The organism is Salinivibrio sp. MA351 (assembly GCF_001996065.1).
In the GTDB taxonomy this organism is placed as follows: Bacteria; Pseudomonadota; Gammaproteobacteria; order Enterobacterales; family Vibrionaceae; genus Salinivibrio; species Salinivibrio costicola.
Genome location: NZ_MUFG01000017.1, coordinates 1 through 95,030 on the forward strand (window position 1 = coordinate 1; position 95,030 = coordinate 95,030).

Consider the following 95,030-nt stretch of genomic DNA (forward strand, 5'->3'; position numbering starts at 1 on the left):
AGTGAAAGCTTAGTACCGCTAGCACATGCGCTAACATGCAACCTCATCCATCTGCCTACGCCCTCCTCCGTTAGTAACAAAATTGTGAATAAGCGCAGTTTCGCTTGCTGTTTTAATCCAGGTAGTGTGATCGTCGCAACGTGACAACGTCGGTCAAGACAATGTGGTGTGCGCTGGATCGGCTTAAGCTGATCGTTCAAATTAGCTCTCTCCCCCTCCTGATCTCCTCCTTATTGCAAGCGTTACAAGCGCAAATAAGGAGGATGTGCCTGTTGTCTATTTGAGCAACACTAGAAACTCTGATCGTCACCGTCGGCGCGCGTTATCTGTTGTGCCATTGCTCGCTAGCACGACACCCATCGTCACGCCGCCCGACGACCTCCGAATTTTTTCTTTGTGCGGAAAGTGATTATGAAAAAATTGCGTCACCTCTCTATCAGCCAACGAATCAGCCTAACGGCCTCTGCAATCGTGTTAGTCGGTCTGGGTTTGGTCAGCACCATCTCTCTTTCAACTCTGAATACCAGTCAATCAGCAATGTCATCTCAGGTGACAGAGAATGTGAAGCGGGATCAGGTGATAAAAATGCAGAATCGGGCAACAGCACTCAGTGAAGAGATTCATGCCTACATCGCTTCTCCGCTCGATACGGTGCGAACCATTGCTCAGATATATACGTCAGAAGCGGAGAAGAATAAGTCATCAAGGATCCTCGATCGTGATGATATTCCTAGGATCATGTATTCGATTTTGAAACGTCAGCCTGAGTGGCACAACATCTATACCGAGTGGCAAAAAAACGTCTTAGGGGCCGATGCCTTTTATTATGGCGACCCAACCAGTGCAGCGGATGGACGCTATGTACCGTCTGTATCGGTGGATGAGAACGGAGAAATGCGTCTTCAAGCCGCTCAAAACTTTTCAGAATCCAACCCTTGGTATCAGTGCCCGGTGAACACACAAAAAGATTGTATTACTGATCCAAGAACGGCTCAGATTAATGGTAAGACGCAAACGGTGTTCGATGTGACAACTCCCGTTTTTCGCTTTGATAAAACGGTTGCTATGGTGGGAAGTACGCTCAAGACCTCGCAAATCCAATCACTCTTAGCCAAACGTGCCGATAATGACGGGGAACTATTTGTTATCAGTCAAGATGGTCGGATTGTGGCTAGTACCGATCAGCACGTTCAACATGGCGCTGCGGTCTCAGGACTTTCCTCTCCTGCTTACCAACCACTTTCTAACCTTCTAAGCCAGAACGCAACAAACCAATTCAAGCAAACCGATTCGCACTTTTACGTATCGCAACCCATTGAGTTTGGCAATATGACCAAGACCTGGTCGGTGATGATTGTGACCCCTATATCTGCTGCTATGGCACCGGTGACGCAACTCAATCAAATGATGACCGAGGCCGAGACGCATATCCAAAACACCATCTATCTGGTAAGTGGTATCGTGCTGATTTTGGCGTTTATCATCATTCAAGTCGTCATCAAACGCCAATTGGCGCCGTTAACCAGTGTTGATCACTCCATTCAGGCGATTGCGCAAGGCGGTGGGGATTTAACTCAGCGTTTATCCGTCACGGGTAAAACCGAGATTGATAGTATCAAACAGTCAGTCAATCAGATGCTGGATGCGCTACAGTCGATGGTTGGCCAAATTCAGCAAGCAGGTGGACGCTTATCGGATACCTCAACGACGGCTAACCATGCGATCACCGATGCGCATCAAGCGCTGTCTGAAAATACGGAGACCTTGCATCAAGCGGCGACGGCCATGGAACAACTAACAGCAACGTCCAAAGATGTGGCAACCAACTCTGAAGCCTCCAAAGAGAAAAATGCCGCGGTGGTGTCGTCACTGAATCAATGTATGGATAATGTGACCAACAACGTAGCGCGCAATCAAACAGCGAACAATGATCTACAAAAAGCCAACAGTTTTGTCAGCGAAGTCAAAGCCAGTGGTAGCGATATTGCCGCACTACTCGATGATATTCGTGGCATTTCGGATCAAACGAACTTATTGGCGCTCAATGCCGCGATTGAGTCAGCACGCGCCGGTGAAGCTGGCCGAGGATTTGCGGTGGTCGCTGACGAGGTACGCGCGTTAGCCCAGCATTCACAAAAATCTGTCGATCAAATCGTATCGACGCTTGAAACATTCAACCAACTATTGACGGATATTGAAGCGGTTATCCAGCAAGGTGAGCGCGGTGCCGCAGAGGGTTATCAAGCGAGTGTCTCCGTTCAGCAGACCTTAAACGAGATTGTTGATTTGGTACACCAGCTCGGCGATATCAATTATCAAACCGCAGGCGCAGCCGAGGAGCAAAGTGCCGTTTCGCAGCAAGTGGCCGAAAATATCCAAGCCCTTTCACAACGTATAGAGCAAACCTTATCGCTCAGTGAGCAAGCACAAGGCGCAAACCATACACTGAACCAAGAAGCCACCACCATCCGTCAGCTGGTCGAGACGTTCAAAGTCTAATTCGGCGCTCTCTCTTGATCGCAAAAAGGGCACCATTTGCAGGTGCCCTTTTTATTTGCTGTCTAGAATCGCTATGTGATGAAACGTCACTGCAAAGCTCGATTACTGCCGATCTAACTGTGCTTTCATCGCTTCACGAAAGACTTGATCAGCGTCGGCAATACCCAATTGCTCAGCATCACGCAGCAATCCCATTGCTTTGTCGACATCGTTGTCTGCAATCGCGGTTCGAATAGCCTGATGATAAAAATTCACGCTTTCTTGTTGCGGACGTTCAGTGTTGGAGAGCACTGGCAGCACAGTAGACGGAGCATCAGTACGTGCTCCCAAAGCGGTTGCCTCAATTGAAAGCTTCCCGGTTAAAGCGCGCGGAACTTGAATATCGCCTACCTCTGGAAAGTAATTCCCTCTTCCCTCTGCGTCTAGTTTCGCTGGATGACTGACCGCCACCGTTTCATTAAGTTTATCTTTATCAGTAAAAACAACCAAGTAGAGCGCACTGTCACCTATTTGTGGATGGACTTTAATATTACCTTGCAAACGGTTTCCATCGGCTAGACGGGGCTTTAGATAAACCAAACCTTGATCATCAAGCTCAGCACGAATATCGCCAGACTGATTAATCACTTTGGCACTTGGGACAAAAACACTATCGTTTATTTCTGTCTCGATATTGACATCCAATCCATTTTTTACCATGGGTAATTCAAAAATAACGCCAGGGCTATCAATGCTATGGATATCGAGCGTTTGTGTTTGCGCGGTCACCGCTAACTTGATCTCTTGATCCATTTCTAACGGCAGTTTTTTCGCTTGTTGAATCTGCGTCACTGCCTTTCCTATAGGTGCAACCTGATATTGGTCATCAACGATCGTCGAGCACCCATTAAGTAATAATAACCCAGAAATAAGTAACACTTTCTTATTCATATAAAACACCTAAAAAAATAGCCGACAATTGTCGGCTATGAAAAAAAGACAGTTTAAAAAAGGCTTACCACCAAGCTTCCAATTGCACACCAGTTACGAACTCTGAGTCACCTTTGTCACCAAACGTATCTCCCTCTTCATCCGTTATATACGTACCGTAGAAGCGGATCTCAGGACGCGACCAGAAGCTGTCACCCATTGCCCATGCTTGAGCTAAAGTAAACTTGTGGCCTCCTTGGTCTGCTCCTTGATTTTCGCCATCAAAGAAGCCGACCTCACCGATGGTGCGCATCGTATCGTTCCACTTATAAACAGGGCGCACGACTGCAGTGAACATATCAGAGTCACCCTCACCATCGGTCAAATCCGAGCCATTATGATAAGAAAGCTGATGTCCGAGTTCCATTGACGACCCAATATTCATCACACCCCAGTTGATAATACGATAGCCTTGCGCATCGTTTTTATCGTCTGAACCACGGTTGTACCACGCACCAGAGCCAAAACCAGCAATCTGATCACCGTATCCTGCAGAGCCATATTGCAGTATTGTTTGGTTGAAGCCGTTATCCATATTCTGATGCACAATACCGGTTAGCATAATGCCATCATCAGCTACTTCCGTTTGATCATCTTTTTCTGTCGCAAAGTTATAGGCAGTAGCGAGCTCAAGGCTAGCGTCTTCCCACAAGCCAATATTGGCTAAACGTGCATCAAAAATATAGCCTGAAGACTGATCATTTTCTCCATCTTGAACAAAAGCTAAGGAAAGTTTTTGGTCGCCCAATGAAATATTTTCGATACCACCACCGGTACCTGACGTATTCAAGAAATAGAAGTCAGTAATGTGGATGTCTTTACGTTGATAATAACGCTTACCCGCCCAGATAACGGCTTCAGGGTCAGATGCAATCACCCCTTTGGCTTGGACATTAAATTGCGCGACATTAATCTCGCTATCTTCCCAACCACTTTGACCTTTATCACTAGAGGCAATCATCGATTCCAGCTTCCATGATTGCTCTCCGGTTTGAAGCTCCTCTGAAAAGCCGAACTCGTAATAGTTGTCGTCTTCATTACCCAAACGACCAACTTTATTCTTTTCAAAAGCACTATCACCCGCGCCATTGCCACCGATAGCAGCACCAGCACGTGCATAGCCATTAAAGTCGACAGCAAACGCTGAGGTAGCGGTGACAGCAGTCGCGACAGCCGCCGCAATTAAACTTACTTTTCTCATACCTTACTCCATAATGGGCCTTTTTTACGTGTCTCTTCACACCGGCAGTGGGTAGTGGGAAAAGACAATGTGTCCAAGGCTTAGCTTTCTTCGTTATCCTGGAATTATCCTATCCCTGAGCGGTCATTTTGGCGTCATCCGGCCGTGCGATTTCAGGGGGAGGAGGAGAAAGGATGAGTGAGAGCCAATTATCTAAACTTGTCGAGCGGGGTCACTGAACGAGGGCGTAATTGGTAATTATTTTTCGCTAAACAGGCCTACAAAACGTCGACATGATCACTATTAATAGATTTATTCTTAAAGGCATGAAACTTAATTACATACTGGGCAATCATCATAAATGTGACATCAGATTGAATTGTTTATGATTAAAAGCTCTAATGGCAGCGAGTCTAATTTAATGGTGTTATTTATGTCGATTTGTTTTCCTGCTCCTTATTCATTAGGGGCTCAGTTATACGGCTCAGGTTGTCGATTTACTTTGTACGCACCAGACCAGGACTGCGTGCATTTATTGCTGTGGCATCAAGGGCACCAACCTCAGCGGCTCGCCATGCGCGAATACAAACGTGGTTATTGGACAAAAGAGGTCGCTGATGTGGTTGCAGGGCAAGATTACAGTTTTGAAATCTCACATAATGGCCAAACATGGTGCGTGGCCGATCCGTATGCGCAAGCGGTGATTGGCCCTTTAAGCTATCAGCCTCCTTATACACCATCGCAAAGTACATTACTGGCGCGCTGCCAAGTTGTGGATCATGCGCCATTTGATTGGCAAGGCGTGTCATCCCCTCAGCGTCCAATGTGCGACACTGTGATTTTTGAAACTCATGTTAAAGGGCTGACTCAGCAGCACCCGGATGTGGACCCGACGGAAAAAGGGCGTTACTTGGGTTTAATCTCACCAGCGATGTTGGCGTTTTACCAACAACATCACATTAATTGCCTGCAACTGCTTCCTATCACCGCCTGCTTACCCGAGCCGCATTTACTCAGCCAGCAAAAAACCAATTATTGGGGCTATAACCCTTATGTTTGGATGGCCCCGGATCCGCGTTATGCCGAAAAGGACGCGGTTAATGAGTTGAAAACAGCAATACGCGAGCTACATCGTCACGATATTGAGGTGATTTTAGACGTGGTATTTAATCATACCGCGGAAGGTGGCGACGGTGGACCCATACTGCATTTTAAAGCGATCGACCAGGCAATGTATCTCCAGGATAACCAACAGCTGCGCAATTATACCGGTTGTGGCAATACCCTTGATTTACACCACCCTGCCTCGCTAAAACTGGTGCTCGACACCTTGCGTATGTGGGTCACCCACTATCACGTGGATGGGTTTCGATTCGATCTCGCCGCCACTATGGGGCGAGACGGCGAGGCTTTTCATCCACACAGTGCCTTTTTCCACGCTATTGCCCAAGACCCCATCCTTTCTACCGTCAAACTGATTGCTGAACCTTGGGATATTGGCCCCAATGGTTACCAGTTAGGCCAGTTCCCAGCAAATTGGGCCGAGTGTAACGATAAAATCCGCGATACCACCCGCAGTGTATGGCGTGGCGATCCAGGCAAGTTACAAGATTTTGCTACTCGTCTTATGGGATCGCGTGACTTTTTCAGTGCCAGCCACTGGCCCGATCATTTGCCGATTAACTATGTCACCTATCATGACGGTTTTACCCTGCAAGATATGGTCAGTTACGCCAAACGACATAACCACGCGAACGGTGAGAATAACCGAGATGGTCACGGTGACAACCGCTCTGCGAACTATGGCATCGAAGGACCGACAGACGATCCCACAATCATGGCTGTTAGGGAGCAGCAAAAGCGTAATATGATCGCGAGTATTTTGTTCTCATTGGGCACCCCGCATATTCTGACCGCGGATCTCATCAGTCACTCGCAACAAGGCAATAACAATGCCTATTGCCAAGATAACCCCACGAGTTGGCTAAACTGGCAAACGCAGAATCACGCTTGGTCAAATTGGTTTGCTACCATGATTGCGCGTCGCAACGCTATTGTGCCGCGCTTTATTGATGCATTGAGTGGCACACAGCGCCATTTAAATCAGATTGCGTGGCGCCATTCGAATGGCGATCCGATTCAAGATCACCAATGGCCAAACCTGCAAGCGCTCAGCTGTCAGATCACGCTCGGCGCGCATCACCCTGACGCGGGTCAATCCATGCTTATAGCCATTAATATCAGCGACACCGCCCAAGCATTACGGCTACCGAGTGATCACCAATGGCGCATTGTCTGTGATACGGCGACCGATGAGACGACTGTCACTGCACCAGAAGCATTCCAACGCTTGGCAGCAAAGAGCTTTTTAGTCTGTATTGACGGTGATTGGCTTTAACACAATATCCTCGACAGTAAAAAGGCAGCTATTATCAGCTGCCTTTTACGTGGTTCTTAACAATCAATGGTGGGTTGAGGGTTACCCTTTCACGCCACCTGCGGTCAAACCACCCACTAACCAACGTTGTGCTAACAAGAAGACACCGGTAATCGGTACTGCTGACAGCACGGCTGCCGCCGCGAAGTCGCCCCACAGATAGTTTTGCGGATACAAGTACTGCTGCATCCCTACCGCCAAGGTATAAGAATCGACATCCGATAACAGAATCGAAGCCACCGGTACCTCACCCACGGCCATAATAAATGCCAGAATAAAGACCACCGCCAAGATTGGTACTGAGAGCGGAAGTAGTACCAGCCTAAAGGCTTGCCATGGCGTGGCCCCATCCAAAGCCGCAGCCTCTTCGAGGGAACCGTCAATGCTTTCAAAGTACCCTTTAATGGTCCAGACATGCAACGCAATCCCGCCTAAATAGGCAAAGATCAAGCCGCCATGAGTGTTGAGCCCTAAAAATGGAATGTACTGACCTAACTTATCAAACAAGGCGTAGATAGCCACCAATGCCAGCACTGCCGGGAACATTTGGAAGATCATCATTGCATCGAGGATAGTCTGCTTACCTTTAAACCGCATACGGGCAAAGGCGTATGCCGAGGTGGTAGACAGCACTACAATAAATAACGAAGTAATGCCTGCAACCTTCACCGAGTTCCATAACCACAATAAGACGGGGAATGGTGGAGGAGTGACTGTGCCATCCGGATTAGTCACCGAGAAACCCAGTGCTAACTTCCAGTGCTCCAGTGACGGATTTTTCGGGATCAAACTCCCGGTAGCGAAATTACCCTCACGGAAGGAAATCGCAATAATCATTAACAGCGGGAATAAAATCAGCGCCAAAAATAAGCACAGGCCAATATGGGTTGCCCAGACGCGATATTTTAAGGATTTACCTTGTACCATTGCCATATTAAATATCCTTACTGCGTGTTTTTATGTGCCAAGCGCAGATTCACCAGAGCTAAAGCGCCAACTAAAATGAAAATCAGCGTCGCAATTGCACTCGCCAAACCAAAATCCTGACCGCCACTGCCTTCAAACGCAATTCGGTAGGTGTAACTGACCAGCAAGTCGGTATAACCGGCCGGTTCAGATGTACCAATTCGACTCGGTCCACCCTCTGTCAGCAACATAATCATCACAAAGTTATTGAAGTTAAACGCAAAGGCTGCAATCAGCAGAGGCGTGAGAGGCTTGATCATCATCGGCAATGTGATGCGGGTAAAGTTTTGGATGAAATTCGCGCCGTCAATGGCCGATGCCTCATAGAGATCATCCGGAATGGCCTTAAGCAAGCCCATACAAAGAATCATCATATAAGGAAAGCCCAGCCAAGTATTGACCGTTATCACCATACTTCTGGCCATTACAGGATCTGAGAACCAATTAGGACTGATCCCAAACAGAGCCTCTAATACCATGTTGATTTCACCGAAGCTTTGATTATACAAACCGCGGAAAATCAAAATCGAAATAAACGCTGGCACCGCATAAGGCAGAATAAGAAGTAGACGATAAATAGACTTACCCTTCAACTCTTCCCACTGCACAAGGCTGGCAAGAGTCAAACCAATAATAAGTGAAAAGCCTACCGATAAAACAGAAAAGACAATCGTCCAAATAAAGATGCCAATAAAGGGCTCTTTAATCCCATCATCCGTCCATACACGCTCAAAGTTATCGGTACCAATTTGGACGATATACCCTGGTGAAATGGTATCGCCCACAAATTCGCCGGCATCGTTAACCGCTTGGTAATAACCGATCTCATCATTTGGCTTGAGTGTTTCACCGGTTTGGTTATTGATCAGTGTACGACCATCATCTTGCAGGCTGTAAAGCGGTTGAATGGCAGCAAACTTCCTTAAACCGCTCATCCGAATGATTTGATCATCGCTGCGTTTAAGTTCGAGAGCGCTGAGTGCGTCTCGATTTTGGATCACCGCTCGTAATGTCGCTTTTTCGCCCGAGATACTGTCGACTGGCGTTAACGCCAGTGTTTGGGCTGGAAGGGCTGCAAAGTCAAACGGTTTGGTGGCGTAGCGAGCCTCCGGCATCTCCACCACAAGACGCGCGCCTTTATCCGTTTGGTAAAGAGAAAACGGATAGCTATCACCACCTTGGAAGGTTCGCTCTAGCAATACCGACTGAGCGCGTTCGAAAGATAACTGGTTGGAGGCACTATAATTGGTAAGTGAAAGCCCCACGGTGTATACCAATGGGAAAATGATGAAAAGAATCATTCCCGCGATACCTGGATAAATGTATCGATGGGCATATGTCTTTTTACTACCAAAAATGTACAGCGCTAACGCGGTTAACACCACGGTTAACAGGGCAAAAGCAGTTTCACCACGCGAATACATTAAAACGGTGGCATAACCGTTAATAATAGCCACAGAGGCCAACAGCGCCCATTTGATGAACGCTTTTGTGCTGCTGGGCAAAGAAGAGCCTGACGTTGTCATAGCTTGAGAACCTTGGACTGACTGCATAAGGAACGCTACTCACTTAATTCTGAAGTATGCAGGGAGGACGCATCCCCCCTGCAGATAGAGCTTATTTAACCATCTGTTTTTCTGCGTCGTTAAGAGCAGCTTCAACGCTTTGACGGTCATCAACCACGTTGATAATTGCGTTTTTGGCTGCCGCCCAGAACGCGTTCATTTGCGGAATGTTTGGCATTACCTCGCCATGCTTAGCGTTTTCCATCGTTGCCGCAATGCGCAGATCTTTAGCAAGTTCAGCTTGATAAGCATTTAACGCCACCGCACCCAGAGGCTTATCCGCATTCACGGTTGATAGGCCTTCATTGGTCAGCAAATAGTTTTCAAGAAACTCGACGGCGAGTGCCTTGTTTGGCGACGCGGTGCTAATACCGGCACTTAACACGCCAACAAAGGGCTTAGAGGCTTCACCTTGGAAAGTTGGTAAGGTAGCCACACCATAATTAATGCCTGACTTCTCAACGTTCCCCCACGACCATGGGCCATTGATGGTCATCGCTGTGTCACCCTTGTTAAACGCAGCTTCAGAAACGGAATAATCCATATCAGAAGAAATCACGCCATCTTTGACCATCTGCTTCATGAAGTTCAGTGCATCGTGAACCCCTTTATTATTGATGCCCGCATCTTTGACATCATAACCCGTTGCGGTTTGTTTAAACGCATAGCCGCCATCAGCCGCCATTAGTGGCCAAGTAAAGTAGGGTTCTTTTAAGTTCCACATGATAGCCGATTTGCCTTGCTCTTTGAGCTTGGCATCTATCGCAACCACGTCTTGCCACGTTTCTGGCGGGTTAGGGACGAGATCTTTGTTGTAGATAAGAGACAGTGACTCCACGGCCACCGGATAACCGACGTATTTGCCTTTGTATTTGACCGCATCCCAAGCAAAATCGACCATGCCGTCTTTTAAACGATCCGACGGACGGATTTCTGTCAATAAGCCTGACTCGGCATAGCCACCGAAACGATCATGCGCCCAAAAAACGATATCTGGGCCATCACCCGTTGATGCGGTTTGCGGGAACTTGTCTTGCAGGCCATCAGGGTGAACCACGGTTACAGGAATGCCCGTGTCTTGTTCAAAACGGTCACCCACTTCGGCAAGGCCGTTATAACCTTTGTCACCATTAATCCAAATGGTCAGCTGGCCTTCTTCGATATTCGCATTTGCACCAAATGAGCCAAGTGCAATCAGGGTACCGAGGGCAACAGCGCTAAGTGATTTATTCATCTTTCTATCCTTCTTCTACTGAGGTGTAGCACGATTCCATGGAGGATGAGCTGTGTTTCAGGCTCTATCATGGGTAATTCCTCTTCATTCCTCATCATCCTGGTCTCTACGCCCTACACCTATGCGAGCGAATTCGTGATCCATATCGCTCGTCACTAATGATGCGGCTCACAAAAATAAACTGAACGTGATCAAGTTCAACTAATTAACTCAGATTTTTGTGAAGTACGCCCTCAAATTATTTTAGGTAGGAGAAAATCCTCCTCCCCGCCTACTCCCCCTGTAATAATTGATGATAGGAGGATGCAGGGCTAGCGCAGATAAGACACACTGAGTCTCATCAAAAAAAGCATGAGTGGTATTTTCCCTAGTGTGGCTAATTAATCATCAACGAACGTTAAACAAAAGCGGTAACGCTTATAACGACCCACATTGATAACATAACCACGTATCATGCAAATTGAGCCGAATTAATGAAAAGCGATTGAGGGCGAGCGACATGGCAAGTGTCACGTTTAAAAACGTTTGTAAAGCGTATGACAACGATGTAATGATTTCTAAAAACGTTGACCTAGAGATTAAAGATGGCGAATTTGTCGTCTTTGTCGGTCCTTCTGGTTGCGGTAAATCCACCTTATTGCGCTGTGTTGCCGGGTTGGAAGATATTACGTCGGGCGACCTTTACATTGATGATCAGCGAGTAAATGATATTGAGCCATCTAAACGTGGCGTCGGCATGGTGTTCCAATCCTATGCCCTTTATCCCCACTTAAACCTCTATGACAATATGTCATTTGGTTTAAAGCTGGCAAAAGCCAATAAGGCTGAGGTAGATAAACGCGTGCATCAAGCGGCGGAAATTTTGCAACTTGGTCACTTATTAGATAGACAACCAAAATCCCTGTCGGGCGGCCAACGTCAGCGCGTCGCCATTGGCCGTACCCTAGTGTCTCAACCACAGGTTTTTCTACTTGATGAACCCTTATCGAATCTCGATGCGGGGTTACGGGTGCAGATGCGTGCACAAATCACCAAGTTACAACGTCAGCTTGGCTGTACCATGATTTATGTGACACACGATCAGATCGAAGCGATGACCATGGCCGATAAAATTGTGGTGCTAGATGAGGGCCGTGTCGCGCAAGTGGGCAAACCGCTTGAGCTATACCACTACCCACAAAACCGCTTTGTGGCCTCGTTTATTGGCTCCCCAAAAATGAATTTCATGAGCGTATTCATCGCAGATGTTGAGCCGACTCGGGTCAAAGTGCAGCTAAGTGAGGGGGCCAGTTTCTGGATACCAGTCGATGGCAAAACCGTCACCCGCGGTGATCGTATGTCGCTAGGCATTCGCCCAGAGCATTTAATCGCCGCCAAAGACGGTGATGCCAAAATCGAAGGGGAAGCGACCATCGTTGAGAAGTTGGGTAACGAGACGCAAATTTATCTCAACCTAGAAAGTGCCGATGCGGATGTGATCTATCGCCAACTCGATACGGTTGAGATTGAGCCCGGCGAGAAGTACGCAATTGGTATTCCCGCTCACCGCTGTCACTTATTCCACAGCGACGGCCGCGCGTGCAAGCGTCTACACCGTGAAAACGGCGTGACCTTCGTTGACGAATAAGATGCGGCATAAAACGGCGCTTCAAAGATAACAATTAGGCAGGCATACGCGGCCTTTTTTGATGGTTTCAACCTAAAACAAGGCGGTAAGCGGTGCAGTAAACATAGCGTTGCGGTCTGCGCGAGGCGACAAATAAAAACGCACCAAGGATTAACTTGGTGCGTTCCTCATTGGGTCGTCTAGCGTGGTTTGAAGTTGTTCACCCTTGCCAGCGATAAAAAACCGTGGCTAACGGTGGCAAATTGAGCGTCAGTGATTGGGGTTGCTCATGTGCTGATATTTTATCCGTACTCACTACTTGGTAAACCGGATAGCCACTGCCCCAAAATGCCTCATCATCGGAGTTTAATACCAGTTGATAGTCGCCACTCATCGGTACACCTAGCTGAAGGCCATCACGTGGTACAGGCGTGAAATTACTCACCACCAGCACTCGCGAGCCATCATCGCCCAACCGCTCATGGGCCATGATACTGATATCTGCCGCATCTTTGACTCGCCATTCAAACCCTGTCGGATCACAATCGAGTCGGTACAATGCTGGCGTCGACACATAAAGAGCATTGAGGGCTTTCACCAGAGCTTGAACACCTTGGTGGCGTTCATACTGCAACCAGTGCCACTCAAGTTGACTATCGTGATCCCACTCTGCTGTTTGACCAATCTCCGCCCCCATAAAATTCAGTTTTTTTCCGGGTTGACCATACATATAGCTCAAATAGGCGCGTAAATTAGCCGTTTGTTGCCACTCATCGCCAGGCATTTTGCCCATCAGAGAGCCTTTACCATAGACCACTTCGTCATGCGATAGCGGTAACACATAGTTCTCACTAAACGCATAAACTAATGGGAAGGTCAGCGTATCGTGATGATAGCGTCGATGCACCGGTGCTTCACGGATATAACTTAAGCTGTCATGCATCCAGCCCATATTCCATTTGAATCCGAACCCAAGTCCTCCCATATACGTGGGCGCAGACACACCAGGAAATGTGGTGGACTCTTCAGCAATCGTCATCGCATTGGGAAAATAGTGATAAACCGACTCGTTCATCCATTTTAGTGTCGCAATCGCGTCGTAATTCTCGTTTCCACCGTCAGCGTTGGGGAGCCATTGGTCATGCTCACGCGAATAATCGAGATAGAGCATCGACGCGACGGCATCCACGCGTAGACCATCAATGTGAAATTGATCGAGCCAATACAGCGCATTATTCACTAGAAAACGGCGCACATGATCTTTACCCATATCGTAGAGATGGCAGTGCCAATCATTATGCCAACCGCGACGCGAATCAGGATCGTGATATAAAGGCGTGCCATCAAAGTACGCAAGCCCATGATCATCGGTGGGAAAATGCCCCGGCACCCAATCAAGGATCACGCCAATCCCTGCCTGATGGCATTGGTCGACAAAATACTTAAAATCATCCGGCGATCCGTAGCGGCTGGTCGGTGCAAAAAGCCCTATGGGTTGATATCCCCACGACCCATAAAAAGGGTGCTCACTGACCGGCATTAGCTCCACATGGGTATAGCCCATATCAACCAGATACGGCACTAAGCGCACAGCAAGGTCGCGATAGCCCAGCATTTGGCCATTTTCATCATGTTGCCACGAGCCAAGATGTAACTCATAAAACGACAAGGCTTGTTGATGCTTTGCGGTTATGGGTCGTTGCTGCCACTGATGATCGTTCCATTGATAAACAGACTGATCATAAGTCAGTGACGCAAACGAGGGATAAGGCTCAGCGTACGCCCCGTAAGGATCGGCTTTATGGGGTAAACCCTGTCCGTCAGGACCGGTTAAGGCGTATTTATAGCGTTGGTGTGTGCCAAGGTTGGCAATAAACCCGACCCAAAAGCCATCTTCAATGGGCGTCATCAAGGCGGTATCAGCTTGCCATTGGTTCCAATCGCCAATCACGCTGACCGATTGCGCATGAGGGGCAAAGACAATAAAACGCACGCCTTCAATAGGCTCACCGTTAACCGGCAAGGTCATAGGATGCGCACCCATGAGCTGATGCGCATAGCGAGGATTGTACAAGGCCGCGAGATCGATGTCGTAGTGATCGGGGTGCGTATAATATGGTGTCATCGAGGAAGAGGAATGTGACACAGAAGGGTCCTTATAGAAAAACGCTCCATCCCATATGTGTTGGCTAGCACTAAGGATAGAGCGTGGTCGCGTGGTGATCAGGCGATCAAACGGATAGACGACTCGCGTGTAAGCGTACCCGCGAAAGATCCTTCGCCAGTTGATTTAACTCTTCGCGGCTAAACAACGTATCTAGGTTCACAGAGAGTTTACGTCGCCAGTTAGGATACTCATCAACCGTACCAGGGATATTAACTGGCTTGTCCATTTCTAACCAATCTTCAAGCTGCACACTCAACAGCGCAGATTGGCCGGCTGCGACATGCAATTGTAGTGCGCGACACAAATAGCCATCCATCGGCACATAACGTGCATCTGCCCCTACACCTTCCGGCAACATGCCATGCCAACGAACACTGTCTAAGATCCCTTGTTTCGCTTTTAAGCGATCATCAAACAACTGCTGAAGCTGTGCTTCGTCCGGATACAAGCCCAGCTCTTGACCCATTTTTAAGTCATCACAATGCCAAAATCCCCGAATGGTTGGCATATCATGAGTGGAAAGTGTTGCCATCGCTTGCTCGGTATAATGGGCCGGTGAAATAAATCCACCATCTTCCTCTGACGTTTCAAAGAAGAACACTTTATAAGAATGCACACCCGCATCGCTCAGCAACGCACCAATTTCGTCAGGCACCGTGCCTAAATCTTCACCAATCACACTGCATTGATGACGGTGTGATTCAAGTGCCAAAATAGCAAGCATGTCTTTTACTGGGTAATATAAATACGCGCCTTCGCTGGCGTTCTTGCCTTTCGGAATCCACCATAAACGCAACAGACCTAGCACATGGTCAATCCTTAATGCACCACAGTGACGCATATTGGCACGCAACAGTTCAATATAAGCATGATAACCCGAAGCTTGCAGCGCTTGTGGATCAAACGGTGGTAAGCCCCAATTTTGTCCTCGCGGCCCCAACATATCGGGTGGCGCGCCAACACTGGCGTCAAGCACGAGTGGCGAGTTATCTGACCATGTTTCACTTCCCGCATCTGAAACACCCACCGCCAAGTCGCGATATAAACCGAGCGCCATGCCTTGTTCTTCGGCGATCGCTTGTGCCTCTTCGATTTGGATTTGAGCAATCCACTGTAAATACATATACAGCTGGATGTCATCATGGTGCTGTTCAATAAAAGCTTGCGTCGCTGCATTCTCATAGCGACGGTACTTTTCTGGGAACACCGGCCAGCCCCACATATTCTCGTCGTCTGCGCGCAAGTGTTGATGCAATGCATCAAAGGTCGCTTGCTGTTTTAAGCTGTCACCACCTTGCTCAATAAAGTCTAAGAAAGCGCGGCCACGATGCGTCTGTTGCAGCAACTCCCGCTGTTTAAACTCCTCAAACAGTAACGGCAATACCGCCATCTTCAATGCGGCAACTTCACTATAATCGACCCAATGGGTATCACGTACGGCCTGTAATCGACGTTGAAACGCGGCACTGCCCACCAGTTGCTGCGCTTTGGCGCTCAATGAAAACTCTCGCACCGCGCTGACATCGATATACAAAAGATTAAGCCAGCGACGCGATGACGGGCTATAAGGACTCGCGGCTTCAGGATTGGCAGGGAAAAGCGCATGAATGGGGTTCAGACCAACAAAATCTGCCCCGCGTGACGCCAATTCACTGACCAACTGTTTGAGATCGCCAAAATCACCGATGCCCCAATTATGTGGAGTGCGTAAGGTGTAGAGCTGAATACTCGGCCCCCACATTTTTTTGTGCGCATTCAGTTCAGGTTGTTTATAGCACTGAGAAGGCGCCATAATTAACGTCATCTGATAGGGAGATTTGCGGCGCTTTCGGTTTACAAAGAGACGGTGGTAGCCCCAAGGTAGAGCGCACGGTAAGCTAAAAACGAGCGGGCCACCCTCACTGCGTTCATCGCGAATAATTTGTGACTGAAGATAACCTTCAAAGCACTCGCCCTGTTCGGTTTCCAAACGCCAACTAAAATCACTGTCTCTGGCACTGGTGCCAAGGTAAAGCGCAATTTCAACCGGTTCGTTGTCTTGCACCACCTGTACGGGGGCAAGCACATCCGTTTTATGTTTTCTCTCCGCTGATGCCAACAACGCATCATCATGACGTGTGTCATAGCCAAGTGACGTTAATAAATCATGTAAGGTACTGTCTGGCACCGCCGCTTCTGTGCCCCAAGCACTGATATAACGGTCGGCAAGATTCGCCATGTGTGCGACTGTCTTTAATGCAGATTCTTTCATCGCTTTCTCCGAGGGGTCTGCCCCCTTCTTTTATTGGGCAATATTGTTGTCATTATTATCAGGTGGCAAGGCGAATCCCTTGCCACCTATCAGGTTGTTAACCCGTTATATTGCAATTAGCAATTAGCGTTTGATCGCTTTTAGCTGCCAAATATTATTAACATAATCACGGATGGAACGGTCAGAGCTAAACTTACCAACCAGCGCGGTGTTAAGAATGGCTTTGCGTGCCCACTGCGACATGTCTCGATAATCACGATCAATGTCATTGTGTGCGCGGACATAATCAGCAAAGTCAGCCAAACATAAGTACGGGTCACCACTTGTCATCACGCTGTCAAAGACAGGGCGCAGCAAACCAGGCTGCCCTGGCGTGAAGGTTTCATCCAATAGGCTATCTAAAGCGGCTTTTAGAAGCGGTTGATTTTGGTACGCTGTTTCGGGTTGATAGCCTTTTTGGCGTAATTCGGTGACACCATCAACATCTAAGCCAAAGATATAGATATTATCGTCACCCACTTCTTCACGGATCTCGACGTTAGCGCCATCCATGGTACCAATGGTCAAGGCACCGTTAAGGGCCATTTTCATATTACCCGTGCCCGACGCTTCTTTACCGGCCATTGAGATTTGCTCTGACACATCGGCGGCTGGAATGATAATTTCTGCCATGCTTACGCGGTAGTCTGGAATAAACACCACTTTAAGCTTATCGCCAACGCGTGGATCGTTATTGATCGTTTCGGCCACCTTGTTGATAGCGAAAATGATCGATTTTGCCAGTTCATAACCTGGGGCTGCTTTAGCGGCAAAAAAGACAACACGCGGCGCCATGTTAAAGTTTGGCTCGTTGAGCAAGCGCTGATAGAGCGAAATCACATGCAATAGATTTAAGTGCTGACGCTTATATTCGTGTAGACGCTTGATCTGAACATCGAAAATCGCATCGGTGTTAAGCGTGATATCGAGGTTGGATTTTACCCAGTCAGCAAGGCGCTGTTTATTGCGCTTCTTGACCGCCATGAAGGTTTTCTGAAAATCAGCGTCGTCAGCATATTGTGCAACCTGCTCGAGTTGCTCAAGCTGTGCTGGCCACTGCTCGCCAATTTTTTCACTGATCAAGTTTGATAAATCAGGATTACAGAATTTCAACCAACGACGCGGTGTAATGCCGTTTGTCACATTTTGAATGCGACCTGGATAAAGCGCATCAAACTCAGGGAATAAATCACGTTTAACCAACTGTGAGTGCAAGGCCGCGACACCGTTGACAGCATAAGAGCCAATCACACACAGATTCGCCATGCGCACCATGCGTTCACCTTGATCATCGATCACGGATAACACTTGCTGTTTGCGCACATCACCAGGCCACTTTTGCTCCACGTCTTGTAAGAAACGATGGTTGATCTCGAAAATGATCTCCATATGGCGAGGAAGAAGCTCTGCCATGAGCGATTCACTCCACGTTTCAAGCGCTTCAGGTAATAACGTATGATTCGTGTAAGCGAAGGTACGGCTAGCAATGGCCCACGCTTCATCCCAACCTAAGCGATAATCATCTAGCAACACACGCATCAGTTCCGGAATGGCGATCGTTGGGTGAGTATCGTTAAGCTGAATGGTTTCATACTCCGGCAACGCCGCCAACGCATGTCCTGCTTCCAAGTGACGGCGAAGGATGTCACCCACTGAGGCGGCGCTATGGAAGTACTGCTGCATTAAACGCAGCGTCTTGCCCGCATCATGATTATCGTTGGGGTAAAGGACTTTAGTCAGGTTACCCGCATCAATATCAGCTTGCTGCGCATGGGTGTACTCGCCCGCATTAAAAGCATCAAGCGCGAACGGTGTCAGTGCTCGACCTTCCCACAAACGCAATGGATAAACGGTGTTACTTTGGTAACCGACAATGGGTAAGTCCCAAGGCATTGCCTGGATTTTCAAGCTAGGCACCCATTGACGATAGGTATGCCCCGCTTCCTCAACAACCTCAACATGGCCATAAAAACCAATGGTTTGAGTCAGGTCCGGACGGACGACTTCCCAAGGGTAGCCTTCTGGCTCACGCCATGCATCAGGCGCTTCTTGCTGCGCCCCTTGATCGAAAGATTGGCGGAAAAGGCCATATTCGTAGTGTAAGCCATAGCCAACTGCTGGATATTGCTGTGCCGCGAGTGAATCCATAAAGCAAGCGGCGAGACGCCCAAGCCCACCGTTGCCGAGTGACGGGTCACGCTCTTGCTCTAATAAGTCGGTAAGACCCAGACCGAGTTCACCAACGGCCTCAGCAATCACATCGTATAAACCCATGCTAATCAGGTTGTTGCCCGTCAAGCGGCCAATGAGAAATTCAAGAGATAAATAGTTAACGCTTTTTGCCTGTTTGATCGCTTGATCGTTTTCAGTCGCCACCAAGTCGCCTGTTGTGTGCTCAGCCAATGCACGCCCTAAGGCAAGGTACCAATCGCGTTGTTGAGCGGTTTCAGGTGCGTGACCTAGCTGGGTCAAGTGTTGGACCATGCTGATTTTAAACGCACTTTTATCAAAGGCATGTTGCTGTTTTGGGGTCATGTCATAACTCTCAATAATGGAATGAAACCTTGATGGCTATTCATCCTGCCCAACTCGAGAGTAACAAACATCCTCCCACTCACAGTGACGGAAAGGAGGAGATAGCAGGGCGTAGAGAGCTGTGTCACACACCAACAGTGAGCCGCCTCTCATCAATCCTAGCATCCACATACAAGCCAGTGATCAACATCACGTTATGGGACAAAAAGCATTCGAAAAGCAGCATGAAAAGTAAGAAATCACTTTTGTTATTTTTGTGCTCCAGCGCAAATTCTATATTTTCCAGGACACATAAATGTACAAAGCTATTTTAAAGGATAGCGAAAACAAAAAACTATTGTGATATAAATCACGAATATAGGGCGTAGATGCACCATTCTAGAGCAATCAACACAAGAGTGGAGAGAGATCATAGTTTGCTATCTAGGAGTCGCATAGACTCCAAGGAGGATAAAGCAGTGTCGCGCTGAGGGGCCGGCACCGTATTTGAGGTTAAGGACAGTGTGTTATGTGGATCCCATCAAAACTTACTCGACCAGGTCGGCTTTATAACGCCATATTGCGCCCTCGGGTGCTCGATATGCTACAACAAGCGCCTCACTATAAATTAGTGATGTTCCGCTCCCCCGCCGGCTATGGCAAAACAACCATGGCCGCACAATGGCTGGCTGATCAGTCCCATGTTGGCTGGTTTAGTATTGATGACAGTGACAATGATAGCTTCCGCTTTATTAACTACTTGTTACAAGCCCTGCATCAAGCCACGCAAGAAGGCTGCGCAAACACCATTAAGCTTGCTGAGAAGCGCCAATTCTCATCGCTTCGTGCACTTTTATCCGATGTGTTTGCCGAGTTAGCGAATTTTCATGCCACCAGCTATCTGGTATTGGATGATTATCAGCTTATTGATAACGAAGAAATCCATGAAGCCATGCGTTTTTTCATCAAGCACATGCCGGATAACCTCACTTTGGTCGTCACTTCACGAGCCAACCCGCCATTGGGCACCGCGAACTTGCGTGTTCGTGACTTAATGATCGAAATCGGGAACGAATTACTCGCCTTTGATAACGAAGAGACCACCCGCTTTTTTAATCAACGCGTGGCCGATGGGGTCGATGAGTCAACCGCCAATGCCTTGTGTACCTACGTTGAAGGTTGGCCGTCAGCATTGCAACTGATTGCGATTCAAGCACAGCACCAAAAGCGTACGCTCATGCAAAGCGCGGCCTCGTGTGCCAGCTTTAACCATGCCCATCTTTGGGACTATTTAGCGGAAGAAGTGTTTGATTTACTTGATACTGAAACCCGTCAGTTTTTGATGAAAGTGTCGGTATTAGAAATGTTCAACGATGAATTAGTCTATGCCTTGACGGAGCGCGGCGACGCGTTGGGGATGCTGGAGTCTCTGAACCGCTACGGTTTATTTATTTATCCACTCGAAGGCGACAACAATTGGTTCCGTTTTCACCATCTATTTGCTGAATTTCTTGCCCATGAGCGCCAGGCTCGGATCCCACAGCAGCAACAAACACTGCATCGGCAAGCGGCCTTAGCTTGGCTCAAGCTTGAATCGCCACATCAAGCATTGCGCCACGCACGTTATGGCGAGGATGATGCCCTGTTGGCAGWTATTCTGAATCAATATGGTTGGCGGATGTTTAACCGTGGGGAGCTATCGACCCTCGAAGCGGCTATCAGCAAGCTAAATAACGAGTACTTGTACCAGTATCCGAGTTTAAGCCTACTTCGAGCTTGGCTTGCACAAAGCCAGCATCGCTATCATGAAGTGGGTGAGCTATTAGCAAGTGCAGAAAAAGCCTATCAAGCTCGCGAAATACCGCTCGACATTGATTATCAAGGCAATGCCAATGCGCTACTTGCACAGGTGGCAATTAATGCTAACGACCCAGAGCGGGCCATGCGCCTGGCTGAAAAAGCACTTGAGCAACTAGATAGCGCGAATTACCGTGGCCGTATTGTCGCGACATCTGTCGTTGGCGAGGTGAACCATGTGCTCGGCGAGCTCGATCGTGCCTTATCGATGATGCAACAAACCGAAAAACTCGCTCGTCAGCACCAAGTGTATCACCAGGCACTTTGGGCAATTTTACAACAAAGTGAAATTCTCCTGGCACAAGGCTATGTGCAAGCGGCATTTGAGCTGCTCGACAGTGCCGATCAACTCATTGAAGATCAGCAATTACACCAAGTTCCTTTACATGAATTTGCTTTACGCCTTCGCGCACAAATTCTTTGGTGTTGGAACCGTTTAGACGAAGCCGAAGCCTGTGCCTACAAGGGGCTCCAAGTGCTAGAGAATCAGCCCCCGAGCAAACATCTACACAGTTATTCCATGCTCTCCCGCGTCGCTGTTAGCCGCGGTGAACTCGACAAAGCTGCCAAGCACATTGAGCATATTGAGCATCTATTACGTGAGTCGGTTTATCATGTCGATTGGACCGCTAACGCGTCTTTATCGTTGTTACTCTATTGGCAAGCCAAACACGAACTTCCTCATATGGAGGAGTGGCTGCATCAAGCCGTTCGCCCCGCGTCGGCCTGTAATCACTTTAGCCAGCTTCAATGGCGTAATATCGCCCGGGCGCACCTCCATCTAGGTCAGTATGATCAGGCTCGCCAAGCCATTGATTTTCTCCGTCGCGAGGCGAACCAAGCCAATCTCGTGACAGATAAGAACCGAAATCTTATCGTGGAAGCGGTGCTCGCCAGTAAAGAGCATGAAACTGAGTATGCGAAAACGCAGCTTCAAGAAGCGCTTATACTCACCAATCAGACGGGTATGATGGGTAACTTTTTAATTGAGGGTGACGCTATCTCATCGCTGTTGCATGCATTGATCGAACAACAAGCGCTTGGCGCGTTAGAACGTCATCGTGCACAACAGTTACTGAAAGAAATCGCCAGCCATCAACGCTCTCGCTCAACCCACTTTGATGAAGCCTTTGTCGAAAAACTGGTCAAGCATCCAAACGTTCCTGAATTAGTACGAACCAGCTCATTGACCCAGCGGGAGTGGCAGGTACTTGGCTTGATTTATTCAGGGTTCAGTAACGAGCAAATTGCTCATGAACTAGATGTCGCCGGGACAACCATTAAAACCCACATCCGTAACCTTTATCAAAAACTCAACATTGCCAATCGCAAAGAAGCGGTCGTCACCGCCGAAAACCTCTTGCAACTGATGGGCAATTAACCTCGCACCACTACGCCCTCAGAGGTTTCTGGGGGCGTAGTTATTATTAAGTCTCAGCCTACATTTTGTGATACTTTGTTGAATTATCAAAAAATTTTCTCATCGATGTACTGAGTTATAACGCGATCACAGTTGGTGCAATTCACTTCTCAGTAAGCTTGGCCTCCCTACAACACACTAAAGGTCAACCTGATGAATTATCCTTTCTAGCTCCCCGCTGCAGGCATTCCGGCAATGGTTGAAAATCGAACACTCATGCGCTCACTTTGGCCTTAAATACCCATCATTTTTTGTGTTGATATTAACCCTAAAGTTGATCGGTCTACTCAACATTCAAGTACCGGATGTGGTACGGTATTTGTTACGAGTTGGAATACACATCACGAAATTGACACCGCCAGCCACTCACAAGTACACGAGTGTTAATGATCAATAAAGGACAAGCCAATGTTTAAGGACTTAGTCGTTGATGGACGTTACAAAAAAACACTGGATCAGTCGATACACGCTATCGTGACCATCGACGAAAAAAATAACGTTATCTATTTCAACGATGCTGCTGAATCGCTGTGGGGTTATCAACGCAATGAAGTATTAGGTCACAACGTCAAAATGCTGGTTCCAGAAGAAATTCGGGGCAGTCATGACGGGTTCATTAATCATCACCGTACGACCCAAGAGAATCGCATCGTCGGAACATCTCGCGATGTACAGTTAGAAAGAAAAGATAGAACTCGTGTATGGGTGAACATCTCGTTAAACCATATTAAACATGCTGGAAAATCTACTTACACCGCATTTGTTCACGATATCTCTGCACAAAAACAAGCTCAAGAGATTGTTAATCAAACCCTCGAGCAAGCTCTAGATGCAGTCGTGACTATCGATGGCCGTAACTGCATCACCTTTGCTAATAAATCTGCTGAGCAAATGTGGGGATACTCTCGGGACGAAATGCTAGGCCATAACGTAAAAATGTTGGTACCTGAACAACACCGTCATGAGCATGATGAATTAGTCAATCGAAACCGAAGAACCGGTATCAACAAAATTGTGGGCTCCACCCGCGAAGTCCCTTTCGTACGTAAAAATGGTGAAAACCGTTGGGGAAGTTTCTCCATATCTAAAATAGAACTTGATGACGAGATTCAGTACACCGCGTTTGTCAAAGACGTCACAGAGGAAGTTGAGCGTCGGGAAGAATTCAAAATGCTATCGATGGTAGCAGATGAGACAGATAACTCAGTCATCATTACCGATGCTGACGGCTATACCCGTTATGTTAACCAAGGGTTTGAAAAACTCACAGGTTATACAATGTCGGAAATGCGCGGCAAAAAACCAGGTACTATGCTTCAAGGGCCAGGAACTAACACCGAAACAGTCGCGAAAATCTCACAAAAACTAAAAAATCGCGAACCCTTTTACGACGAGCTCCTTAATTATAACAAACACGGTGATGCCTATTGGATATCTGTTTCTATCAATCCAATTTTTGATGATAACGGACAGTTATCTAGCTTTATTTCTATTCAAGCTGATATCACCGAAGCGAAACAACGATCACTTGAGGCAGAACGTCGATTTGATGCGATCAGTGTCAGCAATGGCATTATGCAGTGGAGTCTTGACGGTAGACCTGATTCGTTTAATTCGTACATGCTTGACCACTTACGCGCAGAAACATCGTCGAACTCAGAAATTCTAAGCAACAACCTCAAGAATAAGCTCGGAGAATCGACATTTAGCGATGTGCTCTCGGGTAAACAAATAAAAGAAGTACTGCCGTTTACAGCTGCAGACGGAAGCGAACGCCGTTTCGATACTGTCGTCGCCCCCATTTTTGACTCCGAAGGGAACCCTGTTTACCTCGTCTCCTACGGTATTGATGTGACCAATAGAGCCCAAGCTGTTGATGTAACGGAGAAGGAAATGACAAAAGTCGAAGCATCTAGCAGCGAAATACAACAAATTATTGGTGTAATAAACGGCATCGCCGAACAGACAAACTTACTTGCGCTCAACGCAGCTATTGAAGCAGCTCGGGCCGGTGAGTCGGGCCGAGGTTTTGCCGTGGTCGCCGATGAAGTACGACAATTGGCACAACGCTCTGGAGAGTCTGCAGCCGAAATTCGTCGCCTTGTCGATCAAACGAATGAACGCGTGAGGGCACTCGCTGATGCTCTTCAAAATTTAAATGGCGAAGACGACTAGTCGTCCTAGTATAAGCAGGCCTATCACTGACGATTCATCTCGGTATAATGCAGCCCTTAGCTTTTTATCGATGAATGGTATTATGATCAAGAATCTGGTCTCAACCTATCTGAAAGGGGTAGCAATGGGCGCCGCTGACGTCGTTCCTGGCGTATCTGGCGGCACCATCGCGTTTATTACTGGCATCTATACACTATTGCTGGAAAGTATTCGGCGTATTACCCCGAGCTTGTTCTCGCTCTGGCGGCGCAAAGGTTTTAAGGCCGTATGGCAACACATCAACGGCACCTTTTTATGTGTGTTATTAGCCGGAATTTTAAGCAGTATCGCAGGTTTAGCGAAGGGCATTAGTTGGATGCTGGCCAACCATCCCATCCCTCTGTGGTCGTTTTTCTTTGGTCTTATCATTGCGTCAGCACTGCATATCGCCAAACAGCTCCCCGCCCCTAAAATCACGCTAAGAACGGTACTCGCCGCGCTTATCGGTATCGGCTTTGCGTATTGGATCACCGTCGCTAATCCGTTGCAATTGACAGCCAGTCCTCTCACCGTCTTTTTATCCGGCGCCATTGCCATATGCGCCATGATTCTACCGGGGATCTCGGGCAGCTTTATACTGTTACTGCTCGGCATGTATAGCCCGATTCTAGACGCGGTACATCAAGGCCAATGGGATATGCTCGGCTTACTCGCCTTGGGGGCCATCGTCGGCTTATTGAGTTTTTCTCATTTACTGTCCTGGTTATTAGAGCGTTTTTATGCAGTAACACTCGCCTTCCTTACCGGTTTAATGTTAGGCACATTGGGTAAAATTTGGCCTTGGAAACATACTCTTACCTGGCGGACTAACTCATCGGGTGAACAAGTCCCTTTGATGCAAGATAACCTTCTACCGGGCGCGTACGAGGCAATCGTGGGACATCCGGCACAAGTTGGCCTCGCGGTGATTGCCATGATTACGGGCTTTGTGCTGGTATTACTGTTGGAGCGCTTCTCGCCTAAACAGGACTAAACCATGAATGTTTCATCCTCACGCATGCCCGTGAGTCGCCGTCTATTGATCCCTGCCAGTATCATTATGCTGGTGGCGCTTGCGTTTTTTACGCCAACTTGGCTAACCACTTTTGTTGAAAGTGAAAACAGCCCGGCATCCGCATCAACACACTCATCCGTGCTAACAGATGCGTGCGTGCTCAATCAGCAGACTTGCCAGTATAAAGGCTACCAAGCATCACTCGCTGAGCCGACGGTGCGCCCTATGAATGCAAATAGACTGACGGTCATCAGCCCCGAACCACTCGCGCGAAATACCTTACTGGTCAAGCTCAAAGGCGTGGAGATGAACATGGGTGAGTACCGGCTTGCGCTCAACAAAACCGATGAGCAAACCTACCAAGGAGAATTAATGTTGCCCGTCTGCACAGAAGATAGCATGACATGGGTAGGCACGATTACGCTGGATAACGAAGCAAAAAACCATTTCCCCATTAAAGTACGCATGGAGCGATAATGAGTAAAAAAGCTTGGCTAGTCGCCATTATTGCCGTTTGTGTTGGCTTAGGCGCACGCGCCCTTTATGACAATTACCAACAAACACAACAACAAGCGCAAGCTGGCGCGTTGCAGTCCGATGGCCAGCCTTTCAACCTATATAATGTTGACGATCCCCGACCAAGGATTGTTTATTTCGGCTACACCCATTGCCCTGATGTATGTCCAACATCACTTGCGGTTTTGTCGGCGGCATTAAAGTCGCTGCCAGAGTCGACGCAAAAGGCGGTATCGCCTGTATTTATCACGCTGGATCCAAAACGTGATACCAGCGAAAAAGCCGCCGAGTACGCGCATTTTTTCCATCCTCTAATCACAGGCGTCAGCGGCTCCAAGGCGCAAATTGATCAACTTGCGAAACGCTATGGTGTGTTGTATCGCATTACCGAGCTGGAAGACTCTGCCATGGACTACGCCGTTGACCATAGCTCTTTTTTCTACTTTCTCTCGCCTGATGGTGAGCTTTTGGAAAAAATCCCACACACCTTAAACCCCGACATGCTGGTCGCCGCCGTTCAGCGGGTAACTGATAACAATAAGGAATAACAATGAAATTTCTCAAGCCTTTTATTGCCGCTATTGCTTTTATACTGGCTCCCCTAGCGCATGCGCATGGCGAATTTTTTCTTCATGATGCTTATGCGCGCGCGAGTGCTCCTGGTGCGCCCAACAGTGCGGCCTTTATGGTGTTGGATAACCAAAGTAAGGTGCTAAAACGAGTGGTGAGCGCCAGCACACCAGCCGCCAAACGGGTTGAACTGCATGAACACGCCATGGTGGATGGCATGATGGAAATGCGTCAAATCGCGCAAATTTTAGTGCCGAAGGGCGAGCAAGTTATTCTAAAGCCGGGGGGCTTGCATGTGATGCTCTTTGACTTGGTAAAACCTTTAGAGGTTGGGGAACATATTTCACTGACATTAACCACCGCTGATGGCCACACGCTAACCAAGCAAATTCCGGTAAAAACCGTCATGGCTGGCATGAAACATCACAGCGGTAGCGAATAAGAGGCAGTAACGGCCGCCGTAAGACTGTACAAAAACAGTCAAAAAAGGCGAAAGCGGTCATCTCGTGTTAACTGCGTCAAGGTATGATAGCTAAGTGAAGGGTTGGCAAGCAAAATCTCTTGTTAGCGTCTAAGGTTAGGTGTGGTCACGTCTAAGCGTGATACTCCTAACGTTATGACGATTTTAAACAACAGTCGAGGTTATCTATGAAAATCCGTCCAATGGCTCTAGCTGCGGTCGTATCAAGTGTTTTATTGATGGGCTGTACCAATACCACCGCATTACAACAAAGCGTCAATGATTTATCGGCAAAGGTCGACGCGCTCTCCAATGACGTTTCAATGATGAAAAATGACGTTAGTGAGACGAAAAACACATCAGGCATGGCCTATGATGAAGCCAAACGTGCGAATAAGCGCATTGATAATATGGCGCAGTCATACACAAAATAAGCTTTTAACAACGCTTACTCATCGTTGAAATAAATAGACGCCAAATCGGTAAGCTATCTTAATAAACGGCGCACGATGCGCCGTTTGTTATTTTTTGACTCCAGGGCGATTGACTGACGGGACGAACGTATCTGCTTGAGACGTAAATTGTTGTTCTATTTGTCGCCACATTTTCTGTTGTGCTGGCGTGAGAGAAGCCACCTCAATCGGGAGCCCCTCTTGTACCACTAAAGCCGCTCGGTAACGCTGTGTTGACAGGCCAAAGTGCTTAAATAAAGATAAAATCCTTGGATCCGGTGCTCGGGTGATGCGTTTATCCGCCTCATCAAGCGTGTCAGAAAGCGGGCGATGCGCCTCAACCATTACACGTCCATCAGGCTCAAGACTCACTTTAGTCGGTGTATCAATAATACGCACAGGCGTACGAACATCCACTGCATCAAATAACCAAGCAATGTCATTCGGCCGCAAGCGAATACAGCCTGCACTGACCCGTAAGCCAATCCCAAACGATTTATTGGTCCCGTGGATTAAATACTCACCATGCCCATAACCCAAGCGTAACGCATGTTTACCCAGGGGGTTATCAGGGCCGGCGGGTACCACATCGGGCAAGCTGATTCCGCGCGTTTGTCGGTATTCATCTTTAATGCTCTGAGGCGGGGTCCATGTCGGATTTTTTCGCTTTTGACTAATGAAGGTATCCATTTTTGGCGTATCTCGCCCAATCCGTCCAATACCAATGGGAAAGATATGAACACGCCGACGGGTGTTTTTTTCTGTCGATGAAAGAGGCTCTCCGGTTTCGGTAAACGCGGCATCCTGCGCGGGAAAGTAATAAAGGCGAAGCTCAGCCAAGTTAATCACAATCCCTTCATGGGGCGGTTTCGGCAATAAGTACTGCTGAGGTAAACGTATCAAGGCGCCCGCTTCAGGTAAGTAGGGATCCACACCTGGGTTCAGCGCCAATAGCGCTAAAAAACCGACATTATACTGTTTGGCAATGGCTTCAAGGTGTTCGCCCTCTTCAACCTGATGTGTTTCAAGGGATCCGACTAACCGACTTCCGTCCGTGGGTAACAGGTAACTCGCAGCCTGTCCAGTGGGTATATAAAGTATCCACAGCAGCAACCCTACCCGTGTCGAGAGCCGAATCATTGGCCCACGCATCGATAGGCAGTGACTAAAAATAAACACGCGCCCCAGCTGCTCCTTGATATTCACGCTTGGTTTTCCTCTCAATACCGATGACACCCGTCTATCTATCAATAACTTCAAACCCCTGTTTTTCACCAACCTAACACCAAATAGGCTCGCAACAAAAAGCAAATTCTTGCCGGACCTAGGTGCTGCGAGCCGGTCGTTAGCCGCTGGCGTAAAATGGTATACGATGAGAAAGTGCGCACAAAGTAGCGTTTCTCGCTGATTTTTTGGGTGATTTAAGTGATATACTGCATACTTTGATCAGGGCGATTTGGCCACAAACGCTGTGTCGATGTTTTGGTAGGAGTAAAACGTTTTTGTTAGATGATCTGGTCTCGCTGGCACTGCGCCAGTTTCAGCAAGATTGTGTCAAGCTGTGCGAACATCACTATCCGACAGTTCACAATCGAGGCATGCGCGATACGCATATGGGTAAAGCGTTAGCGCGTCGCTTGATGCGTGTGCTTGAAGCGCATGATAGACCGGCACAGTTTCATCTTCTCGACGACACTCGCCCTCATAGCCAGACCGTGTACAAACTCCAGTTAGATGGCAGCGCGATTTATATCCTTGCGCACCGCTTACTCAGTGGCAATAATGCCTGTCGAGACGCGTTAGTTCGTGATGTAGCTTGGCTACTCAACAACGGTATCACTGACCCTTCTGAGCCTGGACGCGTGATCATTGTGAGCGATCACTGGATTGACCGGACGAACGCGAGTAAAGCCGTTCCCTCATGGTGGTTAGGCCACCAGCCCATTCATGCCGATGCCTATCGAGCGCAAGGTATTCGCCTCGTAACTGCAACCACTAGCCTCTCAGATGCCATTTCTCCCCTCGGATTAACCGAAGGACGCTATCGTATCTTTCATCCTCTATTTCGGATAAAAGACAGCCTACCACTGCACAAATACTTGCTCATGACAGCGACTTTTTCGCTTGGCATCGAAGAGCACACGACGGTTTAACCGGGCTTGTGCCATATCGATTTAAAGTCAAACCACCCCACGGCATTAGACGCGACATCTTGTAAATCTGGCGTCGCCATGACTCCCATCCAAATATGGAATAACGGGATCATCTGGTGTTCAACCAGGCAACGCGCCAAGGTTTCAGCACAATGATCATCTTGTGTTTCACGCCAACGTCGTGTTTCCGTCTCTATCTTGGTAACAAGCGCATCCGTACAGGCATGTAACACCAAATCATGCGTACCAAGCCAGTTGAATAACCCAACCTGTCCGCGCTCACCGAAGCTCATCGCGCCCAACCAAATATCAATTTTGCGACTGTAACGACCACTAAAATATTCCGCCGGAGATAGCGCTAAAACATTCACCGTGATGCCCTCTTCAGACAAATGTTTGGTTATGGCTTGCGCAATCAACGGGTATAAGGGGTGGTCTGATAAATACGCGACTGTCAAAGAAGTCGGGCCCGGCGCGGTCAGCTCACGCTCCGCTTGCACATAATGCATCCAGCCTGGCATTAATCCATACGCGTTGAATAATCGATACTCCCCCATGCCGTGCGCGGCTAAGCGTGGTAGCAGTTGCAGCGATGACAACTTGGCGTGTAAGTATTCTCGCCACGCTGGCTGTTTGGCGAGCCCATCGCGACAATTAAGCAACAGATATCCGGCCCCCTGATCCATTTCGAGTTTTTGACTCAACGTCGTCTGATGACTTGCCAGTCGCTCGGGTGTGAGCGTGGTACTTGGTGTGAGATAACACATGGCTGCTTCGTCGAATACCATAATTTGGATCTCATCGGTCAGTGCGCGATAGCCAAAGTAATCGTCAAACGCTTCCAGCACCAAACGATGCGCTTGCCGTTCAGCCACGCGATACGGGCCTGTCCCCACAGGCTGATAGGCAAATTGCTTATCATGATCACAATCAGCAGGAAGAATTAAAGCTTCAGGGAGGGTGAGCGCATGATCGAAAAGAGGATCCGGGCAAGAGAGGTGAATATCAATCATTCTTGGCCCAGGTGATGTCACACTTGCCACATGGGCGAAAAAGCGCCGAGTCGCGAGGTTGGAAAGACTAGCAATGACATCATGCTCCGTCATCAAGCGCCCATCATGGAACCGGACACCCGGTCGTAAGTAAAAGCGCCATTGGCTTGCGGATATGGCATCCCAATGATGCGCTAAATCGGCAACGACAATGCGATCATTGCCCCGATAGCGCACTAGGCCGTTAAATATTTGTCCCACCAAGTGCTGTTCTGAGCGGCGCAGTGGTCCACGTGGATCAAGTTCTTCTAATTGACGGTAATAAGGCAAACGCACAATTTGACGGCCATTTTGCGTACTCGGCCCCATTTGCTTTTGAATCAAGGTGACCAGCTTGGTGGAATCGTGATCCAAGCAGGCTAAAGCCTGATCGATTTTACCTTGTGTAAGCCATTGCGCCGCCTGCTCTTCGCGCAATGCCGATTCACTGCGTAAAAAGGTTAAACGTGACAACTTGCCTCGCCCAACAGAGGGTTGCCATGTTAACCAACCATGCTCCTCTAACTTACTCAAGACCATCCGCGCATTGCGCCGCGTGCACACGAGGATATCGGCGATCGCTTGTAACGCTGTATCTGTATCTTCGCCGTTAAAGTGGTGATAAAGGCGGGTAAATTGTGCACGCAGTCGCTGACCAGACATAAAAGAGGAACTCAATCATCGAAATAAATGGGATTTCTATTTCCTATTTTACGCAACTCAGCACATGACGTCTGCTCATATTTAAATCACTCACACTTAAGCTGTGATCTCTAGCAGGCTATATTGGCGGGCATTGGCGAGGGGCGGTTTGTTCTAGACGCCGACTCGGTTATGATACGTTTCCTTTGTAGGCAATGAAAAGGGTGTTTATGAACGCGCCGGCAATTATTTCCCATTTTGATATCAAACAACGTTGGATGGCTTGTCATGTCAAACAAGCTCAGTTTCCAACCAAAGAAAGCCTCACCGGCTATGATATCTATCACGCCGCCACTCAGTCACCTGAACCCTTCGTTATGCCTGCGGCCCCAGCCACTCATCCATTAACGCTTTACTGGATTGATAGCCATCCACTAATGATCCAATACGCCAAGCTTCAAGCCAAACAGTGGCCAGAATCAGATCATGCAAACATGCTGGCATACTTCGCACAATTAGCGCTTCAAGATGGCGTAGAAGTCGCTGAGGCCGGCGTTTCTTTATGCATTGGCACCCAAAATGGTGAAACCTGCGCCGCCGCCATGCGGGTCGACACTCAAGAAAACGGCCAGCCGATAAGCGGTATTTATGATCTGATTGCACCCACTGACGACGCCCGCGCACAACTTCTACGCGCAATGATGGAGGCGACTGACGACAACCGCCAATGGGTGATTGCGCGTTAAATCTGATGCTTAAGCCGCTTGACGACGCTCGTAATTAAACGAGCACTTCACGGGAAAGAGAGTGTTGTATGTGGGAGAAGAAAGCGAGGGTTTCTGTGACCACTTCTAAGTTAAGAAGTGCCCTCTATGAAGGTTCTGGACAAAAGTTTCTCAGAATGGGCACGTGAATTTTAAAAGTCGAATTACTTGAAGTATGGCAAGTTAACGAGCTTACCACTCTTGTGATTATAGGAACGTTTAGCTTGGATTGAAGTATGTTTTATATGAAAAATTGATAGGAAGAAGCTTCAAGTGTTATGATGTTAAGTAGCTTCGTAAGCCTCTGACAGGGTGTGTATTTTGGTTGATTCAATAAAAATATGGCTGACTTCTAAATCGTGGTTTTGGAAATCTAAAGCTAAGTATACAAGGGTGGGTTTTCTTCTAGTTCGGACTCTATACAAACAACGAGCATCTTTTACTAGAACTAAGAACAGCACTACAATTCTAGGCTCCATTACCATTGTAGGTTTAAAGAGCCTTAGCGGAGTGATTCTCGCTTTGACTATTCTAGGCTTGTTTGAGAGTTATATTAGAGCAAACACAAATATTTTGGAGCCCCTTAGTAAAAAGCAAATAGAGTTTAATATCAACCAGCTCAGATTGTATGCGCAACTGCTTACCACCATATTTTCAATATACTTCGCATCAATAAGTATTATATTAAGCACAGGCTACACTAAACTTCGGCGTGATATTATTCAGCTTCTCACGACTGAACAGGTTGGTAATGTATATTCACGTGTTTTAGTCTTCTCGGCCATCTTTTGTCTCACCGCCACCACGCTAGAATCCTATGGCATTGTGCTAGGGGTTTCAGTTTATACCGTAGGAACATTTTTAACATTTATAAGCTCACTTGCGTTGTTCCCTTTAGGTCAACGGCTGTTCAACTTCTTCAATCTCAATCAATTGGCTACTAGTGAAGTACTACCTAGAATAGCTCACCATATAGAGAATGCAGCTAAGTCTAACAATTCAGTTTCTCTATCCAATCATCATTCAAAAGAAGCTCGCTTAGCCTTTAAACAGCTATGCTATATCGACGAAGAGATGAAAAGTGAAACAAAAAAACTTAATGATAACTTGCCTCAACTTAGCCATAATTATTCAGCATTGTTACAACACTACCTGCATAACAAACATCGTATCGCTCATACAAGCTATTGGTTCCCAAGGAGAAAAAAACATAAGCAATGGTTCTATGCCGGAGATAGCGCCACCCATACTGCGTTACAAACAAGTAGCCAATTAGCAACAGAAGATGAAACAGACTATCAATGGTTAGAGAATGAGATTATTGATAGGTTAGCTAAGCATATAGAGCTAGCATTTGCGACCGATGATTTTATGTTAGGACTAAACCTCCTAAGTCAACTATCATCTCGAATATCAACTTATTCAGAACAATTTCAGTTCTTAATAGGAATGCAGGAAATTCAAAAAATACAGTCAGTTATAGAAACTTCTTTTGCTTCCATAGAAAAAATTGAGAATGAACCAGAGGAACTAATTCTATTGATTGGGATAGCTGACACATGGGCTGCATTAGGAAGCACTCTTTGCCTTGAGACAATGAGGCGTATGTTTATATTCGAGGAAGAGCTAAAGCACTTCTTTGATACCGACATATGGACAGGTAAAACTATAAAATATCTACCTTCTTTCCTGCAAGTAGAGTTAAATGTTATCGTAGAACACATCAAATTTGAACAAAGAGTTGAAGGTCAGCGACTATCAAAGCCTAAGTATGTCCAACAATTGGCAGTTCAAAAAGTTTTAAATCATTACGCAAAGGTACTTCAGGAAATCAGCAACTATTATGCATTTACGACTCCGAACTTTGTAAATAAACTATCAGAAATGCATATGAAAGAAGCTGCGACTCAAGTAATTTTGGCAAATCTTCACAATTATTGGAAGTTACCTAGATGGTTCGAAGACATATCTCATCAAATTGATAGATACAGAGAGTTTGAACATTACTCCGAAAAGCAGTACTTATTTCCAGAAATAAACATTGATGCTTTTAGAGAGCAAAACGCCAAAGCACGAGATGAAGCAATAGGGATGCTAGGTGAAGCTAGTATTGTTGGACATATTTTCAGGCAAGAACAAAATGATGAACTCCCAGATTATTTTGGGCACATATACTTCGAACTCGCCGAAGCTTGTATTGATGCACTTGAGCAGAATAATGAGGATAAGTTAAGTAAATCCATTCCAATGTTCATGCTACTAGCTTTTATGGCTTCCGACTATAAATTCTTAGATCCCAAACTCGATATAAATGATGAGTTTCGATTACATCTAATTTCAACTGTATTGAACGATATAATGTCAGTTGTAGGATTTTCTATTTTATATGGAGCTTACTTCGAGAATTCGAAACTATCCGAAATGGCACTTGGCGAGTTCAATAAACGGATTAATAGGGTTCCAACCAAGAAGCAATATTTGGAGAGGATGGTACGGCTTTCAAATCCTCGTTCGTTTAGTGAAAGTGTATCCCCAAGAGATATGATTCGTTTCAACTGGAAATCAGCTTTTGAAAATCGCACAAGGCAAGATGGGTATGGAGACCAAATGGATATGAATAGAGGGAAAACCCATAAAAGCAAAATAATTAGAGCGTTTCTTAGCAACTCATTTTCGGATGCTTCTCATCTATTTATTGCTCTACATATCCTTCCGCAGCTTGGCTCTGTTGATTTCGAAATAGGGCATGATATTTCCTCACTCAAACGTTCGTTAGAAGATACTGAAGACAGTGAAGAGGATTACCTATGAAGCTTGTTAAAGGGAAGCCAGAACATCATTTTCATTTCGATACAGAAAATATAGGGCTCTTAGAAAGACTTTTCATTAGTCCTTTGAGAAAAGGAGAGGGCTTCTACCGAGGAATGTTTAATCAAGATTTTTCTCAAATATTTAAATCATTTCATCGAAGACATGAAGAACTTTTCCGTATAAAGTCTAATAATGACGTGCTAGCTGACAAATTACTTGGAAATATCAAAGGGAGACGTAGGCATCATTGTTTAGACGATACTTTACGTGATTGGGTGGAGGAAATTGCTCAAAAATTAGTGCGTTTGAAAAGTGCACGCTACTTTCTTCATGAAGACGAAGAAAAAAACGAACTACATGTAGTGCCTTTAAGCTCAGTTAATCTGTTCCAGTTCTTGAATATATGCATCCAGTATTTGCCAAATCGACGAAAAGAGCATTGGAATAGTGATGGAGAGTTACTACCAGCAGAGCTACGAATCTTAGATACGAGTAAACTTATTCGAATTGATATTCCCAGTGCCACTAAGCAACTTTTGTTAGCGCAAAATAGGGTATTGACCGCTTTAGATAAGCACCAATATGACAACACTTCATTTTTTCCCGAGCCCACATATAAGACCCCCATACCAAGAAGCGATTTTGACTTTAACTATTGGGTCGATACGCAAGATAAAGCACTGTATCGAGCAACGAGAGATACTGGCTGGACTGGTAGAAAACATGATTCATCGAAGCGTTCAGATTTTTTCGATTGCTATCGTTTGCTCCGCTTTAAAAGAAACCAATTGATACTGCGCGACAACATACTGTTCCAATTAGGAAAGGAGCTGACAAGAGTTGGACAGCAGTACAATCCTGAGTTTGAGGTTGTAATTTCCCCTACTAATGCTTTGCCTAATATCGCTGAACTGGACAAATTGAAAGAGCAACTATCACAAGAAAAAGTTAGCTTCACCGACATCATTAACTTTTGTTACGAACGTAAAAGGACTTCTTAATGAAATATTTCTAAATTAATTAGTCTAAACGCATCGTACGCCCACGACTTGTAGATACAGCTAGATTAGAAAATCTAAGGCATTTTTGTCTTAGCGCATCTGAGAGGACTCTCTTCGGTAAAATGGAAAGGGGCAAAAACAATTTAAGCAACCTATAGCTTGCTCCTAGTTACCAGCTTGAGATAAGGGGAAAACAGCCAGGCTGGTGGCCTGACTGTTTGGGTTGAGGCAGGTTATATCCGCTTTAAAGGCTTAACCACGCTGTCTAAGCCTTCGACCTTGAGTGCCAAGCACAATTGCATCAAGTCACCGAGCTCGCCGTCGGGGAATTCCGCTTTGTTTTGAAACCACAGCAAGTATTCTTCAGGCAGATCAATCAATACACGGCCGGCGTATTTGCCAAACGGCATGGGCATATTGGCCAATTTAATCAGTTGCGCTTTGTCCATGAAGCGATCCTACCCGATTACGCTGTGGCTTGCTGGGTGCTATCACGTTGCTGAGCAATCATCTCAAGGAGCATGGTTTCTCGTACCAACGATTGGCCCGCTTTGTCGCTGTTTGCCATCACCGCTTTGTTATGCGCAATCGCGTGATTCAAACGTACCCATACCGGGCGCATCCCATTATGTCGCTCATAATGTTCAAATGTCGGCGTTCCAAGCTCACGATCCACCTGGCAATAAAAACAGTAAGAGAGCATGTGCATCACATCGGCGCCGTCGCGATGCCAAGGACGATATTCCTCAAAACAGCCAAACGGTTCAATATCCCGGATACCTCGAGCACCCGTCTCTTCTTGCAGTTCGCGGATCATGCCTTGCTTTTGGGTTTCCCCTTGGTCAATTCCGCCACCGGGTAACGAATAATCATCATAGCGTGCGGTATACATCAGTAAGATCTCATCACCCTGCAAAACAATCGCGCGTGCTGCATCACGCTTGATAACGGTTTTACTCTCTAGCGGTAGCACCCGCTCATCGGTATGTTTGGCAATAATCTGCATAAAACGCTCAGAAAGATAGATATTAAGCGCGAGAGTATATCACACATAGCACATCACAGAGCTACTGGTCTTGTCCGCACAGAAACTTAATTTTCTCCGCATTTAAATAGCGTGTGTACGCCCTTTGAGCAATACTGTTTCCGATATTCATATCGGGATGATGATGCAGGAAGGGCAATCTAGGATGTTGCAAAAAATTGGTATACAGCAGCTAACCCTTGGTATGTATGTTGAACAAATCGAAACTGAACACTCCCGCACACGCATGGCAAAGCCTGGCTATGTGCGTCGACCTGAAACGATTGAAAAGCTGCGTCAAAGTGGGGTGCAGCATATTTGGGTTGATGCGGACCAACTGTTAAACCTGGATGAGATCCACTACAAAGGTCCATCAAAAGAGGGAAAATATGCTTCAACGGGAGTAGACATCGACAAAGCTCGCGCACTAATCGACACATCTAAACAGCAACTAGGGCGTCTGCTACACGATATTTATGCTGACAAGCCTATCGATATGACGCCTATCGAGGATTTAGGGCTCAGTATTGTTGATAATATTTTTGAACGACAGCACGCCGTTACCTGGATCAGTGGTATTCGAGATAAAAGTGCCTACTTGATGGAGCACTCGCTTAACGTCGCGTTTTTGCTGGTTAATTTTGGTAAGCATTTAGGATTCGATCACCATACTTTACAAGAGTTGGCGGTGGGTGGAATTGTGCACGATATTGGCAAAGTTCTGGTCGCCGATGAGGTACTTAACAAACCAGGAAAACTGACAGCAGACGAATTCGACCACATGAAGCTTCACCAAGTCTTTTCTCAACCGGTGTTAGACAGTATTCCCGATTTATCGCAAACCGCACGTGATGTCAGTTTGATGCATCATGAAAAGCTTGATGGCAATGGCTACCCTAACGGATTACAAGGTGAAGAAATACATACGATTGGCCGCATGAGTGGCATTGTCGATATCTATGATGCGCTCACCGCCGATCGTTGCTATAAGCGAGCCATGTCACCGTCAGAAGCGTTTAAAATCATGATGGGACTGACTCCGTTTCATTTGGATCCTACTTTGTTGCGTGCGTTTATTCAGTGTATTGGCTTTTATCCGATTGGTTCGTTAGTGGAACTTGTCGATGGGCGTATTGGTTTAGTGTGGCAAGAGAACCTTGATGACATCACGCGTCCAGTTGTGAAAACCTTCTACTCCGTGCGCAGTAACCATTTTCGCGAGGTGGAGTATATCGACTTGGGTAGGCGCCACGATTTGCGCATCGCACGCGCGACCAGTGAAGGGGCACTAGATATCTGTGTCGACGCATTTCGTTAATCCTGTGACGTCGCAGGCGCTTTTGCGTATACTGCCCCGCCTCAGTGACCATTTTGGCCAAAGGTTGTTTTGGCCAAAGGCTGTGTTTCACCAAAGACTGTGGCTTTGCTAAATAAACGATAGAGAGAAAACAATGAGAGTATGCGCGGTTGATCTAAAAGGCAACGAAGCCAACCTGGTATTGCTAGATAGCGAGAATGACCTTTTTTCGGTACCTGATTGTCGAGCAAAGAAAATCAATGTGCCATCACCCGAATCACAAGAAAGCATTCAACATTTCCACCGCACCATGAGCAAGCTGGTCGAAGACTATCAAGTAGAAACGATTGTGATCCGCGAGCGTCAAACTAAAGGTAAATTCGCCGGAAGCAGTGCGGGCTTTAAAATGGAAGCGGTCTTGCAGCTTATCGATGGGGTTGAAGCAGAAGTGCTGCCTAATAACATCATGAAGCAAACACTCAAACGCCACCCGATCGATGTCAATCTAAAAGAATTGGGCTTAAAGCAGTTTCAAGAGCATGCGTTTTTAACAGCCTGCGCCTATTGCAATCAAGATAAGAAATAATCATCGACCACAGGGATGTGTCATGCCAGTTATCCGATATCCATCGCCATTAGGCATGCTGACATTAGAAGCGGATACCAATGGGCTCACGGGGCTATACTTGCCTCGCCGAGCACCGTCATCCTCAGCGGCAAGCATCGCGCCCGACGGTGACCCCATACTGGATGAAGCATGCCGTCAACTGGATCAATACTTTGCAGGAAAGCGGCAGGCATTTTCTCTGCCACTTGCCCCGCATGGTACATCGTTTCAACGCCGTGTGTGGGCCGCTTTGCAAACCATTCCGTATGGGCACACTGCCAGCTATCAGACCATTTTCAATGCCATCGGCAATCCAAAAGCCAACCAAGCGGTGGGCGGTGCGAATGGCAAAAACCCGATTTCTATCATCATTCCTTGCCACCGTATCATTGGCCGCCAAGGGCAATTAATTGGCTACGGAGGCGGCCTCGCGGCCAAACAAGCCTTGTTAATCTGGGAAGCGACTGGCGAATGGCCAACCAAGCTCCCCAGTCCGCAAAGTGGTAAAGAGAAAGCCTTTGTCGCTTAGCTACGCTGCTAACGCTTTTATCAGTCGCTCTGGGGTAAGTTTAAAACCGCAGTGCAGGTAAAAGCTTTGCGCATCGGCTTTGTGATAACTCGGGACCACTTCAATCTGATCACACCCTCTTGCCAGTAAATAGGTCTCCGCGGCACTGAGCAACTGTCGGCCGAGGGTCATATCCCGAAAGTGCTCATCTACCATAATGGTGCTGATACGCCCTAAATGGTTGGATTTATCCAGTTGTAAGATCACGTTGAATGCCACCACGCCTGCCACCAATCCACAAAGCTCAGCGACTAATACGTTGGCATCCTCGGCGTGAATCAGATCGGTGAGCGTTTTCTTCATTTGACGCCACGGAAGTGGGTCAGGCTGACAGCGCTCACACAAAGCGCAAATAACATCAATATCGTGAAGGGTTGCCGGTCTAATCATAGTGTCTTCCTTGGTTGCCGAAGATAAGTCTCTAACATTTGCTATGGGCTAGGCCGTTGCATGGTAGCCCAGCCCCAAAACGATAAAGCGACGATTACTGTGCCTGTGCCATTTGCCCGCCTTTGACACGTGAAAGGGTGACACGACGGTCAAAGAAAAAGCCCTCATTGTTGGCGTGATCGGCCAGTGGCTGACTGTCGCCATAGGCAATCGTCTCTAACTGATTCGCGCTAACCCCGACTGACACCAAGTAATCTCTTACCGCCTGTACACGGCGCTCAGACAGATCTTGATTGTAAGATTGACGACCGCGCGGGTCTGCATAACCGGCTAATTGCCACTGTGCCTCGGGCATTTGTTGGATAAAATTCGCTAATTCATCCAGCTGAATCATAAAGTGAGGTTCAATCTCGGCCGAGCTGGTTCGAAACTGAATATTCATCGCCAAGTCTATGTCCTCAATAGAATGTTGCTCTGCACGCAGGCGGGCAAGCTCTAACTGCGCCTCATTATATTTTTGCGTGACAAGGCTCAGTTGCGTATTTTTCGCATTCATGGTTTCAATCGTATCTTGCTGCTCAGTCGCAAGGGTTTCAAAACTCGCATTTTGCCCCATCACTGTGCCTATGATGGCGCCAGCCACCGCACCGACCGGTCCTGCGACCACTGCACCAGCAATAGCGCCGCTGCCCATACCGATCAATTCTGGCTTTTTGTCTCGCTCGACTTGCGTGGCGGCCATGCCTTGTGGTGTTGCAACAACAAACATAGAAACCACAAATACAGAATGTGTGAGTGCTTTTTTAATATCCATAGTGTTCTCGTCCTCGAAAGAGTGGGTGTTGTGCCGTGCTGGCAATGAGGACATTAAAACAAGCGGATCAGGCAATTTACGGCTATAAAAATGGCAATGTGACGATCAATAATGGCAAAAATATGGCAATTGCGCGGAATCCGGCAAAAGGGGTTTTCTCTGCGCTGAGTTTGGGTATAGTCACTGCAACACTCGTGACCTATCCCGTACCATGAAGCAGATAGCAATTGTTGAAGATGAAGCCGCCATTCGCGATAACTATGCCGATGTGATTCGTCGCCAAGGCTATCAGGTTAATACCTACGCCGATCGTCCATCCGCCCAAACCGCTTTTGCGCAGCGGCTACCTGATTTAGCCATTATTGATATTGGTTTGGGCAATGAAATTGATGGCGGCTTTGCGCTATGCCAAGCATTACGCGCACTATCAGCGACCGTGCCCATTATTTTTCTGACCGCGCGTGATAGTGATATCGATACCGTGGTGGGATTGCGGATGGGAGCAGACGATTATTTAACCAAAGATGTGTCGCTCCCGCATTTGATGGCGCGTATTGCCGCTTTATTTCGCCGTAGCGATCTCTTAGCACAAGCACCGTCGACAGAAGACAAACGCTTGCAATCTGGGCCGCTCTATCTCGATCTTGATCGTATGCGTGTGTACTGGCATGACCAGCTGATTGATCTTACCGTGACTGAATTTTGGATGGTCCATGCCCTGGTTAAACGCCCGGGACACGTGAAGAGCCGACAAGCTTTAATGGATGAGGCACATGCTGTTGTGGATGACAGTACCATTACCTCGCACATTAAGCGGATTCGGAAGAAGTTCATGGCTATTGATAACCAGTTTGACTGTATTCGAACGGTCTATGGCATGGGGTATCGCTGGGATGAGGCACCAATATAATGGCAAGATGGCGTCGGCTGACTCAAGGTTTATGGCCTTATTTGGTCGGGATCCGGACTAAAATTGTCGTGCTCTCTAGCTTTTTATTGCTCTTGCCTTACCTGGGTTATCAATATGTCTGGGAGATGGAAAGCGTCTTACGTCAGGGCCAAGAACAAACTCTGATGGGCACAGCTCGCGCATTTGCAATGGGGATGAACGACCGACCAGCACTTTTCACTCATCGTCACTCACCAACGCGCCTCGATCCAGGTAAAGATTTGCATGCTTTTCGGCTTACCCACCCCATTACTCTGGATGGTGATCTACACGAGTGGCAACGCTATCAGCAGCATCAGCGCAACTATCAGCGTGACGGGTTAATTTTCAATCAACGCCCCTATCACAGCGAGCAACTATCCCTGTCGGTACTGACAGCAAGCAATGACCACGCCGTCTACTTAGCGCTCGATATTGTCGATGCGACCCCCACCCCTTCGCAAGATCAGAGCGATCTCACCAGTCAGGATCATCTTATTGTTGCACTAACCTCTCCCCAAGGCGCGTTTTACCGCGTGGCCCTCAGCCAAGATCCGCGCTCACGCGATGCTCATGTGACACATTTAGCAAGTGGATTGCCTGTAAAGTCCAATCAACATGAAACTGAGGGGCCGACGCAACCTTTACCCATTGCCGCCAAATGGCGTACGACAGACACTGGCTATCAGGTTGAGATAAAACTTCCATCAGATTGGGTGGGTCAACAACTCGGGCTGGCCTACTACGATCTGGACGATAGTTTCGAGCGCCCATTACGTGCCATTATTGGCACAGCCTCCACACGCACACCGACGTCACTTGGCAGTTTTATGACCCCCTCTGCCGCGATTCAAACTCTTATTGAACGCATGAATAATGACGCGTCGCGCGTTTGGGTCGTAGATACACATAGCCGAGTGCTTGCTAAAGATGGCGATATCCAAACCTCAAACGGTGTCTGGCAGTCATCATCGGCGCCACAAACGCGCCACGGATTGATTGCTTGGCTTACCGATACGCTGCTCCGCCCTTGGTACGATCGCTTGTTAGTGACACCACCTGATCATTTTATCGATGCGATGCAACAAGCTTCTATTTACAAAGGTGTACAGGCACAGCAGGCACTACAAGGGCGCCCTTATGCAGGGTGGCGCAGTTCGGATGATGGCCAAGCCATGATTCTCTCCGCCGCCTATCCCATTTGGCTCAACAATGACGTCGCGGGCGCGGTGATCGTTGAAGAAACCACCAATGGCATTCGCAGTTTACGTAATGACGCTCTCGAAACGCTTTTCTCGGTGATGCTCGCGGTGATCTGCACGGGCGTTTTATTGCTGTTGTTATTTGGCTCGCACATTGCTAAGCGTTTACGTCGCTTACAACATGAAGCGGATCACGCCATTGACAGCCAAGGACGCGTCACAGGCGCCATCACAACCGCAGACAGCCAAGATGAAATTGGTCGCCTGTCACGCACCATGGCCGATATGGTCGGACGCATTGCTGGCTATAATCAGTATCTAGAAAAAATGGCCTCGCGCCTGTCCCATGAGTTACGCACGCCCATTGCCGTCGTACGATCCTCGCTTGAAAATATGGCGTACACCCAAACCGATCCCAGCCAGCTTACTTATATCAATCGCGCTCAAGATGGGGTTCAACGCCTTGCCGGCATTTTATCAACCCTGACCGAAGCGACGCGTCTAGAACAAAGCTTTGACAACGCCGATAAAGAGCCTGTTAACCTCAATGCACTGCTAGACGGATGCACTCAAGGGTATCGACTGGCGTATCCAGAAAAGACGTTCGCGCTGACGCTCCCTGAACAGATCATCACGCTTGAAGGTGTCCCCGATTATTTGGCGCAGTTGCTCGACAAATTGATCGCCAACGCGGTGGAATTTGACGACGGTGCGGCGCCCATTACGCTTGCGCTTAGCGTGCATGCTGACAAGGTGACCATGACCGTCACTAATACCGGGCCACTGCTTCCGAGTGATATGCGCACACAGCTCTTTCACTCTATGGTGAGTGTCCGGCCCGCTCATCACGGCGCCGATAAACCTCATCTCGGTTTAGGGCTCTATATCGCGCGTCTTATTGCCGATTTTCATCAAGCTCAACTCACCGCGGCTCACCGTCCGCAACAAGATGGCGTGACACTGTCACTTACATGGTCAATCACACAGATAACAATCCATTGATTGATCTAAAACGCATTGGCCCCAATACTGAACCGAACAACCTCATCGCGATCAGAGCCAATTCATTAGCCTGGTGGCGAATAAATCTCCTACCGATAAAGCAAGGAGCAACGATGATTGAATTCTATTCTGCTGCAACCCCGAACGGTCAAAAGGTCGCAATTGCACTGGAAGAAATGGGATTGGCCTATCAGCTCCATCCCATTGATTTAATGGCTAACGAACAAAAACAACCTGACTTTCTCGCCATTAATCCCAATGGGCGTATTCCTGCGATTGTCGATAAAAGTAATGGCGATTTTCCAGTCTTTGAGTCTGGGGCAATTTTGCTTTATCTCGCGGAAAAAACAGGGCAGTTTTTACCTGAAGATCCTAAGGCGCGCTCACAAGCGATACAGTGGTTGATGTTTCAAATGGGGGGCGTTGGACCCATGATGGGGCAAGCGAATGTCTTCTATCGTTATTTCCCAGAGAACATCCCCGCAGCCATTGAACGCTATCAAAAAGAGGGGCGCCGCCTGCTTGAAGTTGTTGACCACCAGTTGCAACGTCACTCTTACCTTGCCGGTGATAGCTATACGATCGCTGATATGGCCACGTGGCCTTGGGCAAGAATTCATGCATGGAGTGGTATTGATGTCACTGGACTCGACGCGTTAAAAGCCTGGATCGATAAACTGGCTGAACGCCCGGCGTGCCAAACCGCGTTAGTCACCCCAGCGTCCGCCGAAGCCAGTGATGAAGAGCGTGCCCAGCAAGCCAGAGGCATGGTGACACGTTAAACAACGCGATATACTCAAAACAAAGAGCCATAACAAGGTAACGGGTAGCCAGCCGGACTGTCCGTTACCTTCCCGTGATAGGTTAAGGAGCGTCTGTGTTAACCCCGTGTATTGGTCATTGTCGTCGTGAAGACGATGTCTGTGTCGGCTGTAAGCGCACACTCGATGAAATCATCAACTGGGGCAAAATGACTGACGACGAACGTGCGGCAATTATGGCTCAGCTCTCACAAAGGCCTGATCCACAACGGCCAGAACCTGCTCGTCGCTCAAGAAACCCGTTCAAGCGTCGTATCATCTGATGGCGCCAGCGGCTTACGGTATTCGATAATCACCGTATGGCCCTCGTAGTAAACCGCTTCAATATCACCATCAACAACGACTTTGTTGGTGACTAATACGTCTTGGCTAACTTGCTCACGATTACGTAAGCTGGGCAAAATTTTGTTTGGCTCAACGCCCATGACATGACAAAAGGCGAATACAAACCGGCTCTCTAGTACACCATCACCATGGATACTGCGAGAAAACGTTAGGTGGCTCACTTCCAACTTTTTTGCCATTTCGCTTTGTGTGATCCGTGCTTTGGCTTTGTAAGACATCCAAGTTTGGTGCAGAGCTTGTCTGTCTTGCTCGTCAAACGTCATTCTGTTTTCCAGTCGGTATACAATACATGGCGACCAGCGTAACAGACACATAGATTATAATGTCAGTACCTCGTTAATCGCGGGTAAATCTTGCCGAGCACACCCTGCTCGGTTAGGATCGATTCATTCCGATTACCATGAGAACGCACTAATGGATATCAACTTAGCCAACCTTCCAGCTGACGAAAAACAAAAAATAGAGCTTGATAAACAAGCTGCGTATGCCGTCTGGAAAGTGGTGAATAACCAAGCGCCACAAAGCCTTTACGAACAAGAAGCCAATGTTTTGGTGGATTGGCAACGTGATGTCTATTTATCATCTGTTAACAAGTATCGCGCTCAACCTGAGGCCTTTATTATCCCTGAAACGGCGACCGATACGACCGAGCGCTGAAACCGTCCTTCACTCACACTTACCGTGATCAACGTTTTACATACTCAGGCACCAAACACGGTGAGTTGGTGCCGAACCGCACTCAGCCTGCAAATACGATAACGTTTGTCCTCCCTCTCTACCACACGTACCGTTTTAAACCATCTTCTTCTGTCTTATTTTCATGACTCACTCAACGCTAAAATGACGCTAGATTGTCATACATTTTTTGTTTTTTAAGTTGGCAAAATCGTAGAACCCACTCTAGTGTTATTCTTATCAAGAAATCTTCTTTGTTTATGAAGCAACTTGTACTGACAGTCTTTTAAAAGAAAATGACAATCTTGTAAAAGAAAGTGTTGGCTGGGTGACTCCTTGGTGGTCTTATCATAACCGCATAAAAAAGCGGGCAATAGGTTCCCACCTTGCAAGGGATTCACCCTTACTTTTTAGACAGTTTACTGCACGCTCAGTAAGGGGTAATCGCTATGACCTTAGGGTTCAAATCTCGCATTATTTTGGGAGTGGGTTTGCTCGTGACCCTCTCTCTGGTCGTCCTCGGTTCGCTGAATGCGATGTCATTACGTGACAACATGGTCAGTGCCCTGGTGAAACAAACGCAAAATAAGGTCGATCACCATGTGCTTGAATTAGAGCAATTAGTTCAATCCCAACTCAACGCGGTTGAAAAAGGCGCCGGGCACTTTGCCAGAAATTTGACCGAATCAGAGAATGTTGCCCAAGTACGGATGCTTGCCGATACGGCAGGTATCGCTAATGTGATTATGACTTACGAGAGTGGCCGTTCGTATATGTCAAATCACTCAAGCGACGGGATTACCACCAATGAATACGATTTTCGCGATCGTGATTGGTACCGTGCAGTTAAATCCAGCCAAGACATTCATTTGTCTGAAATTTATACGGACAAAGTAACAGGTGAGAAAGTGATCAGTGCCGTCGCCCCCGTGTTTGAGAATGGACGGTTTATTGGTGCCTTACTGGGGGACATTCCGCTACAAAATGTGATCACTCAGGTAAGCCAAATGCGCTTTGCGGGCGGCGCAGCCACACTCACCGATCAAAACGCGGTCTTTTTTGCCAGTGATGATCCGAATGATATTGGTAAAACACCGTCGCAAGTCAGTGCAAACTTCTCTGAAATGGAGAGTATGTTCCGCAGCAATGAAAAAGGTCACCTCACGTTTCCCTATAGCGGCATCCAATTTGATGGCTACTTTCAACGGGTAAATTTGACCGAGGGGAGATACTGGACCTTGATGGTCTTTGTCGATCAAAAAACAGCACTGGCTGAAGTCACCGATGCTCAAATCGAGTCGGTAGGCACAGGGATATTACTCTTGATCGTCAGCCTGGGCGCCATTTATGGCATTATTCAGGTCTCTTATCGACCCCTCCTTAAGCTTAAAGAAGCGGTCCTTGATCTCTCTCGCGGCGAGGGCGATCTAACAACACGTCTCGACGTTAACGGTAATGATGACCTAGCCCAGATCAGTGATGGCTTCAACCGGTTCGTCGAAAACTTACAAAATATGATGTTGAGCGTGGCAGAGTCCAGCCAGACGATTTCGGCCAATATCAGCCAGTTATCACAAACGACCAGTGAAAATGAAGCTGTGTTAGATGCTCACTCAGCAGAAACCGAGCAAGTGGTCACCGCAATCACTCAAATGAGCGAGAGCGCACGGAGTATTGCTGAGAACGTATCTCAATCTAACAACATTACTGCAGCGGCCAGCAAAGAGGCCAATCAGTCACTAAAAGTGGTTGATAACGCTGTCGTCACGGTCAGTGCACTGGTTGATGAAGTGGAAGAAATGTCGGGCCGTATTACCAGCATGAATACAGATGCAAACCGGATCAGTGACGTCTTAACCGTGATTGGCGATATTTCAGAGCAGACCAACCTCCTTGCGTTAAACGCGGCGATTGAGGCGGCACGTGCTGGTGAACAGGGCCGTGGTTTTGCGGTTGTCGCCGATGAAGTCCGCGCGTTAGCGGCGCGTACACAAAGCAGCACAACTGAAATCTCTGACATGCTCACTGCATTACTCGATGGCACGTCCAGCGTGGTTGAAGCGATGGAAAAAACCAAAGAGCAATGTCAAACCACGGCTGATAAAACCTCGGAAGTCTCAAATAGCTTGACGATTATGAGCGCGTCGGTCACTGAAATTGACGATGTGAGTACACAGATTGCAACGGCTACCGAGCAGCAAAGTTCAGTTGCTGAAGAGCTCAGTAAGAACATGTTGTCGATACGCGATATGGTGAGCAAACTCGTGGATAGCGGGAATCAAACCTCTGCCGCCACCAAGTCACTCACCCACTCTAACGAAGAGTTGGATCGTATGGTTAATAACTTTAAATTGCGCTGAGTGTCACTGGCCAAAGGCCATTACTCCCTATTGCTTTAAGCATCGTGATCAGGCGGCACTACTGCTGCTTGATCACCATCGTTAAAGGTTGTTGTTATGTCCCATTCACTGATATCTCACGCGTTAACGCCCGTTTTTTTAAATCAGTATCAAACAATCCACCAACATTTTTTTAATCGTGATCCTAAGCGTTGGCCTATTTATCACACACCAGAATTAGCGCACTGGCTTGCGAATGGCATGCAGCCTGCGTTTGAAAGCAGTGATGTGTTACTGAAGCAACAAACCGAGATCCCCACACAAAGTGACTTAGGCGCCACCACCTTTCCCAAGCTTGCATTACAAGCGGCAACCCATTCGAAAGACTGGACGTCACCTCGATCGGTCGAAAATGTGATTACCGCACCGTGCGATCCTGCTATACACGGTGCATTACTGGCCACAATGGCCAATCCTAACCTAGTCTACAGTGAATATGCGGGTTTATCGGTCGAGTTAGAAAAGACGTTAGTCCGGCAAATGGCCAATCTCATTGGCTACGAACCTGATCAATCTACCGGTATATTCACGCAAGGTGGTACCTTTGGTAATTTGTATGGATATTTAATGGGATTGAGAAAACAGTTCCCCCATTCCGGGCAACGCGGGTTGCAAGGGCAAGACTTCCGCATGATTAACTCACTTGCGGGTCACTACTCCAATATGACGAACTTAGGTCTATTGGGCACCGATATCCCCAGACAAGCGCTCCGAATCGAAGTCGATAGCAATAATCGGCTCGATCTAGATGACTTTTCTCGCACCCTCAATCAGTGTTTTGCCGAGGGCATTCCCGTCCCTACTGTCTTACTCACCTTTGGTACGACAGATACATTTGCGATTGACGATGTTGAGCGTGTCTGTCGCATTAATGAGCAAGCTTGCCAACGCTTTAATGTCACGGTGAAACCACATATTCATGTTGATGCCGCCGTCGGCTGGCCACTGATCATGTTTAATGATTACGCGTTCGACACCAACCCTATTGGTTTGAACAACAATCTATTAGAGAAGCTTCATGCATTAGCGCCAAAAATTCGTGGACTCCGTTTTGCGGATTCTGTGACCATCGACTTTCAAAAGTGGGGATATGTCCCCTATACCGCAAGCTTGGTGATGTTTAAGCACCAAGCCGATATGGAGTACCTAAAACAAGATCCGCACTACTTCTCTTATTTCGAGTCAAACAAAACAGCGCAAACGCATTTGCAGTCGACCATAGAATGTTCTCGTGGTGCCGCGGGTGTCTATGGGAGTTATTGCGCGTTGAATATGCTTGGCAAGCGCGGCTATCAAACAATGGTAGGACACGGCTTACAAAATGCCGAATACCTGAAAGCACACTTATCGTCACTTCCTCACTGCAAAGTTGTTGCGAAAGATAATCTCGGGCCAACAGTCGCCTTTCGTCTATATCAACCTTCAGCAACCCTAAACGTCGATGCCGTTTTTCAACAAGAGCAGTCACTTCACCACGTTGGTGATAAAGTGGATAGCATCACTCAACATAGCTTGTTTCACCGTCAACACTTCCTCAACCGCAAAGGCAAACAGCTACAAACAAATTGGGTAGAATCCATTGCCCATACAGAGTTTGATCATCACGGGCAATGTTTGTTTATTCCTGGAGAAAAAGCTGTATTTTTAAACCCCTATACACGCTATCACCATATCGAGCAATTTGTTGCTTCATTGCAACCCGAATCCTCGACACAGCTTGTTTAAACGCCAGGTTCACCAACGCCAAAAGTGAGGAATAAACAGTGCAAGGACGGTGAAATACTCCAAACGCCCAAGGATCATGGCAACATTGAGTATCCAAATCCCGGTGTCTGTGACCGGCTGGAAGTTGCTGCCCACTTCGCCAAACCCAGGGCCAAGGACATTAATACATGCCACAACAGCGGTAAAAGAGGACCAAAAATCGAGACCGGTTGTCATCATTAATAGTGTGAAGACACCGGTCGTCAGCGAGGCAAGCGACATAAACGCCATGACCGCTTGGGTCACATCGTTCGACACCACTTTATCTTGATACCGAATCGGTAATACTGCCGACGGATGAACCAATTGATGAAGTTGGCGACGAATAATTTTAAACGTAATAATGTCTCGAATAATTTTATTCCCGCCCGCGGTTGAGCCAGAACAGCCACCGAGATAGGCACAAAACACCAAAAACAACGCCGTAGCCGCCGGCCAAGTACTTAAGTCAGCAGCACCGAAGCCGGTACTGGTAATAAACGACACTACGTGAAATGCAGCAAAGCTAAGAGAGGCCCACAGCGAGTCGTAGCGTGCTTCACTATAAAGATACAAGCCAAGTATTGCCGACATGCACGTCACGACAATAAGAAACACACGTGATTCCTCATCGTCGATGTAGAGCCTCAAACCACGCCAACCGATGCGAAAAATACGAAAATGTAGCGCAAAGTTAATCGCGCCCAATAGCATAAAGACATTCGCAATCATAAGCAGCGTATGACTTTGAAAATACCACATACTCGCGTCATGGGTTGAAAATCCACCCGTTGATACCGTAGAAAAGCCATGTGCAATCGCATCATATGCGCTCATTCCCGCAAGGTAATACGCCAGTGCGCAGGCCAAGGTAATCACCAGATAAACCCCCCACAAATAGTGCGCGGTCTTAGCGATACGTGGCGATAGCTTTTCATCTTTGATCGGGCCTGGCGTTTCTGCTTTAAGCAACCGCATGCCCCCCACGTTGAGCATGGGTAACACCGCAACCACAAAGATAACAACGCCTAAACCTCCCATCCACTGGAGAAATTGGCGATACAGCAGAAATGCCGCTGGCATGTCATCGAGACCGCTGAGAACAGTTGCTCCGGCAGTGCTCAGTGCGCTAATAGATTCAAACGTTGCATCGGCAAAGTTAACGCCTGTCACTAGCTTTATTGGTATTCCGCCAAGTAGCCCCACCAACACCCAAGTCAGCGTTGAAAACAACAAGGCATCGCGAAAGGTGACCTGATTGAGCTTACTTTTACGAAATAACCAAGAAATCACTAATGATGCCAGCATCATGAGTAAGGAGGGATAGAAAAAGAGTGTCGAGACACCGTCGCGAAAAATAAACAACGACAAAAGCCCGAAAACAAATTGCACGATGCCCATCCATAAAACAGGCATGCCAAGAAGACGCAGTGTATTTTGAAAGTTAATCATGACAGGGGCAACTCATCATTAACACGCCGTGGTGTGTAGGCTCCATTACCTACCACGCGTAACAACAGTGGCATGGCGAGTCCACCTCGCCGTCTAACTCTATCGGCCTTGTTTCATCATAGCAATATCAATGAAAAGCCCTATATCCACGTCGTTAATACCCTGCGAACAAGGCATTACATCGCAGACACAAACAAAAAAGCCGAGCATCACTGCTCGGCTTTAAACTATTTATTGTGCTTGACGACGCTCACCGCGTGCAGGCGCGCGACGCTCATTACCACGATCGCGGTTAAAGCGACGTTCACCACGGCCACCGCGGCTATCACGGTCACTACGGCCTCGGCCACCGCCGTTACGGTCACCACCACGACGTTCACGCATGATCTGACCTTCAACACGTTGTGCATTGGTCTCTTTTTGGCGAATACGCAGTTTTTGCAATTGCGCAAAGACTTCTTTCGGCATGGTTTTTGGCAGCTGCACAAACGTATGAGCAGGTGCGAGTTTGATTGCACCAATATTCTGCTTGTTCAAGCCAAGTTCGTTAGCAATCGCACCTACGATGTCTTTTACTTGTACGCCTTGCTCTCGGCCAACATCTAACTGATACGTATCCCAGTCAGCTGGGTTGGTATCACGGCGATCAGTACCACTTGGACGTTCATCACGGCGACGTTCACGACGCTGCTTTTCACGATCCATTGCCGCGATCATTGGGTCTGGGCCTTTATAGAACAAAGGACGTTTACCTTGCTGGCGCTGGAGTAACATAGCAGCCAGTGTGGTTGCATCAACGTCAATATCGTTTTGTAGTTGCTCAATCAGTTCAACGAATGGACCCATCGCATCGCCATCTTTCTTCTCAGCCAGTTCACTGGCCAGTTGAGCGACACGTGCCTCAGCGACCTTATCGCGATTCGGCAGTTGGATTTCTTCCATTTTAGTCTGAGTAACACGCTCGACGGTACGCAGCATCCGCATTTGGTTGGTGCGGACCAACAAAATTGCTTTACCCGCACGACCGGCACGGCCAGTACGACCAATACGGTGAATATACGATTCAGCATCAAACGGGATATCATAGTTAAATACGTGGGTGATGCGGGCTACATCAAGACCACGCGCAACCACGTCGGTTGCCACTAAAATATCAATCACACCACGTTTCAAATGATCGACCGTGCGTTCGCGCAATGATTGCGGAATATCACCATGCAAAGCTGCCGCTTTAAAGCCGCGAGCTGATAGCCAGTCGGCCAGGCGCTCAGTGTCTTGGCGAGTACGCACAAAGACGATCGATGCATCCGTGTCTTGGGTTTCGAGTAGACGGCTCATCGCTTCGTCTTTTTCGACACCTTTAACCACCCAGAATTGTTGCTCTACTTTTTCAACAGTGCGGTTGCTACCGGCTACGTCAACACGAGCGGGATCACGCAAAAAGCGATCAACAATTTGTTTTACGATTGGCGGCATGGTCGCAGAGAAAAGAACACGCTGTGCGCTTTCTGGTGCCTGCTCCATGATCCAAGTGACGTCGTCGACAAAGCCCATTTTGAGCATTTCGTCGGCTTCATCAAGAATAAAGGTATGAACTTCGTCAAGCTTAAGACGGTCACGGTTAATCAAATCTTTTACACGACCCGGTGTTCCCACCACGATGTGCGCGCCACTTTTTAGCGCTTTCATTTGATCAACAATCGACGCACCACCATAGATCTCAAGAATTTTGAGGCCTTTGATGTTTTGTGCCAGCGTTTTCATCTCTGCAGCAACCTGAATCGCCAACTCTCGCGTTGGTGCCATCACAATCGCTTGTGGTTTGTGTTGGTTTAGGTCAACTTTGTTCAACAACGGTAGTGAAAAAGCAGCGGTTTTACCGGTACCGGTTTGCGCTTTACCGAGTGCGTCACGACCTTCGAGGAGTGCAGGAATGGAGGCGGCTTGGATAGGTGTTGGTGTTTCAAAGCCCATTGAGTCAAGCGCAGACAAAAGGGTGTCGGCCAGATCTAACTGGCGAAATTTGGTTACAGATTCTTGCATTGGGATCCCAATCTATGAGTGTAGCGAAACGGGGCCCCTTCAGCGTTCTGCTCAACCATGAAACACTGTCTTTTATACAGTGTTAGTCACCAGCGCTACGGGCCTCAGTCATTAAGGGTGAATATTCTGCGCTATTTACACCAAAAAAGCCAGAAAAAGTTGAACAAGTTCACAAAAAACAGACCTCATGGACATATATCTCGCAGCTTGTCGATGAAGCCAACAAATAGTGGACAAAAAAAACACAAACAAAACAGAGCACGAGGAGCCTGGTGTGGTTCACAGGATTTTATTGCCACGGGTTGGTTTTGAAACAGTGAATACGTATAGTGTGGCGATCCGTTAATCGAGACCCAAGTTATGTTTCAAGACAATCCCCTGCTCGCGCAGTTAAAGCAACAGATCCAGGAAACCCTGCCCAAAAAAGAAGGACAGGTAAAAGCCACCGAGAAAGGCTTCGGCTTTCTCGAAGTTGACGACAAAACCAGCTTTTTTATCCCACCACCGTATATGAAAAAGGTACTACATGGCGACCGCGTAGAAGCCATTGTTCGTACTGAAAAAGATCGGGAAGTGGCAGAGCCAGAAACACTGGTTGAACCAAGTTTGGATCGCTTTATCGGTCGCGTACAGTGGGTTCGTAACCGTCTGAATGTCGTGCCTGATAATCCACAAATGAAAGACGCCTTACGCGCGAAAACAAAGCGCGGCCTGTCACAAGACGGCTTAAAAGAAGGTGATTGGGTCGTTGCATCGCTGACGCGTCATCCTCTTAAAGGAGATGACCACTTTTTGTGCGAAATCAGTGAAAAGATCACCGATGCAGAAGACAAAATTGCCCCTTGGTGGGTCACCTTAGCCAAGCACAACCTGCCTAACCAAGAGCCTGCGCCTAAAGACGCATGGCCAATGCTAGAGCAGGGGCTTACGCGTCGTGACCTCACCGATCTTCCCTTTGTGACCATTGATGGTGAATCGACCAAAGATATGGACGATGCTCTGTATGTGGAAGCCAACCCACAAGGTGGCTTTAGTATGACAGTGGCAATTGCCGATCCCACCGCCTATATAGATGCGGATGATGAACTCGACCAAGTTGCACGTAATCGCGGATTCACCATTTATCTACCTGGGCGCAATATCCCGATGCTACCGCGTGATCTCAGTGATGATTTGTGCTCCCTCCGTGAAAACGAACAGCGCCCTGCACTTTGTTGTACCTTCAATATTGCCGCGGATGGCACCATTGCCGATGACGCAGAGTTTTTCTCCGCATGGATCCAATCACATGGCCAGCTAGCCTACGACAAGGTGTCGGATTACATCGAGCAAGGCGAGCAAGCTCAGTGGCAACCGCAAACACCGGCGATCGCTGACCAGATTCATCAGCTTCACCAATTTGCGTTAGCACGCATTCAATGGCGTGAAACCCATGCAGTCACCTTCCCAGATCGCCCTGATTATCGTTTTGAACTCAGTGAAGATAACGATGTGATTGCTATTCACACGGATCAGCGTCGTATTGCGAATCGCATTGTGGAAGAGTCGATGATCAGCGCTAACATTTGCGCGGGCCGTAAGCTAAGCGAATCGTTTGGGTTCGGTATTTTTAATACCCATGCTGGCTTTAACAGTGAAAAGCTCGACGATGTGGTCGAGCTGGTAAAAGCGCACGACGGCGAGGCGGACAGCGAAAGCCTAGCAACCGTCGAAGGCTTCAGTGCACTCCGTCGCTGGTTAAACAGCCTAGACACCACCTATCTTGATAACCGCTTGCGCCGCTTCCAAGCATACAGTGAGATTGGTCATGAGCCAGCGCCACACTACGCAATGGGCTTAGATGTCTATGCCACGTGGACATCACCTATCCGTAAATACGGTGATATGATCAACCACCGCTTGCTTAAAGCAATTATTCGCGGCGAAACCGAAGCCAATGCCCCGGCCGATACCGTGGGTGAAGAGCTTGCCGGCCACCGTAAACATCACCGTATGGCCGAGCGTGACGTGGCTGATTGGCTTTATACCCGTTTGCTCAAACCAGAAGTTGAAGCACAGACTCGGTATACCGCAGAGATCTTTGATATTAACCGCGCAGGTATGCGTGTCCGCCTACTCGAAAATGGTGCACCGGCGTTTATCCCTGGCTCACTGATCTTGGACAACAAAACCCGGATTGCCTGTGATAAAGAGACAGGTACAGTGACTATCGACGGTAACGTTGAGTTCAAGCTTGGCGATAGCCTAGAAGTGGTTATTGCTGATATCAAAGAGACCACCCGTTCGATTGTTGCCAAACCAACACAGGTATTCACGCTCTCGGACACGACTGAAAGCTAATTACTGTTGGTAACTTGATAGAAAGCCAAGCCATTGCTTGGCTTTCTTTTTTCCTGGAGAATGATAATCTAATCATTAAATAACGTTTATCATTAAACCATTGCAATTATCACAGCCTACGTGCCTAGCGAGTCGTTAAAAAGTGATAGCTAATGGTGTTACCTCAACCCGTTGAAGAGGTTTCATGGGGCTTTTACGTTCATCTGCGGTCCGAATGGGGACCCCGATTGCTTTATTGTTACTCCTCGCGGCAGGTTATCACCCTTTGGTCACCTCACTCGCCCCCTATTACAACCTCATCTATGCTGCCCCCTATTTTCTTTTGCTCACTGCGCTGCTTTTAAGCCATCTGTTCAAAAGCGCACGCGTGGGCATGATGGTCATTATCTTATTAGTGGGATACACGATTATCCTAACGCGACTTCAATCCCCGCTTGAGCAAGGGACGACTTATCTTGAGTACTTGCTTTTAGCAGTCGCGCTGCCCATTAATTTGCTCTATATGATCATCGTACGCGACCAAAAGCTCACCTCTCGGTTTGGGGTGTTCTTTTTTCTCGCTATAGGTATGGAAATCGGGTGGTGTGCGCTACTGGTGCAGCAATTCGGCGAGTTATCTTCCTATTTTCAGCAGCATCCTATTTTAGTCAGGGCGGCGTCGGTTAGCCCCATGCCCGTGCTGCTGATTGTGCTGCTCTCTATTTTAATTTGTATCAGTACTCTTCGCCTTTTGCGCAAAAATAGCATTGAAGATCATGCGGCTTTCATTAGCGTATTATGCAGCACGATTACCTTGGTGTTTTTTTATGTGCCGTTTATATCGTCACTCGTATTTTCGCTCGCAGGCCTGCTGTTGGTTGCCAACCAAGTATCATTCAGCCATCAATTAGCGTTCGTCGACGGGCTCACCGAAATTGCGGGACGACGCGCACTCGAAGATGAACTAAAACACCTTGGTCGTCGCTACACTTTAGCCATGCTCGATGTTGACCACTTCAAGCAATTTAACGACACCTATGGCCACGAAATCGGTGACGATGTACTTAAGCTTGTGGCTAAGCAAATGGCGTGCTGTGAGGGAGGCGCCAGTGCTTTTCGTTATGGCGGCGAAGAATTCACCTTATTGTTCAAAGGCAAAACCACTGAGCACTGTTTACCTTTTCTCGACGCATTACGCGAAGATATTGCTCACTACCCGTTAGTGCTACGCGATCAATCTCGCCCTCATGATGACAAACAAGGCCGACAAAAACGCGGGCGAGCGAGCGATAAAAAGCCCGTTAACATTACTGTGAGTATCGGATATGCCGATGCCTCGCAGGCAGATACGCCCGAAGACGTCTTACAATTAGCGGATAAGGCGTTATACAAAGCCAAAGAGGCAGGGCGGAATTGTATTAAGGGCAGTGCGTGAAACCACTTTTATTGATCAGCGTTGTCAGTGTATTGTTTACCGGCTGCGCAACCCAGCATGATTCGCCTGCGGTGTCGCCTTTGCCGTCGTCAACCGACAACGTCAGCGATCAAGCCTTAACCCATACGCTGAACCAAGTGTTTAATCAGTGGCAAGGCACCCCTTATCGGTGGGGAGGCACCTCACGCCAAGGCATCGATTGCTCAGCGTATACGCAACGCGTCTATCAAGAAGCGCTCGCCACGCCACTACCGCGCACCACCCATGGCCAAGCAAAAACCGGCTATGCCATTGACTATCAATCCGCACGACAAGGCGACTTGGTGTTCTTTCATATCCGCCCAGGCTTGCGTCATGTTGGTGTTTACCTTGGCGAGCAGCGATTTATGCATGCGTCAGCTTCCAAGGGTGTGACAGTGTCACGAATTGATAATCCTTACTGGCAAGCGCGATTCTGGCAATTCCGCCGTTACTTCTGAGTGTGCGCTTTCACCGAATCGGCCAGTTCGCAACAGGGTTGATACCGCGGACATGTGACGACATGATCATTGACCATGCCCAGCGCTTGCATCAACGAATAACAAATGGTTTCTCCCACAAACTTAAATCCACGCTTTTTCAAAAAGCGACTCATGGCACGGGACTCGTCCGTCGCAGTAGCCACATCGGCATCTGATTGATGCTGGTTCACAATCGGTACACCGTCAGTGAACTGCCAAAGTGCCTTAGCCAATGATCCGTACTGTTCCACCAGCGTTACTGCAGCCTTGGCATTGGTAAACACAGAGGCCACCTTCAGTCGATTACGAACAATCTCATGGTTGGCCATGATCTCAGCAATATTTGGTTCAGCCACCGCGGCAAGCTGATAAAAATCGAAGTGAGAGAAAGCGTCACCATAAGCCTGCCGTTTTTCCAGTATTAGACGCCAATTTAATCCTGCTTGCGCGCCCTCTAAACAAATGAACTCAAAGATCGCTTGATCATCAAATGTCGGTACGCCCCACTCGGTATCGTGATACACACGTTCAGATTCACTGTGCTGCGCCCATTGGCAAATTTTCATCTTTTTTCCCTTCTTCAAACACGACATCGGGTGTCAATTTTGTTGCTTATGGCACGAAATCAGCGAGTTAACTGGGTAAATGCTATCGTTATGTGCAATATGACGCTATCTTTGATCGCGATAAGTGCATGAAACGTAATAGAACCGTTAATCCTTGTTATTGATGCCATCCATACATAAATGCAAAGGAACACGCGTGACAACAAAGCATATATTGATTACCGGCGCCGGACAGCGCATTGGCTACGCACTCGCCTGCCACTTTCTCAATCAGGGTCACCAGGTAACGTTATCTTATCGTACCGAGCGCCCTCAAGTGGCCGATTTAAGAGCGCGGGGCGCGCGTTGTTTGCACGCAGACTTCTCAACGGATGAGGGCGTTTATTCCTTCATTGACCACATTGATGCTTTAAATCCCACTTTCGATACATTAATCCACAATGCGTCATCTTGGGACAGTGAGAAACACAGCCAAGATATTGCATCGCTGTTTAATAACATGATGCAAATCCATGCAAAAACACCTTATCTCATCAATATGGCCGCGCCCCGCTGGATGCAACAGGGTGATATTATCCATCTCACCGATTATGTCGCGCAAAAAGGCAGTGCCAAACACACCGCTTATGCCACCAGCAAAGCTGCGCTCGAAAATCTTACCCTCTCGTTTGCACAGAAAATGGCACCATCAATCAAAGTGAACAGTATTTCACCAGCATTAATCATGTTTAATGATGGCGATGATGAAGCCTATCGAGAAAAAGCACGCCGTAAGTCACTATTAAGATCGGTCCCCGGTGAGCAAGAAGTGGTGAATGCATGCGAATTTATCCTTGCGAGTCAACATATGACTGGCCAATCCATCAAACTTGATGGCGGCCGCCATCTTATCTAACTTTCGTGACCAGGAAACGACTATGAACGACGCTGTGATTAAAATAACCAACCTGCGCCTACGTACTTACATTGGGTTTAATCCTGACGAGCAGGAGAAAAAACAAGACGTAGTCATCAATGTCGAGATTCATTATCCAGGCCACAAGGCGTGTGAAGAAGACAACGTTGATGATGCACTCAATTACAAAGATATAACCAAAGCGATTATTGACTATGTTGAGAACGGACGTTTTCTCTTACTCGAAAAGCTGGTTGCGGGTGTTTTAGAGATTACACGTGATCATCACTGGGTGCGCTACGCACAAGTGACCATTGATAAGCCGCATGCACTCAGATTTGCCGACTCTGTCTCATTAAGCCTAAGCTGGACCGCTAACGAGTCGTAACACCGCACAGAGTTCGTTAGAATTATTCGAACATCATGTTCAAGGTGAACAGCTTCTATATTGCCGTTCACCTTATATACTGTGTTGGATTAGTAATTGGGAGCGGGAACAAATGACACCGAAAAATAGCTACGATCGCGTTATGCGTACGCTACACTGGCTATCGAGTCTCGTTATCGTTGGCCTTTTCGCTGTCGGATTGTGGATGGTCGACTTGAGCTACTACAGTAGTTGGTATCAAACTGCGCCACACTGGCACAAATCGATAGGCATATTACTGGCGATAACGACTGTTGGTCGACTTGTGTGGAAAGCAACACACACTATGCCCACCGTTGAAGGTAAGGCTTGGGAACGTAAAGCGGCAACAGCAGGCCATCATACTATTTACCTGCTCCTTGCCACACTGTTTGTCTCTGGATACTTGATCTCAACCTCAGACGGACGCGGGATTGAAGTATTCACCTGGTTTACCGTGCCGAGCGCAGGGGAGCTGTTTCCCAATCAATCAGACATTGCTGGCGATATACACTACTACGTCGCCATCACCTTGATTGTGTTAGCAGCAGGCCATGCCATTATGGCACTTAAACACCATTTTAAAGATAAAGACAATACGTTACGGAAGATGATCGGAGGAAACCCGAAATGAAAAAACTCATGTTAGCCATGGGAATGAGCGCCGCGACACTCTTATCTGGGCCTGCACTGGCAGACACTTATATGATTGACACCAAAGGCGCACATGCCTCGGTCAACTTCAAAGTGCCACACCTAGGTTACAGCTTTACCAAAGGTCGTTTTAATACGTTTGACGGCCAATTTGAATTCGACCCAGATAACATTGGCGCATCAAGTGTGTCGGTGACGATTGATACAACCAGTATTGATTCTAACCATGCTGAGCGTGATAAGCACATTCGTAGCGGTGACTTCTTGGATGTAGGCGAATATGGCCAAGCGTCCTTTGAAAGCACCAACGTAACCGACAACGGCGACGGCTCGATGACCATTACAGGCGATCTCACTTTGCATGGCCAAACTAAGCCAATTGAAATCGACGCTGAACTCGTCGGTCACGGTGAAGATCCTTGGGGCAACTACCGCGCTGGCTTTATGGGTAACACCCGCCTGGAGCTAGAAGACTTTGGTATTCCCACTATGGGCCCTGCCACATACGTTGATATGGAGCTGCACGTAGAAGGCATTCGCCAGTAACTTGCTAGACTCAGTAAACTAAAAAAGCCTTGGCCACATGCCAAGGCTTTTTTGTCGCATCAACACTGAAACCTTTTCGTCATAGTCTCTAGTTACGATGGCGGCAATAATACAGAAAAATTAGTTTAGCTATGACATTACCTATTAACATTGCATTCTTCGACTTAGACGAAACCTTGGTCGCTACCGACACCAAACAAGCGTGGCTGGAATACCTTTGCCAGTGCAATCTCGCCCCGCAAAACGTGGTCGAGCAAGAGAAGCGGGCGTATTTGGATTTTAAAAAAGGCCGCATCAACCTTGAGCAATATATGCAAGTGCAGCTGATCCCGGTCAAAGGAAAATCGATTCAAACCGTGGCTGCTTGGGCCACCGACTTTATCGATCAGCACGTCGCTCCCGTGGTGGTACCACAAGCATTAGCGCGTATCGAGTGGCATCGCAACCGCGGCGATCACTGTGTGTTAGTTTCCAACACCGCCGCCCACCTAGCGCGTCCGATTGGCAAACTGCTCAAACTCGATACCGTGATTGCGATTGAGCTTGAAACATTAAATGGCGTATATACGGGCAGCATATCGCATTGCGTGCGTGATTATCGTGGCAAGCACGACTACATGCAGGCATGGCTATCTGACCGTCATGACACTGTCGGCCACACATATGGTTACAGTGACTCGCACTGGGATGTCCCCTTGCTTGAGCAAGTCGACAGCGCCTTTGCCGTCAATCCCGACCCGCACTTAAGCCTGCACGCGCAGAAGAAAGATTGGACCATTATGGAATGGGCTCGCTACGACACCATTCGTGATTAGTAAAAGATCACAGGAAACGTGACGACAGGGCGCCTCGTGTGCCCTTTTTACCAACACCCACTTGAGAATGATTATCATAACCGTTATCTTTAAAGTATGATCGGCTGGCGATATCGCGCCGTAGTCACATGCATAATGAACGAGATTAACGCTTATGAGAAAACACCTGCTAATTATTGCGGCGCTCTTGCTCTCTCCGATGGCGCACGCCGACCAATTAAAACACGCGGACAAGTTAAAAGTGGTGACCAGCTTTACCATTCTCGCGGATATGGCTGGCAACGTAGCGGGCGAGCATGCCGAGGTAGTGTCGCTCACTAAACCCGGCGCTGAGATCCACAATTACCAACCCACTCCAGGAGATATTCTGCGCGCGCAAGATGCGGATGTGGTGATGTGGAACGGATTAGGCTTAGAGCGCTGGTTCGAACGTTTTTTCCAGCACATTGATAAGGTACCGAATGTGATCCTATCTGACGGAGTGGCGCCAATTGTGATTGCCTCAGGCCCGTATCGTGGCAAACCCAACCCGCACGCGTGGATGTCCCCTTCTGATGCAATGCAATACGTTGATAACATTGCGCAAGCCCTGATTAAATACGACCCTGCCAATCAAGCTCATTATCAAGCCAATGCCAAGGCCTACAAGGCAAAAWTTCAAGCTGTGTTCGCTCGTGCGCAAGACGCGCTATCCGCTGTCCCCGAATCCCAGCGTTGGCTAGTAAGCAGTGAAGGCGCTTTTTCCTATCTGGCGCGAGATTTGAACCTCAACGAAGCCTATTTATGGCCGATTAACGCTGAGCGWCAGGGCACACCACAACAAGTTCGCGCGCTGATTGATACCGTACGAGAACACCAAGTGCGTGCCGTGTTCTCCGAAAGCACCGTGTCTGATGCGCCCGCCAAACAAGTCGCCGCCGAAACCGACGCGCGCCATGGCGGCATTTTATATGTCGATTCGCTCAGTCAAGCTGACGGACCGGTGCCTGATTATCTATCCTTACTGACAGTGACCACAGAAACCGTCTTAGCGGGGTTGCGCCATGACGCACTATGATTTAACCGATGGCACGCCCAGTGTGTTAGATGTCAACGAGGTGCGTGTCGTCTATCGAAACGGCCTGTGTGCCCTTGAGCACGCTAGCTTCTCGCTGCCAGCGCAAACCATCACTGCCTTGGTGGGTGCCAATGGCAGCGGCAAATCCACCTTATTTAAAGCGATCATGGGGTTTGTGAATCCCGGCAGTGGCAGCATTGCGGTGAACGGCACTCCCATTAAGCAAGCGCAAAAAGCAGGCTTGGTCGCTTATGTGCCTCAATCCGAAGAAATCGATTGGTCATTCCCCGTGTTAGTAAAAGATGTAGTGATGATGGGCCGCTACGGCAAGATGTCATTTATGCGTCGCCCCAAAGCGGCGGATCATCAAGCGGTGGATGAAGCTTTAGCCCGGGTTGGTATGACAGCCTTTCGCCAGCGCCAAATTGGTGAACTGTCCGGCGGACAGAAAAAGCGCGTCTTTCTTGCCCGCGCTCTGGCTCAGCACAGCCCGCTGATTTTACTGGATGAGCCCTTTACTGGTGTAGATGTCACCAGTGAAGAGTCCATTATGCGTTTGTTGCTCGAGCTCAAAGACGAAGGCAAAACCATTTTAATTGCCACCCATAACCTTGGCACCGTGCCCGACTTTTGCGATCGCACCGTGCTGGTCAATCGCGCCGTGGTGGCAGGCGGGCATACCGAAAATGTGTTTACCACCGAGAACCTCAGCGCCATTTTTGGCGGCAAACTGCGCCAGTATGTGATGCCCAGTGAGAAACTCCACCAAGACGCCGATCCGCGCGAGCTGTCAGTCATTTCCGACGATGAACGACCCTTGGTGGTGTATGGCAAGCGCGAACAAAGCGCGCAGGAGCGGCGCGAATGAGCTTACTCGATCCTCTCGCCTATCAATACATGCAAAAAGCATTGCTGGTCACCACCTTGATTGGCGGCGTGTGCGGCTTGCTCTCGGCTTTTTTGATGCTCAAAGGTTGGTCGCTGATGGGTGATGCCCTCTCCCATGCGATTGTACCGGGCGTTGCCGGCGCTTATATGCTGGGCTTGCCCTTTTCACTCGGCGCCTTTGTTGCCGGCGGTATGGCCGCGAGTGTGATGCTGTTTTTGCACCAACGTAGCCAGATAAAACAAGATGCGATCATCGGTTTAATCTTCTCGAGCTTTTTCGCCTTCGGCCTCTTTTTGGTATCGATTTCGCCCGTCGCGGTCGATATTCAACAAATAATGCTAGGCAACTTGCTCGCCATTGCCCCACTCGATGCGGTGCAAATGCTGATCATTGCCTTGGTCAGCCTCACCGTACTGGCGGTGAAATGGCGTGATTTTATGCTGACTTTTTTCGATGAAAGCCACGCCCGCTGCATTGGTTTACCTGTGGTGGGGCTCAAGGTGCTGTTTTTTGCGCTGCTCAGTGCTTGCACCATGGCGGCACTTAAAAGTGTCGGTGCCTTTTTGGTGATTTGCTTAGTAATTGCCCCCGGCGCCACCGCCTATTTACTGAGCGATCGCTTCGGGCCCGTGTTGGTACTGAGCGGTTTCATCGGCATACTCACCTCGCTATTTGGGGTGTATATCAGCTATTTCGCTAACCTTAACGCCGGCGCACTGATTGTGTTGGCCCAAGTGGGACTCTTCTTAGCTGCCTTTGTGTTTGGCCCCAAACACGGGATCCTCGCGCGGCGCGCCAAACGTCAGGAGGCACTGCAATGAATCCGTATCAACTGACTTTTATGCAAGATGCGCTGCTCATGGCCGTCTTGGTGGCACTACCCTGCGCGCTGCTTTCATGCTATTTGGTGTTAAAAGGCTGGTCATTGATTGGCGATGCCGTGGCACACGCGGTGCTGCCGGGATTGGTGCTAGCAAACTTGTTTGGCCTGCCGCTGATTGTCGGCGCCTTTGCTGCGGGCTCCGCATGCGCCACCAGTGTGCATTGGCTCAAACAAAATAGCCGTGTGAAAGAAGACACCTTACTGGGGATTGTGTTTTCTGGCTTTTTCGCGCTGGGGCTGATTTTGCAAGGCCAGTTCCCGTCTGATTTGCACCTTGATCATATTCTATTTGGCAACCTGTTGGGGATTAACCACCAACAGCTGCTCACCGCCGCCATTACCGGCTTAGTCGTGCTTGCGCTAGTGCTGCTTAAAGGGCGAGATTTAATGCTGCTCTCGTTCGACCCTGCACAAGCCAGCGTGCTTGGGCTACCAGTGCAAAAGCTTCACTGGCTCCTACTCTCGGTGATGATTGCCACCATTGTGGCGGGGTTACATGCTGTGGGGATTATCTTAGTGGTGGCGATGTTGATTGCACCGGGCGTCACCGCCTTTATGCTCAGCAAACAATTTAGCCGCATGTTATGGATTGCCTGTGCAATTGCCTTAGTCACCGCCGTGGGCGGCGTCACTCTGTCGTTTTACCTCGACAGCGCACCAGGCCCGACCATTGTATTGCTACTCACAGGCTGTTTTGTGGTGACCTTTGCATGGCAACAATATCAAATCCACCGCAACCAAAAGCGCCCGCAACCGACGCGCCAAACCACAAAAGCAACGCGCTCTGCCACCACCCATTCAGCGCAATCGCACTGATCGACATCGACGGGCACAGCCGCATCCCAACCAGAGCAGTGCGCGAAACAGAGCCATAGCCCTAATCGCGCACCGCCCCACCAAAACGATTCGCCTTGTATTCTAACCAACTTCTTGTACCCATCTCACAAAACATGGCTTACCTAACACTTTGGACAATAGCGCACGAAAATCAAAGCAGCCCTTGATAGACTAATCTCAAATCTGCCAACTCAATGGCGTGTTAGGCGCCGACAACTAGCTGGCGGTAGCATGGCAAGAACACAGGCTGGTTAAAAGCGTCGATTAGTCATGTGGTTACAGCTTAACGCTTGGGGATAGTGTGAATACACGAATAGGGATAGGCTACATGCGCGATTTTGCGGAAAAGCGATAGGCATGATAGGCGATAAAACCTTATATTTCATCTTGTTATATCGATAATAGCGCGTATGACGGTTTTGGGGAATAGTGCATGCGCATTAATAAAATGTTAAGTATCCTATGACCATAGAAATAATTTTTAAGAAAACGAACGGCGTCTGTATAGCTATAGCATTAGATGAGAATGGGGCTGAAATAGATAGAATTTCAGCTCTTTCTAAGCCCAATGCTAAAAAGCTATTGGAAAGTAAGTTGGGCATCAAAAATTCAACGCCAAGTCTTGAAAATCAAAAAAAAGCAAAAAAGACAAAGGTAAGAGTAAGAGTGTAATGACTGGGCTCACAAATATCACAACAGTAAGAAACTGGGGAAATACAAAATAAATCAATACTTAACAAGGCCAAACACAGTCGCGCAACGCTAAAAATACATTGCACTGGACGGCCTACATTACGTTTCGGCCACCCATGTTGGCGGCCTTAGGACAACGAGATTCGCACAAGGAAATAAATATGAGTCAAGAGCAAGCTGCTCAGAAAGAGCAAAGAGGTGACGAAGAAAGTGTCACTGATATTAATGGTTTAGAAAATGAATCGTCACCAGATAGCGGTGAGGATTCACCTGCTCAAATTAGGCAATCTATATACTTCGACAGTGAAAAGTATAAGCAAGAAGCAGCTGAACGAAGAAAGCGTATGTACCTTTTGGTAACCTTTACGTTTGCCTTTATGGTGCTAGTTATGGCTTCCGTAACAAACCCAGGAATCTACAAAATAGACCCCGAAACACTCATCACTATAAATCAAGCATTTAATGCTATTGTTTTGCTCGCCATTCCATTCTTACTTGGCTCTATTGGAGCAGTAGCCAGAATTCTTATGTCAGGACTATTGATGGTTCATAGTGGAACCTTAGTTATTTCCTCGGGGTTGATGGCCATGTTTTCTTGGGTCGGTATAAAAAGCGGGGTGTTATTAGCCATAGTAGCTCCCCATTTGGAAGACAAAGGAGTAAGCACTTCAATAACTGCTCAGGCCCCAAGTGATTTTTACACCATGGCGCTTGTTGCGATATTAGTAGGTATGTTTTCAACAAACCTATACCTTTTCATTAACCAAAGGGTTGAGTACCTTACGCAGCAGGCAAGTCACTCCTCCAAAAGCCCTAACACGAAAAGCCAGTCGGACGCATAAATGTGCCGCTGCCTTTGGCGTTATATAGCAATTGTAGAAATCTAACAGGTGTCAGGTTTATCTACTTATTATTGTGGTGAAAATTATTTTTCATACTTCAAGGGATTAAATGAACAGTATAATACATCCTTACTTTTTCTTAATCAACACTGATGAACAGGAAAAAATATTAAGCAACCTTGATCATAGTACTCATGAACAGTTACTTCTTCTCGGTGTAAAGCTGTTGGGCTTAGATGAAAGAGTTTTAACTCAGGCGAAAGAYAAAGAGCAAGTTTCCGAACTTATTTATCATATATCAAACTTATGCTCATTAGAAAAGTCGTTATCAAACAAAGTCATTTTATCTATTTTAGATAGTGAAAATTTAACGGTTAGCATGCCTGCCGATGAGATAGAAAAGGTTGAAGGATCCGCTAAGAAATCATTAGCGTCTAAAAAGACGCACTCAACTAATATAAGAAAGTTAAAAATCAAACCAAACAAAGAGCAAGAAAATATAGTTAATAATTGTCACCATGGTATTCAAGTTGATGCTTTTGCTGGTTCGGGAAAATCCACGGTCTCAAAGTTGATTATAGATGAGCTTGGTGATAAAAATTCTATCTACACGGCATTTTTGAAAGAGAATATAAATGATGCAAAATCAAAGATAACTGACAACGCATATACTCAAGACTCTCTAGCATGTAAATTTGCACTAGAAAATGCTCCGTTTAAGGATATATTCACTCNGATTTGATATTGGTTCTAAAAAGGTAAAACAACATGGTGTAGCAAAGTTAATAAATGACACAATATCGGCGTATTGTATTTCATGTAACATGACGATACTAGATTCGCATGTTCCTCCTCAAGTTACACTGCCTGAATCACGTCAGAAACTATTAAAATGGGCTAGGTGTTATTGGGATTACTTGATGTCAGGAAGAGCCACATCTGAACATGCAACTACATTTCATCACTTAATGAAGTATTGGTCACTATCACCATTTATAAGTATGAGCGATGAATATGAAAACATTATTATTGATGAGGCGCAAGACATAAATGGTGCTTTTTATAAAGTAATAAAAAATCATGATGACCGCAATTTAATTGTAATTGGTGATGCCTATCAACAGCTGTTTAAGTGGCGTGGAGCAATTAATTCCATGGGACTTTTCGAAAAGGAAAAATATCCTTTAACCACTAGCTATAGGTTTGGCAATGCTATTGCTAATTGCTCAAATAACATTCTTTCACGCCATAGTGTGCCACCAACACATACGTTAGTAGGGCAAAATAACATCAAGTCTAAAGTTACATTTTATGATGATGACAGATGTTTACCTAATCTTCCGGGAGCTATTTTAACTAGAACACGTAGTAAAATCATTACAATTGCAGATGAAGAGCTTAGTCTTGGTAATAAAATACATATAAAAACAGAAATAGGCCTGTTAAAGTTTGTTGTAAAAAACATAGTTTACCTTGCAAATGATGAGGTTGACAAGGTCACTCATCCATATTTAGCAAAATTACCTAGCTTTAGATTCTTAGAAAGTGAGCTGGAGGACACACCAGAACCAGATGTTTATTTTGGATTAAAACTATACGAAAAATATAAAAGTAACGTCATCGATGTAATTGAACGGATAGAACAGAATAATTCTCCTATACATGAAGCCACTAAGATAATATCTACGACTCACTCAATTAAAGGACAGGAATGGGATAGTATAGTTATTGCATCAGACTATTCCTATATTCTAGACAATGAAAATGTGGATTTGGACAGTGAGCTTTCTGTTCTATATGTTGCAATTACAAGAGCGAAAGAGGCTGTATACATACCATGTAAGTTAAAAAAGTACTTTGATTAATACCTAAAGCCATATAATGTAGACGTAAGTTTCTTCAGAGGTTTGAATGAAATACTACCAAGATACAGAGACGGGGAAGATTTGGGCATTCGACGATCATGTGGATCAAAGTTCTTACCAAAATCGTAATGTCCCAAAGACACTTGTCGAAAATGTTAAGGACAGGCCTAGCGAAGATTTTTATTGGCATAATGCTGACTGGGTTCATACGAGAGATCTCCCTGATGACTACAAAGAGCCTGTATCTAGCGTTCCTATTTATAATCCTGCATGGATAACGTTTTTGTTTCCTGTCGGAACTTTCATCTGGCCTGATGAAAAGCCACATCTTGATATATCTTTGGATCAGGTAAACTCAAATAGCTACCAAGGTTCAATGTTTCAAGAGCTTGCGACAACAATTAAGCTTTCCAACTCAGATCTTCCTGCATTAATTACCTATGACGGATCACTAGCCCTGCCTATGTGTTCGGAATTTCCAGACGCAAGTGTAGCCCTGAACACCATAAATAATATTGAGGGCGCAATTTTTCTAGGAGGGATAAAATTGAGTCCGACAAGTCATAGAACTATAGAATGTAGGAGCTTGTCGGAAGTAGATCAGAAAGTTCATTCTAATATTGTGTCTGCACACAATAGATTTCGAACCAACTCAGCAGCACTATCTGAACGAATTGTCCTCTGCCACCCTAACTATATCAAGATCTCTGACTTTAAACATTCTTACTCGGTCGGGATGCAGGTTATAAACCATATTAATAATCTTTCACCAAATTTTTTAGTAAAAGGTCACAATGCTTTGGTTGCATGGGACTTGTCAGATTCCTTAAGTAACTTATGGATTTCAGTTGAACAATTAACTAGCTACTTGTGGGAAAGTAACATCACATCAAGCACTAATGCTTTGGAAAACTCTATTTCCATCGAATACTCTCGGCTCAAACGGCAAGGAAAAGACTGGAAGGTATCCGAAAGACATGCTCTGCTCCAAAAAGCAGGGTATATTTCAAAATCTGACTTTGATGTGCTTGGCAATGCTCGGAGAAAAAGAAATAAGCTCGCTCATGATGGTTCTCTACCTGAATTTGAAGTTGTTGAGCGCTTATGGTTCACCTTGATTTCATTGATAGAAGAGCATAGCAAAGTTTCTCTTCAAAGGTTACGGCAATGTACATCTATGGGTCATGGAAAATTCAATAGACACTTTCCACCGGTTTTTTCTGAAGAAGCCTATATTAGCAGAGCAAAGTTCCCAGAGTGGCCAAAGTAAAAATGAAACTAACAATCGACTGCACGACGGCCGATTTTTCGCCAGTGTTTGGCGGCGTTGTGGATCAAAGCACTGAGTCTATCGATGCGCCTCTGTCGACTGGCACAATTGCATCCAGGCCTCGGCGGTGCGTGAGACATAGCGCTCGCCGTGCCAGACTAACCCCAGCTGCCATTCAATCGCCGGGCTTATCGGTTTCACTAGTAATAACTCACTGTCTTCCAAGCTGGCGCTGAGGCGCTGGCACAAGGGCGCGGGTAAGAACGCCACCCCAGCACCACTTTTCACTAAGGCGGCTAAAAAATCCCACTGACTGCTACGCGCGGCAATGGTGGGCTGATAACCATGCTCTTCACAGCGGGCAATAATCCGATCGCTTAAGGTAAATTCAGCGCTATACAGATAAAACGGCTCGTCTTTGACTGCCTGCCACGTCAGGCTTTTTTGCGCACGCCACGCGGCTTGATTAGGCAGCACAGCATAGATGGGGTGAGTTTGTAAGGGTAAGCTTTGCAAGCACTCAGGCTGGGTGTCGGTGAGCATAGTGATTGCCACATCAATCTCGCCATTGATTAGCGCTTGTTCGGTGCGCCGCCCCCCGTATTCGACAATACTGAGCGCGACATTTGGGTAGCGTTGGCGGTATTCACGCAGCACATTGGCATACAGCGGCCCTATCATCGGTGGCATTCCCAATCTAAGCTGGCCGCGCGCCAATTGGTTAAGATCGTCGAGCTCGGTATTTAGCTGCTCGAACTCAGCAATAATGCTCTGCGCGCGCTGATACACCACCTCTCCAGCATCGGTTAGCCAAAACCGCCTTCCCTCTCGGTGCAACAGTGGCTGACCCACATCTTGCTCAAGGTTACGCACCATTTTACTGATTGTCGGTTGCGTCACATGCAACGACGCCGATGCGGCAGTAAAGCTCTGCTTTTCCACCAAAGCAATAAAATAGCGCAACGCACGAATATCCATAAACGGCCCTTAAAAGCTAATCGTCAATCATGCCATTTTGGCATAGTTTAAATAAAAAAAAGTCACTTTATTCACTCTCTGCCAAGACGTAAACTATGATCTATCTCACAGATTATTGGCACGCCTTCGATGCAATTGATTAAAAACGCCTTACTTACCCTACTACAAGTCTTTGTCCTTGCTGGCATTTGGTTTTTGTCTGATTGGTTGGTCACCACCTTTGCTATTCCACTACCGGCCAACCTCACCGGTATGTTGCTGTTGTTAGGCGCATTAATGTTGAAAATTGTCCGTGCCGATTGGTTGCGCCGCGGGGCAGCGTGGCTGTTAGCCGAGATGTTGCTGTTTTTTGTGCCGGCGGTGGTGGCGGTGGTCAATTACCAAGATTTATTGCTGCAAGAAGGCGGTAAGATCATGGTTGTACTGATTTTAAGTACCGCGATGGTGATTGCGTCAACCGCTTGGGTGGTCGATAAAGTGTATCGTTTTGAGGTTAAAATGGCGCGCCGCCGCAGTAACCACCACGCGCACCACCCTGATCTAAAACCGGAGTGCTAAGCCATGATGTCTGCCTTACCGACTTGGCTTCATGCCTCGCTATTGAGCATTACCTGCTTTTTAATGACCCTTGGCTTCTATTACATGAGCAAATGGCTGTATCGCCGCCACCCCTCCATTCTGGTGATGCCATTGTTGCTCGCGCCCTTGCTGATTGTCGCGGTGGTGGTTGGGTTTAAGATCCCGTATCAAGACTACATGGCGCAATCTTACTGGCTGCTTTGGCTGCTGGGCCCAGCGACCGTGGCGTTTGCGATCCCTGTGTATGATAACCGCGCGCTCATCCGCCGCCATTGGTTATCCCTGTCAATCGGTGTCACTGTGTCGGTGCTGGTCGCGATTACCAGTACTGTAGTGTTAGCGCGGGTGTTTGAGCTGTCTGAACTGCTGCAACGCAGTTTGGCGATGCGCTCAATTACTACCCCTTTTGCCGTGGAAGCCACCAAAGCGATTGGCGGACAAAGCGATCTCACCGCGCTGTTTGTGGTTCTCACTGGCGTAATTGGGATGGCAATCGGTGAAAGTATTTTGACCGTGATTGCGATTCGATCACGCTTGGGACGCGGCGCCAGTTTGGGTGCATCGGCCCACGGTGCCGGTACCGCTAAAGCGTATCAAATTGGTCACGAAGAAGGAGTAGTATCTAGCGTGGTGATGATGATTGCCGGCATGGTCACTGTGTTACTTGCACCTGTGTTAGGCCAGTTGCTTTGGTGATCCTAACCGCTTTATTGATCCTTGTATGACTTTGTACGCTATCTATTGCTATCAATAAAAAATGAGTGAGTTGATGAAAGTTTCTGCGTAGTAAGCAGGTCTTACACGGACAAACTCTGATAACGAGGCAATAATGAAACAGCGTAAGTCAATTTGGCGAGTCATCGCGTTCACAGTATTCAGTTTGCTATCGATAGCAAGTTATGCGGCGGTGAAAGATACCGCCACTACAGACCAAGGCTACCAAAAAGCGACCCTTGCCGGCGGTTGCTTTTGGTGTACAGAATCTGATCTTGAAAAGCTCGACGGCGTGATTGATGTGGTGTCTGGCTACTCAGGCGGTGAGCTTGAAAATCCAACCTATAAAGAGGTCTCGTCCGGCACCAGCGGGCATATCGAGGTAATTGATGTCACCTACGATCCCAACTTGGTGAGTTATGAGCAGGTGTTAGACCAGTTCTTCCGTCATATTGACCCCACCGATGACCAAGGCTCGTTCGTTGACCGCGGCCCGCAGTATCGCCCCGCGATCTTTTATCGATCTGAAACGCAAAAACAAATTGCTGCCGATTTTATGGCGGAAATTGACGCGTTAGGCGTGTTCATAAAGCCGCTCAAAACCGAGTTGATCCCATTCGAGAAATTCTGGCCAGCAGAAAGTTATCATCAGGATTATTATAAAAACCACAGCGTACGTTACAGCTATTATCGCTACGCATCGGGTCGCGATCAGTATCTGGACGAGATTTTTGGTGACGATCGCAAAGACAACCCGGTCACCTTGCGAGAAATGATCGATGCGCAAAAAGCGGAGGATAAGACATCAACGAATAACCGCTACTCGCGCCCCTCGGATGAAAAAATCCGCGCGATGTTGTCAGACATAGAGTACGAAGTCACCCAAGAAGATGGCACTGAACCCGCGTTCCAAAACCCGTATTGGGACAACAGGCAAGTCGGTATTTATGTCGATATCGTTTCGGGCGAGCCGCTGTTCTCCTCCACCCATAAATACAAATCCGGTACCGGCTGGCCAAGCTTTACGCAGCCCATCGATAAGCAGTATGTGGTTACCAAACCGGACAACTCGCTGTTTTTCAGTCGCACCGAGGTGCGTAGTAAGGTGGCGGATTCGCACCTTGGCCATGTGTTTGAGGATGGTCCCGCACCCACCGGCTTGCGTTATTGTATGAACTCAGCCGCAATGCGCTTTGTGCCCGTCGATAAAATGGCCGAGGCAGGTTATGAGAATTACCTCTACCTGTTTGAATAAATCTTCCTTTGCGTACGTCCTTTGCGTGATTGGCTTGGAAACCTGCGGTAGAGTACAGCCCTACCGCTTTTTTACGCGAGGCATTGGATGCACACGATATTGATAACCGGATTTGAACCCTTCGGCGGCGAGAGTGACAATCCATCTTGGCAAGTGGCACAAGCATTAGAAGGCTGGCAGCCCAATGAGGAGTGCATCGTTAAAGCCGTGCGCCTGCCCTGCACCTTTGACGATAGCTTACCGACGTTACACAGCGCGCTAGAATCACTCAGTCCGGTGATGGTGATCGCCCTTGGCCAAGCCGGTGGCCGCGCCGAGATAAGCTTAGAGAAGGTAGCGATCAATTATCAGAACGCGCCCATCCCGGACAACGCCGGTAAGCAGCCGCATGGCACGCCGGTGGTGCCATCTGGGCCCAACGCCTATTTTTCTACCTTACCCCTCAACCGTTTAGTGAACGCATTAAACGAAGCCCATCATCCTACCAGTATGTCTTACACCGCGGGCACCTTTGTGTGTAACCACGTGTTTTATGGCTTGATGCATGCGCTGGCTCATCACACCGAGGTACGCGCCGGCTTTATTCATATTCCCTACAGCCCAGCACAAGCGTGCAAACACCGCGCCCCGAGCATGCCGGTGGGTGATGTGGTAGCAGCGATGAAGATAGCTATTGAGTTGAGTTTATTGGATGATGATGCCACTACCGTGTGTGAAGGCATGTTGCACTAACACGCGTTAGATGGCGCTCAGACGATGAAGCTCAAACAATGACGCCTAGCAGCGGAGCACAGTTACGGTTACCGTGCTCCTAACCTAATCGCTTAAAACAGCCACTCAGTGACGAGATCGTTGTCGGTCAGCACGCTATCGAGAAAGGCAAACAAATGCGCATTCATCGGTGCCGTATCAAAGGCGCGAATGGAGGCAGGGTCTTGAATAAAGCGCTTGTTAGCGACCTCGCCCTCTGGATAGGCGGCGTGCAATAAGCCTTCAACCGCCAGAGGTGTCAATTCAAGGTGGCATTGAAAGCCATATACCCGTGGTCCGTACTTCACGATCTGGCGCGGACAGCCTTCGCTGCTAGCCAGTACACGACTATTGGGTGTCAGCCCCGGCATATCATGGTGCCAATGGCCCACAATTTCTTGTGGGGCAAAATGCGGCATATGTTCATCAATATGGCCATCTTCAGTTAACTGGATGGGGAAATAGCCAATCTCAGGCTCGGGGCTTTTCTGATACGACGCGCCCAATGCCTCACCAATCAGTTGCGCGCCGAGGCAAATCCCTAATACTGCACTGCCTTGTTCAATGCACTGGTTTATAAGTGCTTGCTCGCGCGGGCTATCAAAATGTGGGCATTCCGACTGTGGCGTATCTGGACTTTGCGGCCCGCCGAGTACCACCAGCAGATCAATTCCTTCACCGGTTTCCGGCAACGGCTCGCCCCGATACAAATGACTGGTGGTCACATGATAGGCACGCTCGTCACACCAATCTAAAATGGCTCCCGGGCCTTCAAACGCCTCGTGAATAACAAGATGGACGCGCATTCCTCACTCCTTGGGATTTATTTTAGGCATGACAGTGCTAAAGCATACTATATTGAGCCGCGGCCTCAAGCCTTGCCCACGACAAGCGGTGGTCGCGCCATAAACGCTTGAGTCAACAACTGAAACAACTGTTCGATTGTCGGCAGTTCATCTAGGCGCGCAGCTAATGAGGTATGCACCTCGGCCTCAATGCGATCGGAGTGACCACAAAGCCGATTACACAGCGATACAGGTGCAACAATATGTTGGCAATCGGCATCAATCAGCAGGCAAGCCTGCGCCAGCATTACGGTTTGTTTGCCTGCACCCACACCTAAATGCAGAATACGCTGGGCAGTTCCCACCACTTTTTTGCCGGCAATATTGAGGTTGTAGTCACCATCACAATACGATCCGGGCGTATCACCCACCGTGGTCGCAATGCCTAACTGATGGAAAAAAGACTGTAAAATGGTGCAAAAATACTGGTAAGCCGTCTGGATATGATACGGCGTGTTAGCCGGCCACACCGTCAGATAAGACACGTTAATCACGCCGGGCAGTTGCGGCACCGGCGCGCCGCCAGTCCGTCGGCTCTGTACGTGCCACCCTAACGACGATAATGCGCGGCGTAATTCAGGGGTTTGTGGCCATTTTTGGCCCGCCGGCAGCACCAAGGTTTGGGCGTCTGGCTGCCAAAGCAGTAATGCCTCGTTGAGCTCGCCCTGCTCTATCCGACGGATCAGCGCCTGCTCTTTATCGAACGCAGACGCCACCGACAGCGAGGGATAACGCAAAATCGTTTTTTGAGTCGCCATCATGCACCTGCTGTCGTTATATTCCTATTATTCGGCTGTTAACCGAACAAACGCTGCCAAATGCTTGGGTTGCGTTTGTCGTGATACTCTTCACGCAAGGCATCGATTTGGCGCATGCCCTGTTGTGCCTTATCGAGGTCGCCTTCGCTCAGCGCGGCATCAATTCCCTCTACCGTCACCGCCAGTTTATCGAACCCTTCCATGAAGGTCTCTGCTTTTTCCGGTGGATAGCTGCCCGCTTTGGCTTGCGCGATCAGGGTTTCCAGTTTAGCGACCGGTGCTTGCATCGCTTCGATGCTTTGTGCGCTCGCCGCCTCTTTGAAGGTCATTTTCATTTCTTTCATGATCGGCTTGAGCTCAGAGGCTGAGACATTCAGCGATAGCAACACCGCCACCGCGCCCATAAGTATGACTTTCTTCATTTTTGCTCCATGTGATTGTTTTTTAGTAATAATAATACGCCATTATATTACTCACTTCTCACGGTATTGCCTAGCTAAGAAGCGTAAAACAATGTAAAGCACTTACACATCTCGCATCCAGATGGTATGATTAATTGTAAATGATAATGATTTTAAGTCAGAAAATATGAAACAGCCTAGCTATCACCTCACGCACGTTATTGATACCCAAACCATCACACCCAATATGCAACGCTTGACCTTACAAAGCGACGCTTTCGCGGCGTTCCCCGCTGACTGTGAAGGCGGCTACATCAAGTTACTGTTTGATAAAGCGGGCAGCACGGATCTGAGCGGAGTAGCAGAAGGTGAGCGCCCTGTGATGCGCACCTATACCATTCGCCGTTTTATGCCTGGCCAGCAGCAAATTGAAGTGGATATGGTTCGCCACCAAATCGAGCAAGCCGACTGTGGCTTTGCCGCACGCTGGGCGCTGAATGCCCAAGTGGGCGATACCATTAATATTGCCGGCCCTGGAACGATTGCACCGATTAATCGCGACGCGGATTGGTTCTTTATGGTTGCCGACATGACCGCGTTGCCGGCACTATCAGCTAAGATCAAAACCTTGCCTCGCGATGCCAAAGGCTATGCGGTGATCCAGCTCGATACCGCAGAGGATGCCCAACCACTCGACGCCCCCGCAGGCATGGAGATCATTTGGCTAACTACCCCGACGTTGGCTGAGACGGTGAAAGCACAGCCTTGGTTAGCCGGGCAAGTGTCGGTATGGTGTGCCTGTGAATTTGAAAGCATGCGCGCACTGCGCCAATACTTCCGCAACGATCGTGATGTTGAGCGCGAGTTTATCTACATCAGCAGCTATTGGAAAAATGGCGTGACTGAAGAAGGCCACAAAGTGATCAAGCGCGAAGATGCGGAGAATAATCAGTAGGCCTAAACACCTTTTTTCACCTGCAGTGAGCGTGCTTATCGCGTCTCTACCCGCATAAAAAAAGCGCCGATATCGGCGCTTTTCTCGTTTAAGGGGGTTACCCTTTGATTATTTTGCTTGCTTATCGAGCAAGTCGAAGAAGAAGGCATATTCCAATGCATCTTCTTTAATCCGCTTAAAGCGCCCCGATGCGCCGCCGTGGCCGGCTTCCATGTCGGTTTTAAACACCAGCGTATGGTTGTCGGTTTTCAGCTCACGCAGTTTCGCGACCCATTTCATCGGCTCAAAGTACTGCACTTGTGAGTCATGCAAGCCTGTAGTGACTAACAAGTTAGGATAATCTTGCGCGCTGACATTGTCGTACGGTGAATAGCTGAGCATATATTCATAGTAGGTTTTGTCATTCGGGTTGCCCCACTCATCATACTCGTTAGTGGTCAGTGGAATCGACTCATCCAGCATGGTGGTAACGATATCCACAAATGGCACATGCGCTGCCACCCCTAAATATAACTCTGGCGCTTGGTTGATGATCGCCCCCATTAGCAAGCCACCGGCTGAGCCGCCGACCGCAAACACCTTGTCTTTATCGCCGTAGCCTTGCGCGGTCAGCGCTTTAGTCACATCAATAAAGTCGTTAAAAGTGTTCTTTTTGGTAAGCTTTTTACCGTCGTCATACCAAGGGCGTCCTAGCATTTCAGAACCGCGAATATGCGCAATCGCAAACACAAAGCCGCGATCCAACAGGCTTAAACGCGTGGTGGAGAACGTGGGCTCCATGGTGGCGCCGTATGAGCCGTAACCGTATTGATAAATCGGGTTGGTACCATCTTTTTTGAAGCGGTCTTTACGATACACCAAAGACACAGGCACCTGCGCACCATCACGCGCGGTGATCATCACCCGCTCTGACTGGTAGTTATCCGGATTAAACTCACCCAGCACTTGGTTTTGTTTGAGCATTTCACGCTCGCCCGACGCCAAATCAAACTCGTAGTAGGTGCCCGGTGTGGTCAAGCTGGTGTAGTATACGCGCACCGCAGAATTGTCCATTTCCGCATTGCCGGTCAGGTAAGACGCATAGGCCGAATCATCAAACTGTAACGGATATTCATCACCGTTAATCAGGTTTTGCACCGTGGTACGCGGCAAGCCATTTTCGCGCTGCTCGTACACTAGATGGTTGTCGAACAGGGTGAAATCAACCAACTGCACCTTATCATTTGGCGCGATCACATCTTGCCATTGGCTGCGATCGTCACGCTCGCTTTGGTGTACCTTCATCAAGCGGAAGTTGACTGCTTGGTAGTTGGTATAGATGTAATACCACTCGCCACGCTTCGCCACTTCATATTCTATGCCGGTTTCTCGCGGATAAAACGCTTGGGCAGTAGCATTCGGATCATTGGCATCCACGAGCGATACGCCGCTGGTTTCGGTGCTGGCGTGCCAAATAAAGATTTGCTCACCGTCTTTGCTTTTGCTCAAGCCAGTGTAGTAGCTGCTATCCGTTTCTTCGTAAATTAAATCATCAGCGGATTGCGGGGTCCCCAAACGGTGGCGATACACCTGATACCCTAGCAAGGTTTGCGGATCTTTTTTGATGTAGTAAAAGGCTTGGTTGTCGTTCTGCCACACAATGCTGCTCGAGGCGCCTTCAACCTTATCATCGAGGTACTCACCGGTAGTGAGGTCTTTAACTTGAATGGTATAAACGCGGCGGCTGAGGGTATCTTCTCCATACGCTAATAGGTTTTCGTTTGGACTGACGCTCAGTTGGCCAATGCTGTAAAACTCATGCCCTTTTGCGAGCGCGTTGACATCCAAAATCACCGTTTTGTCGGTGCCCGCAAAGTCTTTCGCGCGCACATAGGTGCGATATTCATCGTCGCCTTCCACTTCACTGGAATAGAAATAACTGCCTTTTTTGACGGGAACCGAGGCATCGTCTTTGACGATACGCCCTTTGATTTCATCGAATAGCTTAGCTTGCATTGGCTCAGTGTGTGCGAGCACCTGATCGGCGTAGGCGTTTTCTTGATTAAGATGGGCGATCACATCAGGATCTTGGCGTGCATCATCACGCATCCAATAGTAGTTATCCACGCGCGTGTCGCCGTGAATGGTCATTTCATGAGGGATTTTTTTCGCGACAGGCGCACTCAGTTCGCCTGGGCTGGAAGCTTTCACGTGTGACTCTCCTTGAAAACTGCACCCTGAGAGCAAGGACACCGCCAGTGCTCCGGTGAGTAAAATGTGTCGGGACATACTTTTCCTTCAGGTTTATTTAGCCATAACAGTAATTTAACAAACAAGCATCCTATTAATGACCTGAGGGCATCAAGCAAGTTCCAATAAACAATCTTCTTTTTATCGTTCGCCAAATGACTCACAGTCTAATGCGTCCTGAGTGCAAACATCATTGTTTTTAGCTTTAAACAGCAAATTACCGCGTTTTAGCCGTGTGGGGTTTAATCATCGACACCCACCGTAGGTGCAAAGAGCAACAGCTAGCAACAGCATTACGTCGGCACGAGCATCATCGCCGATTGGGCTGCAACATCAATATGTTGCCCGCTCGAGACCGTGACGCCCGTCAGCAGATCAGTCCAATCATTTTCCAGCGTCACTGGGAGTGATTGAGGATTGAGTGATTTATTTAACACCAATATTCCTGCCTCGCCCCGCTTTATCACCAACCGATCATCGGTCGCTTCTAAGACACGCATGGGCTCACCATGGGTCAAATTATGGAAGGCGATCATTTGCACCATCTTTGGATCTTTCCACGCATTTTGCCAGCGTGGTTGGCCGTCTTCCCCTTTGATACCACTGGGATCAAGATCGGTATAAATCAGTGGCACGCCACCATCACGCCCCAAGATATATGCGTAAGCCAGCCACTCGCTCGCTTCGTCCATCACCAAATCCAAGAAAACATCATTGTTGGGAATGTCATGGGTAATGGCAAAAGTAATTGCACGCCCTCGTGATAACGCTTGGCCAAAGCAGTAAGGGTCAATCAAGGATTTGAGGCTGCCTGGGTTGGAAAAAGCCTGATAAAGCGTTGAGAACAGCGGAAAGTCGTAGGCACCTAAACATGTTTCTTGTAAATAGGGAGCCAGAAAGAGTTCATACTCTTCTTTGCTTGCGCCACCGTCTGTGATGATTTCGCCAAAAATATGCGCATCATGGGTAATATCATCGGTCCACACGCGTTTGAGGTGCTCTAAGGTCATGTGCTTGGCCGCATCAATCCGAAAACCTTTCACGCCAATTACTTTTAACGCCTTAAGGTAGGCACGTTGCTGCGCTATCACATGATCACACACCCGCAGTGTCGGCAACCCCGGATCGCTAGGTCCGCCACTAATGCGCCCGTTTTGTACTTGCCAGGTGTCTTTCCAATCTTGTATGCCAAACGCATCGACGAAGTCCTGCTCAGTAAACAGTGGCTGAGATAAGTCGCCAAATAATGTCAGTTCGCGATAGCGTTCTTCATAGGTTTGATAGGTTGCCATCACAGTTTGGCTTGGATAATTCAAGTCAGTGCGGGCATGCGCCTCATTGGCCATATGATTGAAAACCACATCGACGTACGTAAACACACCAACACGGTTTAACGCTGCAACCATCGCTTTAAAATCCGTGGTGTTTCCGAGCGCATTTTCAATTACACGATAATCTTGCGGCTGGTACCTTAGCCACCAGCGTTCATCTTGCTCGCTTTTCATCGGAGGGGACACCAGCACCGAGCCATATCCTAGCGCGCTGATCTCCGCCGCGCGCTGTGCAATATCCGCGTACTTCCAATCAAAAGCATGCAAGATAACATTGGCTCCCATTGATTGGGTGTCTTGTAAGCCGTTCATATCTGTCTTCTCATCGCGTTTAGGCATCGACTGTGATCCCGTTGTTGATGGCTAATTCAATAGCCAAAATTATAAACGCTATACACGCGCCGCCCTCCTCCTTTGGCTCGTTGTGTAAGGATGATAAGCAAGGCGTAGTGGGTAAAAAAGCTTTATCAGTGTGATGCTGGTAAATCGTCTTGTGGGATTGGTAGGGTGCGCGTCATGGGCTCAAAGACCATAAAGGTATTTTTTCCCTCATGCTTTGCGCGATAAAGCGCATCATCGGCTTGAGTCAGTAAGCGATCGATACACAGTGCTTGTTTTGTGACCGTCACTCCAATACTCGTGGAGAGAGTCATGTCGTGTTCCGTGTAACTGTTACTTATCCTGCTTAAAATTTGACGACACAAGAGTTGCGCTTCTGCCGTTCCACAATGAGGCAGCATAACCGCAAACTCTTCACCACCAAGCCTACCCACGATACCTTGATCACCAATAACCTGCTCAAAAATGCAAGCACAATGAACCAGCACTTTGTCACCTAAAGAATGGCCGAATGAGTCGTTTATTTTCTTAAAATCATCAATATCGATCATAAGAACGCTGATAGGATAGTCATCGCCCGCCAATGCTGCTTTTGCCCTCTGCGTAAACGCTCTACGATTAAGCAATCCAGTTAAACTGTCCCTTGTTGCTTCTCTCTGCAACTTCTCATTAAGTCTTTCCAACTTGAATAAAAAAATAGCGAGCGTACTTACTACAAAGTAAGCGATACCCACCATGATAAAGCCAGCTTGTAGTAAAGATGTGCCTAGAAACTGCGTAAACAGATGAGGGTAGAAATAAGAAAGTAAAGAGCGAGATAAAAAAGCGATACCAAAACCACACACAATCATGGCTAACCAACGTTTCAGCCTAAGCCCTCCATCTTTCTCACTTTTGGTAATGGTTCCAGAGACAAATAGAAGCTGAATACCCACAATCAAACTAAAGAAAACTACACGCTGACCAATATCGTCCAGGTGCCAAGCCATTAAAACAACGGAAACTAGGACGGGTAAGACAAGCTGCCACCAAGGAACACACCGAGAAAAGATCCGCCCTATCGCCCAATGACTAATGGAGAACGCTGTCATAACGCAGGCATTATAAAACATAATACCAAAGAAGGGCGGAACCATTGGGCGAGCGTAAAGCACCATATTAGCAACGCCATGAAGGACTAAAGACAAAGCCCACCCATCAATGCCAGGCTCCTGGCGCCGCTCCATTAGCAATAAAGTAGCGAAAAGCCATTGAACCAATGTTGAAGTAACCAGTAATGTTGGTGCGTCAAGTTCAATCATAATTGCTATACAACCGGTTGCATTTCACCGTTCTTGGTATCCGCACCAACACCCAACCCGGGCGACAGCACAGGCAGCCACTCCATCCTATTGTGTGAAATTAAAGAAAAATGACACACGGGCTCACATACTAGCATCGTTAACGCTAGCATTTACCAAATTGAATCCACTATATCTTGCTTTGATCATTCACTACGGTACAACACTTTAATGATATGCCAGCCGAATTTGGTTTTTATCGGCCCAAGAGGACGCAGTAATTCGCCACTGAATACTGCTTTATCGAAAGGTGGTGCCATGTCACCGCGACGAAATTCGCCTAGATCACCGCCTCGCTTACCCGAGGGACATTGCGAGTGCTTTTTCGCAAGCGTTTGGAAGTTTGCACCTTTTCTAAGCTGGTCTAGCAAAGAGGTTGCTTGCGATTTGTCTTTCACCAATATATGAAGGGCTGCTGCTTTTTTGGTCATCAGGGCGTCTCGTAAAATTAAAGCCGCTCAGTATACCGGATTTCTTCCGCTGGATAACCAGAATTGTAAGGCGACCAGAGCCGACTTACACGGAGGGAACCCAGGCAATGATATCGGCAAAGATGAGGATTAGCACAAAAATCAGCACATATTCATTAGAGGTGGAAACATAAAATAGAAAAAATCTCACTCCTCCGGCCTTTTTAATGCCAGCTCTATCCAGTTTCGTCATTCCCGACTGCTTTTGATTGCTATCTATCGCTATCGCACTAACACCCCTTAAAACGCTGATTTGATCGCATTTTGGTGGAAAAAACACATTAGAGAAAGCAGCGTTTATCGTCATAAAAAGCATAAAAAAGAGATCTGTATCACACTACTGACACGTTGATATTCATCTGACTTTAATAATTACACCTCTGATGGTTAAGCTGTTTGTATTGTCTGTTATTTGTGTAAAAACATTGGCAGATGCTTTTACGGGTATAGGAGAGAGAGGCGAGAACTGCCACCTCACTCACTGAGAAAAGGATCTTAATCACACTCTCGTTCACCACGATTGAAAGCTAATCCACATATCGGAGGGACATGATGTCCATTTATAGCCACCTTAAGCAATTGACTGCAATTTCATGCGTTGCCGCCGCATTAGGCTTCTCAGCCATGGCCAATGCCGACACTTGGCGTTATGCCCACGAGGAGTACGAAGGTGACGTGCAGGACGTCTATGCACACAAATTTAAGGAGTACATTGAAGATAACTCAGAACATTCATTGCAAATTTATCGCTTTGGCGAGCTCGGCGAGTCTGACGATATCATGGAGCAAACCCAAGCGGGCATCTTGCAATTTGTTAACCAATCACCCGGCTTTACTGGTTCGTTAATTCCTGAAGCACAAATCTTCTTTATCCCTTATCTGATGCCAACGGAAATGGACACTGTGGTAGAGTTCTTCCGCCAGAGTAAAGCGGTCAATGAAAACTTCCCTGAGCTGTACGAAGAGCAAGGTCTAGAACTGCTCAAGATGTATCCAGAAGGTGAAATGGTGATGACGGCAGACGAGCCTGTCACCGAACCTGCAGACCTGGAAGGGAAGAAAATTCGTGTGATGACTAATCCACTGCTGTCATCTACCTACGAAGCGTTTGGTGCAACGCCAACGCCATTACCGTGGGGTGAGGTATACGGCGCGCTACAAACCAACATGATTCAAGGCCAAGAAAACCCGATTTTCTGGATTGAATCAGGCGGTTTGTACGAAGTATCACCTAACTTAATCTTTACACACCATGGTTGGTTCACCACTGCATCAATGGCGAACAAAGAGTTCTTTGATGGTTTGTCTTCTGATGATCAAGCAATGATCCGTGATGCCGCTGATTATGCGTTCAACGAAACGGTTCAACACATCCGTGGTCTTGCAGAGAAATCGCTCGATAAAATTCAGTCGGCAAGTGACGAGGTGACCGTGACACGCTTGACCGATGCACAGATCGAGAAATTTAAAGCACGTGCACCACAAGTGGAAGAAACCTTCTATGAAATGACCGGTGAAAGCGGTAAAGCACTTCTTAACCAGTTTAAGAAAGACTTGGAAGCCGTTACTAACTAGTTGTCAGTCGTACAGGCACCGCCCCACGCGGTGCCTGTTTATTTGAGGAATACGCAATGACCGATTCCGACTCTCTCAAGTACCACTCCGAGCTACCTGGCCTCCTTGGCAAACTGGATACCCTGATTTGTAAAATCGAATCCTTTATGTTGGCTGCCGGTGTGCTCTTAATGGCCCTAAATACCTGTGTCAACGTCATTGCACGCTTTGGCTTTGGACAAGGGTTATTTTTTTCAGGCGAAATTAATCGCATTTTAATTATATTGATCACCTTTGCAGGAATTGGTTATGCCGCTCGTCATGGCCGCCATATACGGATGTCTGCCCTTTATGACACCTTGCCATTCACAGGCAGAAAAATTCTAATGACTACGATCGCGCTCGTGACCGGCCTGATCATGCTGGTATTGGCCTATTTTTCTTATCAATACATTGCCTCTGTCTATGATCGTGGCCGTATTTTACCTGCCCTCGGCTTTGAAATTTGGTGGATCTATATTTGGGTGCCGCTTGGGTTTGCTATCACCGGTATTCAATACGGACTCACTGTTTATAAAAATCTCACATCACCCGATGTTTATCTCTCCGCTGGCGTGCTTGACGGTTACGCTGAGACTGAAAGTGAAGTTTAAATAGGCACCAACCACTATGGCCATGACTTTAATGCTCATCATGATTGTCTTGCTCGTGCTCGGCTTTCCGATGATGATCCCACTTACGGCTGCCGCCTTAACCGGTTTTTACATGATGTTTGGCGGTGTCGGTCAAATGGACACCTTTATTCAGCAAGTGTTAGGCGGCATTCGGCCCGCCTCGTTAATTGCTGTGCCCATGTTTATTCTTGCTGCTGATATTATGACTCGGGGGCAATCAGCGAATCGCTTAATTGATATGGTCATGACCTTTATCGGCCATATTCGTGGTGGCTTAGCGATCAGCACCGCGACCTCTTGTACCTTATTTGGTGCGGTATCAGGTTCTACCCAAGCCACTGTTGTCGCAGTAGGCTCAGCCCTACGCCCTAAATTGCTTCGAGCAGGCTACAGTGATTCGTTTTCGCTTGCCTTAATCATCAATGCCAGTGATATCGCCTTTTTGATCCCACCCAGTATAGGCATGATTATTTATGGCGTGATCTCGGAAACATCGATTGCTGAACTCTTTATCGCCGGGATAGGCCCAGGCCTAATGATCCTCACCTTCTTCTCGCTTTACTGTTTGTATTACGCCACTGTCAATAAAGTACCAACGGAACCCAAAGCCAGTTGGAGCGAACGTCTCACAGCGACGCGCAAAGCATTATGGCCACTGATGTTCCCACTCATCATTGTTGGGGGTATTTATGGCGGCGTCTTTAGTCCAACCGAAGCAGCGGCCGTGTGTGTGCTTTATGCCATGATTCTTGAGTTTGGCGTATTCCGATCATTGAGCCGTAAAGACGTGTTCATCATTGCACGGTCAACGGGCTTAATCACCGCGGTGGTCTTTATTCTTGTTGGCGTCGGTAATGGATTTTCTTGGATTATTTCATTCGCGCAAATTCCGCAAACCATTCTCGAGGCCGTGGGGATCAACCAAATGGGGCCGATGGGTGTCTTGGCATCTATCTCTATCGCCTTTTTCGTTGCTTGTATGTTCGTTGATCCGATTGTGGTGATCTTGGTATTAACGCCCATATTTGCACCTGCGATAGAAGCGACTAGTCTTGATCCTGTCCATGTTGGGATTGTGATCACCTTGCAAGTAGCGATTGGCTCAGCCACTCCGCCATTTGGTTGTGACATTTTCACGGCCATTGCCATTTTCAAAAAACCCTATTGGGAAGTTATCCGCGGAACGGGGCCTTTTATCGCGATGCTGCTTCTATCAGCCGCGCTGTTGGTGATGTTCCCGCAGATTGCGTTATTCCTACGTGATATCGCGTTTGGGTAACTAAACAACAGGAGTAATTGATGTTTAAAAGAATACTGGTAGCCGTCGATGGCTCATATTCTGCATTAAATGCGTTAGATAAAGCGATTGAGCTGCAGCAACTCACCCATGCTGAACTCTACTTATTGTGTGTGTTTAAACATCACAGCTTGTTCGAGGCGTCATTGTCGATGGTTCGCCCCGATCGATTACAAATTCCAGATCAAACCTTAAGCGAATACGCCCGCAACATTGTCGAGCAAGCCAAGCAACACGCACTTGAAAATGGCGGCGAAGGTGTGCGCGGGTTTGTCAAAGGCGGGCGTCCTTCCAAAACCATTATCAAGTTTGCGAAAAGCAAAGAAGTGGATTTGATTGTCATGGGCGCACATGGCACGCACTCCGATAAAGACGGGATGTTTCTTGGCAGTGTGTCTCACCGTGTGGCAGGGCGGGCACATTGCCCCACGATGGTGGTTTAACCCTGTGTTGATGGCCTGGTACCTGTATTAACGGCGTCCCTGTATTGACGGCGTAGTATCGGCCATTCAATCACCCATTCTATCGACGATAAAAACGCCGGTCGTTTAAGACCGGCGTTTTTTGCTTACAACGAGGTTTTTCTAGAACAGAACGCGGGCTTATTGAATATGGAAATAGTGGCTATTGAGCACTAAATGCACACCAATCGCTGCGATATAGCCCAACATGATCACCGGCGCCCATTTTAAGTGTCCAAAGAAAGTATATTTACCGTGCGCTTGCCCCATCAGCGCGACACCGGCCGCAGAGCCAAGAGACAACAAGCTACCCCCCACACCCGCTGTTAACGTAACTAACAGCCAGTTACCGTGTGACATCTCAGGGCTCATGGTTAATACCGCAAACATAACAGGAATGTTGTCTACCACCGCCGATAGCACACCGACAAGTGTATTGGCCCAGATCGGATCCCATTCTAAATACATCACATTCGACACCAGCGACAGATAACCAATCAAACTCAAGCCACCCACGCACATCACGACACCATAAAAGAACAGCAGTGTGTCCCACTCTGCATGGGAAATACGGCGAAAGACATCAAACGGGACCACTGAACCGAGACGACTCAGCGCGGCTTCATCATTTTTGGCTTCAGCAATCGCCCGTTTCCGCGCCAAAGAACGTGGTAACGTTCGGCGCAGGTAAAAACCAAAGAACTGCAAATACGCGAGGCCCATCATCATGCCCATGACCGGCGGGAAATGAATCAAGCCGTGGAAGGCAACTGCCGTTGCAATCGTGAGCAAAAACAGCACCATAATTCGTCGAGCGCCACGCTTTAACTCGACATATTCTTGCATCACGTCCGGCTGAGTGCGTGGAATAAAGCGTGACATGATAAAAGCTGGGATCACGTAGTTCACAACAGATGGAATAAACAAAGCACCAAATTCGGTGAAAGTAACCTTGCCCGCCTGCCAAACCATTAAGGTGGTGATATCACCAAAGGGACTAAACGCTCCGCCGGCGTTCGCTGCAACCACAATATTGATACACGCGAGGTTTACAAAACGTGGATTGTCGCCCCCAATTTTCAACACAATGGTACACATCAGCAGTGCGGTTGTGAGGTTATCAGCAATCGGCGAGATGAAGAAAGAAAGTACCCCAGTAATCCAAAACAAGGTTCTAAGGTCATAGCCTTTACTTAATATCCATGCCTTTAATCCATCAAACAGGCGCCTCTCTTCCATCGCCGAGATATAGGTCATTGCCACCAGCAAGAAAAGCAACAACTCTGCGTACTCCAGCAAGTTGTGCTCAAGCGCGGCATGCGCCGGTGCCATATTTCCCCATTGTGAGTATGCAAACCCGATCAGTAACCAAATCAGCCCCGCGGCTAACAATACAGGCTTTGATTTTCTTAAGTGGAGCTTTTCTTCCAACATGACTAGGCTGTAAGCAACCGCAAAGATTGCCAAAGACACATACCCTACCCATGACTGGGTGAGATCCAGTCCCTCGCCTGTTGTAGCGGCAAAAGCCGTTGGCGACACTACCGCCAACGCCGCAACCAAACGCTTCATCCTTGAGCCTCCAAATTTTATTTCCTTATTTTTGATATAACAAACAGCGCGCTCTGTGGCATTCACTCCGAACGATAATTGTTTATTTTGTCGTCTTAGGTCACCACAGAACAAAAACGAACATAATATTAACAAATATGGCGATAACGTCTATTGATAACCATGATGAAATCACAAAAAAGAAGTGACATTCTCTACTGTCAAGATTAATAATATCAATTTACTAGTCGATGTTCGCTGTTATCTCTGGCAAAAATCGACTAGGTTTAAGAAAAGTGTACGAAATGTGCCATCGCACGCTGTTCGACTAACAATAACAAATAGACAACATCGCAACTGCATCGTCGCGGTTGCGCAAGGATGTGTGAGTAACAAGAAGGGAGTCACCATGAAAACACTGAAAATTGCTGCCGTTGTATGTGCAGCGGTCCTATCACTGGGGCATGCACCATTCGCATTTGCCGAGACCGCTCGCGTCGCCGTATCCCAAATCGTTGAGCACCCCGCTCTTGACGCGACCCGCAACGGTCTGCTTGATGGCTTGGAGAAGAAAGGATATATCCAAGGGGACAACTTGTCGTTTAAATATCAAACTGCGCAAGGTAATCCAGCAATTGCGGTGCAGATTGCGCGTCAATATGTTGGAGAACAACCTGACGTCTTAGTCGGTATCGCGACACCATCAGCGCAAGCGCTCGCTGCTGCAACACGCGACGTACCCGTCATTTTTACGGCGGTAACAGATCCTATCGGCGCCAAATTAGTGAAAGATATGGCTGCGCCAACGGGTAACGTCACCGGCTTATCTGATCTTTCTCCTGTTGCCCAGCATGTGGCGCTGGCCAAAGAGCTGCTTCCCAACCTGTCGACGATTGGAGTGGTTTATAACCCCGGTGAAGCGAATGCAGTGACATTGGTTGATCTGTTAAAAGACGCGGCAGCAGAGCACGGGATAAAAGTGATCGAAGGCACGGCATTGAAAAGCGCAGATGTGCAATCTGCTGCGCAAGTTGTTGCCACCCAATCCGATATTATCTATGCGCCAACAGACAATACTGTTGCCAGTGCGATTGATGGTTTAGTGGCCGCTGCAAACTCAGCAGATACCCCTGTTCTAGGTGGATCGACGTCCTATATCCCCAATGGCGCGGTCGTTGCACTTGGCTTTGATTATTACTCCGTCGGGGTGCAAACAGCGGACTATGTTGCGGCCATCTTAGACGGCGAGCCGATTTCATCTCTGCCTGCCAACGTTGCGGAAGGGTCTGACTTAGCCGTGAACCGTTCGGCTGCAGACAAGTTGGGGATCGACGTGCCAGCTTCTATCTTGGATCGCGCCTCACGAATCGTAGAGTAGTTAGGCTCAATCTAGGAGTAGTAAATGACGGCAATTGCGTTTTTCGGCACCCTAGAAGTCGGCCTAGTTTATGGCTTGGTTGCGCTAGGTGTCTATCTCACTTTTCGTGTACTCGATTTTCCTGATTTAACGGTTGACGGCAGTTTCCCGATGGGCGCCGCCGTTGCCGCTACTATGATCGTGGCGGGTTACAACCCATGGTTTGCGACCGCAATGGCGATTTTGGCTGGCGGCATCACCGGATTAGTCACTGCTTTTCTCACTGTAAAGTGCGGCATCCTCAACTTGCTCGCCAGTATTTTGACCATGATTGCCGCATTTTCGGTAAACATTCGTATTATGGGGCGACCCAATATTGCCTTACTCGGCGAGGAAACTATTCTAACGCCATTTGAATCACTCGGTATTGCCCCCGTCTATTTGCGTCCCTTAGTCGTGGGCGTATTAGTGATTATCAGTGGGCTACTCGTGGTCCGCTTATTAGCCAGTGATTTTGGCTTGGGGTTACGCGCAACGGGCGTTAATGCGCGAATGGTTCAAGCACAAGGCGGCAGCACGGCGATGTACACCTATTTTGGTCTCGCCCTTTCAAATGCCTTTGTTGGCTTTGCCGGTGCATTATTTGCGCAAACCAATAGTTTTGCCGATGTGACCTCTGGCGTAGGGACCATTGTCGTCGGTCTCGCCGCCGTGATCCTCGGACAAACATTACTGCCCGGACGTAAAGTCTGGATCGCCGTTGTGGCGGTGATTCTGGGTTCCATTTTATATCGCCTCGCCGTCGGCTTTGCACTATCGAGTGGCATGTTTGGTCTTCAAGCCTCTGATCTCAACTTGGTTACCGCGGTGCTGGTTGCCGTGGCATTGATCGCTCCCAAAATGCGCCAACAGTATCAAAAGTCCAAACGCGCAAAACAGGCGGAGGTGTCAGGATGATCTCGCTGAACAATATTCAGGTCACGTTTAATCCAGGGACCGTCCTCGAAAACCGTGCTCTGCGCGGCGTAAGCTTAACCATTCCCGAAAACGAGTTTGTCACCATCATTGGTTCCAATGGCGCAGGCAAATCAACCTTACTGGGCGCCGTCACCGGTGAAACGCCGATGATTGGCGGCCAAGTTATGATTGACGATATTAATGTGACCAAGAAGGCTGTGCATCAGCGCGCCACCCTTGCCGCACGCGTATTTCAAGATCCACTTGCGGGTACCTGCGCGTCGTTAACCATCGAAGAAAACTTAGCGCTGGCTTATCGGCGAGGTAAAGGGCGCGGTTGGTCACGTGCGCTTGGGAGTAAACGTCGTAAATTGTTCCAAGAGCGCATTGCGATTTTGGGGTTAGGTTTGGAAGATAGACTAGGGGATAGCATTGGTCTGCTGTCTGGAGGTCAGCGTCAGGCCGTAAGTTTGGTGATGGCCACCCTGTCAGACAGCAAGCTTTTATTGCTCGATGAACACACCGCCGCTCTGGATCCACGCATGGCCGCGTTCGTGATTGATTTAACCAAAACTATCGTCAATGAGTTTAACCTCACTGCCATGATGGTCACGCACTCGATGAAAGACGCACTGGCATGCGGTGATCGAACCGTAATGCTACACCAAGGTAACATTGTGCTAGATGTCCATGGTGATGAGCGCAAAAATATGGACGTGCCACATCTTTTGGACATGTTCAACAAAGTGCGCGGCGAAACCCTCGCCGACGACAGCTTGCTGCTCGGTTAACTTGCTACGGCGCTTGCTGTTATATAAGCGCCTAGTCATCTATTTTCTATGACTTATTTTTGCTCGGCCACCACTGATTAATCAGGCGTCCTCCTAATGAGGGCTGGTAACGCCAACAGTGATCGAACATGGCCATTAATTCAGGGTTGCCATATTTGGATAAGCTTACCGCATGGAAACGGTTTTGCTTTAACTTCAATGCATCAATCTTTTCGATCATCGTCTCGGACTGCTTAGGAGCAATAAAGTCCGACACCACCACTAGATCGGCGTTTTGATAGCGTTCACCGGCCATCAGATTAAGCGCTTTTTCGATCACAGGTGCCATATCTGTCCCGCCGTGGAACCGATATGAAAGAAAGCTCATCGCTTCTTGCAAACCGCGCTCACCGGTCAGCTCATAGCTGATATGGTCAGTGGAAAAAAGCATCACGTAACAATCACGATGCTCGGTCGCGGCAATCCGCATTAATACATACGCTAGCGCTTTAGCGCATTGCTCTGGAAAACCACTCATCGAGCCTGAAGCATCGATGGCTATGATAAAAGGTCCCTTTTTTTGCTCTGGCTTGGATTGACTGGGTGCGTACGTCTCTACTTTTTTCCGGCGATGGGCTTGGCCCGTCATTTGATAATTCAGCAGTTGTTTATCGACAAGCTGTTTATAAAAAACAACCTCGAGCGCAGGATCAGCCAGCAATACCGCCTCATTGGGTAAGAGACGGTCAACACGATCACTTTGGCAGATGCCGGTGATGTCATCAGGGACATCAACTTGCTTTTCCGGCACGGTTTTTAGCGTTTCCGTCGGCTGCTCGCTGGGCCCTTGCGCATCAACATGGTTCGCCATTCGCCCTAACTGTTCGGCAATCGCCTGAAGCTCTGGGTTTTTCTCTAAAAAAGTAATAAACCGTTTAAGTAAGGTGACGTCTTGCTGGGAAAGCGAGCTGGCCGCCATATCCCATAGCCGCCCCACTTTGCTGATATCACCCGATTGATCCACGCCATTCATTTTTTGATAGGTCGAGATACGGCGATAGAGATCGTCGAGTAATTTTTGTTTTTGTGCTTCAACACTGTCGGACTGGTTTTTTTGTATTTCCGCTTTTAAATGCGCGTGCCATTTGTTGCAAAAGTACGACTGAAACATAGGATCAGCATGTTGAGCTTGATGGGCTGCGAGCCTTTCTGCCTGCGGATAGAAAGAAGAAACAGATTTTAATTGGCTTAGTAAAGTATCAATGTTTTTTTCAAACGCGCGCGCGGTTTTTTCGGTGGCCTGCTCGTAGTATTGAATTTCTTGCTTCAGAGAGGCTGACAACCCTTGTTGAACCAGTTTGCGCTTTGTTTGCCCACGCCAGCGGTGAAGCTGTTTTTTTACTGCTCGCTTAATCGCTGGGCTTCGTTCTGTCAACACAAGTAACTGGGGATGAGACATCAACTCTGTCATCGCCGCATCCAGTAACCCAGACTCGGCGAGCATCAACCCCATGTTCAGGCTCTCAGCGCTCAGCATCACTGGCTCCTGAGAAGAATTCACCTAAGCGCGCTAAACGATTAACTTGGCGCTCTAGGTTATTAATCTGCGTTTTGACCTCATGTTCGACGTCGACCAAACTCGCTGACGCGGTTTCAAGCAGATCCGGTTGCGCAAATAAATGGGGCAACCCAGCATTGAGCTGACTGCGCGCGCGACGAATTAAAAACTGCGCATGCTGCAATTGTTCAAGCGCATGATCTGTTTGTTGTGTCCATGTGGCCAGCTGTTCCTCGCTCGGATCGTTCACGCCCACCAGGGCCATAGGCACCGGCCGATTAGCAATGTCTTTGATGACTAAGGCGTGCTGCGCATCCCACTCCAGAGTGAGCCGGCACAGGTGATTATTTTTATTCACATAGCCATACAAGTCTGTGCTGCCTGTTTTCAACTTTTTCTCAATGTCAGCCGCATCAAGATACACCCAACGACTGTCACCTTTTTCTTGCTCTGAAACCGATGGGTTGGCTCGAAGTAGAACAAAACGAACCAAATCTCGACTTTGGTTGACCGTGAAGCGAGGCGACTGGCTCAAGTCAATCATCGCTTTGCGCGTGAGCCCAGCGTTGGCCGTGTCTTGTCGATAGGTCAGCGCTTCAGCTGTGTCTTGCTCAATATCTTCTAACGCCACTTTGACGTCATCGAGCAAGGCAAGCACTTCTTGTTGATCGAACAGAACTTCTTTGGCAAATGCCTGCATCACGGTTTTCACCACATCACGCGATTCTGGGCTATGCCATAGGCAGTCTTCCAGTAACAATAAGTCCAATGGGGCGACTTCATCACGACCATTGAAAAAAGCGGCCGCTTTTAGCAAACGCACCGCCTTTTTCCACCGGCGATCGGACACATAAAGTTCACTTGGGTCGAATTGTGATTGTTCACTGCCGGCATTTTCTACCCGCTGTTTTAGTGTGTAGAGTTTTTCGAATATCGCATCCGGCAGACCCAAGGTGGGAATAATGGTCTGCCAATCCTGATATTCTTGATGGCTAATTTTCAACTTATCGGCCACCGCCACTTCGTCCTGGCTGGGCTCGGTAAGCATCAGTTTGAAGTTTTTCTTCTCTTGGATACGATTGACGAAAACGCGGAGTAACATGCGATCATAGAGCGCATCAAGGCCACTATCGGGATCAGGCAGTTCATTGGACGCGGTCACTAACAACCGCATAGGGACAGGATAAACATGCTCACCGTTTTTAAAGGTGCGTTCATTCACAACGGTTAAAAGAGTGTTAAGAATGGCAGGTCCGGCTTTCCATATTTCATCCAAAAATACCACATCAGCATTGGGTAGGTAGCCGTCGGTTAGGCGTACGTATTTGCCTTCATCTTTTAGCGCTTGAATCGAAAGCGGGCCAAACACTTCTTCCGGTGTCGAAAAGCGCGTCATTAAATATTCAAAAAATTGGCTGTTATCAAACGCCTCTATCAAACGTTTCGCAATATAGCTTTTGGCAATGCCTGGCGGGCCGAGTAAAAACACACTTTCACCCGCGAGTGCGGCCAATAGACACATTTTGATAGTGTGCTCGCGTTCGTATACCCCACTAGATAGAGCATCAATAAGGCTTGCAATACGCTCGGGTAATAGCGCGCGACGGCTGACGGTGGCAAGGTTTTGAGACAAGTGGCACTCCGCTATTTGTGGCTAGGTGTCATCGTTAACGCATTTGATTCAAATCGGTAAAAAGCTTCACTGCTCTTTAACCATGGCAAGATTCCACTACTTTGCCATTCGCTAGCGGTTTTTGTGCGCAAAAAACCGCCTAATGTGTAACTTAATATTACTTTATGTATTGATATATCA

82 protein-coding genes are annotated in these 95,030 nt (G+C 47.8%); 53 read left to right on the forward strand and 29 right to left on the reverse strand.

Annotated features, from left to right (window positions below; all coding sequences use genetic code 11):
• Nucleotides 1-411 precede the first annotated feature (411 nt).
• Entirely contained in the window at nucleotides 412-2,499 is a 2,088-nt protein-coding gene (locus BZG78_RS09950; protein WP_077661102.1) for a methyl-accepting chemotaxis protein, read from the forward strand.
• Between the two features lie 102 nt (nucleotides 2,500-2,601).
• Here BZG78_RS09950 and BZG78_RS09955 read toward each other — a convergent pair whose 3' ends face one another.
• Entirely contained in the window at nucleotides 2,602-3,429 is an 828-nt protein-coding gene (locus BZG78_RS09955) for a MalM family protein (RefSeq protein ID WP_077661103.1), read from the reverse strand.
• A 64-nt stretch (nucleotides 3,430-3,493) separates the two neighbouring features.
• Nucleotides 3,494-4,669 (reverse strand): maltoporin LamB, encoded by a 1,176-nt coding sequence (gene lamB, locus BZG78_RS09960; protein ID WP_077461347.1) that lies wholly within the window; start codon nucleotides 4,667-4,669, stop codon nucleotides 3,494-3,496.
• Between the two features lie 364 nt (nucleotides 4,670-5,033).
• Here lamB and glgX point away from each other — a divergent pair, with 364 nt between their 5' ends.
• Nucleotides 5,034-7,046, forward strand: coding sequence for a glycogen debranching protein GlgX (gene glgX / locus BZG78_RS09965; protein ID WP_077661104.1), 2,013 nt, complete (start codon nucleotides 5,034-5,036; stop codon nucleotides 7,044-7,046).
• Nucleotides 7,047-7,127: 81 nt separating this feature from the next.
• Here glgX and malG read toward each other — a convergent pair whose 3' ends face one another.
• The 3 genes from malG to malE form a co-directional block, all read right to left on the reverse strand.
• On the reverse strand, nucleotides 7,128-8,018 hold the full coding sequence (gene malG / locus BZG78_RS09970; RefSeq protein ID WP_077461349.1) for a maltose ABC transporter permease MalG: 891 nt from the start codon (nucleotides 8,016-8,018) through the stop codon (nucleotides 7,128-7,130).
• A gap of 11 nt (nucleotides 8,019-8,029) precedes the next feature.
• Entirely contained in the window at nucleotides 8,030-9,604 is a 1,575-nt protein-coding gene (gene malF, locus BZG78_RS09975; protein ID WP_077661105.1) for a maltose ABC transporter permease MalF, read from the reverse strand.
• A gap of 64 nt (nucleotides 9,605-9,668) precedes the next feature.
• A complete protein-coding gene (gene malE, locus BZG78_RS09980) occupies nucleotides 9,669-10,850 on the reverse strand; it encodes a maltose/maltodextrin ABC transporter substrate-binding protein MalE (protein WP_077661106.1) in 1,182 nt (393 codons plus the stop codon).
• A gap of 499 nt (nucleotides 10,851-11,349) precedes the next feature.
• On the opposite strand from malE, the gene malK reads away from it, so the two are divergent.
• A complete protein-coding gene (malK, locus tag BZG78_RS09985; protein WP_077661107.1) occupies nucleotides 11,350-12,477 on the forward strand; it encodes a maltose/maltodextrin ABC transporter ATP-binding protein MalK in 1,128 nt (375 codons plus the stop codon).
• A 199-nt stretch (nucleotides 12,478-12,676) separates the two neighbouring features.
• Here the strand turns inward: malK and glgB are convergent, their stop codons facing one another.
• The 3 genes from glgB to BZG78_RS10000 form a co-directional block, all read right to left on the reverse strand.
• Nucleotides 12,677-14,581 (reverse strand): 1,4-alpha-glucan branching protein GlgB, encoded by a 1,905-nt coding sequence (gene glgB / locus BZG78_RS09990; protein WP_077661108.1) that lies wholly within the window; start codon nucleotides 14,579-14,581, stop codon nucleotides 12,677-12,679.
• A gap of 106 nt (nucleotides 14,582-14,687) precedes the next feature.
• Nucleotides 14,688-16,874: a 4-alpha-glucanotransferase gene (malQ, locus tag BZG78_RS09995; protein ID WP_077647552.1), complete on the reverse strand. Its 2,187-nt coding sequence runs from the start codon at nucleotides 16,872-16,874 to the stop codon at nucleotides 14,688-14,690.
• Between the two features lie 123 nt (nucleotides 16,875-16,997).
• A complete protein-coding gene (locus tag BZG78_RS10000; protein ID WP_077661109.1) occupies nucleotides 16,998-19,448 on the reverse strand; it encodes a glycogen/starch/alpha-glucan phosphorylase in 2,451 nt (816 codons plus the stop codon).
• A gap of 508 nt (nucleotides 19,449-19,956) precedes the next feature.
• On the opposite strand from BZG78_RS10000, the gene malT reads away from it, so the two are divergent.
• From malT to BZG78_RS10035, 7 genes are all read left to right on the forward strand, one after another.
• On the forward strand, nucleotides 19,957-22,665 hold the full coding sequence (malT, locus tag BZG78_RS10005) for an HTH-type transcriptional regulator MalT (protein ID WP_077661110.1): 2,709 nt from the start codon (nucleotides 19,957-19,959) through the stop codon (nucleotides 22,663-22,665).
• A 447-nt stretch (nucleotides 22,666-23,112) separates the two neighbouring features.
• On the forward strand, nucleotides 23,113-24,879 hold the full coding sequence (locus tag BZG78_RS15660; protein ID WP_077661111.1) for a PAS domain S-box protein: 1,767 nt from the start codon (nucleotides 23,113-23,115) through the stop codon (nucleotides 24,877-24,879).
• Nucleotides 24,880-24,961: 82 nt separating this feature from the next.
• On the forward strand, nucleotides 24,962-25,891 hold the full coding sequence (locus BZG78_RS10015) for a DUF368 domain-containing protein (protein WP_077661112.1): 930 nt from the start codon (nucleotides 24,962-24,964) through the stop codon (nucleotides 25,889-25,891).
• Between the two features lie 3 nt (nucleotides 25,892-25,894).
• A complete protein-coding gene (locus BZG78_RS10020; RefSeq protein ID WP_077661113.1) occupies nucleotides 25,895-26,389 on the forward strand; it encodes a hypothetical protein in 495 nt (164 codons plus the stop codon).
• Entirely contained in the window at nucleotides 26,389-26,976 is a 588-nt protein-coding gene (locus BZG78_RS10025; RefSeq protein WP_077576914.1) for an SCO family protein, read from the forward strand. Before BZG78_RS10020 ends, BZG78_RS10025 begins: the two co-directional genes overlap by 1 nt.
• Nucleotides 26,977-26,978: 2 nt before the next feature.
• On the forward strand, nucleotides 26,979-27,440 hold the full coding sequence (locus BZG78_RS10030) for a copper chaperone PCu(A)C (RefSeq protein WP_077461358.1): 462 nt from the start codon (nucleotides 26,979-26,981) through the stop codon (nucleotides 27,438-27,440).
• A 206-nt stretch (nucleotides 27,441-27,646) separates the two neighbouring features.
• Nucleotides 27,647-27,892, forward strand: a complete 246-nt coding sequence (locus tag BZG78_RS10035; protein ID WP_021023886.1) for an Lpp/OprI family alanine-zipper lipoprotein — start codon at nucleotides 27,647-27,649, stop codon at nucleotides 27,890-27,892.
• 87 nt (nucleotides 27,893-27,979) lie between these two features.
• On the opposite strand, the gene BZG78_RS10040 is transcribed toward BZG78_RS10035, so the two are convergent.
• Nucleotides 27,980-29,050 (reverse strand): L,D-transpeptidase family protein, encoded by a 1,071-nt coding sequence (locus BZG78_RS10040; protein WP_077661151.1) that lies wholly within the window; start codon nucleotides 29,048-29,050, stop codon nucleotides 27,980-27,982.
• Nucleotides 29,051-29,412: 362 nt separating this feature from the next.
• On the opposite strand from BZG78_RS10040, the gene BZG78_RS10045 reads away from it, so the two are divergent.
• Entirely contained in the window at nucleotides 29,413-30,063 is a 651-nt protein-coding gene (locus tag BZG78_RS10045) for a hypothetical protein (protein WP_077661114.1), read from the forward strand.
• On the opposite strand, the gene BZG78_RS10050 is transcribed toward BZG78_RS10045, so the two are convergent.
• Nucleotides 30,060-31,757, reverse strand: a complete 1,698-nt coding sequence (locus BZG78_RS10050; protein WP_077661115.1) for an SgrR family transcriptional regulator — start codon at nucleotides 31,755-31,757, stop codon at nucleotides 30,060-30,062. The two genes, BZG78_RS10045 and BZG78_RS10050, sit on opposite strands and share 4 nt — an antisense overlap.
• Nucleotides 31,758-31,966: 209 nt before the next feature.
• Here BZG78_RS10050 and BZG78_RS10055 point away from each other — a divergent pair, with 209 nt between their 5' ends.
• From BZG78_RS10055 to BZG78_RS10065, 3 genes are all read left to right on the forward strand, one after another.
• Nucleotides 31,967-32,482: a hypothetical protein gene (locus BZG78_RS10055; protein ID WP_077661116.1), complete on the forward strand. Its 516-nt coding sequence runs from the start codon at nucleotides 31,967-31,969 to the stop codon at nucleotides 32,480-32,482.
• A 339-nt stretch (nucleotides 32,483-32,821) separates the two neighbouring features.
• Nucleotides 32,822-35,311 (forward strand): hypothetical protein, encoded by a 2,490-nt coding sequence (locus BZG78_RS10060; protein WP_199877186.1) that lies wholly within the window; start codon nucleotides 32,822-32,824, stop codon nucleotides 35,309-35,311.
• Complete coding sequence (locus BZG78_RS10065; protein WP_077661117.1) at nucleotides 35,308-36,312, forward strand: hypothetical protein; 1,005 nt, start codon at nucleotides 35,308-35,310, stop codon at nucleotides 36,310-36,312. Before BZG78_RS10060 ends, BZG78_RS10065 begins: the two co-directional genes overlap by 4 nt.
• Before the next feature lie 233 nt (nucleotides 36,313-36,545).
• On the opposite strand, the gene BZG78_RS10070 is transcribed toward BZG78_RS10065, so the two are convergent.
• Together BZG78_RS10070 and BZG78_RS10075 are read right to left on the reverse strand one after the other, a co-directional pair.
• The gene (locus BZG78_RS10070) at nucleotides 36,546-36,761 is read right to left on the reverse strand and encodes a DUF3820 family protein (RefSeq protein WP_021023004.1); all 216 of its coding nucleotides are present in this window, start codon (nucleotides 36,759-36,761) and stop codon (nucleotides 36,546-36,548) included.
• A 17-nt stretch (nucleotides 36,762-36,778) separates the two neighbouring features.
• The gene (locus BZG78_RS10075) at nucleotides 36,779-37,318 is read right to left on the reverse strand and encodes an NUDIX domain-containing protein (RefSeq protein ID WP_077661118.1); all 540 of its coding nucleotides are present in this window, start codon (nucleotides 37,316-37,318) and stop codon (nucleotides 36,779-36,781) included.
• 184 nt (nucleotides 37,319-37,502) lie between these two features.
• Between BZG78_RS10075 and BZG78_RS10080 the strand changes: the two genes are divergently transcribed.
• From BZG78_RS10080 to BZG78_RS10090, 3 genes are all read left to right on the forward strand, one after another.
• Nucleotides 37,503-38,654, forward strand: a complete 1,152-nt coding sequence (locus BZG78_RS10080; protein ID WP_077661119.1) for an HD-GYP domain-containing protein — start codon at nucleotides 37,503-37,505, stop codon at nucleotides 38,652-38,654.
• Between the two features lie 133 nt (nucleotides 38,655-38,787).
• Nucleotides 38,788-39,219, forward strand: a complete 432-nt coding sequence (locus BZG78_RS10085; protein ID WP_077461364.1) for a DUF3010 family protein — start codon at nucleotides 38,788-38,790, stop codon at nucleotides 39,217-39,219.
• 22 nt (nucleotides 39,220-39,241) lie between these two features.
• Complete coding sequence (locus BZG78_RS10090) at nucleotides 39,242-39,769, forward strand: methylated-DNA--[protein]-cysteine S-methyltransferase (protein WP_077661120.1); 528 nt, start codon at nucleotides 39,242-39,244, stop codon at nucleotides 39,767-39,769.
• Here BZG78_RS10090 and BZG78_RS10095 read toward each other — a convergent pair whose 3' ends face one another.
• Together BZG78_RS10095 and pdsO are read right to left on the reverse strand one after the other, a co-directional pair.
• Nucleotides 39,770-40,198 (reverse strand): GNAT family N-acetyltransferase, encoded by a 429-nt coding sequence (locus BZG78_RS10095; RefSeq protein WP_077661121.1) that lies wholly within the window; start codon nucleotides 40,196-40,198, stop codon nucleotides 39,770-39,772.
• Between the two features lie 94 nt (nucleotides 40,199-40,292).
• Complete coding sequence (pdsO, locus tag BZG78_RS10100) at nucleotides 40,293-41,012, reverse strand: sortase-associated OmpA-like protein PdsO (protein ID WP_158011796.1); 720 nt, start codon at nucleotides 41,010-41,012, stop codon at nucleotides 40,293-40,295.
• A 44-nt stretch (nucleotides 41,013-41,056) separates the two neighbouring features.
• On the opposite strand from pdsO, the gene BZG78_RS15415 reads away from it, so the two are divergent.
• The 5 genes from BZG78_RS15415 to BZG78_RS10120 all read left to right on the forward strand — a co-directional run bounded on the left by BZG78_RS15415 (nucleotide 41,057) and on the right by BZG78_RS10120 (nucleotide 45,228).
• A complete protein-coding gene (locus BZG78_RS15415; protein ID WP_158011444.1) occupies nucleotides 41,057-41,227 on the forward strand; it encodes a hypothetical protein in 171 nt (56 codons plus the stop codon).
• Entirely contained in the window at nucleotides 41,224-41,922 is a 699-nt protein-coding gene (pdsR, locus tag BZG78_RS10105) for a proteobacterial dedicated sortase system response regulator (RefSeq protein WP_077661123.1), read from the forward strand. The genes BZG78_RS15415 and pdsR overlap by 4 nt, the downstream gene beginning before the upstream one ends.
• On the forward strand, nucleotides 41,922-44,144 hold the full coding sequence (gene pdsS / locus BZG78_RS10110) for a proteobacterial dedicated sortase system histidine kinase (RefSeq protein ID WP_077661124.1): 2,223 nt from the start codon (nucleotides 41,922-41,924) through the stop codon (nucleotides 44,142-44,144). Before pdsR ends, pdsS begins: the two co-directional genes overlap by 1 nt.
• Nucleotides 44,145-44,257: 113 nt before the next feature.
• Nucleotides 44,258-44,926 (forward strand): glutathione S-transferase N-terminal domain-containing protein, encoded by a 669-nt coding sequence (locus BZG78_RS10115; protein WP_077647339.1) that lies wholly within the window; start codon nucleotides 44,258-44,260, stop codon nucleotides 44,924-44,926.
• A 95-nt stretch (nucleotides 44,927-45,021) separates the two neighbouring features.
• Complete coding sequence (locus BZG78_RS10120; protein ID WP_021023966.1) at nucleotides 45,022-45,228, forward strand: DUF1289 domain-containing protein; 207 nt, start codon at nucleotides 45,022-45,024, stop codon at nucleotides 45,226-45,228.
• Here BZG78_RS10120 and BZG78_RS10125 read toward each other — a convergent pair.
• A complete protein-coding gene (locus BZG78_RS10125; RefSeq protein ID WP_021022994.1) occupies nucleotides 45,196-45,573 on the reverse strand; it encodes a hypothetical protein in 378 nt (125 codons plus the stop codon). The genes BZG78_RS10120 and BZG78_RS10125 overlap by 33 nt on opposite strands.
• 151 nt (nucleotides 45,574-45,724) lie before the next feature.
• Between BZG78_RS10125 and BZG78_RS10130 the strand changes: the two genes are divergently transcribed.
• The 3 genes from BZG78_RS10130 (at nucleotide 45,725) to BZG78_RS10140 (ending at nucleotide 50,109) form a co-directional block, all read left to right on the forward strand.
• Entirely contained in the window at nucleotides 45,725-45,967 is a 243-nt protein-coding gene (locus BZG78_RS10130; RefSeq protein WP_021022993.1) for a DUF3283 family protein, read from the forward strand.
• 467 nt (nucleotides 45,968-46,434) lie between these two features.
• On the forward strand, nucleotides 46,435-48,345 hold the full coding sequence (locus BZG78_RS10135; RefSeq protein ID WP_077661125.1) for a methyl-accepting chemotaxis protein: 1,911 nt from the start codon (nucleotides 46,435-46,437) through the stop codon (nucleotides 48,343-48,345).
• A 96-nt stretch (nucleotides 48,346-48,441) separates the two neighbouring features.
• Nucleotides 48,442-50,109 carry a pyridoxal-dependent decarboxylase gene (locus BZG78_RS10140; RefSeq protein ID WP_077661126.1) on the forward strand — a complete coding sequence of 556 codons (1,668 nt, stop codon included), beginning with the start codon at nucleotides 48,442-48,444 and terminating at the stop codon, nucleotides 50,107-50,109.
• A 9-nt stretch (nucleotides 50,110-50,118) separates the two neighbouring features.
• Here BZG78_RS10140 and BZG78_RS10145 read toward each other — a convergent pair whose 3' ends face one another.
• On the reverse strand, nucleotides 50,119-51,579 hold the full coding sequence (locus tag BZG78_RS10145) for a potassium transporter TrkG (RefSeq protein ID WP_077661127.1): 1,461 nt from the start codon (nucleotides 51,577-51,579) through the stop codon (nucleotides 50,119-50,121).
• A gap of 231 nt (nucleotides 51,580-51,810) precedes the next feature.
• On the reverse strand, nucleotides 51,811-53,622 hold the full coding sequence (locus tag BZG78_RS10150) for a DEAD/DEAH box helicase (RefSeq protein ID WP_077461373.1): 1,812 nt from the start codon (nucleotides 53,620-53,622) through the stop codon (nucleotides 51,811-51,813).
• A gap of 360 nt (nucleotides 53,623-53,982) precedes the next feature.
• On the opposite strand from BZG78_RS10150, the gene BZG78_RS10155 reads away from it, so the two are divergent.
• The 3 genes from BZG78_RS10155 to BZG78_RS10165 all read left to right on the forward strand — a co-directional run bounded on the left by BZG78_RS10155 (nucleotide 53,983) and on the right by BZG78_RS10165 (nucleotide 57,855).
• Nucleotides 53,983-55,962, forward strand: a complete 1,980-nt coding sequence (locus BZG78_RS10155) for an exoribonuclease II (protein ID WP_077576927.1) — start codon at nucleotides 53,983-53,985, stop codon at nucleotides 55,960-55,962.
• A 184-nt stretch (nucleotides 55,963-56,146) separates the two neighbouring features.
• Complete coding sequence (locus tag BZG78_RS10160; protein ID WP_077576928.1) at nucleotides 56,147-57,376, forward strand: GGDEF domain-containing protein; 1,230 nt, start codon at nucleotides 56,147-56,149, stop codon at nucleotides 57,374-57,376.
• A complete protein-coding gene (locus BZG78_RS10165; protein WP_077576929.1) occupies nucleotides 57,373-57,855 on the forward strand; it encodes an NlpC/P60 family protein in 483 nt (160 codons plus the stop codon). The genes BZG78_RS10160 and BZG78_RS10165 overlap by 4 nt, the downstream gene beginning before the upstream one ends.
• Here the strand turns inward: BZG78_RS10165 and BZG78_RS10170 are convergent.
• Nucleotides 57,846-58,442: a DNA-3-methyladenine glycosylase I gene (locus tag BZG78_RS10170; RefSeq protein ID WP_021024265.1), complete on the reverse strand. Its 597-nt coding sequence runs from the start codon at nucleotides 58,440-58,442 to the stop codon at nucleotides 57,846-57,848. The genes BZG78_RS10165 and BZG78_RS10170 overlap by 10 nt on opposite strands.
• A gap of 196 nt (nucleotides 58,443-58,638) precedes the next feature.
• Here BZG78_RS10170 and folM point away from each other — a divergent pair, with 196 nt between their 5' ends.
• The 13 genes from folM to BZG78_RS10240 all read left to right on the forward strand — a co-directional run bounded on the left by folM (nucleotide 58,639) and on the right by BZG78_RS10240 (nucleotide 70,094).
• Nucleotides 58,639-59,337 (forward strand): dihydromonapterin reductase, encoded by a 699-nt coding sequence (gene folM, locus BZG78_RS10175; protein WP_108743380.1) that lies wholly within the window; start codon nucleotides 58,639-58,641, stop codon nucleotides 59,335-59,337.
• 22 nt (nucleotides 59,338-59,359) lie between these two features.
• Nucleotides 59,360-59,725 (forward strand): dihydroneopterin triphosphate 2'-epimerase, encoded by a 366-nt coding sequence (gene folX, locus BZG78_RS10180; RefSeq protein WP_077486620.1) that lies wholly within the window; start codon nucleotides 59,360-59,362, stop codon nucleotides 59,723-59,725.
• Between the two features lie 112 nt (nucleotides 59,726-59,837).
• Nucleotides 59,838-60,377 carry a cytochrome b gene (locus BZG78_RS10185; RefSeq protein WP_077461382.1) on the forward strand — a complete coding sequence of 180 codons (540 nt, stop codon included), beginning with the start codon at nucleotides 59,838-59,840 and terminating at the stop codon, nucleotides 60,375-60,377.
• Nucleotides 60,374-60,943, forward strand: a complete 570-nt coding sequence (locus tag BZG78_RS10190) for a YceI family protein (RefSeq protein WP_077576931.1) — start codon at nucleotides 60,374-60,376, stop codon at nucleotides 60,941-60,943. Before BZG78_RS10185 ends, BZG78_RS10190 begins: the two co-directional genes overlap by 4 nt.
• A 131-nt stretch (nucleotides 60,944-61,074) precedes the next feature.
• Nucleotides 61,075-61,758 carry an HAD family hydrolase gene (locus tag BZG78_RS10195; RefSeq protein WP_077461384.1) on the forward strand — a complete coding sequence of 228 codons (684 nt, stop codon included), beginning with the start codon at nucleotides 61,075-61,077 and terminating at the stop codon, nucleotides 61,756-61,758.
• A 154-nt stretch (nucleotides 61,759-61,912) separates the two neighbouring features.
• Nucleotides 61,913-62,815 (forward strand): metal ABC transporter substrate-binding protein, encoded by a 903-nt coding sequence (locus BZG78_RS10200; protein WP_077661129.1) that lies wholly within the window; start codon nucleotides 61,913-61,915, stop codon nucleotides 62,813-62,815.
• Entirely contained in the window at nucleotides 62,802-63,683 is an 882-nt protein-coding gene (locus BZG78_RS10205; protein WP_077661130.1) for an ATP-binding cassette domain-containing protein, read from the forward strand. The genes BZG78_RS10200 and BZG78_RS10205 overlap by 14 nt, the downstream gene beginning before the upstream one ends.
• A complete protein-coding gene (locus BZG78_RS10210; protein WP_077661131.1) occupies nucleotides 63,680-64,525 on the forward strand; it encodes a metal ABC transporter permease in 846 nt (281 codons plus the stop codon). Before BZG78_RS10205 ends, BZG78_RS10210 begins: the two co-directional genes overlap by 4 nt.
• The gene (locus BZG78_RS10215; RefSeq protein WP_077461388.1) at nucleotides 64,522-65,403 is read left to right on the forward strand and encodes a metal ABC transporter permease; all 882 of its coding nucleotides are present in this window, start codon (nucleotides 64,522-64,524) and stop codon (nucleotides 65,401-65,403) included. The genes BZG78_RS10210 and BZG78_RS10215 overlap by 4 nt, the downstream gene beginning before the upstream one ends.
• 483 nt (nucleotides 65,404-65,886) lie before the next feature.
• Nucleotides 65,887-66,096, forward strand: a complete 210-nt coding sequence (locus BZG78_RS10220) for a hypothetical protein (protein WP_077661132.1) — start codon at nucleotides 65,887-65,889, stop codon at nucleotides 66,094-66,096.
• Nucleotides 66,097-66,278: 182 nt separating this feature from the next.
• Nucleotides 66,279-66,959, forward strand: a complete 681-nt coding sequence (locus tag BZG78_RS10225; protein WP_077661133.1) for a hypothetical protein — start codon at nucleotides 66,279-66,281, stop codon at nucleotides 66,957-66,959.
• A gap of 920 nt (nucleotides 66,960-67,879) precedes the next feature.
• The gene (locus tag BZG78_RS10235) at nucleotides 67,880-68,824 is read left to right on the forward strand and encodes a UvrD-helicase domain-containing protein (protein ID WP_199877187.1); all 945 of its coding nucleotides are present in this window, start codon (nucleotides 67,880-67,882) and stop codon (nucleotides 68,822-68,824) included.
• 46 nt (nucleotides 68,825-68,870) lie between these two features.
• Nucleotides 68,871-70,094, forward strand: a complete 1,224-nt coding sequence (locus BZG78_RS10240; protein WP_077661136.1) for a hypothetical protein — start codon at nucleotides 68,871-68,873, stop codon at nucleotides 70,092-70,094.
• Between the two features lie 78 nt (nucleotides 70,095-70,172).
• Here BZG78_RS10240 and BZG78_RS10245 read toward each other — a convergent pair whose 3' ends face one another.
• Complete coding sequence (locus BZG78_RS10245; protein WP_077661137.1) at nucleotides 70,173-71,072, reverse strand: LysR family transcriptional regulator; 900 nt, start codon at nucleotides 71,070-71,072, stop codon at nucleotides 70,173-70,175.
• Between the two features lie 129 nt (nucleotides 71,073-71,201).
• Between BZG78_RS10245 and BZG78_RS10250 the strand changes: the two genes are divergently transcribed.
• The 4 genes from BZG78_RS10250 (at nucleotide 71,202) to pcp (ending at nucleotide 74,352) form a co-directional block, all read left to right on the forward strand.
• Complete coding sequence (locus BZG78_RS10250; RefSeq protein ID WP_077461392.1) at nucleotides 71,202-71,630, forward strand: CidA/LrgA family protein; 429 nt, start codon at nucleotides 71,202-71,204, stop codon at nucleotides 71,628-71,630.
• 6 nt (nucleotides 71,631-71,636) lie between these two features.
• Nucleotides 71,637-72,347 (forward strand): LrgB family protein, encoded by a 711-nt coding sequence (locus BZG78_RS10255; RefSeq protein WP_077661153.1) that lies wholly within the window; start codon nucleotides 71,637-71,639, stop codon nucleotides 72,345-72,347.
• A 133-nt stretch (nucleotides 72,348-72,480) separates the two neighbouring features.
• The gene (msrB, locus tag BZG78_RS10260) at nucleotides 72,481-73,620 is read left to right on the forward strand and encodes a peptide-methionine (R)-S-oxide reductase MsrB (protein ID WP_077661138.1); all 1,140 of its coding nucleotides are present in this window, start codon (nucleotides 72,481-72,483) and stop codon (nucleotides 73,618-73,620) included.
• 87 nt (nucleotides 73,621-73,707) lie between these two features.
• A complete protein-coding gene (pcp, locus tag BZG78_RS10265; RefSeq protein ID WP_077661139.1) occupies nucleotides 73,708-74,352 on the forward strand; it encodes a pyroglutamyl-peptidase I in 645 nt (214 codons plus the stop codon).
• Between the two features lie 92 nt (nucleotides 74,353-74,444).
• Here pcp and BZG78_RS10270 read toward each other — a convergent pair whose 3' ends face one another.
• From BZG78_RS10270 to BZG78_RS10280, 3 genes are all read right to left on the reverse strand, one after another.
• Nucleotides 74,445-75,176, reverse strand: coding sequence for a GMP synthase (locus BZG78_RS10270; protein ID WP_077661140.1), 732 nt, complete (start codon nucleotides 75,174-75,176; stop codon nucleotides 74,445-74,447).
• 65 nt (nucleotides 75,177-75,241) lie between these two features.
• Nucleotides 75,242-75,973 (reverse strand): lipoate--protein ligase, encoded by a 732-nt coding sequence (locus tag BZG78_RS10275; RefSeq protein ID WP_077661154.1) that lies wholly within the window; start codon nucleotides 75,971-75,973, stop codon nucleotides 75,242-75,244.
• A gap of 38 nt (nucleotides 75,974-76,011) precedes the next feature.
• Nucleotides 76,012-76,395 (reverse strand): cytochrome b562, encoded by a 384-nt coding sequence (locus BZG78_RS10280; protein WP_021024242.1) that lies wholly within the window; start codon nucleotides 76,393-76,395, stop codon nucleotides 76,012-76,014.
• A gap of 166 nt (nucleotides 76,396-76,561) precedes the next feature.
• Between BZG78_RS10280 and BZG78_RS10285 the strand changes: the two genes are divergently transcribed.
• A complete protein-coding gene (locus BZG78_RS10285) occupies nucleotides 76,562-77,329 on the forward strand; it encodes a siderophore-interacting protein (RefSeq protein WP_077661141.1) in 768 nt (255 codons plus the stop codon).
• Nucleotides 77,330-77,437: 108 nt separating this feature from the next.
• On the opposite strand, the gene BZG78_RS10290 is transcribed toward BZG78_RS10285, so the two are convergent.
• From BZG78_RS10290 to ppiC, 4 genes are all read right to left on the reverse strand, one after another.
• A complete protein-coding gene (locus tag BZG78_RS10290) occupies nucleotides 77,438-79,597 on the reverse strand; it encodes a S9 family peptidase (RefSeq protein WP_077661142.1) in 2,160 nt (719 codons plus the stop codon).
• A gap of 254 nt (nucleotides 79,598-79,851) precedes the next feature.
• Nucleotides 79,852-81,201, reverse strand: a complete 1,350-nt coding sequence (locus BZG78_RS10295) for an alpha-amylase family protein (protein ID WP_077661143.1) — start codon at nucleotides 81,199-81,201, stop codon at nucleotides 79,852-79,854.
• A gap of 155 nt (nucleotides 81,202-81,356) precedes the next feature.
• Nucleotides 81,357-82,529 carry a GGDEF domain-containing protein gene (locus BZG78_RS10300; RefSeq protein ID WP_077661144.1) on the reverse strand — a complete coding sequence of 391 codons (1,173 nt, stop codon included), beginning with the start codon at nucleotides 82,527-82,529 and terminating at the stop codon, nucleotides 81,357-81,359.
• A gap of 185 nt (nucleotides 82,530-82,714) precedes the next feature.
• Nucleotides 82,715-82,999, reverse strand: a complete 285-nt coding sequence (ppiC, locus tag BZG78_RS10305) for a peptidylprolyl isomerase PpiC (RefSeq protein ID WP_077661145.1) — start codon at nucleotides 82,997-82,999, stop codon at nucleotides 82,715-82,717.
• Nucleotides 83,000-83,587: 588 nt separating this feature from the next.
• Between ppiC and dctP the strand changes: the two genes are divergently transcribed.
• The 4 genes from dctP to BZG78_RS10330 are packed head-to-tail and all read left to right on the forward strand — an operon-like array spanning nucleotide 83,588 to nucleotide 87,006.
• Nucleotides 83,588-84,613, forward strand: a complete 1,026-nt coding sequence (gene dctP, locus BZG78_RS10315; RefSeq protein ID WP_198532339.1) for a TRAP transporter substrate-binding protein DctP — start codon at nucleotides 83,588-83,590, stop codon at nucleotides 84,611-84,613.
• 56 nt (nucleotides 84,614-84,669) lie between these two features.
• Nucleotides 84,670-85,245 (forward strand): TRAP transporter small permease, encoded by a 576-nt coding sequence (locus BZG78_RS10320; RefSeq protein WP_021024504.1) that lies wholly within the window; start codon nucleotides 84,670-84,672, stop codon nucleotides 85,243-85,245.
• A 16-nt stretch (nucleotides 85,246-85,261) separates the two neighbouring features.
• A complete protein-coding gene (locus BZG78_RS10325) occupies nucleotides 85,262-86,545 on the forward strand; it encodes a TRAP transporter large permease (RefSeq protein ID WP_077661147.1) in 1,284 nt (427 codons plus the stop codon).
• A gap of 20 nt (nucleotides 86,546-86,565) precedes the next feature.
• Complete coding sequence (locus BZG78_RS10330) at nucleotides 86,566-87,006, forward strand: universal stress protein (RefSeq protein ID WP_077461402.1); 441 nt, start codon at nucleotides 86,566-86,568, stop codon at nucleotides 87,004-87,006.
• A gap of 159 nt (nucleotides 87,007-87,165) precedes the next feature.
• Here the strand turns inward: BZG78_RS10330 and nhaD are convergent, their stop codons facing one another.
• Nucleotides 87,166-88,596 (reverse strand): sodium:proton antiporter NhaD, encoded by a 1,431-nt coding sequence (nhaD, locus tag BZG78_RS10335; protein WP_021024507.1) that lies wholly within the window; start codon nucleotides 88,594-88,596, stop codon nucleotides 87,166-87,168.
• A gap of 388 nt (nucleotides 88,597-88,984) precedes the next feature.
• Here nhaD and BZG78_RS10340 point away from each other — a divergent pair, with 388 nt between their 5' ends.
• The 3 genes from BZG78_RS10340 to BZG78_RS10350 are packed head-to-tail and all read left to right on the forward strand — an operon-like array spanning nucleotide 88,985 to nucleotide 91,680.
• Nucleotides 88,985-89,953 carry an ABC transporter substrate-binding protein gene (locus BZG78_RS10340; RefSeq protein WP_077661148.1) on the forward strand — a complete coding sequence of 323 codons (969 nt, stop codon included), beginning with the start codon at nucleotides 88,985-88,987 and terminating at the stop codon, nucleotides 89,951-89,953.
• Between the two features lie 24 nt (nucleotides 89,954-89,977).
• Nucleotides 89,978-90,889, forward strand: coding sequence for an ABC transporter permease (locus BZG78_RS10345; RefSeq protein ID WP_077661149.1), 912 nt, complete (start codon nucleotides 89,978-89,980; stop codon nucleotides 90,887-90,889).
• Entirely contained in the window at nucleotides 90,886-91,680 is a 795-nt protein-coding gene (locus BZG78_RS10350; protein WP_077461405.1) for an ABC transporter ATP-binding protein, read from the forward strand. Before BZG78_RS10345 ends, BZG78_RS10350 begins: the two co-directional genes overlap by 4 nt.
• A 46-nt stretch (nucleotides 91,681-91,726) precedes the next feature.
• On the opposite strand, the gene viaA is transcribed toward BZG78_RS10350, so the two are convergent.
• The gene (viaA, locus tag BZG78_RS10355) at nucleotides 91,727-93,196 is read right to left on the reverse strand and encodes an ATPase RavA stimulator ViaA (RefSeq protein ID WP_077661150.1); all 1,470 of its coding nucleotides are present in this window, start codon (nucleotides 93,194-93,196) and stop codon (nucleotides 91,727-91,729) included.
• A complete protein-coding gene (locus tag BZG78_RS10360; RefSeq protein ID WP_077576698.1) occupies nucleotides 93,183-94,850 on the reverse strand; it encodes an ATPase RavA domain-containing protein in 1,668 nt (555 codons plus the stop codon). Before BZG78_RS10360 ends, viaA begins: the two co-directional genes overlap by 14 nt.
• Nucleotides 94,851-95,030 lie beyond the last annotated feature (180 nt).

What these genes read in the sequence shown, in the direction of transcription:
- BZG78_RS10000 (WP_077661109.1), bottom strand. Translation starts at nt 19,448, where the DNA reads ATGACCCCAAAACAGCAACATGCCTTTGATAAAAGTGCGTTTAAAATC.
- BZG78_RS10340 (WP_077661148.1), top strand. Translation starts at nt 88,985, where the DNA reads ATGAAAACACTGAAAATTGCTGCCGTTGTATGTGCAGCGGTCCTATCA.
- dctP (WP_198532339.1), top strand. Translation starts at nt 83,588, where the DNA reads ATGATGTCCATTTATAGCCACCTTAAGCAATTGACTGCAATTTCATGC.
- BZG78_RS10240 (WP_077661136.1), top strand. Translation starts at nt 68,871, where the DNA reads ATGAAATACTACCAAGATACAGAGACGGGGAAGATTTGGGCATTCGAC.
- BZG78_RS10050 (WP_077661115.1), bottom strand. Translation starts at nt 31,757, where the DNA reads ATGTCTGGTCAGCGACTGCGTGCACAATTTACCCGCCTTTATCACCAC.
- BZG78_RS10350 (WP_077461405.1), top strand. Translation starts at nt 90,886, where the DNA reads ATGATCTCGCTGAACAATATTCAGGTCACGTTTAATCCAGGGACCGTC.
- pcp (WP_077661139.1), top strand. Translation starts at nt 73,708, where the DNA reads ATGCACACGATATTGATAACCGGATTTGAACCCTTCGGCGGCGAGAGT.
- BZG78_RS10030 (WP_077461358.1), top strand. Translation starts at nt 26,979, where the DNA reads ATGAAATTTCTCAAGCCTTTTATTGCCGCTATTGCTTTTATACTGGCT.
- BZG78_RS09950 (WP_077661102.1), top strand. Translation starts at nt 412, where the DNA reads ATGAAAAAATTGCGTCACCTCTCTATCAGCCAACGAATCAGCCTAACG.
- BZG78_RS10300 (WP_077661144.1), bottom strand. Translation starts at nt 82,529, where the DNA reads ATGATTGAACTTGACGCACCAACATTACTGGTTACTTCAACATTGGTT.
- BZG78_RS10040 (WP_077661151.1), bottom strand. Translation starts at nt 29,050, where the DNA reads ATGATTCGGCTCTCGACACGGGTAGGGTTGCTGCTGTGGATACTTTAT.
- BZG78_RS09955 (WP_077661103.1), bottom strand. Translation starts at nt 3,429, where the DNA reads ATGAATAAGAAAGTGTTACTTATTTCTGGGTTATTATTACTTAATGGG.
- BZG78_RS10135 (WP_077661125.1), top strand. Translation starts at nt 46,435, where the DNA reads ATGACCTTAGGGTTCAAATCTCGCATTATTTTGGGAGTGGGTTTGCTC.
- BZG78_RS10055 (WP_077661116.1), top strand. Translation starts at nt 31,967, where the DNA reads ATGAACGCGCCGGCAATTATTTCCCATTTTGATATCAAACAACGTTGG.
- BZG78_RS10075 (WP_077661118.1), bottom strand. Translation starts at nt 37,318, where the DNA reads ATGCAGATTATTGCCAAACATACCGATGAGCGGGTGCTACCGCTAGAG.
- BZG78_RS10125 (WP_021022994.1), bottom strand. Translation starts at nt 45,573, where the DNA reads ATGACGTTTGACGAGCAAGACAGACAAGCTCTGCACCAAACTTGGATG.
- BZG78_RS10170 (WP_021024265.1), bottom strand. Translation starts at nt 58,442, where the DNA reads ATGAAAATTTGCCAATGGGCGCAGCACAGTGAATCTGAACGTGTGTAT.
- msrB (WP_077661138.1), top strand. Translation starts at nt 72,481, where the DNA reads ATGAAACAGCGTAAGTCAATTTGGCGAGTCATCGCGTTCACAGTATTC.
- BZG78_RS10215 (WP_077461388.1), top strand. Translation starts at nt 64,522, where the DNA reads ATGAATCCGTATCAACTGACTTTTATGCAAGATGCGCTGCTCATGGCC.
- BZG78_RS10155 (WP_077576927.1), top strand. Translation starts at nt 53,983, where the DNA reads ATGTTTCAAGACAATCCCCTGCTCGCGCAGTTAAAGCAACAGATCCAG.
- malK (WP_077661107.1), top strand. Translation starts at nt 11,350, where the DNA reads ATGGCAAGTGTCACGTTTAAAAACGTTTGTAAAGCGTATGACAACGAT.
- BZG78_RS10330 (WP_077461402.1), top strand. Translation starts at nt 86,566, where the DNA reads ATGTTTAAAAGAATACTGGTAGCCGTCGATGGCTCATATTCTGCATTA.
- viaA (WP_077661150.1), bottom strand. Translation starts at nt 93,196, where the DNA reads ATGCTGAGCGCTGAGAGCCTGAACATGGGGTTGATGCTCGCCGAGTCT.
- BZG78_RS10090 (WP_077661120.1), top strand. Translation starts at nt 39,242, where the DNA reads ATGCCAGTTATCCGATATCCATCGCCATTAGGCATGCTGACATTAGAA.
- BZG78_RS10320 (WP_021024504.1), top strand. Translation starts at nt 84,670, where the DNA reads ATGACCGATTCCGACTCTCTCAAGTACCACTCCGAGCTACCTGGCCTC.
- BZG78_RS10195 (WP_077461384.1), top strand. Translation starts at nt 61,075, where the DNA reads ATGACATTACCTATTAACATTGCATTCTTCGACTTAGACGAAACCTTG.
- BZG78_RS10290 (WP_077661142.1), bottom strand. Translation starts at nt 79,597, where the DNA reads ATGTCCCGACACATTTTACTCACCGGAGCACTGGCGGTGTCCTTGCTC.
- BZG78_RS10130 (WP_021022993.1), top strand. Translation starts at nt 45,725, where the DNA reads ATGGATATCAACTTAGCCAACCTTCCAGCTGACGAAAAACAAAAAATA.
- BZG78_RS10245 (WP_077661137.1), bottom strand. Translation starts at nt 71,072, where the DNA reads ATGGATATTCGTGCGTTGCGCTATTTTATTGCTTTGGTGGAAAAGCAG.
- BZG78_RS10145 (WP_077661127.1), bottom strand. Translation starts at nt 51,579, where the DNA reads ATGATTAACTTTCAAAATACACTGCGTCTTCTTGGCATGCCTGTTTTA.
- lamB (WP_077461347.1), bottom strand. Translation starts at nt 4,669, where the DNA reads ATGAGAAAAGTAAGTTTAATTGCGGCGGCTGTCGCGACTGCTGTCACC.
- ppiC (WP_077661145.1), bottom strand. Translation starts at nt 82,999, where the DNA reads ATGACCAAAAAAGCAGCAGCCCTTCATATATTGGTGAAAGACAAATCG.
- BZG78_RS10220 (WP_077661132.1), top strand. Translation starts at nt 65,887, where the DNA reads ATGACCATAGAAATAATTTTTAAGAAAACGAACGGCGTCTGTATAGCT.
- BZG78_RS10070 (WP_021023004.1), bottom strand. Translation starts at nt 36,761, where the DNA reads ATGGACAAAGCGCAACTGATTAAATTGGCCAATATGCCCATGCCGTTT.
- malG (WP_077461349.1), bottom strand. Translation starts at nt 8,018, where the DNA reads ATGGCAATGGTACAAGGTAAATCCTTAAAATATCGCGTCTGGGCAACC.
- BZG78_RS10115 (WP_077647339.1), top strand. Translation starts at nt 44,258, where the DNA reads ATGATTGAATTCTATTCTGCTGCAACCCCGAACGGTCAAAAGGTCGCA.
- BZG78_RS10015 (WP_077661112.1), top strand. Translation starts at nt 24,962, where the DNA reads ATGATCAAGAATCTGGTCTCAACCTATCTGAAAGGGGTAGCAATGGGC.
- BZG78_RS10080 (WP_077661119.1), top strand. Translation starts at nt 37,503, where the DNA reads ATGTTGCAAAAAATTGGTATACAGCAGCTAACCCTTGGTATGTATGTT.
- BZG78_RS10325 (WP_077661147.1), top strand. Translation starts at nt 85,262, where the DNA reads ATGGCCATGACTTTAATGCTCATCATGATTGTCTTGCTCGTGCTCGGC.
- glgX (WP_077661104.1), top strand. Translation starts at nt 5,034, where the DNA reads ATGATTAAAAGCTCTAATGGCAGCGAGTCTAATTTAATGGTGTTATTT.
- malE (WP_077661106.1), bottom strand. Translation starts at nt 10,850, where the DNA reads ATGAATAAATCACTTAGCGCTGTTGCCCTCGGTACCCTGATTGCACTT.
- BZG78_RS10065 (WP_077661117.1), top strand. Translation starts at nt 35,308, where the DNA reads ATGAAGCTTGTTAAAGGGAAGCCAGAACATCATTTTCATTTCGATACA.
- BZG78_RS10190 (WP_077576931.1), top strand. Translation starts at nt 60,374, where the DNA reads ATGAAAAAACTCATGTTAGCCATGGGAATGAGCGCCGCGACACTCTTA.
- pdsR (WP_077661123.1), top strand. Translation starts at nt 41,224, where the DNA reads ATGAAGCAGATAGCAATTGTTGAAGATGAAGCCGCCATTCGCGATAAC.
- BZG78_RS10285 (WP_077661141.1), top strand. Translation starts at nt 76,562, where the DNA reads ATGAAACAGCCTAGCTATCACCTCACGCACGTTATTGATACCCAAACC.
- BZG78_RS10150 (WP_077461373.1), bottom strand. Translation starts at nt 53,622, where the DNA reads ATGCAAGAATCTGTAACCAAATTTCGCCAGTTAGATCTGGCCGACACC.
- BZG78_RS10035 (WP_021023886.1), top strand. Translation starts at nt 27,647, where the DNA reads ATGAAAATCCGTCCAATGGCTCTAGCTGCGGTCGTATCAAGTGTTTTA.
- malQ (WP_077647552.1), bottom strand. Translation starts at nt 16,874, where the DNA reads ATGAAAGAATCTGCATTAAAGACAGTCGCACACATGGCGAATCTTGCC.
- BZG78_RS10095 (WP_077661121.1), bottom strand. Translation starts at nt 40,198, where the DNA reads ATGATTAGACCGGCAACCCTTCACGATATTGATGTTATTTGCGCTTTG.
- BZG78_RS15660 (WP_077661111.1), top strand. Translation starts at nt 23,113, where the DNA reads ATGTTTAAGGACTTAGTCGTTGATGGACGTTACAAAAAAACACTGGAT.
- BZG78_RS10210 (WP_077661131.1), top strand. Translation starts at nt 63,680, where the DNA reads ATGAGCTTACTCGATCCTCTCGCCTATCAATACATGCAAAAAGCATTG.
- BZG78_RS10085 (WP_077461364.1), top strand. Translation starts at nt 38,788, where the DNA reads ATGAGAGTATGCGCGGTTGATCTAAAAGGCAACGAAGCCAACCTGGTA.
- glgB (WP_077661108.1), bottom strand. Translation starts at nt 14,581, where the DNA reads ATGACACCATATTATACGCACCCCGATCACTACGACATCGATCTCGCG.
- BZG78_RS10160 (WP_077576928.1), top strand. Translation starts at nt 56,147, where the DNA reads ATGGGGCTTTTACGTTCATCTGCGGTCCGAATGGGGACCCCGATTGCT.
- folX (WP_077486620.1), top strand. Translation starts at nt 59,360, where the DNA reads ATGAACGACGCTGTGATTAAAATAACCAACCTGCGCCTACGTACTTAC.
- BZG78_RS10225 (WP_077661133.1), top strand. Translation starts at nt 66,279, where the DNA reads ATGAGTCAAGAGCAAGCTGCTCAGAAAGAGCAAAGAGGTGACGAAGAA.
- BZG78_RS10270 (WP_077661140.1), bottom strand. Translation starts at nt 75,176, where the DNA reads ATGCGCGTCCATCTTGTTATTCACGAGGCGTTTGAAGGCCCGGGAGCC.
- BZG78_RS10280 (WP_021024242.1), bottom strand. Translation starts at nt 76,395, where the DNA reads ATGAAGAAAGTCATACTTATGGGCGCGGTGGCGGTGTTGCTATCGCTG.
- BZG78_RS10255 (WP_077661153.1), top strand. Translation starts at nt 71,637, where the DNA reads ATGTCTGCCTTACCGACTTGGCTTCATGCCTCGCTATTGAGCATTACC.
- BZG78_RS10275 (WP_077661154.1), bottom strand. Translation starts at nt 75,973, where the DNA reads ATGGCGACTCAAAAAACGATTTTGCGTTATCCCTCGCTGTCGGTGGCG.
- pdsS (WP_077661124.1), top strand. Translation starts at nt 41,922, where the DNA reads ATGGCAAGATGGCGTCGGCTGACTCAAGGTTTATGGCCTTATTTGGTC.
- BZG78_RS10020 (WP_077661113.1), top strand. Translation starts at nt 25,895, where the DNA reads ATGAATGTTTCATCCTCACGCATGCCCGTGAGTCGCCGTCTATTGATC.
- BZG78_RS10025 (WP_077576914.1), top strand. Translation starts at nt 26,389, where the DNA reads ATGAGTAAAAAAGCTTGGCTAGTCGCCATTATTGCCGTTTGTGTTGGC.
- BZG78_RS10345 (WP_077661149.1), top strand. Translation starts at nt 89,978, where the DNA reads ATGACGGCAATTGCGTTTTTCGGCACCCTAGAAGTCGGCCTAGTTTAT.
- BZG78_RS10235 (WP_199877187.1), top strand. Translation starts at nt 67,880, where the DNA reads ATGTCAGGAAGAGCCACATCTGAACATGCAACTACATTTCATCACTTA.
- BZG78_RS15415 (WP_158011444.1), top strand. Translation starts at nt 41,057, where the DNA reads ATGAGGACATTAAAACAAGCGGATCAGGCAATTTACGGCTATAAAAAT.
- BZG78_RS10295 (WP_077661143.1), bottom strand. Translation starts at nt 81,201, where the DNA reads ATGAACGGCTTACAAGACACCCAATCAATGGGAGCCAATGTTATCTTG.
- BZG78_RS10140 (WP_077661126.1), top strand. Translation starts at nt 48,442, where the DNA reads ATGTCCCATTCACTGATATCTCACGCGTTAACGCCCGTTTTTTTAAAT.
- BZG78_RS10250 (WP_077461392.1), top strand. Translation starts at nt 71,202, where the DNA reads ATGCAATTGATTAAAAACGCCTTACTTACCCTACTACAAGTCTTTGTC.
- malF (WP_077661105.1), bottom strand. Translation starts at nt 9,604, where the DNA reads ATGCAGTCAGTCCAAGGTTCTCAAGCTATGACAACGTCAGGCTCTTCT.
- BZG78_RS10185 (WP_077461382.1), top strand. Translation starts at nt 59,838, where the DNA reads ATGACACCGAAAAATAGCTACGATCGCGTTATGCGTACGCTACACTGG.
- BZG78_RS10205 (WP_077661130.1), top strand. Translation starts at nt 62,802, where the DNA reads ATGACGCACTATGATTTAACCGATGGCACGCCCAGTGTGTTAGATGTC.
- pdsO (WP_158011796.1), bottom strand. Translation starts at nt 41,012, where the DNA reads ATGGATATTAAAAAAGCACTCACACATTCTGTATTTGTGGTTTCTATG.
- nhaD (WP_021024507.1), bottom strand. Translation starts at nt 88,596, where the DNA reads ATGAAGCGTTTGGTTGCGGCGTTGGCGGTAGTGTCGCCAACGGCTTTT.